Source organism: Microcoleus sp. Pol12B3 (genome assembly GCF_036701355.1).
In the GTDB taxonomy this organism is placed as follows: Bacteria; Cyanobacteriota; Cyanobacteriia; order Cyanobacteriales; family Microcoleaceae; genus Microcoleus.
The window spans coordinates 57672-138699 of record NZ_JAUBQS010000013.1 but is presented as its reverse complement, the minus strand read 5'-3'; the positions used below and the strand labels follow the sequence as shown (position 1 = coordinate 138699).

At 46.0% G+C, this 81028-nt stretch carries 59 protein-coding genes, 1 tRNA gene and 1 riboswitch (1 of these 61 running past the window's edge); of the genes, 37 read left to right on the top strand and 23 right to left on the bottom strand.

Annotated elements, in window-relative coordinates; translation table 11 throughout:
- Positions 1-89: 89 nt before the first annotated feature.
- The 4 genes from gcvT to QUA53_RS09470 all read right to left on the bottom strand — a co-directional run bounded on the left by gcvT (position 90) and on the right by QUA53_RS09470 (position 7034).
- Positions 90-1241: a glycine cleavage system aminomethyltransferase GcvT gene (gcvT, locus tag QUA53_RS09485; protein ID WP_333096621.1), complete on the bottom strand. Its 1152-nt coding sequence runs from the start codon at positions 1239-1241 to the stop codon at positions 90-92.
- Positions 1242-1433: 192 nt separating this feature from the next.
- Positions 1434-1506 (bottom strand) — tRNA-Ala (locus QUA53_RS09480).
- 153 nt (positions 1507-1659) lie between these two features.
- Positions 1660-1863, bottom strand: a complete 204-nt coding sequence (locus QUA53_RS09475; RefSeq protein WP_333079270.1) for a hypothetical protein — start codon at positions 1861-1863, stop codon at positions 1660-1662.
- A gap of 434 nt (positions 1864-2297) precedes the next feature.
- On the bottom strand, positions 2298-7034 hold the full coding sequence (locus QUA53_RS09470; RefSeq protein WP_333096619.1) for a glutamate synthase-related protein: 4737 nt from the start codon (positions 7032-7034) through the stop codon (positions 2298-2300).
- 1485 nt (positions 7035-8519) lie between these two features.
- Between QUA53_RS09470 and QUA53_RS09465 the strand changes: the two genes are divergently transcribed.
- From QUA53_RS09465 to QUA53_RS09455, 3 genes are all read left to right on the top strand, one after another.
- Entirely contained in the window at positions 8520-14006 is a 5487-nt protein-coding gene (locus QUA53_RS09465; RefSeq protein ID WP_333096617.1) for an AAA family ATPase, read from the top strand.
- 115 nt (positions 14007-14121) lie between these two features.
- On the top strand, positions 14122-16254 hold the full coding sequence (locus tag QUA53_RS09460; protein ID WP_333096615.1) for a phosphodiester glycosidase family protein: 2133 nt from the start codon (positions 14122-14124) through the stop codon (positions 16252-16254).
- Between the two features lie 182 nt (positions 16255-16436).
- Positions 16437-16649 (top strand): hypothetical protein, encoded by a 213-nt coding sequence (locus tag QUA53_RS09455; RefSeq protein WP_333248813.1) that lies wholly within the window; start codon positions 16437-16439, stop codon positions 16647-16649.
- Between the two features lie 51 nt (positions 16650-16700).
- Here the strand turns inward: QUA53_RS09455 and QUA53_RS09450 are convergent, their stop codons facing one another.
- The gene (locus tag QUA53_RS09450; RefSeq protein ID WP_333096611.1) at positions 16701-17834 is read right to left on the bottom strand and encodes a succinylglutamate desuccinylase/aspartoacylase family protein; all 1134 of its coding nucleotides are present in this window, start codon (positions 17832-17834) and stop codon (positions 16701-16703) included.
- A 222-nt stretch (positions 17835-18056) separates the two neighbouring features.
- Between QUA53_RS09450 and QUA53_RS09445 the strand changes: the two genes are divergently transcribed.
- Together QUA53_RS09445 and QUA53_RS09440 are read left to right on the top strand one after the other, a co-directional pair.
- Entirely contained in the window at positions 18057-20807 is a 2751-nt protein-coding gene (locus QUA53_RS09445; RefSeq protein WP_333096609.1) for a DEAD/DEAH box helicase, read from the top strand.
- 391 nt (positions 20808-21198) lie between these two features.
- Positions 21199-23940 (top strand): family 10 glycosylhydrolase, encoded by a 2742-nt coding sequence (locus tag QUA53_RS09440; protein WP_445304932.1) that lies wholly within the window; start codon positions 21199-21201, stop codon positions 23938-23940.
- 171 nt (positions 23941-24111) lie between these two features.
- Here the strand turns inward: QUA53_RS09440 and QUA53_RS09435 are convergent, their stop codons facing one another.
- Positions 24112-24276, bottom strand: a complete 165-nt coding sequence (locus QUA53_RS09435) for a hypothetical protein (RefSeq protein ID WP_333096605.1) — start codon at positions 24274-24276, stop codon at positions 24112-24114.
- Between the two features lie 269 nt (positions 24277-24545).
- Here QUA53_RS09435 and QUA53_RS09430 point away from each other — a divergent pair, with 269 nt between their 5' ends.
- The 10 genes from QUA53_RS09430 (at position 24546) to QUA53_RS09385 (ending at position 39407) form a co-directional block, all read left to right on the top strand.
- Entirely contained in the window at positions 24546-28490 is a 3945-nt protein-coding gene (locus tag QUA53_RS09430; RefSeq protein WP_333248810.1) for a PAS domain S-box protein, read from the top strand.
- A 7-nt stretch (positions 28491-28497) separates the two neighbouring features.
- Positions 28498-29922, top strand: a complete 1425-nt coding sequence (locus QUA53_RS09425; RefSeq protein ID WP_333096603.1) for a response regulator — start codon at positions 28498-28500, stop codon at positions 29920-29922.
- A 215-nt stretch (positions 29923-30137) separates the two neighbouring features.
- Positions 30138-30530: a response regulator gene (locus tag QUA53_RS09420; RefSeq protein WP_333096600.1), complete on the top strand. Its 393-nt coding sequence runs from the start codon at positions 30138-30140 to the stop codon at positions 30528-30530.
- Positions 30527-33097: a response regulator gene (locus QUA53_RS09415; protein ID WP_333096598.1), complete on the top strand. Its 2571-nt coding sequence runs from the start codon at positions 30527-30529 to the stop codon at positions 33095-33097. Before QUA53_RS09420 ends, QUA53_RS09415 begins: the two co-directional genes overlap by 4 nt.
- Complete coding sequence (locus tag QUA53_RS09410; RefSeq protein ID WP_333096597.1) at positions 33072-34742, top strand: adenylate/guanylate cyclase domain-containing protein; 1671 nt, start codon at positions 33072-33074, stop codon at positions 34740-34742. The genes QUA53_RS09415 and QUA53_RS09410 overlap by 26 nt, the downstream gene beginning before the upstream one ends.
- 55 nt (positions 34743-34797) lie before the next feature.
- Positions 34798-35313 carry a DUF1499 domain-containing protein gene (locus tag QUA53_RS09405; RefSeq protein WP_333096595.1) on the top strand — a complete coding sequence of 172 codons (516 nt, stop codon included), beginning with the start codon at positions 34798-34800 and terminating at the stop codon, positions 35311-35313.
- Positions 35314-35703: 390 nt separating this feature from the next.
- The gene (locus QUA53_RS09400; RefSeq protein WP_333096593.1) at positions 35704-36564 is read left to right on the top strand and encodes a DUF2382 domain-containing protein; all 861 of its coding nucleotides are present in this window, start codon (positions 35704-35706) and stop codon (positions 36562-36564) included.
- Positions 36565-36784: 220 nt separating this feature from the next.
- On the top strand, positions 36785-37678 hold the full coding sequence (locus tag QUA53_RS09395) for a DUF2382 domain-containing protein (protein ID WP_333096592.1): 894 nt from the start codon (positions 36785-36787) through the stop codon (positions 37676-37678).
- A gap of 290 nt (positions 37679-37968) precedes the next feature.
- Complete coding sequence (locus tag QUA53_RS09390; protein WP_333096591.1) at positions 37969-38454, top strand: glutathione peroxidase; 486 nt, start codon at positions 37969-37971, stop codon at positions 38452-38454.
- A gap of 491 nt (positions 38455-38945) precedes the next feature.
- A complete protein-coding gene (locus tag QUA53_RS09385) occupies positions 38946-39407 on the top strand; it encodes a VOC family protein (protein WP_333096590.1) in 462 nt (153 codons plus the stop codon).
- Positions 39408-39500: 93 nt separating this feature from the next.
- Here the strand turns inward: QUA53_RS09385 and QUA53_RS09380 are convergent, their stop codons facing one another.
- The 4 genes from QUA53_RS09380 to QUA53_RS09365 form a co-directional block, all read right to left on the bottom strand.
- Positions 39501-42086, bottom strand: coding sequence for a PAS domain S-box protein (locus tag QUA53_RS09380; RefSeq protein ID WP_333096588.1), 2586 nt, complete (start codon positions 42084-42086; stop codon positions 39501-39503).
- A 131-nt stretch (positions 42087-42217) separates the two neighbouring features.
- Positions 42218-42544, bottom strand: coding sequence for a hypothetical protein (locus tag QUA53_RS09375; protein WP_333067614.1), 327 nt, complete (start codon positions 42542-42544; stop codon positions 42218-42220).
- A gap of 481 nt (positions 42545-43025) precedes the next feature.
- The gene (locus tag QUA53_RS09370) at positions 43026-45164 is read right to left on the bottom strand and encodes an ATP-binding protein (protein WP_333096586.1); all 2139 of its coding nucleotides are present in this window, start codon (positions 45162-45164) and stop codon (positions 43026-43028) included.
- Between the two features lie 148 nt (positions 45165-45312).
- Entirely contained in the window at positions 45313-45657 is a 345-nt protein-coding gene (locus tag QUA53_RS09365; RefSeq protein WP_333096584.1) for a slr1659 superfamily regulator, read from the bottom strand.
- 447 nt (positions 45658-46104) lie between these two features.
- Here QUA53_RS09365 and cynS point away from each other — a divergent pair, with 447 nt between their 5' ends.
- The 6 genes from cynS (at position 46105) to QUA53_RS09335 (ending at position 52367) form a co-directional block, all read left to right on the top strand.
- A complete protein-coding gene (gene cynS / locus QUA53_RS09360; RefSeq protein ID WP_333067610.1) occupies positions 46105-46548 on the top strand; it encodes a cyanase in 444 nt (147 codons plus the stop codon).
- Between the two features lie 227 nt (positions 46549-46775).
- Positions 46776-48158, top strand: coding sequence for an ATP-dependent protease ATP-binding subunit ClpX (gene clpX, locus QUA53_RS09355; RefSeq protein WP_333096582.1), 1383 nt, complete (start codon positions 46776-46778; stop codon positions 48156-48158).
- A 140-nt stretch (positions 48159-48298) separates the two neighbouring features.
- A riboswitch (cobalamin riboswitch) is annotated at positions 48299-48445 on the top strand.
- 22 nt (positions 48446-48467) lie between these two features.
- A complete protein-coding gene (locus QUA53_RS09350; protein ID WP_333096581.1) occupies positions 48468-48878 on the top strand; it encodes a DUF1636 domain-containing protein in 411 nt (136 codons plus the stop codon).
- 263 nt (positions 48879-49141) lie between these two features.
- The gene (cobW, locus tag QUA53_RS09345; RefSeq protein WP_333096579.1) at positions 49142-50176 is read left to right on the top strand and encodes a cobalamin biosynthesis protein CobW; all 1035 of its coding nucleotides are present in this window, start codon (positions 49142-49144) and stop codon (positions 50174-50176) included.
- Positions 50177-50358: 182 nt separating this feature from the next.
- Positions 50359-51330 carry a GTP-binding protein gene (locus tag QUA53_RS09340; RefSeq protein WP_333096577.1) on the top strand — a complete coding sequence of 324 codons (972 nt, stop codon included), beginning with the start codon at positions 50359-50361 and terminating at the stop codon, positions 51328-51330.
- Entirely contained in the window at positions 51318-52367 is a 1050-nt protein-coding gene (locus tag QUA53_RS09335) for a WD40 repeat domain-containing protein (RefSeq protein WP_333096576.1), read from the top strand. The genes QUA53_RS09340 and QUA53_RS09335 overlap by 13 nt, the downstream gene beginning before the upstream one ends.
- A gap of 119 nt (positions 52368-52486) precedes the next feature.
- Here the strand turns inward: QUA53_RS09335 and QUA53_RS09330 are convergent, their stop codons facing one another.
- Both QUA53_RS09330 and QUA53_RS09325 read right to left on the bottom strand, forming a co-directional pair.
- The gene (locus QUA53_RS09330; RefSeq protein WP_333096574.1) at positions 52487-53323 is read right to left on the bottom strand and encodes a metal ABC transporter permease; all 837 of its coding nucleotides are present in this window, start codon (positions 53321-53323) and stop codon (positions 52487-52489) included.
- A 96-nt stretch (positions 53324-53419) separates the two neighbouring features.
- Positions 53420-54139 (bottom strand): metal ABC transporter ATP-binding protein, encoded by a 720-nt coding sequence (locus tag QUA53_RS09325; protein WP_333096572.1) that lies wholly within the window; start codon positions 54137-54139, stop codon positions 53420-53422.
- 90 nt (positions 54140-54229) lie between these two features.
- Between QUA53_RS09325 and QUA53_RS09320 the strand changes: the two genes are divergently transcribed.
- A complete protein-coding gene (locus tag QUA53_RS09320) occupies positions 54230-55303 on the top strand; it encodes a metal ABC transporter solute-binding protein, Zn/Mn family (protein ID WP_333096571.1) in 1074 nt (357 codons plus the stop codon).
- Between the two features lie 116 nt (positions 55304-55419).
- Here the strand turns inward: QUA53_RS09320 and QUA53_RS09315 are convergent, their stop codons facing one another.
- A complete protein-coding gene (locus tag QUA53_RS09315) occupies positions 55420-55680 on the bottom strand; it encodes a DUF7219 family protein (protein ID WP_333096569.1) in 261 nt (86 codons plus the stop codon).
- A gap of 289 nt (positions 55681-55969) precedes the next feature.
- Complete coding sequence (locus QUA53_RS09310) at positions 55970-56137, bottom strand: metallothionein (RefSeq protein WP_333096568.1); 168 nt, start codon at positions 56135-56137, stop codon at positions 55970-55972.
- A 148-nt stretch (positions 56138-56285) separates the two neighbouring features.
- Between QUA53_RS09310 and QUA53_RS09305 the strand changes: the two genes are divergently transcribed.
- A complete protein-coding gene (locus QUA53_RS09305) occupies positions 56286-56693 on the top strand; it encodes a metalloregulator ArsR/SmtB family transcription factor (protein ID WP_333096567.1) in 408 nt (135 codons plus the stop codon).
- 2 nt (positions 56694-56695) lie between these two features.
- Here QUA53_RS09305 and QUA53_RS09300 read toward each other — a convergent pair whose 3' ends face one another.
- Positions 56696-56896, bottom strand: a complete 201-nt coding sequence (locus QUA53_RS09300; protein WP_333067593.1) for a heavy-metal-associated domain-containing protein — start codon at positions 56894-56896, stop codon at positions 56696-56698.
- 140 nt (positions 56897-57036) lie between these two features.
- Entirely contained in the window at positions 57037-57927 is an 891-nt protein-coding gene (aroF, locus tag QUA53_RS09295; protein WP_333096566.1) for a 3-deoxy-7-phosphoheptulonate synthase, read from the bottom strand.
- A 558-nt stretch (positions 57928-58485) separates the two neighbouring features.
- Between aroF and QUA53_RS09290 the strand changes: the two genes are divergently transcribed.
- From QUA53_RS09290 to QUA53_RS09280, 3 genes are read left to right on the top strand one after another with little or no spacing between them, the layout of a single operon-like run.
- Positions 58486-58701, top strand: coding sequence for a plasmid partition protein ParG (locus QUA53_RS09290; RefSeq protein WP_333077478.1), 216 nt, complete (start codon positions 58486-58488; stop codon positions 58699-58701).
- A 55-nt stretch (positions 58702-58756) separates the two neighbouring features.
- Positions 58757-58960, top strand: a complete 204-nt coding sequence (locus QUA53_RS09285) for a hypothetical protein (RefSeq protein WP_333096564.1) — start codon at positions 58757-58759, stop codon at positions 58958-58960.
- Positions 58960-59370, top strand: a complete 411-nt coding sequence (locus QUA53_RS09280) for a hypothetical protein (protein ID WP_333096562.1) — start codon at positions 58960-58962, stop codon at positions 59368-59370. Before QUA53_RS09285 ends, QUA53_RS09280 begins: the two co-directional genes overlap by 1 nt.
- Positions 59371-59583: 213 nt before the next feature.
- On the opposite strand, the gene QUA53_RS09275 is transcribed toward QUA53_RS09280, so the two are convergent.
- Positions 59584-60348: a sulfotransferase domain-containing protein gene (locus QUA53_RS09275; protein ID WP_333096560.1), complete on the bottom strand. Its 765-nt coding sequence runs from the start codon at positions 60346-60348 to the stop codon at positions 59584-59586.
- Positions 60349-60685: 337 nt separating this feature from the next.
- On the opposite strand from QUA53_RS09275, the gene QUA53_RS09270 reads away from it, so the two are divergent.
- From QUA53_RS09270 to QUA53_RS09245, 6 genes are all read left to right on the top strand, one after another.
- The gene (locus QUA53_RS09270; protein WP_333096559.1) at positions 60686-60928 is read left to right on the top strand and encodes a hypothetical protein; all 243 of its coding nucleotides are present in this window, start codon (positions 60686-60688) and stop codon (positions 60926-60928) included.
- The gene (hpsA, locus tag QUA53_RS09265) at positions 60921-66167 is read left to right on the top strand and encodes a hormogonium polysaccharide biosynthesis protein HpsA (protein ID WP_333096557.1); all 5247 of its coding nucleotides are present in this window, start codon (positions 60921-60923) and stop codon (positions 66165-66167) included. Before QUA53_RS09270 ends, hpsA begins: the two co-directional genes overlap by 8 nt.
- Before the next feature lie 46 nt (positions 66168-66213).
- The gene (hpsB, locus tag QUA53_RS09260) at positions 66214-66861 is read left to right on the top strand and encodes a hormogonium polysaccharide secretion pseudopilin HpsB (protein WP_333096555.1); all 648 of its coding nucleotides are present in this window, start codon (positions 66214-66216) and stop codon (positions 66859-66861) included.
- A gap of 64 nt (positions 66862-66925) precedes the next feature.
- A complete protein-coding gene (hpsC, locus tag QUA53_RS09255; RefSeq protein ID WP_333096554.1) occupies positions 66926-67975 on the top strand; it encodes a hormogonium polysaccharide secretion pseudopilin HpsC in 1050 nt (349 codons plus the stop codon).
- A 58-nt stretch (positions 67976-68033) separates the two neighbouring features.
- A complete protein-coding gene (locus QUA53_RS09250; protein WP_333096553.1) occupies positions 68034-68663 on the top strand; it encodes a prepilin-type N-terminal cleavage/methylation domain-containing protein in 630 nt (209 codons plus the stop codon).
- Positions 68664-68794: 131 nt separating this feature from the next.
- Positions 68795-69433 carry a Uma2 family endonuclease gene (locus tag QUA53_RS09245; protein ID WP_333096552.1) on the top strand — a complete coding sequence of 213 codons (639 nt, stop codon included), beginning with the start codon at positions 68795-68797 and terminating at the stop codon, positions 69431-69433.
- A 159-nt stretch (positions 69434-69592) separates the two neighbouring features.
- Here the strand turns inward: QUA53_RS09245 and QUA53_RS09240 are convergent, their stop codons facing one another.
- Entirely contained in the window at positions 69593-70339 is a 747-nt protein-coding gene (locus QUA53_RS09240) for a cobalt-precorrin-6A reductase (RefSeq protein ID WP_333096550.1), read from the bottom strand.
- Between the two features lie 210 nt (positions 70340-70549).
- Here QUA53_RS09240 and QUA53_RS09235 point away from each other — a divergent pair, with 210 nt between their 5' ends.
- Positions 70550-71368: a tetratricopeptide repeat protein gene (locus QUA53_RS09235; protein ID WP_333096549.1), complete on the top strand. Its 819-nt coding sequence runs from the start codon at positions 70550-70552 to the stop codon at positions 71366-71368.
- A 202-nt stretch (positions 71369-71570) separates the two neighbouring features.
- Here the strand turns inward: QUA53_RS09235 and QUA53_RS09230 are convergent, their stop codons facing one another.
- A complete protein-coding gene (locus QUA53_RS09230; RefSeq protein WP_333096547.1) occupies positions 71571-71807 on the bottom strand; it encodes a hypothetical protein in 237 nt (78 codons plus the stop codon).
- Between the two features lie 334 nt (positions 71808-72141).
- Complete coding sequence (locus QUA53_RS09225; protein WP_333096545.1) at positions 72142-72927, bottom strand: TIGR01548 family HAD-type hydrolase; 786 nt, start codon at positions 72925-72927, stop codon at positions 72142-72144.
- Positions 72928-73104: 177 nt separating this feature from the next.
- Between QUA53_RS09225 and QUA53_RS09220 the strand changes: the two genes are divergently transcribed.
- The 4 genes from QUA53_RS09220 to obgE all read left to right on the top strand — a co-directional run bounded on the left by QUA53_RS09220 (position 73105) and on the right by obgE (position 77897).
- The gene (locus QUA53_RS09220; RefSeq protein WP_333056906.1) at positions 73105-73416 is read left to right on the top strand and encodes a 30S ribosomal protein PSRP-3; all 312 of its coding nucleotides are present in this window, start codon (positions 73105-73107) and stop codon (positions 73414-73416) included.
- Between the two features lie 476 nt (positions 73417-73892).
- Entirely contained in the window at positions 73893-74966 is a 1074-nt protein-coding gene (locus tag QUA53_RS09215) for a class I SAM-dependent methyltransferase (protein WP_333248806.1), read from the top strand.
- A gap of 416 nt (positions 74967-75382) precedes the next feature.
- Positions 75383-76279, top strand: a complete 897-nt coding sequence (locus QUA53_RS09210; protein ID WP_333096542.1) for a Mo-dependent nitrogenase C-terminal domain-containing protein — start codon at positions 75383-75385, stop codon at positions 76277-76279.
- A 577-nt stretch (positions 76280-76856) separates the two neighbouring features.
- Positions 76857-77897 carry a GTPase ObgE gene (gene obgE / locus QUA53_RS09205; protein ID WP_333096540.1) on the top strand — a complete coding sequence of 347 codons (1041 nt, stop codon included), beginning with the start codon at positions 76857-76859 and terminating at the stop codon, positions 77895-77897.
- Between the two features lie 355 nt (positions 77898-78252).
- Here the strand turns inward: obgE and QUA53_RS09200 are convergent, their stop codons facing one another.
- The 3 genes from QUA53_RS09200 to QUA53_RS09190 form a co-directional block, all read right to left on the bottom strand.
- Entirely contained in the window at positions 78253-78918 is a 666-nt protein-coding gene (locus QUA53_RS09200) for a DUF1295 domain-containing protein (protein ID WP_333096538.1), read from the bottom strand.
- A gap of 435 nt (positions 78919-79353) precedes the next feature.
- On the bottom strand, positions 79354-79755 hold the full coding sequence (locus QUA53_RS09195; RefSeq protein WP_333096537.1) for a hypothetical protein: 402 nt from the start codon (positions 79753-79755) through the stop codon (positions 79354-79356).
- Between the two features lie 65 nt (positions 79756-79820).
- Positions 79821-81028 carry the 3' portion of a serine hydrolase gene (locus QUA53_RS09190; protein ID WP_333248803.1) on the bottom strand. 418 nt of this gene lie beyond the right edge of the window, so 1208 of the gene's 1626 nt are visible here — the last part of the coding sequence; the start codon falls outside the window, past its right edge — the gene reads right to left on this strand; the stop codon is at positions 79821-79823.

The following is an 81028-nucleotide window of genomic DNA, read 5'->3' as shown; positions in this document are numbered from 1 at the left end:
ACTCCAACCCTTATGGGCTTACCCTATCGCTGCTAGCCATCCCCCCTTTTCAGGTTTCGGCTAAACGAATCGCACCTTACCTACTTAATTTAACTGGGGCGGTTTGGCGAGCGATAAAATGGTTTTTTCACCACACTAGCCGGATAGTTTTTCCCGCGAATTTCGATTTCTAATTGCTGACCGATTTTCGCTAATTTTGCTGGAACAACCGCGAGGGCTACTGCCCGATTCAAAGTAGGCGATAATGTACCGCTAGTAACTTCTCCTACTGTTTCGCCTTCAAATATTACCGGGTAGCCGTGGCGTGCAATGTGCCGCCCCTGCATTTCTAGCCCTACCAACCTCTTTGATACTCCACTCGCTTTCTGCTGTTCCAAAACCTCGCGTCCAATAAAATCACCTTTGCTATCGAGGTGAACTACCCAACCCAATCCAGCCTCTAAAGGCGTGATATTGTCGTCGATATCTTGACCGTAAAGAGCCATTGCTGCTTCTAAACGCAAAGTATCTCTCGCGCCCAATCCGCAGGGAACAACGCCAGCAGCTAACAATTTTTGCCACAGTTCTTTTCCTACTTCGGCATCCACCATGATTTCAAACCCATCTTCGCCGGTGTAACCTGTTCTGGCGATAAAACTCGGCTGTCCCAACAGATTTATTTCTAAGTGACCGAAAGCTTTAATTGGTGCGAGGCTGTCTTCCACAAAAGGCTGGATATAGTTAACAGCTTCGGGCCCTTGAATTGCAATTAAAATTTTATCTTCGGAGAGGTCTGTAAAACTGAGTTCGCTCAATTCTAAGTGAGTAGCGATCCATGCTTTGTCGGCGAGGCGAGTGGCGGCGTTGACAATGATTACTGCACGTTCTTCGCTAGTGATAGGGTCGGGTTCTTGGCAGTAGAAAATAATGTCGTCTAAGATGCAGCCTTTGGCATTTAGCAAGACTGTATATTGAGCTTGACCGGGTTGCAAGCGACTCAAGTCTGAGGGTACTAAGGGTTGAAATTTTTCTCTTACTTGTTTCCCTGTCAAACAGAATTTTCCCATGTGGGAAATGTCGAACATTCCTGCTTGCTGGCGTACTGCTTGGTGTTCGCTGCTGATGCCTGCGTACTGCACCGCCATCTCCCACCCGGAAAAGGGTACCATCCGGGCTTTGAGTTCTAATGATAGGTCGTACAGAGGCGTGCGGGCAAGTTGGCTCGGACTCTCTGGATTGCTGGATTCAGTTGACTTTGCCACAGGTAGCGCTTTGGTTGCGGGTAGACTGTTTTGATTTTACGGGAAAATTGGTTTTCGCGGTGTGTAGCCCGATCAAATTTAACGACACGCCTATGCTGTTTAGGTACAAGTCGCGATCGAATTTAAGCACGCGGTGGTAATGTTTCGGTACAAATTAGGACACAGCAGTGATGTATCCCTAATCTTGATTAATGGAGAATAGCGGGCTCGAACCGCTGACCCCTACAATGCCATTGTAGTGCTCTACCAACTGAGCTAATTCCCCTTTCTTTTCGCGCTCTCAATCATGCCTTAACTGACCAATATTTGTCAAGCTTTTTGGAGAAATTAGTTTTGAGCCTTCGGCTAGCAAGGCTTTCGGCTTTTTTTTCACAAAACTCTCCTCGCTTCTGGACAAGGGTCAATCGCCTACTATCATTTAGTAAGTGTGTTGGGATATTTCAGTTAAATGGCTCAAACAAGACCCCATGAGAAAGTAGACGACTAGCAGGGCGGCGGCTGAGACCGCAACTAGAGCACCTGCTAGCATTAGTGAAAATTCCCGTTGCGCGATCGCCTCTTGCATTAAGTGCAAAGACCAGGCAACGAGGGCAACGTCAATTATTAAAATAGAAATCAGCATAAGTTACGATTTGTAACAGCTCACCTATTGTAACAAAACTTTTCGCTCCGTGCAGATAAGCTCAGGCGTATTTAACTTTTGCTGTAAAACCCTGAGGGAGCAGGGGAAAGCTAGTGAGAAAAACTTATAGCTTTTATTGATAATTACAATATGCAAAGTAAATGAGAGCTAGCTCAGCTTTAGAGGTGGCGTTTTTGACTGTTGAGCGATCGATTAAGAGCCCGATAGCTGCGCTTTACACGCTTTTTTGAGGGGTCAGGGTGCGATCGGCCTTGGAGTATAAGTGATGTGATAGCAATTTTTGTAAATAGAAAAGAAAGTGCGATCGCAACTTTTGTTCTAGCCAAGCGCAAATCATCAGAAATTGTTGAGTATGTGAAGATTAAAAAAGGGGCAACTCGCGTCGCCCCTCATCTATTTAACCAACTGCAAAATTACACTTCCACAGCAATCTTTTGTTCCGAAGCCTCCGGCGAATTCGCTTCACTCGGCGGCACAACTTGCCAGAACTTAGGCAAATATTCCGACCAATTTGCTAAAATCTTCTCAGCTTTCTTGCTACCGGTTCGATCGCGCTGAGCCTCAATCAACTCCTTCAATTGCGCCTCCCCAGCAGCCGTACAAACGCGCTGCATCTTCACAATCTCCCCGTTGACGTGAGCCGGGAAAGTCCCATCTTCATCGAGGAAATAAGCCAAGCCACCAGTCATTCCAGCGCCGACGTTGCGGCCGACTTTTCCTAACACGACAATTACGCCGCCCGTCATGTACTCGCAGCAGTGATCGCCCGCACCTTCAATGACTGATTTCGCCATTGAGTTACGCACCGCAAACCGTTCGCCAGCTTTACCCGCAGCCAACAGAGTTCCCCCCGTCGCACCGTACAAACAAGTGTTGCCGACGATCGCATTTTCGGAAGCATCGTAAGTCGCACCAGCCGGCGGTGCGATCGCGATTTCGCCACCGTGCATCCCTTTACCAACATAGTCATTGGCTTGGCCTGACAGTACCAGCGTCATCCCCGGCAAATTGAACGCGCCGAAGCTTTGGCCCGCGCTACCAGTGAAGTTGAGGGTGATTTGACCGCTAAAGCCCGTGTTGCCGTGTTGCTGTGCGATCGCACCTGCCAAACGCGCTCCCACAGTGCGATCGGTATTCACCAATTTTACACTCTTGCTAACAGTGCCGTGATTGGCGATCGCACTTTGAATCTCCGCATCCGCGAGCAAATCGTCGTCTAACACAGGCCCGTTGGTGTGTACGTCGCCGTGAATCAAGAAAGATCGATCGCTCTTAGTATCCGGTAACTTGGTCAAACAATCCAAATTAATTGCTTGAGTTTTAGTTAGTTTCACCCCATCGCGCATTTTCAACAAATCCGCGCGGCCGATGATATCTGCGATCGACTTATAACCCAATTTCGCCAGCAAACTCCGCACTTCTTGTGCTACGAAATAGAAGAAATTAACAACGTGTTCCGGCGTTCCGGGGAACCGTTTCCGCAAGTGTTCTTGTTGAGTTGTCACCCCCACCGGACAACTATTCATGTGGCAAACGCGAGCCATAATGCAGCCTTCTGCAATCATTGCCACCGTGCCGAAACCGTACTCTTCGCCGCCCATCAAAGCGCCTACAATCACGTCCCAGCCGCTTTTAAAGCCACCGTCAACGCGCAGCAAAACTCGATCGCGCAATTTATTTTCCATCAGCACCCGGTGAACTTCGGTCAACCCGAGTTCCCACGGAGAACCTGCGTGCTTAATCGAACTCAGTGGCGAAGCACCGGTGCCGCCATCGTGGCCGGAAATTTGAATCACATCAGCATTGGCCTTGGCGACACCAGCCGCTACAGTCCCGATGCCGACTTCCGACACCAACTTCACCGAAACTCCTGCTTTCGGATTGATTTGGTGCAAGTCAAAAATCAACTGCGCCAAATCCTCGATCGAATAAATATCGTGGTGAGGAGGAGGCGAAATCAGCGTGACACCCGGTTTCGATCGGCGCAAATAAGCAATGTACTCGCTCACTTTCGCCCCTGGCAATTGACCGCCTTCACCCGGTTTCGCACCTTGTGCGATTTTAATTTCGATTTGTTCGGCGTTCATCAGGTACTCAGGAGTCACCCCGAAGCGTCCCGAAGCTACTTGTTTGATGGATGAAGAAGCTGTATCGCCGTTCTGCAAACCTTTTAAGTGAGGTAGCGTTTGTGAGAAACCGCTCTCGCTCACATCGTTTAGCACTTTGTAGCGCACCGGGTCTTCGCCGCCTTCGCCGGAGTTCGATTTACCGCCGATACGGTTCATGGCAATCGCTAGCGTTTCGTGGGCTTCCGGGGACAAAGCGCCGAGAGACATTCCGCCCGTGGCGAAGCGTTTGACAATATCTGCTACAGATTCTACGTCTTCAATGGGAATGGAAGGACGATCGCTCTGGAAATCCAGCAAATCCCGCAAAGCCGTTACCGGGCGATTTTCGAGCTGTTTCTTGTAAACCTCGTAATGGTCGTAGGCACTTTCACCATTTTTGTCACCAATTGGTGTCATTTTTGGTTCTGCCCCGTTGCCATTACTGTTAGTTTGAGCCTTAAAAGTAGTCACAGCCTTGTGCAAAGCCTTCGCCATTTCCGGGCTGTTCATGTGATATTCACCGCCCCGGCGGTACTGCACGAAGCCGTAATTTTCCAGCTTTTTGAGGTGCAATTCTGGGAAAGCCTGACTGTGGAAAGACATTACCTCGTTAGCCAGTTCCGCCACACTCAAACCGCCGATGCGGGAAACAGTGCCTTTGAAACCCAAATCGAGCAAATCACCGCCAATGCCGATCGCCTCAAAGATTTGCGCCCCCTGATAGCTAGCCAGCAGTGAAATCCCCATTTTCGACATGATCTTCAGCAAGCCGTTTTCCACCGCTGTGCGGTATCTAGCTTGAGCCTGCGTCACGGTAATATTGGGAATTTTGCCGTGCTGCATCAAGTTTTGAGTCTTGGTGTCAGACCACCAGGCGCGCACGCTTTCCAAGGCCAGGTAAGGACAAATAGCGATCGCACCGTAACCGATCAAACAAGCGAAGTGGTGAGTGCTCCAACACTGGGCGGTATCGACAACTAGGGAAGTTTGCATCCGCAGGCCGACGCTAATTAAGTGGTGGTGAACCGCGCCAACTGCCAGGAATGGCGGAATATAAGTGAATTCTGCACTCAATCCCACAGAAGAGCCATCGCCTTCTTTTTTCAAAAGTCGATCGCTCAAAATCAGAATTCTCGAACCCTCGCGCACCGCTTGAGCCGCCTCTTGACAAAGTTGCTCGACTGCTGTGTTCAAACCGCTAGGCCCGGCGGCAATTTTGTAAAGCGTTGACAATTCGGTAGCTAGGAAAGACTTTTGGTCTTTCAAGACAGACAGTTCAGCGTCGTTGAGTACGGGGGAATCAATTTTCAGCCGCTTGGCATTTTCCGGCACTGCTTGCAGCAAATTGCCCCGCAGGCCGACATTCATCGTCAGCGACATCACCATCCCCTCGCGCAGGGGGTCGATCGGCGGATTTGTCACTTGAGCGAACCGCTGTTTGAAATAGTTGTACAGCAACTGAGGCTTTTCTGACAACACAGCCAAGGGAACGTCGTCGCCCATGCAGAAAGTAGGTTCTTTCCCAGAACTGGCCATCTCGACGATCACCATGTCCAAATCTTCGGCTGTATAACCGAAAGCTGTTTGGGTTGCTAACAGCGTTTGCGAGTCGAGCGTTGGGGTTTCGGCAAAAGGCTGCGGTTCCAAGGTTTCGCGGTGTTTTTGCAGCCATTCGCCGTAGGGGTGCCGCTTAGCAATTCGCTGTTTGAGTTGCCAATTTTTGAGAATTTCTTGAGTTTGCAGGTCAACTGCAATCATTTGTCCTGGCCCCAAACGGCCTTTTTCGACAATATCTGCTTCGGGAATATCGACAACTCCGGCTTCGGAAGCAACAATTACCAAACCGTCTTTAGTAATGCAGTAGCGCGCCGGCCGCAAACCGTTGCGATCGAGCGTAGCACCTACTTGTTTCCCGTCGCTGAACACCAGCAGTGCGGGGCCGTCCCAAGGTTCTTGAAGGCCGCTGTAATATTCGTAAAAATCGACAATTTCTGGATAAGGAGCCAAATCCGGCTGATTTTTGTAAGCTTCGGGAACCAGAATTGTCAGGGATTCCAGGGGGGTGCGGCCGGAGTGTACCAACAACTCCATCACGTTGTCCAAGTTTGCCGAATCGCTGCTTTCGGGGTTGACAATTGGGTTAAACGTGTCGATATCAGCTTGACTCCAATTCGGGTGAGCTAAATTCGCTTGCCGCGCTTTCATCCAGGTAATATTGCCCAACAGCGTGTTAATTTCCCCGTTGTGTCCCAGCAAGCGCATGGGCTGGGCTAAGTGCCAGCGGGGCATGGTATTGGTGCTGAAGCGCCGGTGATAGACGGCAAAGGAGCTTTTATAAGCGGGATTTTTCAGGTCTGGGTAAAATTCTGCTAGTACGGCCGATCGCACCATGCCTTTATAGACGATCGTGCGGCAGGAGAAAGAGCAAGTATAAAAGTCTTCGCGGGTGAAGTTGGGCCGATTTGACAGCGCGTGTCCGATCGTGCGGCGCGCCAGAAATAGGTGTCTGTCGAGTTCGTCTCCGGCTAATTGCGGTGAACTGACAATTACTTGTTCGATTTTAGGTTGATTTTCTAGCGCTTGCTCGCCCAAAACCGACGGTACAATGGGAACTTTGCGCCATCCCACAACTGTCAGCCCGCGATCGGTCAGAACTTCCTCAACCACCTGTCGCGCTATATTCGCTTGACTTTCATCTTGAGACAGGAAAAGCATTCCCACGCCGCAGTTTTCCCGCGCCGGAGGCACAATTCCCTGTTCGGCAAACCAAGCATCGAGCAATTCCCAAGGAATCGCGGTCATCAAACCCGCACCGTCGCCGGAATCTTGGTCGGCGCTGCAACCGCCGCGGTGTTCCAGACAAGTTAAGGCTGGCAGAGCTTTTTGAATTAAGGAGTGAGTAGCTGCACCGTTTTGATTGGCAATAAAACCCACACCGCAGGCATCTCTTTCTTCCACTAACCAGCTTTGGCCGGCATAAGGAGTTCCTCGCTCAGTCTGATGCACGTTTCTATTTCTGTTTGGATCGATCGTGTTACCCATGTTGATTGAATGTTATTTCCGTGATTGTGTGGTGGATGCGTTTTTATAGCTCGGAGAGAGAAGGCTGCCGAGCGGTGGGAGCCTAGTAAACTTTAAGACAGCACATTGGAAGCTGATTTGATTAAAAATTTACGTCTATGCGGCCTGTACTTAGCACTTAAACCCTGTTTGCAGATTTTAAATTATCTCGCTAGCATCCTCTCGGAGATGTCTCCTAGAATACCCGGCTGTTAAAAAGCAGTGATTCTTGGAGAAATTGCCACCATGCGACTAGATACATTGCAGCCGATTCCCTACGGGATAGCTGCGCTTCACGAGTGTTTTGGGTGGGTTTTTCCTGAGTTCGCAAGGGTAGCCTTGCGGACTCAGGTAGATAGTAACTTTAGCGTTATTTTGCTTGCTGCGCTGTTGAGTTGCTTTCGTCAGCGCCCGCAGACACAAAAGCCACCTGCCCGCTCAGTCGGTAGGTGCAATGTAGGAGCGCGGTTCACAACTGGTGAAACCTGTCTTATTGTGAAGTCAACTCTCAAGCCGCGAACATCAAGTTTATCAAAAAATTGATAAAATTTCACCCATTACAGTCAGAGTTTGTGTGCAAGTCTTGTCAGCGATCATCCAGAACCCACGCTAAGATGCCTAGCCGAAAAAGGTTGACAGTTATCCATAACTCTAATTTATATTTTCCCCCGCAAAGTTTTGTCAGTCATCAATGCAGGCTATTTCCAGGATTTCTCACACATTAGGAGCATCTGGTAGAGCCGGCGCCACTTTTTTGACCACGCCCCCAAATGGATACTTGCTTGCTGACAGGATTCGGGGAGAGGCAAAAATTTTAGACTACTGTTCAAGCTGCCAGATTCATTGAAGTAAATCTCAAATCTCAAACTCAACTCGACTAACGCTCACAACCTTGTCATTGGTAATTTTGTTTAGCTCAACCGTGAGCGTTTTTACAGATTTGATTGGCATGGGGAATATTTCATGCCTATCTTTTATAAAAGAAAGCCATTTAGCGGAAATCGTAAGAGTGGTAAAATGTGCCGATGGTTATTACGCTCAATTCTGCATACAGGTAGACCTAGATTCACTTATATAAATCCTGGTAATCATATTACATTAAAAATAGAAATTCAAATAAGTTGACAATGATTAAAATGGCAGATAACTTGAGAATTCAATCTGTTCTCCTAACGAAGAGGTTAGATTAAATCAAGCCTGCCAACTTTTATTTTTGGGTGTTAATGACTCAGCAAATAGGCCAAAAGCTAAAGTTACTTTAGGTTGGCGCGATCTCAAAATAATAAGTAGACAACCTAAAGCACCCCAAATATTAAGTCTTGTTTGAAAAATCGCTTTTTTATAATTTAAGCTAGAAAGTAGCTTAAACTAAATATAGTTAATCAATAGCACAGCCGATAGAGGGAAAATAGTAGATATTAACTCTAAAAAGCTTCAGCTAGACAGAAGCAGTAGGAATACGTAGATATGGCTAGCATAACAAATATTTTTCGAGGATATGAGATTAACGAGCAAATATACGCAGGCAATCGAACTCTAGTTTATCGTGGCCGTCGGTCTTCTGATCAGCAGCCCGTAGTTATCAAACTGCTGCGAAATAACTTTCCCCGCTTCCACGAACTGGTTCACTTCCGCAATCAGTTTGTCATTACTAAAAACTTAGAGATCCCTGGCACTGTCAAGGCATACAGCCTGGAGACTTACCATAACCACTATGGTCTGGTAATGGAAGACTTTGGCGGAATTTCCTTAAGTAGCTACCTGGCTAGTCTGGTGTTCGCCAGCAGGGAACCTCTGGAAGGGTTGCCCATTAACGAGTTTCTTCCCATTGCAATTCAAATTGCCAACTCGCTTGACGGACTTTATCGCCACCACATCATCCATAAAGACCTCAAACCTGCCAACATTCTAATTAACCCTGTCAGCAAACAAGTTAAGCTGATTGACTTCAGCATCGCTTCCCTGTTGCCGCGCCAAACTCAAGAAATTCAAAACCCCAACCTCCTCGAAGGCACTTTACCTTACATATCTCCAGAACAAACTGGGCGAATGAACCGAGGCATTGACTACCGCACGGATTTCTACTCTCTGGGAGTCACATTCTACGAACTGCTGACGAGACAGTTGCCTTTCCAAAGCGAAGATCCGATAGAGTTAGTACACTGTCACCTTGCCAAGCAGCCTCTTCCAATCCATCACCTTAACAAAAGCGTTCCATTGGTGCTGTCTGAAATTGTGAGCAAACTGATGGCGAAGAATGCTGAAGATAGGTATCAAAGTGCTCTAGGACTCAAGTTTGATTTGGAAAATTGTTTGTACCAGTGGCAACAAACTGGAGAAATTGCCTCTTTTAAACTAGGCCAGCGAGATTTGTGCGATCGCTTCATCATTCCCGAAAAATTATATGGTAGAGAGAACGAAGTATTCTCCCTACTAGCAGCCTTCGATCGCGTTAGTGCAGGAAGTGCCGAAATGATGCTGGTGGCTGGCTTCTCAGGCATTGGCAAAACCGCTGTCGTCAACGAAGTTCACAAACCGATTGTCGCAGCTAGAGGCTACTTCATTAAAGGCAAATTCGACCAATTTGGACGCAGCCAACCATTCTCAGCTTTTGTACAAGCTTTTCGCGATTTAATAAACCAATTGCTGAGCGAAACAGATGCTAAAGTTGAACAGTGGAAGACTCAAATCCTGTCAGTATTGGGCCAGAATGCTCAGGTAATCGTTGAGGTAATTCCCGAATTAGAGCGGATTATCGGCGAGCAACCACCGACACCAGAACTTTCGGGCAGTGCTGCCCAAAATCGCTTCAATCGGTTATTAGAGAACTTCATTCAACTCTTCACCACCAAAGAACATCCCCTCGTCATCTTCTTAGACGACTTGCAATGGGCCGACTCAGCCTCATTGAACTTGATTAAACTTCTGACGAGCGATCGGCGCTATCTCTTATTAATTGGAGCGTATCGAGATAACGAAGTCAGTCCCGTACACCCTTTAGTGCTGACATTATCCGACATTCAACAAACCGGAGCTACGATAAACACCATTAGCCTCGCGCCCCTCGATTGCTTCAATTTGAATTGTTTGATTGCCGATACTTTAGTTTGTTCTAGAGCGTTGGCTATGCCCTTAACCGAACTGGTCGATCAAAAAACCCAAGGCAATCCATTTTTCAGCACACAATTCCTCAAATCTTTGCATGAAGATGGGTTAATTACATTTAATTTTGACGAGCGGTATTGGCAGTGCGATCTCGCCACAGTGCGAACCTTAGCCCTGACAGATGATGTTGTAGAGTTCATGGCGCTTCAATTGCAAAAGTTGCCATCCCAGACTCAAGAAGTTTTAAAGTTAGCTGCCTGCATTGGCAACGAATTCGATTTAGCAACGCTGGTGGTAGTTTGTGAAAAATCTGCTTCAGATACAGCAGCCAACTTGTGGCCTGCTTTGCAAGCAGGGTTGATTCTCCCACTAACTGAAGTTTATAAATTTTTCACTTCAGAGGAGTTGGAATTCAGAAATCAGAATTCAGAGGGAGAAAACAATACTTCTGACTCGTGGTTCCAGAATCCCGACTCCTGTAATTACAAGTTTTTGCACGACCGCGTACAGCAAGCAGGTTACGTTTTGATTCCAGAATCCCAGAAACAATCCACTCACCTCAATATTGGTCAACTTTTGTTGATTAATACTCCAACAACAGAAAGGGAAGAGAAAGTTTTTAATATAGTTAACCAGTTGAATTATGGTGTTGATTTAATTACCGAGCCAACCGAGCGTTACCAACTGGCTGAGTTGAATTTGATCGCGGGACGCAAGGCGAAGACTGCTACTGCTTATGCTGCTGCACGCAAATATTTAAGTTTTGGCAGGCAAATCCTAGCTCCCGATAGCTGGCAAACTCACTATGAAACAGCCCTCGATCTGCACGTATTAGCGGCAGAAACCGCATACCTGAGCTATGATTTTCATGACATGGAGCAATTAGCAGCTTTAGTTCTACACAATGCCAGAACGCTGCTGGATAAGGTGAAAGTTTATGAAATCGAGCTTTCTGCTTGTACGGCGCAAGTCAAACCTAAACAAGCCGTTGAAATGGGGTTAGCAGTTCTCAAACTCTTGGGAATCTGCTTCCCAGAAAATCCAACTCCGGCAGATATTCAGCAGCGACTAGAACAAACCGCGTCACTTTTTGCGGGTAAAAAAATCGCGGAGTTTATTGATTTGCCAGAAATGGAAAATCTCCAAAATCAAGCAGCATTGCGGATTCTCTCAGGTTTAGTTTCTCCAGCCTACATCACGGCTCCACTTCTCCTGCCACTGGTTATTGTGGAAATGGTGCATTTGTCGGTTAGTTATGGAAATGCTCCCTTATCTGCTTTTGCTTACGGCTTGTATGGATTGGTATTAAGCGGTGTAGTTCAAGATATTGAAAGAGGGTTTGAATTTGGGCAATTGGCGTTAAATATTGTTGATTTATTTAATGCTAATTACCTCAAAACCAAAGTATATTATACAGTCGGCGTTCACATCATACATGGTAAACATCATGTTAAAGAAACCATCCCTCTTTTAAAAGAGGGTTACGCCAGAGGACTGGAAACCGGAGAGCTAGAATTAGGATATTCAGCCAAAGAAATCTCTCAATATTCATATTTAATCGGTCGGGAAATTGCCGGACTAGAAGAGGAGGTAGCGACCTACTGCAATGCGCTGGTTGAATTCAAACAAGAAGTAGCGTTAAATTATACCCAAATCGTTCATCAGGCTTTATTAAACCTGCTGGGGCGATCGGAAAATCCCTGTCAATTTGTGGGAGATGCCTACAATGAAGAAAAAATGCTCCCATTTCACATCCAAGCAAACGATCGCAACGGACTCCACTATTTGTACTTCCATAAACTGCTTGTGTGTTACCTGTTTGGAGAAACCGAGCAAGCTTTAGAAAATGCTCGGCAAGCCGAACAGTATTTAGACGCGGTGACAGGTATGCTCAATGTGCCGATGTTCTACTTTTATGACTCTCTAGCACGGCTGGGCGTTTGTACCGATGTGGCTTCCTCCGAAGAGAAACAAGAACATCTGCAAAAAGTAAAAAGCAACCAAGAAACCCTTCATAAATGGGCACATCACGCCCCCATGAATTTCTCTCACAAATGTTACCTAGTGGAAGCCGAACTCTTCCGAGTGCTGGGTGAAAATGTGCAGGCGATGGAAAGTTACGATCGCGCCATTGTTCTTGCTAAAGAAAACGATTATCTCAACGAAGAAGCTCTGGCGAATGAATTGGCTGCTAAATTCTATCTGGCATGGGGGAAAGAAAAACTTGGCCAGGTATATCTAATAGATGCGTACTATGCTTATGCTCGTTGGGGAGCGAAAGCAAAAATCGAGGCTCTAGAGCAACACTATCCCGAACTTCTGGCTCCTATCTTCAAACAGGAGAATGCTGGTTCGTTCGAGAAAGGTACTACTTCCTATGAGAATTCATTAATTTCTAGTCATCGCCAAACAATTGCTGGAAGTACGAGTACCACAGTAATAGATTTACCAACAGTTATCAAAGCTTATCAAGCTTTGTCTAGCGAAATTAAGCTGGAACAATTGCTCACTACCCTTATGGAAGTAGCGATTCAGAATGCAGGCGCTCAAACAGGAGTATTAATTTTGAAAGAAGAGGACAACTGGACAATCGCCGTCCACTGTAGCGATCGCCAAGGTTGTCTTCTGCAAGAAACTATTGGGATTGAGGAGAGCGAATCAATTCCCCTGACTGTGATTAATTACGTCAAACGCACCCAGAAAACCCTAGTTTTCGATGATGTCAAGACTGAATTAATATTTACTTCTGACCCCTATATCAAGCAGCATCAACCTAAGAGCATCCTCTGTACTCCGATTATCCATCAAGGCAAAATGATGGCAATTCTGTATTTGGAAAATAATCTGACGACAGGGGCCTTCACTGGCGATCGCGTCGCCCTCCTCAACATTCTCTGCTCCCAAGCAGCCATCTCGCTGGAAAACGCCCGACTGTATCAACAATCTCAACAACTTTATCAACAATCTCAGGATTATGCGCAAAAACTGGAGCAGTCTATCCAGGATCTCAAACAGATGCAACTGCAATTGGTGCAGGGGGAAAAGATGTCTGCTCTCGGAAATTTAGTCGCAGGGGTAGCCCACGAAATTAACAATCCCGTAGGCTTTATCGCGGGTAACTTGCAACCTGCTCAAGAATACGTGGGGGATTTATTCAATTTGATTGATTTGTATCAAGAAAAATTTCCCAATCCGGGAGGGGAAATTGAAACAGAAATTGAGGATATAGACTTGGAGTATTTGCGAGAAGATTTGCCCAAATTGATTAGCTCGATGAAGGAGGGAGTCGAGCGTATTCGCAATATCAGTACGAGTTTGAGAACGTTTTCTAGGGCTGATAGCGATCGACCAGTTTCTTTCAATATTCACGATGGGATCGAAAGCACTCTGCTAATTCTCAAGCACCGTTTAAAAGCCAGCGAGTTCCGCCCTGCCATTGAAGTTGTGAAAGAGTATGGTAACTTGCCCCTAGTGAAATGCTTTCCCGGACAGTTGAACCAGGTATTTATGAACATACTGGCTAATGCCATTGACGCTCTGGAGGAGTCAAATAAGGGGCGGAGTTTCAGTGAAATTAAAGCCTTACCTAATGAAATCACGGTTCAAACTGCTCTGAGCGAAGACAACAATCAGGTTTTGATTCGCATTAAGGATAATGGAGTGGGGATGTCGAACGAAGTCAAGGAAAACATCTTTAACCATTTATTTACAACCAAGCCTGTGGGTAAAGGAACTGGATTAGGATTGTCGATCGCCCACCAAATTGTTGTGGAAAAACATGGAGGTACGTTACTCGTAAATTCTTCTTTGGGGCAGGGTTCGGAGTTTGTGATTTCTATTCCGGGGTGAGCCTTTTGTAGTAGGGCTTTAGCGCAATTAGCACCGTTTAGTAAGAAGAAACATACGGATATTCCGGGTTTCTAGATACCGATGCGTTTAGAAGTGAAAGTGTGAGTTTTAAGCTGTGAAACTTAATTTGTCCTGTTGGCGTTCCATATTGTCAGTCTCGATTTTACCCGTACTGGCCATCGCCCCGTCTTTAGTCTGGAATCAACCCGCAAGAACACAACAGGGGGAGAGGGCTGCGCTGATTCATGCTTCGATATCCCGCCAGGGAATGAATTCCCTGGCTGATAGCGAAAGTCGGTTAAAACCGACTCAAATATGGAGCGATAGTTCTCTTGAGAGAACTTCAGCTATGAGACAGCGGTTGAAACCCCTGTCGGACTTTAAGTTTTTGACTCAATCCCTACCGCCAGCTTCCACAATCAAACAAGGTCGCCAAGTTTCTCTAAACGGTCGCATTCTGCCCCTAGCTTGGACTCAGCAGCCGGCAAACAGCACTTCTGCGAATTTCCGAACTTGGATTGCTGACGTTGGATTGATGCAAAGTGGGGGAGTGGATTTGCTTAGCAGCGCCGACAGTGCCAAACAACCGGTGCAATGGTTTTCGATATCTTTAAGCGGCGCTCAAAGCTTAGCAGCGCGGGCAACAGGCTCGTATCGTTACTTAGATGTTACCGATTTTGCTAGACTTGCGGGCTGGGAGATATCTGCTGATGGGAATATTCTAAAAATTACTTCTCAAACTGCAAGTGTTACCGGAATTCGGCAAGCGGAAATAGAATCGGGCGATCGCATTGTAGTAGATCTCGATCGACCGGCCCCTTGGCAAGTCAACTTTGTCAATAAACCAATCCCGTCGCCGACACCCACACCCAACCCGACGGACGACCCCACAAAGCCCGCTATCCCACTGCCCAACCTCCATACAGCGCCAAACCTCGAAACACCAGACGACCCGACAAAACCCACTCTCCCAGTGCAAATAACGCCCGCAGCGCCGATCGCCGGTCAAGAATGGTCGATCGCGATCGATGCCAAAGTGGCACCCGCCTTACTTCAGCAGACTTTCTCAACCAGCCAACAATTGCTATCACTAAAAGTCGAACCTGACGGCGTTCAAACCAAGGTCAAAGTGACGATTCCTTTAGGTTGGCGGCCGCAAGTTTTCAGCCTGGGAAATCCCAATCGATTAGTTATCGACATTCGGCCAGATTGGTTAGTAGAAAAAAACATTGTTTGGGCGCCGGGTGTGCAGTGGCGGCAGCAGTATCACAATTTAGGAACTGGTCGTTTTCCGGTAGTTTGGCTAGAAGTTAATCCGCGTCAAGCTGGTGTAAAAATTAGACCAATTCTCAGCAATCGGCAGACAGATCAAGGGACTGCACCTTTATTGCAAACAGCCGAAGTTTCGGGAGCGGCTGCGGCGATTAATGCAGGTTTTTTCAATCGAATTAATAGGTTATCTTTAGGGGCAATTCGGCGGGACAATAAATGGCTTTCGGGGCCGATATTGAACCGGGGGGCGATCGCCTGGAACGATGGGGGCGAATTTGCGATCGATCGTTTAACTTTGCAAGAAACTGTGATAACTCCGGCAAATCAACCTTTGCCCGTTTCTCATCTCAATAGTGCCTACGTGCAATCGGGAATAGCTCGCTACAATCCTGATTGGGGAACAACTTATACTCCGTTATCTGGCAATGAAATAGTTGTGACAGTTGCGGGCGAGCGAGTTGTCAGCCAATCCCCCGGAGGTGCGGCGGGAACAACAACTTTTCCCATTCCAGCTAACGGTTATATTTTGGTTTTGCGTTCGGATTTTTTCCCTGCATCTGAACTATCTATCGGCACTTTATTGCGTTTAGAAACTAACACTTTTCCTGCTGATTTTAACCGTTTTCCGTACATTCTCGGCGGCGGGCCGGTGTTGGTACAAAACAGTCAAGTTGTGCTGGATGCGAAGGCGGAAGGGTTTAGCGATGCGTATGTTAGACAGACAGCAATTAGAAGTGCGATCGGGCGAAATGCTGCGGGGAATTTGCTGATTGTAGCGGTGCACAATCGCGCGGGCGGGGCGGGGCCAAATTTCGCAGAACTGGCGCAGATATTGCAGCAAATGGGTGCTGTGGAGGCTTTAAATTTGGATGGGGGAAGTTCGACGAGTTTGTATTTGGGAGGGAGTTTGCTCGATCGACCTCCGTCAACTGCTGCGAGAGTTCATAATGCGATCGGTATTTTCATTCAACCATAAACCGTCACCTTAAATTTTAGGGTGCGTCAGTGTGCGTTATCTTCTCAAAAATTGAGAATCTCCGCACTGACGCACCCTAAAAACTCTTGTCCCCCCTTGCTAAGCCGGGAGTAATAGTTAGACCCTTGCTAAGGATGGGAGTAAAAGTTTCTATAATCCCACATCGAGTGGCTTGTTTGTATGTGATAATAACGGGATATTCCCCGCGAAATTGGCAGGCTCAACACCTGTTTTTGACGGTTTTGAAAAATGATGCCGTTCCTGTGCCCGATCGCACTTCTGCGATTCCTCAACCGCTAGCCACCGTTATCGATCGCGCTTTAATTGACAATCCTGATATTTATTATAAAAGTGCGGCGGAATTTAAACAAGCCCTATTCAATAGTATATCGTAAATTATAGTTCGACTACCAATAGGTTTTCAGAAACCGGGTTTCTTGGTATTCTCAATCTGCCATCACAGACAACACATACTCTCCTTGATTTACTGAGTGATTGGTCGAAACATCAAAAATGAAAACATCCGACTCAGCACAAACATCAACCAAACTCGGAAATTCCCCATTCTTATTAAAGCTGAGAATTTGATAAAGCCGATCGCCCTTTTTGACACAACTCCCCAATTGCACTCGGTTTTGAATCATCCCGCCCGCCGGCGCGTAGTATTTGAACACTGAATTCTTGGGGGTAAAAATAACTTTATGCGCCGCAGTTTCCGGGAGAGGAAATCCATCTATTTTCAATAAACCCTTACTGGCTAAGTAATTTTTGATGCCCCGCAAGCCATTCGCCACCGACTCGGGATTCATTTCCATCCCCGAACCTAATTCTAAAGTCCAAGCTTCCACATCAAATTGGATCGCACTTCCCAACTCGGCCAAAATCTTCTCCAAAGCCAGCCAAGGCTTGAGAAACGCCTCGTCAAAAGCATCGCCGTCGTACTCGTTCATCAAGATTGCGCGATCGAGCAAAAAAGCTTTTGCACTCTCCTCGCGGGAATTAAAACAGTAAAGGTAATCTAAACTTTGATTCGTAGAACTGTGCAAGTCCAGCACATAGTCAGCATCCAAACACAAAGATTGTAGCTGATATCGGTAAAGTTCGCTGTAGGGGCAGCAACTAGGAGCGTTAATTTTTTCCAACTCTTTCGCAAAACTCAAAGCAATCGCTTTTCTGTAATGAACTTTGACAGTATCGGCATTGAGATGGATGTGAGACTTAGCAAAACCCAGAATATCTTCCCCTTGTTTTTCAAAATCCCAGAAAATCCGGTTCCAATTTACCCCATCATAAAGATTGTAGCGGCCTGGGGAAAAATGATGCGATCGCTGGCTGACACCCACAGGATTGCAAACAGGAACTAGCCAAATTTCCCCGCTTAACTGACTGCTGTCCAAAGACATTAAAAACTCAATTAATTGGTAAATCACAGCATTACCGCTAATCTCAGCGCCGTGGAGGTTAGATTGGAGATAAGCTTTTTTGCCGGGAATCGCACCTTGAAACTGATAGACTTGCAGTGAAAGCCGATCGCCAGAAGCAAGCTGCATCACAGGAATAGTCGAAATAACTGGAATCATAGAGAAGGAAGAAGGAAGAGGGAAGAAGGAAGAGGGAAGAGGGAAGAGGGAAGAAGGCAAAAATTTCTTCTGTCAACTGTCAACTGCCACCTGCCAACTGCCAACAGACTTATTCCTTCATAGCCGATTTGGTGGCGAAGGTTTAAAATCAGTACAGTCCTCTGCTGATTTGCTTGTAGCAAGATTTCAGCATACTTACCCTGCAACCTTATAATAATCCTTGTGCCAGACACTGCCCAGAACCGCCCAGAGCTGGATCTGAAGACCATATTTCCATTCGAGCTAGATAACTTTCAGAGAGAGGCGATCGCCGCCCTCGATGCAGGTAAATCGGTTGTCGTGTGTGCTCCCACAGGCTCTGGGAAAACGTTAATCGGGGAATACGCCATCCATCAAGCACTCTCCAGGGGGCGGCGCGTCTTCTATACCACTCCCCTCAAAGCTCTTTCTAACCAAAAGCTGCGCGACTTCCGCAGTCAATTTGGAGACGACAACGTAGGTTTGCTCACGGGCGACATCTCCGTCAATCGAGATGCGCCGATTTTGGTGATGACTACCGAAATATTTCGGAATATGCTCTACGGTACGCCGATCGGAGAAGTCGGTACTTCCCTCACCGGAGTCGAAACCGTGGTGCTCGACGAGTGTCACTACATGAACGATCGCCAGCGCGGTACCGTCTGGGAAGAATCCATCATCTACTGTTCGAGCGAAATTCAACTTCTCGCCCTCTCAGCAACCGTTGCCAATAGCGAGCAACTTACAGACTGGATTAACAAAGTCCACGGGCCCACAGAGCTCGTCTACTCAGACTTTCGGCCAGTACCGCTGCAATTCCACTTCGCCAACCAAAAAGGGATATTTCCCCTGCTAGACGAGACCGGCAAAAGAGCGAATGTTCGGTTAGTCCCCAAAAAGAAGCAGCAAAAAGTAGAAAGAGGCAGTATCCCCACTCCGAGTTTGACCGATGTTTTGGCGCGGTTGGACGATCGAGATATGCTACCAGCAATTTACTTCATCTTCAGCCGTCGCGGGTGCGACCAAGCAGTCGCAGAAGTCGGCAATTTCTCCCTGGTTAACGAAGCCGAAACAGCCGAACTCAAACGCATCATTGACGATTTTTTACAGCGAAACCCAGAAGCAGAACGCTTCGGTCAAAAAGAAGCTCTTTTAAAAGGCATCGCCGCCCACCACGCAGGCATTTTGCCCGCTTGGAAAGGTTTAGTAGAAGAACTCTTTGGCAGAGGTTTGATTAAAGTCGTATTTGCCACCGAAACTCTAGCAGCCGGGATTAATATGCCCGCCCGCACCACAGTCATTTCCACCCTGTCCAAGCGCACCGACAAGGGACACCGACTGCTAAACGCTTCAGAATTCCTGCAAATGGCCGGTCGGGCGGGTCGGCGGGGGATGGACAAGCTGGGGCACGTGGTCGCAGTTCAGACGCGCTTTGAAGGCGCAAAAGAAGCCTCTTATTTGGCAACAGCCAAAGCCGACCCCCTCGCCAGTCAGTTTACGCCCAGCTACGGCATGGTGCTGAATTTGCTGCAAACTCACACTCTCGACGAAGCTCAAGAGTTGGTAGAACGGAGTTTCGGTCAATACCTGTCTACCTTGTACTTGCAGCCGCAGCAAGAAGAATTAGATCGGCTGCAAACAGAATTGGCGGTGCTGGAAGAGTCCCTCGCTGCCGGAGGAAATGTCTCCACCCTGGAAAAAGAGCTCGCCCATTACGAAAAATTGCAGGCAAGACTCAAAGAAGACAAACGTTTGCTCAAAATTCTCTTGCAGCAAGCTGAAGAAGCCAGATTTAAGGAGATGTCCGTAGCTGTGGCTTTTGCAGTGCTCGGCACGGTTCTGAGTCTCAAAGGCAAGCACGTTCCGACAGCCAAACGATCGCACACAAATCCTGTACCCGCCGTATTGGTTGCCAAAATCGCAGGTTCCGGCCAAGCACCAAATTTGGTGTGCTTGGGCAAAGATAACCGCTGGTATGTCGTCGCCATTAGCGATGTCGCTACCCTGCACGCCGAATTACCTCGCTTGAGTGTTGCAGATACCTTGAACTCGCCGTCGGAAATGCCTCTGAGACTCGGCCAGTGCCGCTTGGGAAATGAAGAAACTGCTTCAATTGCTGCATCGATCCCACAATTGCCGGCACCGGAACCGAGCCCAGAGGCGATCGAGCAACAGCGGAAAATCGCAGCCCTAGAAGCTAAGCTAGAAATTCACCCGGTTCTAGAATGGGGCAATCCCGGTACTTTGCTCAAACGCCAGCGCCGCCGGGAAGAATTGAAAAAAGAAATCCGCAAAAGCGAACAAGAGTTAGAAAAGCAGCGAGCTCGCTACTGGGAGCAATTTCTCAACTTAATCGACATCTTGCTGAATTTCGGCTGCTTGGAAAGAGTAGTTTCGGCAACTGGAAACCGAGATGACTCCTCCGACAGGTTGGTGCCCACAATCTTGGGCCAAGCTTGCGCCGCCATTCGCGGCGATAACGAACTGTGGCTGGGTTTGTCCCTGATGTCTGCCGAGTTTGACGAACTCGACCCCCACCACCTCGCTGCTGCTTGCGCGGCCTTAGTTACAGAAGTTTCCAGGCCCGACAGTTGGACTCACTACTCGCTGTCGCCCGAAGTTTTGGCACCTTTGGACAATCTGCAAAAAGGCTTGCGCCGCCGGTTGTTTCAAGTTCAGTACCGTCATGAAGCTGCAATCCCGATTTGGCTGGAACGGGATTTAGTGACTTTGGTCGAACAGTGGGCTCTGGGTGTTGAATGGCTGGAACTGATTAGCCATACGAGTTTGGATGAAGGAGATGTGGTGCGGATTTTGCGCCGGACATTGGATTTCTTGTCTCAGATTCCTCACGTTCCTCACGTTTCGGATTCTTTGCGGAGGAATGCTTGTCGGGCGATGCAGTTAATCGATAGATTCCCGGTGAATGAAGCTGCAACGCCAGAAAATAGTTGAGTGTTGAGTGTTGAGTGTTGACTGTTGGCTGTAAGCTGTCCGGCATCTAAATTGTATTTTTGGTTTTTCAACCCAAATGCACGCAGATTTTAATCTAAAATCGTTTCCGGTGGCATCGATATTGTTCAAATGCCACAATGTCAAAACAGTCAACTGTCAACTGTCATGAGGAATAGATTTAGATTTAAATCCAAAATCTAAAATCCAACATCCAACATCTAAAATCTAAAATTTAAAATCGCTCGATCGCACTTTTTCCTGATTCAGGTTGCAGGCCAGGATAGAAAATTGTATGGTGCGGATCGATCGCTCTTAATTGTAATTGAATTTTTCTCAAGCGGTGTGGTGAGTAATTCTCATATTTATGCAACAAATCAATAAGCCCGATCAAATGCCTGATGCCTGCTCTCAGGCTCAAAAAATTCGCTTTTTCACTTTCTTGCAAAGAGTCTTAATTGGCACTCTAGCAAGTACATTACTCAATCTCTTTATTTTATTTCCCTCTCCGAGTTTCGCAGAAGTAGTTCTGGGCGTTGTTCGCAGTTCCGAGAATTCTCCCGATTGGGTGAAGATTACCACGCGCCTCTGGGAAAGCGGCATTGCTTACAAACCAATCAATCTCGAAGAAATCAAAAATGTGGCGGATTTAGCAGGCGTTAACGTGCTGTTTTTGCCCAACATTGAAACTTTGAGTCCGGCGCAAATTAAAGTTTTAGAAGCTTGGGCCTCCCAGGGCGGCCGCTTGATTGCTTCGGGCCCCGTCGGCCGCAGTTCCCCGGCTTTGGTGCGCCAATCTTTGCGATCGCTCCTTGGGGCCTATTGGGCTTTTCCCTTAACCCAACCGGCGACCCCGCAACCGCGCAGCCGGTGTCGAGATATTGCTTGCACTACTTCTAGCAGTTGGGTGCCATCAGAAGAAAAAAATGCCTCAGTCCAAGGCGGTGTCTTGATTCCGGCTGATGCCAACAGTCAAACAATTGCTACTTGGAAAGATAGTTCCGGTTCCTCCGCAGCCATCGCAACGGATCGCGCTACCTACCTCGGCTGGCGCTGGGGTAGCGACGGTTCGGCAAATGTAGATAAGGCTTGGCTGCAAGCCTCGATCGCCCGCTGGGGAGGCACGATCGCTTCTGGACCTGTAGCGCCGCCCACTGCTGCCGCGACCCCACTGCCAACTCCCCCCTCAAGAGTCACTAGAAACAGCCCTAGTTCGCCGCGTACTACCCCGCTGAGCCGACTTTCTCCATCGGGTGCGCTTCCAGATCCAGTTCCTGCAACTTTTACAGATCCTTCGGATCAGTCGGCGCCGCCGGGCTTGGACGTGCAGGCAAATTCCAATAAGCCGATCGTCAGCATTGAAGCGTACTTGATGCGCCAAGAACTCACCAACCTCCTCGGCAGGTTTGAAAGCGCCCTGACAGCAGCTAATTCAGCGAATACGCCTGTTAATCTCAATGCTGCTACTCCCCCTCAACTGGTAGCGGCAAGCAACAGTGCTGGTGGCCCGGCAGCCAGCCGCCCGCCTGTTCTGCAAGGAGCAACGGCGCGGGCGATCGCCCAAGCGCGGCAGGTTTTGCAAACTTTTGACCAACTCCTGCAACAGCAAAACTACGCGGAGGCTAGAAAGCAGTGGGTGGAAGCGCGACAGTTGCTGTGGCAAAATTACCCGAAGGAAGGACAGCGCGTTGGGGCGGAAATTCGGGCTGTTTGGCTCGATCGCGGTACGATCGTCGCAGCGCGATCTGAGCAGGGTTTGGCCGTAGTGTTCGATCGGCTCGCCGCCGCCGGTATCAATACCGTTTTCTTTGAAACTTTGAATGCCGGATATACGATTTATCCCAGTCAAGTTGCACCGCAACAAAATCCCCTAATTGTTGGCTGGGACCCGCTGGCATCTGCGGTTAAATTAGCTCACGAGCGAGGCATGGAACTGCACGCTTGGGTTTGGGTTTTTGCCACAGGAAATAAGCGCCACAATACTTTAATTGGCCAGCCTAGTTCTTATCCAGGGCCGGTACTTTCCGCTCATCCACAGTGGGCGAATATTGACAATAAAGGACGCACGCAAAATCCTAATGATGGTAAATTTTATCTCGATCCGGCGAACCCGGAAGCGCGTAATTATTTGCTGCAAATTATCGGCGAAATTGCCAACAACTACAAAGTAGATGGGGTGCAATTAGACTATATTCGCTATCCTTTTCAAGATGACAATGCGAATTTTACTTACGGTTACGGTATTGCGGGGAGGCAGCAATTTAGACAGTTGACTGGTGCAGACCCGGTGAATATTTCCCCTAAAAACGGGAGTTTGTGGCGCCAGTGGGTTGAGTTTAAAACTAATCAAATTAATAGTTTTGTAGCTGAAGTTTCTCAGCTTTTGCGGCAGAATTATCCGCGCACAATTCTTTCTGTGGCGGTGTTTCCGCACCCGGAAAGTCAGCGGATTTACAAAATTCAGCAAAATTGGGAAGTTTGGGCTCGTCAGGGCATTGTAGATCTGATTGTGCCGATGACTTATGCTTTGGATACCAACCGACTTCAGCGCATCACCGAACCGCTGGTAAAGGAACAAACTCTGGGTTCGGCTTTGATTTCTCCGGCGGTTAAGTTGTTGACTCTCCCGGAAGTTGTGGCGATCGACCAAATTCAAGCTTTGCGCGATTTGCCGACTGGGGGCTATGCTATTTTTGCGGTGGAAAGTATCAGCAGCGGGATGCAGGGGTTTTTTAACCGCACTCAAGGCCCGCCAGTGCGTTCCACTTCTGCAGCGCAGCCGATTCCTTACCGACAGCCGTTTGCGGCGGCGGCTTCGCGGTATACTGCTCTCAAGCAGGAATGGAGTTTTTTGTTGGCTAACAATCAGTTGCGGGTGTCGGAATCTGAACTAAAAGTTTTGCAAAGTCGAGCCGATGAATTGGCGCAAGCTTTGAGCAAATTGGCTGCAAATCCTTCTACGGAAAGTTTAGCCACTGCTAAAAGATTGTTGGGGAGTTTTCAATCTCAATTTCAATCTTCGATGCGCTTGCATTCTGCCGAAAATAGCTATCAGGTGCAAACTTGGCAAAATCGTTTGGAGAGTTTGGATATGCTGTTACGTTACGGCGAAAGGATGGAGTTGAATCGCAGGTAAATACAGATTTTTTGGGTGTGTCCTGCTGGGGATAGTGCGATCGTGCTAACATTTGGGCGATCGTACTCTAATTAATAAAACTTACGCACCTACTAAGATTTTGTGTCATGGCGAACGTAGGGAAGCACTCTTACACCCTTGATTTAAGGCTCTTGAGTGCGTAAGCCCTGATTAAGTTAGTTGGCGATGCCAGGGGTAATCCTCACCTTGGTTTTTCACAGCAATACTTCGTTCGATCCTGGAGATGCAGTAAAAAACCAGGTGGTTGAGCGAAGCCGAAACCCCCTGTCTGGGGTCGGAGTGCGATCGCGAACTGTAAGTTTGTAAGTAGGTCATCGCAAAATTACCATAGTATCTTATCAGAGAGGGTTTAGTTAAAATCCACGATCGAAGCGAGTAGATAAGTCTTCTCACCTCCCGAACCATGTAATGTTTATTTGCACCTACTTAGTGACGACGAAAGTCCTCAAAACTCTTAAAGGTCTAGATCGAACAATTTCACCATTAGTGATTGACCGGATTTGATATTACTCGCTCGTCTCTCGCTCCAAGATTTTAACATCTACTAATTTAAACGGCCAATTCTAATTACTTTTAGGATGAATATGTTTCCTAAACCCCTCAATCGTTTGGCTACAAAATTTATCGGCAAAGCTCCATTACAAACGGTGCTACTGGTTCCTTTTTTAGTGCAAATTGTCGGCACTGTAGGAGTTGTAGGTTGGCTATCTTTCCAAAACGGTCAGCGGGCAGTCAACGAGGTTGCCGCTCAGTTGCGGGGAGAAATTAGCGATCGCATCAAAGACCGCATGGAACATTATATGTCAATTCCCCACATAGTCAATCACCTGAACGTTCAAGGAATAAAATTGGGGCAGTTGAACCTAGAAGACAGCCAAAAACTAGAACATCATTTCCTCGAACAAATTCAATATTTTGATTCGATCAGCATCATTTACACAGGTAAAGAAAATGGAGAACATTCGGGAGCAATCCGCACTAAAGAGCGGACTTTGATATCTGCTGCCGACAGCTCTACTGGCAATAAATTAGCTCGGTATACTGCTGACTCTCAGGGAACCCGCGTTCAATTAGTGCAAATTTCACCCAATACTTACGACCCGCGAATTCGACCTTGGTACAGAGCTGCCGCTGCCGCAAAAAAACCAATTTGGACTCCAATCTATACAGATTTCTTGACTAGGGAACTGGCAATTACTGCTGCTATGCCTATCTACGATGACGCTGGCAAGCTGATAGGAGTAGCTGGTAGCGATGTGCTGTTTTCTCGCATCAAAGAATTTCTCGTCAGCCTCAAAATTGGTAAATCGGGACAAACTTTTGTCATGGAGCGATCGGGGATGTTAATTGCCACTTCAACGGCGAGCGCAGAATTTGTGGTGGAAGGTAAAGAAACAAGACGCATCAAAGCTTCAGAAAGCGACAATTCGGTAATTAGACAAACCGCACAGCATTTAGATAAACACTACGACAGCTTAGCTAAAATCAATAGTTCTCAACAGCTTACTTTTGATGTTGACGGCAAGCGAAATTTTATTCAGGTAGCTCCTTTTAAAGACGATCGAGGGTTGGATTGGCTGATTGTAGTAGTTGTACCCGAGTCTGACTTTATGGAGCAAATTAACCTCAACACGCGCACGACTTTTTTACTGTCGCTTGCAGCTTTGATGGGGGCGACAATCCTGGGAACTCTTACTGCTAAATGGGTTGTTCAGCCGATTTTAAGATTGAATGCAGCGGCGAAAGCTTTGGCGCGGAATAAATGGGATACAAAGCTCACTCTAAATCGCGAAGATGAGCTCGGAGAACTTGCAACTGCTTTTAACAGCATGGCAGAGCAATTGCAGCATTCATTTACTTCCCTCTCAGAAAGCGAAAGCCGACTCAAACAATTTCTCAATGCAGTACCGCTAGGGATTTTTATTGCAGAGCCAAACGGTCAACCTCACTACATTAACCCTACAGGAGAAAAAATTTTATCTCAAGGAATTGTGGCAGCAGATGCCGAAAAGTTGCGCCAATTATACAGAGTTTATTTAGCTGGAACTCAGGAAATTTACCCGGCGGAACGCGACCCAATTTTAAATGCTTTGCAGGGCAAAAGTGTAACAGTTGATGACATTGAAATCTTCTCCAATAACAAAACTGTTCCCCTGCAAGTTTGGGGGACTCCTATTTACGACTCCCAAGGAAATATTATTTACGGAATGTGCGCTTTTCAAAATATTACGAAACGGAAACTAGCGGAGAAGTTATTAAGGGCATACAACCAAAATTTAGCAGTGCAAGTTGCACAACGCACCGCCGATCTTGCTAAGGCAAAAGAAAAGTTTTCCAAAGCTTTTCGTTCGAGTCCGAATGCGATTACAATTACAAGAATTCGTGACGGTTGCCACCTAGAAGTTAATGATAGTTTTTGCCGGATGATGGGCTACACCCAGGAAGAAATTATCGGTAAAACAGCGGTAGAACTCAATTTTTGGGCGAGTTTGAAAGAGCGTGACCGCATGATTCAAATGTTAAAAGACAAGACAGCACTTCACAATTATGAGCTGAGGTTTCGCAATAAAAATGGTACAGAAAGAACGGCACTGCTGTCGATAGAAACCATCAATATTGACGGAGAAGCTTGTTTTTTGTCTATTTCTAGCGATATTACCGAGCGCCAAAAAGCAGAAACTGCCCTCCGGGAAGCAGAAGAAAAGTACCGCAACATTTATGAAAATGCTTTGAATGGAATTTTCCAAACTGCTATTGACGGGAAATACATCAGCGCTAACCCCGCTTTAGCTCAGCTTTATGGTTATGAATGCCCCGCAGAATTAATAGCAGCACAGCCGAATTTCAATAACCAGCTTTACGTGAAACCCAACCGCCGCGACGAATTTGCAGCGCTGATGACCGAGTACGGGATACTATCAAACTTTGAATCGGAAATTTACCGCAAAGATGGCAGCATAATCTGGATTTCGGAAAATTGTCGCGCTGTCTGCGATGAAGCAGGAAATTTACTTTACTACGAAGGTTTTATTAAAGACATTACTGATAACAAACAAGCTGAAATAAAAATGCAGCAGGCGAAAGAAGCGGCCGAAGCAGCAAATAAAGCTAAGAGTACCTTTCTCGCTAATATGAGCCACGAATTGCGATCGCCCCTGAACGCGGTCATCGGCTTTGCTCAAGTCCTGATTCGCAGTCAAACGTTGTCTCAGGAAAATCAAGAAAATGTCGGAATTATCCTGCGGAGTGGCGAACATTTACTGGCTTTAATTAACCAAGTTTTAGACTTGTCAAAAATCGAAGCCGGACGCACGACGCTTAATGCAAAAAGCTTCGATCTGTACCAATTAATCGACGATTTAGAAGATATGTTTGCTCTCAAAGCTGAGCAAAAATGTTTGCAACTAATGTTCGACACAGACGCAGAAGTTCCCCATTACATTTGTACTGATGAAGTTAAATTGCGGCAAGTCTTAATTAATTTGCTCAATAATGCGATTAAATTTACCTCTGAAGGGAGAGTGTCGGTGAAAGTCAAAGGAGGAAGGCGGCATATACATAAAAACAGCACTGACCAATTGCCCGGCCGCTACTGGCTGCATTTTGAAGTCCAAGATACTGGTGCAGGCATTGCGCCTGAGGAAATCGATCAGTTGTTTGAAGCATTTGTGCAGACGAAAACAGGTAAAGATTCTCAGGAAGGAACGGGTTTAGGTTTAGCTATTAGCCGCCAGTTCGTGCAATTAATGGGAGGTGAAATTACTGCGAGCAGCGATATCGGAAAGGGTGCATTATTTCAGTTTGATATCCAAGTTAATCTGGTTGAAGCTAGTGATATTGAAAGCAAAAAAACTCAACGTCGAGTTGTTGCCCTCGAACCGAATCAGCCGAGTTATCGCTTGCTAATTGTGGACGACAAACCTTTAAATCGCCAACTGTTAGTAAAACTTCTCAGTCCACTCGGATTTGAGTTGAGAGAAGCAAATAACGGTAAAGAAGCGGTTGATATTTTTATGGAGTGGGAACCGCATCTGATTTGGATGGACATGAGAATGCCTGTCATGGACGGCTATGAGGCAACGAAACAGATTAAAACTACAACTGGCGGGCAAGCAACGGCGATTGTTGCCCTAACTGCTAGCGTTTTGGAGGAAGAACGGGCGGTGATTCTTTCGGCGGGTTGCGATGATTTTATGCGGAAACCGTTCCGCGAGGAGGATATTTTTGTGGCAATGGGAAAACATTTAGGAGTACGCTATATTTATGAAGATTCAACCGCAGTAAGTGCCGCAGGTGTAGAGGAGTCAAGTCAGGAGGTGCTGACACCGGAGGCTTTTGCCTCTCTTTCTCCAGACTGGATGGCCCAATTCAAGCAAAGTATTTTGAGTGTAGACATGGAGGCGATCGCAACTTCGATCGCACAAATCGGCACTGTCAATCCCTCTCTTGCGGGCAAGCTTCAAGATTGCATTAATAATTTTGAATATGACAGAATTTTGAACATAATCGAACTCAGCGAAAAACAGTAAATACCAGATGATTTCAACTTTACCTAAAACCAATCGAGCTAATATTTTAGTAGTAGACGATACACCAGAAAACCTGCGGCTGCTGACCGGAATTTTGAGCGAAAAAGGCTATCAAGTTCGCCCCGTACCCAATGGCAAGCTAGCATTGTCTGCTGCTCAAAAAATACCCCCAGATATAGTGCTGCTGGATATTCTGATGCCAGAAATGGACGGTTATCAAGTTTGTCAGCAACTCAAAGCTTCTGAAATTACCAAAGACATTCCTGTTATTTTTATTAGTGCGATTAATGACGTGCTGGATAAAGTTAAAGCTTTTGCAGTGGGCGGAGTTGACTTTATTACTAAACCGTTTCAGGTTGAAGAAGTTTTAGCCCGGATAGAAACTCATTTAAAAATTTGTTCACTGCAACAAACTTTGCAACAGAAAAATCAAGATTTAGCAATGGCACTCCACCAACTGCAAGCCGCCCAAGATCACTTGATTCAATCGGAAAAAATGGCAGCACTGGGACAACTGATTGCTGGCATTGCCCACGAAATCAATACCCCCCTGGGCATTATAGGTTCCTCTATTAATAATATAGCTAATTTTTCCGACGAATTTTTAGAAAATTTCCCTGAAATTTATCAACAACTTTCTGAGGAAAGCAAAGCTTATTTTTTAGCTTTACTGTACAGAGCAACCCATCAAGAAGTTTTATTTACAAGCCGAGAGAAACGCAAATTTAAGCAGCAGTTGGCGGCGGATTTGATGGCAGAATATGTTGAAAACGCCGAAGAAATTGCGGATACTTTAGTTGACATGGAAATTTACGAAAAAATAGAAGAATTCTTGCCGCTTTTTAAATCCCCGGATTGGGAAGTGGTTTTAAATAGTGCTTACCAGTTTGCAAGCTTTAAAAAAAGTATTAGCCTGATCCAAAGAGCAACAGCGAAGTCTGGGAAAGTAGTATTTGCCTTAAAAACCTACGCTCATTTTGATAGCAAACCAGAAAAAGTCCAGGCGAACTTGCACGATGGCATTGAAACGGTGTTAACCCTTTATCAAAATCAACTGAAACATGGTATAGAAGTAGTTAAAAACTATGGAGATTTACCCCAAATAATGTGCTATCCCGATGACTTAAATCAAGTTTGGACGAATCTCGTTCATAATGCCCTGCAAGCAATGGATTATAAAGGTATTTTGATAATTGAAACTCGGCAGCAAGAGGCAAATATTTTCCTCAAGTTTACTGATAGCGGCAAAGGTATTCCCTTAGAAGTTATTCCCAAAATTTTTCAACCGTTTTTTACGACTAAATCTGCAGGCGAAGGTAGCGGTTTGGGATTGGATATTGTGAGAAAAATTGTGGAAAAACACGAAGGCACAATTGCTGTAGATTCTGTACCGGGGCAGACAACTTTTACAGTCTCGCTGCCTATTTATTAAACAAAACTTACCTGCAAGGGGGCAGATTCCCGATGACACCCGTCGCTGTCTCGCTGACAAATACAAGATTTATTACCAGAAACCGGGCCGATCTTCGGAAGTCCTATTAAAATAAGAAAGATAGGGGACATATATCCTGCATCGTTGCCCGAAATCAATAATGTAAAAGCAAGTCATGTCAGTAAACCTACTAAAATTTCAGCGGATAGGAAAAGATGAATAAGCCTATAATTCTTTGCGTTGATGATGAACCGGATATCTTGAATACTCTCAAGATGCAGCTAAAAAAGGAATTTAAAAATAATTACTTTTATGAATTAGCTGAAAGTGGTGATGAAGCCTTAGATTTACTGGAGAATTTTCAAGAAAAAGCTCAGGTGATTGTGGTTGTTTCTGATTGGCTGATGCCGGGAATTAAAGGTGACGAACTTTTAATTAAAGTTCACCAAAAATATCCTAAAATTATTAAGGTGATGTTGACGGGACAAGCGGATGCAGCGGCTGTTCAGCGGGCAGTAGAAGAAGCAGATTTATACTGTTGTTTGTACAAACCCTGGAAAAGCAAAGACTTAATAGAGACTATAAAATCTGGGCTGGCTAAGTTATGAAAAAACCTGTGATTGTTTGTATTGATGATGAACCTGACGTTTTGAATAGTTTAAAGATTGAACTGAAAAAGGCGATCGGCGATCGGTGTATAATTGAAACCGCTGAAGGGGGGGCTGATGCTTTAGAGTTGTTGGCTGATTTGCAGGCAGATGAATACGAGATTGCGTTGGTGCTTTCCGATTATATCATGCCCGATATTAAAGGAGATGAACTGCTGAGAAGAATTCACGAAAGCTCGCCGGAGACGCTGACTATTATGCTAACGGGGCAAGCAGATTTGGAAGCCCTGAGCAATGCTATTAAGTATGCTAAATTGTACCGTTATATTCCTAAACCTTGGCAAAATGAAGACTTAAAATTAACCGTAGTAGAAGCAGTTCACAGTTATTTGCAAGATCAAAAGTTAACTGATGAAATTCATAAGCGCCAAGAAGTAAACGAGGAGTTAAAGCTAGTAAATGAGGCGCTGTCTGCGAGTGAAAGCCGCCTGAGTCAATTTTTAGAAGCTTTGCCAGTGGGGGTATCTGTTTATCATCCCGATGGCTCGATCGCCTATTTCAACCAAGCAGCGCGGGATTTGCTGGGTGCAGACACTATCCCGGAAAGCACTGCGGAACAATTAGCTGCTACTTATCAACTTTATGTTGCCAATACTGATGAGCTGTACCCGCCGGATAATCTGCCAATTTTGCGCGCACTGAAAGGAGAATCTGTCAAGGTTGACGATGTAGAAATCTGTCAAGAGGGCAAAAGAATTGCGATCGAGATCAATACCACGCCGATTTTTGACGCTAGCGGAAATATTGTTTATGCGATCGCAGCTTTTCAAGATATTAGCGATCGCAAACAATCCGAAAAAATACTAGCAGAATACCAGCACACCTTAGAAGCCCAAATTGATGAACGCACAGAACAACTGCAACAAGCCGCATTAGCTGCTGAAGCAGCAAACAAAGCTAAAAGCACGTTTCTGGCTAATATGAGCCACGAGTTACGCACCCCTCTCAATTCTATACTCGGCTTTGCACAAATCATGGAACCCAGCCCGGATCTTACTGTCGAAAACCGAGAAAATATGAGAATTATTCGCCGTAGTGGCGAACACTTGCTCACCTTGATCAATGAAGTCTTAGACTTGTCAAAAATCGAAGCAGGGCGGATGACACTTAACCCCACAGACTTCGACCTCTACCGCTTGCTTGACGATTTGCAAGATATGTTTCAACTGCAGGTTGAGAATCAAGAATTGCAGTTGCGTTTTCAGCGCAATGCTGACGTTCCTCAGTACGTGCGAACCGATGATATTAAACTGCGACAAGTGCTGATTAATCTTCTGAGTAATGCGATTAACTTTACGCAAACAGGCGAAATTATTTTAAGAGTTATAAAGTTAGAAAAATCGGGATTTCTGGATTTATTGGATAGTCCCACAGCTTGCTTTGATACCACAAGAAGTATTCGGGATTTTTCGAGAACTAGCAGTGATCTCGCAACGGTTCGATGGAGGGATGAGGCTGATAATTCAACTGTGCCTGGTTTTTTCCTTCTGTTTGAAATTCAAGATACAGGAGTTGGCATGGCTCCGGAAGAATTGGGCAATATTTTTAAGGCTTTTGTGCAAACAGCTTCCGGTCAAAAAAATCAGAAAGGTACGGGTTTAGGATTGAAGATCAGCCGTCAGTTTGTCCGCCTGATGGGAGGAGAGATTGTTGTAGAAAGTCAACTGGAACTCGGCACCACTTTTAAATTTGAAATTCCAGTCGGTGCAGTTTATGCTGCTGAGCTTCCAGATCGGCAACTTAACCGCGAAGTTAGTGGGTTAGAGCCCAATCAACTGTGCTACCGGATTTTAGTTGTGGACGATCGCGAAGACAACCGCCAACTTTTAGTCAAAATGCTTTCTCCTTTAGGTTTCGGGGTGGAACAAGCAACCAACGGCCAGGAAGCAATAGAAATGTGGGAAACTTGGCATCCGCACTTAATTTTGATGGATGTGCGAATGCCAGTGATGGACGGCTACGAAGCTACTAAACAAATTAAGGCTAGAATCAAGCAGAGAGAGCAACAGCAGCAAGGAAATGGAGAAACCAATATTTCCCATCCCGACTCGCCGATTCCAAAGATTATTGCTTTGACAGCTAGTACAATTGAAGGGAGGCAAGCGTTTGCTTTATTGGTCGGCTGCGACGATTTTATTAGCAAACCTTTCCGCAAAACAGATATATTTGATACTATCCACAAACATTTGGGGGTGAAGTATATCTACTCTAACTCAACGGACTCGATCTCTATAGGCGATCGAAATAATTTACCTGGCTCCCTCCCTAATGCTGCGCTTGCTTATTTACCTACACTTCCCGCAGAATGGATAGACAACATGAAGCAGGTAATCCGCAGTGCTGATTTTGACTTAATTGTCAGGACAATCGACGAAATAAGGGAGCCTCATCCTGAATTGGCGGAAATCCTCCAGGGTCATCTCAATAATTTTGATTACCAGAAAATTCTCAATTTAATTGCCGAGGCGGAGGAATCAGATAATGCAGATGAAGGCGGAACAAACTGAAAACTATCAAGCAGATATTTTAGTAGTTGACGATACGCCAGATAATCTGCGTTTGTTGATTAGAATTTTGCAAAAAAATGGCTATAAAGTTCGCCCTGTTACTAATGGTTTTTCGGCGTTAGATGCTATTCAATCTAGCGCACCAGATTTGATTTTACTCGATATTATGATGCCGGATATTGACGGCTACGAACTATGTAAAAAATTAAAATCACAATCGCAATTTAGGGAAATTCCCATTATTTTTCTCAGCGCGCTAGAAGAAGGAATAAATAAAGCAAAAGCTTTTGAAGTGGGCGGAGCCGATTATATCACCAAACCTTTTCAGGTAAAAGAAGTATTGGCGCGAGTGAGCAATCAACTTACGGTGCGTTCATTGCAAATTCAATTGCAAGAAAAAAATCAAAAATTGACCGCTCAAAATATCCAGTTGCACCAGGAAATCGCTGAACGCCACCAGGTGGAAATGGAAACAAGATTGCTGCTTCAAGCCACTCAAGCTATTAGCAAATCTGATGATTTTGAGTCGGGTATAGATGTAATTTTAGGTTTAATTTGCCAAACTATTGAATGGAATCTGGGCGAAGCTTGGATTCCTTGCAGTGATGGCTTTTTAAAATGCGCTACAGGCAGGTACGTCAGCGACTTGAGTTTTGCTGAATTCCGACAAACAAGTTGGCAGTTAATTTTTGCTCCCGGTGTGGGACTCCCAGGCAGGATTTGGCAGTCGCAGCATTCTGAATGGATCGATGATGTTTCTAGTGCACCGGAACAAGTTTTTTTACGAGCAGAAATTGCGGCTAGTGTGGGATTGAAAGCGGCTTTTGGGGTGCCAATATTGGCGGACAACCAAGTGTTAGCTATTTTGATTTTTTATCGCAAAAAAGTTCTGAAATGTCAGCCGCGCTTGTTGGAATTAGTGAGCGCGGTTGCTACGCAGCTCGGTTCGTTGATTCAGCGGAAACAAGCTGAAGCAGCGCTGAAAGTGCAGCAAGGACAAACCGAGAAGTTGCTGCTGAATATTTTACCGAAACCTATTGCGGATCGTTTGCAAAAAGAGCAAAAGTTGATAGCGGAGCATTTTGATGAGGTGAGCGTCTTGTTTGCTGATTTGGTTGGTTTTACAGAGTTTTCGGCTCACAAAAGTCCGACGCAGTTGGTAGAAATTTTGAACGGGATTTTCTCGGAGTTCGATAGGTTGTCTGAATTGCACGGGTTGGAAAAGATTAAGACGATTGGGGATGCTTACATGGTGGTTGGGGGTTTGCCGACGCCGCGGAAGGATCACTCTGAGGCGATCGCACTTTTAGCTTTGGAGATGCAGGCAGCTTTGAGGAGGTTTAATGCCAAAATGGGAGAAAATTTTCAATTGAGGCTTGGAATTGACAGCGGTTCGGTGGTGGCTGGAATTATTGGAATTAGTAAATTTAGCTACGATTTGTGGGGGGATACTGTTAATGTTGCTTCACGCATGGAATCTAACGGATTGCCTGGTAAAATTCAAGTAACGGCGGCGACTTACGAGCGTTTGAAAGAGCAGTTTGTTTTGGAAGAACGGGGTCATATCCCGATTAAAGGTAAAGGAAGAATGCTGACTTACTGGTTAATTGAAGAAAAAAAAAATCTTTTTAATTTTTTGATGTAAATTTCAATTAATATGAAAAGTAGACCGCATTTATACTTTCAGGAGGGCTAATCCTTTGCAAACAGTTGAAACAAAATCGCCGACAGCGTGGAAAAAAGTCCTGGTTATTTTAATATCACTGCTAGCAGTAGCGGTACTGTCGATCGCTACTTTTATCGCTATACCCGGAGAAAAAACAATGTTTGCTGGAACAAGACCTACCAATATCGGGATTCAGTCAGGAAAACTCGCAGCGTGCCCGAATTCCCCCAACTGCGTCAGCAGCTTCAGTCAAGATGCCGAACACAAAATTGAGCCTTTGGCATACACTTCGTCCGCTGCAGAAGCTATGGTAAAGCTAAAAGGGGTAATCGAGTCCTATGGAAAAACTAAAATTATCACGGCAAGTGATAATTACTTGTATGCGGAGTTCACCAGTGCTTTGATGGGGTTTGTTGATGACGTTGAATTTTTGGTAGATGATGCAGCAAAAGTCATCCATGTGCGATCGGCTTCGCGTCTGGGACAGTCAGATATGGGAGTTAACCGCAGTCGGATAGAAGCTATCAAAACTCAATTCAATCAACTTTAAACTTAAAATTTCTAGCTTTCCTGAAGCCCCTCTCGTGCAAGATGAGGGGCTTCGATCTTTTGGTAGTACTATGTAATGCTGATTTTTCACCACATAGTTAACAATTATTAACAGTAGGCACAATGCAAAGGAGTATCCTGCAAGGGGAATAGGACGCAGCAAGGCAGTATCCCTACGGTTGGCATTGAGTTTTAATACTTGTTATAAGATTGACGATTGTAGAGTTTTACAATCTTTAAAATAGCTGAGTGCGCTAGCGTAGAAGCACAGATGCCGTACTATTCCTATAGTATTAAACAACCTAAATTATACACTTCTGACTTTAGGGAGAGGGAAGTTAGCGAATTAATTTCTACTATTAACTTAAGTAGAGCAAAGAGGAAAAAACACATGGCACTTCAAAGATTAGCAGAATTTTATCCTAACTATCAGGAAGAAATCTTTGCTGGAGACGACATCAAGGGATTTGATGTTTATGCTGGCGACTCTGATGAAAAAGTAGGCACGGTTTATGATGCTTTGGTTGATGACACTGGTCGTTTCCGCTATCTGGTAATTGATACCGGTATTTGGATTTTTGGCAAAAAAGTATTGTTGCCAATCGGCTCGGCCCGCTTCGACTACGGAGCTCGTCGCGTCCACGCCACAGGTCTTCGCAACAAAGCTCAAGCAGAACAATTGCCGGCTTACAATGAATTAGAAGCAGTAGATTACGATCGCGAAGAACAGGTAAGAGGCGTTTACCGAAATCAAGAAACTGCCGCTGCCAGCACTGCAACTCCTGCTAGCTACGATCGCAGCAGCTACAGCTACGATATCGACCGCCCCCTCTACGAAACCAACGAACAGCAGCACCAAAATCTCAAGCTTTATGAAGAACGCTTGATTGCCAACAAACACCGCGCAAAAACAGGCGAAGTAGCAGTTGGCAAGCGCGTGGAAACTGAAACAGCGCGAGCTTCAGTACCTATTGAAAAAGAACGAGTCGTAATCGATCGAGTAACCCCGGTAGAAGCGGGTCGAGTAGTTTCAGTCGGTGAGGCTGACTTCCAATCAGGGGAAGTTGCACGCATGGAAGTCTACGAAGAAACGGCCGACATTCATAAGGAAGCTTTCGTCCGGGAAGAAGTCAACGTCAGAAAAGAAGTTGTTCGCAGCACGGTTGAGGGCGAAGAAACCTTGCGTCGTGAAGAATTAGACGTTAAGACTGATGGAACTGCGGTTGTAGATAATAAAAATCCAAAGATCTAAACCAACCGCAACAGCTATTGCATAGGAATTGCGCCTTAATGACATAATTCTGTCACCGCGCAGGTTTGATTGGATTGGTAGCGATCGTGCAATTCCTATGTGAGGGGCGGGGGGGTACAAAACTTGTCTGGTTTTGGCAACGTTTATGCACTTTCCCCGCCTTTACCAATTTCCCCTTGCCAATTCATAATAAAAATCCCTAAGCAGGAAAGTTTAAAAAATGAACCGTCAAGCATCAGCAGAAAAGATAGCAACTGCCAAATCAATAACCCGTCTCAACCGGGTGCCTGAAAAAGTCAGAACTAAGCTAAAAAGTTTTACCGTCAAAGACAACCAAGGTCACTTAGTAGGCAAAGTTAAAGATGTCTATTTTGATACTAACGGTCAGTTAAACTTTGTGGTAGCAGGGCTAGGCAGCGAAAATACCCGCACTTTTTTATTAAGTATTAAGCTGCTCAAAAAAGTAGATTATCACCAAAAAGCCCTGTTTGTAAGTATTAATTCGGATGGAGTCGATATGCTGCCGGTAGTGTCGGCTAAGGGCGCACATCCGTATTTAGAAAATGCCTCTGAAACGCATAGTGAATTTAGCAACAGTGAGTTAACAAATCCCTCAACAGTTATGTCAAATCTAACAGATGCCGATCTCACCGATCCAAATTTGGAGACAAATGAGGATGAGGAAAACTTGGATATTGTCGATCGAGAAGTAATTCGCCTGCTAGAAGAACGATTGGTGATCAATCGCAGTAAGCGCAAAGTCGGCGAAGTCATAGTGCGAAAAGAAATTGAAACTCGGATGGTACAAGTGCCTATCCAGTGGGAAAAGCTGATTGTCGAACAAGTCGGCGACGATCCGAAGGTGTTGGCCGAAATAGATTTAGGCGAGGGAAACATCACCGGTATAGATTTGAGGGAGATTCAGAGCGATCGCCAACAACCGACAGTTAAGGCGGAATTTACCTCTGTGCAGAAAGCTAGCAAGATCTTAAATTCGATCGCCTCTCAACCCCGTCACGGTTGCGTCAAAGTTCGCCTAGAACTCGTTCTCGAAGACAAGCAACTTGAGGATACTTACCAAAAATGGATGACGGAACACCACTCAGAGAGTTAAAATATTCGTCCTTTTCGGTGTAGATTTTAGCTATTAGCGAGAAACTTAAATCTAATAGCTGACTGTGGCGATAGATGCTGTGGGGAAAGTTCACCGCCATCTATTAAGATCGGGTTCCGTAAGTTAACCGTGATTTTGCTAGAGGCGGGTTCACCAATATCTCTAATATAAGCCCGATATCCGTAAACCCGCCCTGACCGGGATATTTGAATTTTTAGCGATCGACCTCTAGACAAAATTGTACCGACTTGCGGTAAAATTGTGGTGGTAAAATTTAAAAGTATTTGAAAATGCCCAGCACAATCTCCGACATTCAAGTCAAAACGATCGCAGGCGAAGACAAGCAGCTAGGAGAGTACGCGGGCAAGGTACTCTTGATAGTTAATGTAGCTTCCAAATGTGGCTATACACCTCAATACAAAGGACTCGAAGAATTGAGCCAGAAGTACAGCGCGGCTGGACTCCGTGTTTTAGGATTTCCCTGCAACGACTTCGGAGGTCAAGAACCCGGAAGTAATCCAGAAATCGTCAATTTCTGTACTACTAAATACGGGGTCAGCTTTGAATTATTTGACAAAGTACGCGCTAAAGGCACTCAACAGCACCCGCTGTACGCTAAGCTTACGAATGCAGTGGATCCCAAGGGTGAGGTTTCCTGGAATTTTGAGAAATTCTTAGTTAGCAAACAGGGTGAAGTGGTTGCTAGATTCCGCAGCAGTGTTGGTCCCGATTCGCCAGAACTAATCGCTGCTATTGAGCGAGAATTGGCAAAATAAGAAGTTCGGCAACGAAGCTGTGTACAGGATTTAACTGATTTAAGGGATAGATGTTTAGGGAAGACGGAAGAAATTAATAGGCTTTTTTCTAATAAGTTGAGAGCTAATTGTTCTCTTCTGATTTTCCCCATAGTGTGCAAGCACTCAACCATGAACAAATACCGATGATTGTATTTAATTGGAGAACAGTTTAATTTAATGGAAAATACATCGGGATTAGATTTAGTTGTAGGTGTACTTGCTTTCGCAATTCTGGCAGGTGGTCTGGCTATGCTATTTGTAGGCATGGCATCGTTTCCTAAAGAAAAATAATATTAATGGATAGGATGTGCGATCGCACAACTCGAATAAAAGTTTTGGTAGTGAGGACTTCAGTTATCGTAGAAATTGGAGGGCTGAACTCCTCACTACCAACTTAAAATGCTTATTTTACAGGGCACCCTCTGAATAAATCAAACTGCATTCAATTTGAACATTCGCAACTGACAATCATGCAAACTACCGAAAACAACGTCAAAATTGCCCTCGCGCCGGGGAATTTGCGCCGGGTTCACCATATCGCTTTAAACGTGCGCGACATGAAAGCTTCCCGCCACTTCTACGGTACAATTCTCGGCCTCCACGAACTAACAGGTGCAGAAATTCCGGCAACTTTAACAGAAATGGTAGCCGCTGGTAAAGTTGCTAATTTCGTTACCCCTGACGGCACAGTTATTGACTTATTTTGGCAGCCAGACTTAGAACCGCCAAACCCCGACCCGGAGAAAGCTTTTACCCGCGCCAACCACTTAGCCTTCGACATCGATCCGGCTTTGTTCGATCGCGCTCTGGAAGTGCTAAAGTCAAATCAAATAGCGATCGATAGCGGCCCCGTCACTCGCGCTACAGGACGCGGCATTTACTTTTACGATCCTGATGGATTTATCATCGAAATCCGTTGTGATGCAGTTTAAACAGTCGCTAGCTGGTTCTCGGTAGTCCGGGTGTACCCTACATTTACTCTTTGGATCGCGGTGATCTGTAAACATCCTACCTTTAAAGTTGTTTTATTTTCCCTCTTGGCTAATAGGTTGCTTCGGCCAAGTAAACCGAAAAGTTGCTCCCTCACCTTCAGCAGATTCGAGGGAAATACTGCCCCCTTGACCTTCGACAATTTTTTTCACTAGCGACAAACCAATCCCAGTATTTTCTACTTTATCGCGAGCTTCCAAGGTCTGAAAAATCACAAAAACTTTATCGTGATATTGAGGAGCAATCCCCGGCCCGTCATCCTCTACAGAAAACTCGTAAAAATTATCTAACTCTTTAACCGATATTTTTACATGACCCGATTCAGCTCGGTTGTGCTTAATTGCGTTGCTAATTAAATTAGAAAAAACCTGCTGTAGCGGCAATTTTTCGGTCACAAAAGTTGGCATTCCCGGTTCAACTTTCACCTCAAATTCAGACGGCGGCGCCAACGAATCAATAATTTCTGCTAATAAATTCTCAACTTTTACCATTTCTGAAGGCACTTGAATCCGTCCGACGCGGGAATATTGCAGTAATCCCTCAATCAAACCTTCCATCCTGTGAACTCTGCCGCGCAGCAAGTTCATTTGGTGCAAAGTATCCTCTGTCATCGACTCGCTGAGGTCTTCTTCTATCCAACTGCTGAGATTTGCGATCGCCCTGAGCGGCGCTTTCAAATCGTGAGAAACTACATAAGCAAACTGGTCTAATTCTTGATTCCGCTTTCTTAAAACATTCGTCGTTTGAGCCAGATTTTGGGCTGTCAACCTCAATTCTTGAGCACGTAACCGCAGCGATTCCTCCGCTTGTTTGCGATCCCTAATATCTTCAACCACACTCATCAGAAATTGACTGCCATCTTGTTCTCGCAGCAGCGAAACCGTTAAGTTTGCCCACACCAACTCGCCGTCTTTGCGGATGTAGCGTTTTTCCAGAGAGAAATTTTCAATTTCTCCTGCTAACAATTGGCGCAAAAGTTCCAGTTCGCTTGCCAAATCTCCAGGCCAAGTAATATCCTGAAATCTTTTCTCCACCAATTCTGGGCGGCTGTAGCCCAAAATTTCGCATAGTTTTTGATTGACTAACAGAAATTTGCCTTCCACACTCGCTTGAACCATCCCGACTGCGGCCTGCTCAAAAGTAGCGCGAAACCGCTGCGCGCTTTGGGCTAAAGCAATTTCTGAGCGTTTGCGATCGCTAATATCGTTGCTTATTTCCAAAATAGCCACCGGTTGATCTTGCTCGTCGTACTGCAAAGTCCATCGGCTGGCCACCGTTATTTTTGTGCCGTCTTTCTTGGTTCGCACCAGTTCTCCTTGCCAAGAACCCTTCTCGAAAAATACTTTTTGAATTACCTCAAAAGGTTGGGCCCATTCTGTTTGTAAAAGCTGGTGAATATTTTTTCCTACTGCTTGCGACTTCCGCCACCCGTAGAGCCACTTCGCCCCCAAATTCCAATAAGAAATCGCCCCATTCAAGTCTAGTACCGCGATGGTATCGTTTGCCAAATCTAGCATTTGCGCTTGCTTTCGCAGAGTTTCCTCAGCTTGTTTTCTTCCTCTGGCATCGCGGCAAATCGCAATAAACAAGTGTTGATTTGCCAGACGCATTTCGCTGACAGCTAACTCCATCGGAAACTTCGTTCCGTCGTGTCGAATTCCAACCGTTTCTTGCTGGTAAGTCTTCAGCGTAGTATCTGGATGTAACACAAAATATTCGACCGAATAATCCCCCACGCTGCTGTGCGCTAGCGGTTGAGCTATCAGCCCCCGCAAGTTAGAGCCAATTATTCGATCGGCTTTCTCGCCAAAAATCTTTTCTGCTGCCCTATTAAAAGACTCAATATTTCCCTGTGCGTCCAAAGTAATAATACCGTCAGCCGCATTGTCTACCACAGCTTGAATGCGACTTTTACTTTCTTCCAAGCCTGCTTCCCGCTTCCTCAATTCCTTCTCTAAACTATCAAATAAATACCAGGAAGCCACTGCACCCAAACAGCCGGAAAGTAAACCCGCAACTTGCACAAAATTAATGAAATCTACCAACTCCCCTAATTGCCGATCTAGACTTTTCTGGTAGGCTTCGCCAGCATCAGCAAACACATTAATTTTTGCGCGCAGGTTCTCCCTCCTCAATTTGCCTTGAGTGAACACCTCAATTATTTCCGGCGACTGCATCCTTATTGCCGAACTGTCCAGCTTATTCAAAGTGTTTTGCAAGAAATTTATATGCTGTTCGGTACTTTTTTTAATTTCTTCAAATCGCTGAGCTTGCAGTTTGTTTTCTTGAACCAAAATGTTGAGTTTAGCCAGCAGCGGAGGCAAACTCTTCTTTGCTTCTAAGTAGGGTGATAGAAATTCGCGGCGCTTTGTCAACCCATAACCCCTAACGCTCGTTTCCGCATCCACCACCAGGGTTATCATGCGGTTAGTTTCCTGAAGTATTTCCCTATTAGTATCTGCTCGCTTTCTTATCTGTAGGGCACTATCCCGGAGACCGGCAATTGCTAGCAGCGAAGCCAACAGAAAAATCATGGGAATAGCAATGATGACTGTTCCCCGCTGGCGAATTGGTCGGTCTGTCCATACAAAGTGGAGGCAGCGATCGAGCAAATACTTCACGAATATTGAAGGAGAAAGTTTGCTGCCAGTATATCGCTTTTTGACAGTTTAAGCTATGGATAAGTTTGTTTTGTTTAGTTTGACGAGCGCCGGGGACTAACCGTGGAAACTAGATTAGACCCCTGCAATAGCTACCTGCTGACACTAACAGCAGATTTTTTGGCACGTTGTTTAAACTGAGGCACGGAAAAAGAAAGGACTTTTTTCGAGACCGAGACAGCAGGTGAAGTAGAAAGGATAGTTTCTGCTTTACCTTCGTTTTCGCCTTCGGCTTCTGCTTTTAAACTAGAGTCTGTTTCACAAGTGTTTGGAACACTTGTAACTACAGTAGTCCACCTGCCTGTAGCCGGATCGCGATAACAAGTAAAAGGATTTATTTTTAGCGGTTGACTGCAAGGTTTAATCATGTAGATGCACTCCTTTGATTCTGAGAAATTGTGCATTGCTTTCAGCAGCATTGCTATCTCGCCAGTAGAAGCAGTATGAAGGCAAAAAGCAGAATTGTGTTTCTGCGTCCAGAGACTTTTGAAACTTCCTGATTTCCTGTTAACTTTTGCCTTCTACCGCTTCGCGACCATAGCATTACTTTTACCAAATTGCCTGTCTGGAAGCAACCCCCCATCGCCTTAATTAGGTTGAGGTGGGACTTGTGAATGCAGCGAGGCGCTCGATCGTGCCTGCAGGACAATCTTGGAATAATATAGGTATTCTAGGCTGAAAAAAAATGCTACTGTGTGATCGACAACAGAGGTCGATCGCGATCGGTGTCACAATTAAAAAGGGAATTGGTAATTGGTAATGGCTAATTTGTAAGGGGGGAATGAGTAATTGGGGAATTTTTCCCTCTTTTGCCATTCGTTAAATCGGTTAAATCCGGTACAAAATTCCTGGCATAACCCACCCGTTAAATCCCTACATTTGTCGTTGCCCAACTTGCTTCTAACTAATATCAACTTCTGCCTTTAAGTGAACAGTAAAAGTAGAGCCAACATCCAACTGACTCTCAACAGTGATATCGCCGCCCATCATCTGGCAAAACAAGCGGCTAATAGCCAATCCTAAACCTGTGCCGCCGTACTTGCGAGTAGTCGAAGCGTCTCCTTGAATAAAAGGTTCAAACACACCCTGCTGCTGTTCTGCCGACATTCCAATCCCCGTATCAGATACCTGCAAATAAACCCAATCCCTGCCGCCTGCTGGTTCGCGAGCCGCGCTCAAAAGCACCGTTCCATCTTCGGTAAACTTCAGGGCATTGGATAGCAAATTAAACAGAATTTGCCGGACTTTAGTCAAATCTGCATACATCACCCCCAAATTTTCAGAGCAAGAAACTTGCAATTGATTGTGATTTTTTTCGACCAAAGGGTGCAAAGTGGCAACGACTTCTTCTATTAAATTACTGAGGTCAAATTTTTCCAAATAAAGCTCCATCCGACCTGCTTCTATCTTAGAAAGGTCTAGAATATCGTTAATTAAAGTGAGCAAATGTTTGCCGGCGTTATAAATTTTTTGGGTATCGGGAATGATGTCTTCGAGTCCCGTTTCCCGTGCTTCTTCTTGTAGCATTTCGCTGTAACCGATAATCGCGTTTAGCGGTGTCCGCAGCTCGTGGCTCATATTGGCTAAAAAAGTGCTTTTAGCTCTAGAAGCTGCTTCAGCTTTGTGTAAGGCTTCTTGCAAGGCTATTTCCGCTCTTTTGCGCTCGGCAATTTCGATGCGGAGCAGTTTATTGGCGGCGGTGAGTTGAGCGGTGCGCTGATCGACGGTCATTTCTAGCTGCGCTTTGGCTTTGGAGAGGGCTTCTTGAGCCCGCTGGCGCTCAAATCCTTCGATCGCCAGCGCTACCAAATTTGCCAAAGAATCAGCGAAGGTGCGCTCCTCCAGAGCCCACTGGCGGGGCGCGCCGATATGTTCGAGAGAGAGGATGCCCACGATCTGGCCGCCGAGCCTAATTGCTACATTTAATATCGATGAATTGGGCTTGCTGGCATTTGGCCGCACAGCGGAATTTTCGGCTAGCGAAGATGAGTGGGACAAATTTCTGTGTAGAGAGTTTTGAGTCTTTGTCGTAGGTTCTAAAGCATTGTCCGATCGCAAATTTTCGCCCGGTGCGTCTCCTTCCACATCTAAAATTGATAAATTTAAATCGCTTGCCGATATGGACTCCCGGCTCAAATGATTCTCCTGGGTGCGATCGTACAAGTCGAGACAAACTAATTTGGGGTTGGGGATTTTAAACTTAGAATGATTAACCCCCTCGTCTTCGTCTGGAGCAGCGGCCTCTTTATCGAGTGGCCCTGTTTGGTTGTGGGCGAGCACTCTCTCCGTAAAATTTAGCTGGGGCTCGCTGGGGTAGCGATTTCCAAATCTTCCATGGTTGTAAAGCCAGACGCTGACTTTTTCCACATCCAAAGTCCGGGCTGCAGCCTCGGTAATTTCGCGAATTCCCACATTCAGCGCACCGCTGTTGAGAGTCCTCTGCCTACCTAGCTGCAACAAAGCCAAACTCTGGCGTCTGAGACGCTTTTCGCTCTCTTGGAGGGTTTGTTCTGCTTCCTTGCGCTGGGTGAGGTCGTACAAGGCGCACAATGCCGTCTGCTGGCCGTTAAACACCAGCGACTGAACCGAGATCATGGCCCAGAAAGGGGTGCCGTCTGATTTTTTGCAGTGGAGTTCGTAGTTTTGGAGGTATCCGTCTTTAGCAAGTGCCTCCAGTACCTTTGGGCGATCGGCGGGGTTTAAGTAAAAGTCTGGAGTGGTGCAGCCGATCAATTTTTCTAGGGGTATGTTCAGGAGAGAAGCCAATTGAGCGTTCGCATACATAATTAAGCCGTCACAGAGGCGAGAAACTAATACCGGCACGGGAGTTGCCGAGGCGATCGCCCGAAACTGCTCTTCGCTTGAACGCAGCGCCAACTGAGCTTTGCTCAGCAAGTGAGCTTCCATCGTATCTGAATGTTCGGTGGTAGTCTCCAGCAAAAGTTCTAGGTCAACCTTTTCGCGCTTCAAGTTTTCAAGTTCCGCACTCAGCCGCTGAACGTCGAAAAGTAGCTGTTCTGTCGAGGGTTCTTCCTGCATAGCAATTGAAAAGTGGTAATTTTTAGTCGGTTCTGAAGTTTTTTAGGGTTTTGTGCTAGTTTAACTATGACTTATTCCGATTAACTTCAGCCACTCTCATCCTGGTTCCCCGACTTAGCCGACGATTCATCTTTACCTTTTATCGTTGCTATTCGAATTCTAAGTGCAAGGAAGGCATCAGCCGCTGCAAGTTCTTCAGGGATTTGATCTGCCAGGGGATCTGTTTAGAACCTTTGATGGCGATTTGAATATTTTTTTGCTGCCGCACTTTGATCACAAATTTTGAGACAATATTAATTCCAGAGCTATTTAAAAATTCTAGCTTTCGCAAGTCTAGAGTAACGGTGTTTGGGCAGGAGTCAGCCACTTCGTTGAGCAGATCGACGATCGGTGCGTATTCTTCCACCTGGCTGATTCGGAACGAGCCGCTACAGGTGACTGTTTGCGTAGCGCGATCGTACTGGATCGTGTAATCTTTGGTCTGAATCTCCATACTTTTGTCAGTTGCCGGTTTTGAGTGGTAAAGGGGCTTTGGCTGCGTGAGCGAGGATTGAGCTTCAGGCTAGCACGATCAAACTTCAGCCGTTTGCCGAATGCCGAAGGCCTTTGCGGGTGTAACTTTTATTACATATACTGCCAACTGTACCATTGTCGTAGGGCAGTTATGAGTTATTTTAGGATTTATCGGTTGTGATACCAGTTGGAATAAAGAATGCAACTGTTGACTAGCTCTCAACCCTGGTAGCCATCAGTCATTGCCAATCTAACATCTCAAATCTCAAATCTCAAATTGTATGAGTTGTGGGGGTTAACGAGAGCAACTTTTTCTGCTGTTGCGAGCTATCAATTCGATTTTTTTTCTCAACTTAAGTATTGACAAAATTACCAAAATATGAGACAAATTTCACATCTTACACCGAAGTCAAGGGGAAAATATTTAATGGCAATTTCAGGAATTACAGAAAAGCTTTTGGCGGCTAAAAAAGCTAAGGGAATTAGTTTTGCAGATTTGGAAAAAGTTTTAGGGCGCGACGAAGTTTGGATTGCCGCGCTTATTTACCGTCAAGCTACCGCATCACAAGATGAAGCCGAGAAAATTGTCTCGGCTTTAGGACTAGATAGCGAGACGGCTGCGGTTCTCTGTGAACCTCTGTTAAAAGGTTCTTTGGAACCCTCGGTTCCGGTTGACCCCCTGATTTATCGTTTCTATGAAATTTTGCAAGTTTACGGGATGCCACTCAAAGCAGTGATTCACGAAAAATTTGGTGACGGGATTATGAGCGCGATCGACTTTACTTTGGATGTCGAGAAAGAAGCAGACCCAAAAGGCGATCGAGTGAAAATAATTATGTCAGGAAAATTTTTGGAATACAAAAAATGGTAAGCCAGTGCCACTTTATTTTCAAGTGAAAATGAAAAATTCAAATTGGCTCGAATGACTCATGACTAATGACTAAAGCCTCAAAAGTGTTAACTTAGAAATAGAGATCGCGAAGCTTGACTGGCTTGGGTGTCCGATCGGGAAACCCTTCTAGGGCAAAGCTAAGGTCGCTCCCGCGGCAACTTCCCCAGTCGAAACAAGCAACCGGAACCGTAAATTAAGAGGCAAATATGTCAAAATATGACTCCCATCTCAGATGCTCCTTTTGCGGCAAGTCGCAAGAGTACGTCCGCAAGTTAATAGCTGGGCCCGGCGTATACATTTGCGATGAATGCGTGGAACTGTGCAATGAAATTTTAGAGGAGGAGTTCTTTGACTCCAGTAAAACAATTGGTCAACAGATTCCCCAATCAGAGGTGCGAGAGTCTCAGGGACAAGGAACGCGGCGCCAGGGTCGATCGAATAAATCGAAAATTGTTTTAGCTCAAATTCCGAAACCGACAGAAATTAAGCAGCATTTAGACAACCACGTCATCGGCCAGCATTCAGCAAAAAAAGTCCTTTCTGTAGCAGTTTACAACCACTACAAGCGCTTGAGCGTTGACCAAGCTAAAGATAGCGAGAAGTCTTCCCCTGAGAGCGATGTAGAACTGCAAAAATCCAACATCCTGCTAGTGGGTCCCACAGGTTGTGGCAAAACTTTGTTAGCGCAAAGTTTGGCGCAAATGCTAGAAGTGCCCTTTGCGGTAGCGGATGCGACGACACTGACAGAAGCTGGATATGTCGGCGACGATGTAGAAAATATCTTGCTGCGCCTGTTGCAAATGTCCGATTTTGATGTGGAAGCGGCGCAGCGCGGCATTATTTATATTGATGAAATTGACAAGATTGCTCGCAAAAGCGAAAACACTTCGATCACTAGGGATGTATCGGGAGAAGGAGTGCAGCAAGCGCTGCTAAAAATGTTGGAAGGAACAGTGGTTAATGTTCCCCCGCAAGGCGGCCGCAAACATCCTTACCAAGATTTTATTCAAGTTGACACTAGCAAAATTCTATTTATTTGTGGCGGTGCTTTTGTCGGTTTGGAAAAAATAGTTGAACAGCGTTTGGGTAAAAAATCCTTGGGCTTTATTCAGCCAACGGAAAGCGATAGCAACTCGACTTTGCCGGCGAAAGACAAGCGGGCCGCTGATATTTTGCAGCAGGTACAGCCGGACGATTTAGTCAAGTTTGGTTTGATTCCTGAGTTTGTCGGGCGGATACCGGTGGTGACGGTGATTTCGCCGCTGGATGAAGCAGCTTTGATGCAGATATTGACTGAGCCCCGAAATGCGCTGGTGAAGCAGTATCAAAAGCTGTTGAAGATGGACAGCGTGGAATTGGAATTCCAGCCGGAAGCGCTACGCGCGATCGCCCAGGAGGCCTATCGTCGCAAAACTGGCGCCAGAGCTCTTCGCAGCATTTTAGAGGAGTTAATGCTCGATGTGATGTACGAGTTGCCTTCTCGCAAGGATGTGGCTAACTGTACGATTACTCCTGAAATGGTCGAGAAGCGATCGACTGCGGAATTGCTGTGGCATCCCGCTTGGCACAAACAGCACGAAACTGCATAATTGGTAATCTGTAAACTGCCGGTGGGGCCCCCTACAAACTACTAAACCAGCCCCAGATTTATCCCTGGGGTGGCTTTCTCCAATCTGAAATCTAAAATCTAAAATCTAAAATCTAAAATCGATTGGCGGCAAGTGCGGTATGATGTGATTTCGCGATCGGTTCTAGCGGGGAGCAGTCGCTAGAGGAAACGGGGAAAGTTCGGTGCAAGTCCGGCGCTGTCCCGCAACTGTAATGAAACCCTTGTGGTTTCTCAAGTCAGAATGCCCGCCGATATCTAACTCACTTTTGAACGCATCTGCGAGGTACGGATGATGGATGGAATTAACACGGCTGTACGCACAAAGCACAGTCTATTTGTTTGCACTGCTTGCGCTAGTGTTTGGAAAAACGGCAAGCGCGAAGGTAAAAGCGGCGGTCAACAATTTATGGAAAATTTGTCGCAACTCGCTAAAGATTGGGAGTTTTCTGATAAGTTTGAGATTCAAGAAGTTGAGTGCATGAGTGCTTGCAGTCACTCTTGTGCGGTGTCTTTTGCTGCTGTAGGAAAATACACTTATCTGTTTGGCGATTTACCAGCAAATGAGGCGGAAAGCGTCGAGGCTGTACTCGAATGCGCGGGTCAATACTATGCTAAACCGGACGGTTTGTTGCCTTGGTCTGAGCGTCCTCAAGCTCTGAAAAAAGGCGTTTTAGCAAAGATTCCACCGCTAGGAAATTAAGCTCTTTCCTTCCAGGATTTGCCCATCGCCGATAACTAAGGCGACAAATCCGCCAGGGACTTAAGTCCCTGGCTAATAGCGAAAGTCCTCTTTAGAGGACTGAGAATAAAAATTTTAAACTCATTAGTCCTCTTGAGAGGACTGTCGCTTTGAGGCAGGGGTTTAAACCCCTGCCGGACTGTCGGTTTAACGAGTTTCCTGTCAGCAATTGACTGACCCAAAATTGAAAAATATTCAATCACACTACAACAACAAAATTATCAATGCACAAAATTCCTGTTACTGTCATCACTGGTTTTCTCGGTAGCGGCAAAACTACCTTAATTCGCCACTTATTGCAAAATAATCAAGGTCGCCGCATTGCTGTTCTGGTTAACGAATTTGGCGAAATCGGAATAGACGGAGAACTGCTGCGCGATTGCCAAGTTTGCGATGAAGAAGAAGATGTCAGCAGCAATATTGTTGAACTAACAAATGGTTGTCTTTGCTGCACTGTTCAAGAGGAATTCTTGCCGACTATGCAGGAATTGTTGAAACGCCGAGAACAAATTGATTGTATTTTAATTGAGACTTCTGGTCTCGCACTTCCTAAACCTTTGATTCAAGCTTTTCGCTGGCCGGAAATTCGCACGGGTGCTACTGTAGACGGTGTTGTTGCTGTTGTCGATTGCGAAGCTGTTGCTAGCGGTACTTTTGTCGGTGATATCAATGCTTTGATGGCACAGCGACAGGCTGATTCTAGTTTAGATCACGAAACTCCGATCGAGGAATTGTTTGAAGACCAGTTAGCCTGTGCCGATATGGTACTTTTAACGAAGGTCGATCGCGTAGATGCGGAAACTCACCAGAAAGTCCAAAGCTGGTTGCAGCAAGAGTTACGTCCGAGTGTGAAAATAGTGCCTTGCAAAGGTGGCGAAATTAACCCCGATGTGTTAATGGGATTTAATGCGGCGGTTGAGGATGATTTGGAGTCTCGTCCGAGTCACCACGACACTGAGGAGGAACACGAACATGATGATGATATCAACTCGACTTTCTTTATTGCCGATCGCGAATTTGAACCTGAAGCTTTGGTGAAAAAACTGCAATCCTTGATGCAGCAGGAGGAAATCTATCGGATTAAAGGGTTTGTAGCGGTTCCCAAGAAACCGATGAGGATGGTGTTGCAAGGTGTGGGTTCGCGCATAGAATATTTTTACGATCGCCCTTGGCAACCTTCCGAACTCCGCCAAACGAAATTAGTCCTGATCGGTCGAGATTTAGAACGCGATCAAATTGCAGCTATGATTAACAACTAATTGTCATCGGATAGGGGCGGGTTTATCGATATTTTGAATTGCAGCAAATATTATTGGTAAAACTCGCCCCGACAAGTTCTGACAAACCATTTATTAACATTATTTAATATTGTGGGCGCTGCCAGCAGGTCTGGTGTACAATAGCGATAATGGTTATCATTGTACAATAATCGAGGTCAACTATGGTGACTGCTGGGGCGATCGAATCAGTTCCTGTTACCGTTCTCACGGGTTATCTCGGCGCAGGCAAAACTACGCTACTGAACCGAATTTTAACACAGGAACACGGCAAAAAAGTTGCAGTCATCGTCAACGAATTCGGCGAAGTAGGCATCGACAACCAACTGATAATTGATGCCGATGAAGAAATTTTCGAGATGAACAACGGCTGCATTTGCTGTACAGTCCGAGGCGATTTAATTCGGATTATCGGTAACTTGATGAAGCGGCGAGACAAATTCGATCACATAGTCATCGAAACTACAGGTTTAGCCGACCCCGCACCTGTAATTCAAACATTTTTTGTAGACGAAGATATGCGGCACAAATTGCTGCTAGACGCAGTTGTCACCGTAGTCGATGCCAAGCACATCTGGCAGCACTGGGACGCAGACGAAGCTCAAGAACAAATTGCCTTCGCTGATGTAGTTTTGCTCAACAAAACTGATTTAGTGACTGACGAAGAACTGGTCGAATTAGAAAAGCGAATTCGCGCCATGAATGCAATGGCAAAAATCCACCGCACCTGCAACGCTGAATTAGAGATGGATGCTTTGTTGGGCGTTAAAGCATTTGATTTGAACCGGGCATTAGAAATCGAACCAGACTTTTTGGGCGAACACACTCACGAACACGACGAAACTGTTACTTCAGTAGCAATAGTAGAATCAGGGGCTATTGACCGCAACAAATTCAGCAATTGGATGGAGGAATTGTTGCGAACTCAAGGGCCGAATATCTTTCGGACAAAAGGCATTTTGAATGTCGCCGGAGACAACAAGCGATTTGTTTTCCAAGGAGTACACATGGTGTTTGATGGCCGGCAGGATAGACCTTGGAAAGCCACCGAAACTCCGAAAAACGAGCTTGTATTCATCGGTCGCGACTTAAACGAAAATCAATTGAAAGAGGATTTCCGTCGGTGTCTAGTTTAAAAAGTAGCGAACGAACCCTGGAATTTCACGCCGAAGTAATGCTGTCTGACTACGTAACTGCTGTTACTTGGTCGCTGGATGGCACAATTTTAGCAGTCTGTTCGGCTGCGGGCGAAGTGATGCTGGCGGCAGTAGGGGCAGTTAATGAATTGTCCTTGCAAACCCTACAAAGTGCTACGGGTAAATCAGTCGATTGCTTGTCTTTTTCCCGCGACAGTCAATTCCTAGCTGCTGGCGGACAAGATGGAAAAGTGCGAATTTGGCGCGTTAATTCTGGGGAATTAATTGCTGATTTGGACAACCAGCGCGTCTGGGTTGATAAGTTAGCTTGGAGTCCCAACTGCAACCAGTTAGCTTTCAGTATGGGCCGCTACGTTCAAGTCTGGAATGCTGAGGATAATGTTGTTGAAGTAACGCTGAATTTCGACTCATCATCTATCTTAGATTTAGCATGGCATCCTATGGTTCAATATCTGGCAGTTAGCGGCTATAAAGGCGTCAAAGTTTGGCATGGCGAAGACTGGGACGAAGACCCGGAAATTTTATCAGTACCCTCCGCAACCGGTGCAATTGCTTGGTCGCCACAAGGGGAATATTTAGCTTGCGGCAATATGGACAATACTCTAATTGTTAATGAATGGGGCAATTTTGAACCGTGGGTAATGCAGGGTTTTCCGGGGAAGGTTCGGGAGTTAGCTTGGTCGGATAAAACTAATTCTTTGGGTGCGCCTTTGTTAGCAGCTTCGAGCTCTCAAGGTATTTCTGTCTGGGAAAGAGACGCTGATGAAAGAGTCGGTTGGGATTCTTGGGCGTTAGAAGTGCATGAAAATGTGGTAAATGCGATCGCCTTTCAACCTAGCACATTTTTATTAGCTTCCGCCGCTGCAGACGGTCAAGTTTGTTTGTGGGGAGAAGCAGAACAATTGCTGCAAATTCTAGAAGGTGCAGAGGGCGGTTTTTCCTGTCTCGCATGGCATCCCGAAGGCCACTTTCTCGCCGCTGGCGGATGCGGTGGCGAATTGCTGGTTTGGTCATAAACTTATGCGCGGCAAAGAGTTCGGGCTGAGCAAGCTGTTATAAGTAGGGCGTTAAATTACTTTTTGCGTAAGTAAGCGTAAAAAACGTACAACAGATAGAGCCTGTACATCCTGGACTTTTATCCTCTCTTTCTTGTCAAAATTCCTTGACTGGGACTGAACAGCAAAGCCCCTAAAAATAACCCAAAAATAACTAATACAATTGCCGCCCCAGACGGCATATTAAAATAATAGCTGAGATACATACCAGTCACGCTAGCTGTAATCCCAATCATTGCTCCCAATCCCATCATTAAATGTAGCTCTTTTACCAACAAATACGCGGTTATTCCCGGCCCGATTAACAGCGAAATTACTAACAGCGCCCCCACAGTTTGCAAACTCGCAACAATCGTCAGCGTAATCGCCGAAATCATCCCCAAATAAATCCAGTTTACAGGCAAACCGGACGCTTGCGCTCCCAACGGGTCAAAAGTATAGAATAGCAGTTCTTTGTAAAGGAGTTTGACCGCCACCAAAATTATTAAAGTTATGACAAAAGTCTGCTGCACGTCAGCAGGTGCAACTGACAAGATATTTCCGAACAAAAAACCATCTAAGTCTAATTTTGTTGTCTGCAACAGGCTAATTAGCGTGATGCTAATTGCTAAAAATGTAGACAAGATTAATGCCATAATTGCATCAATTTTTAGGCGCGATTGCGATTGAATCCAGGCCATTATTACCGCGCTGATAATTCCAGATATAAACGCGCCGACCGAAATATTGAAACCTAAAGAAAAAGCTACGGGCAATCCTGCTAATACTGAATGGGCAATCATGTCAACCATCATTCCCATTTGCTGTACAATTAAGTAGGAGCCGACAACGGCGCAGAGAATGCCTAGCAAAACGCCGACGGATATCGCATTTCGCATGAACTCGAATTGTAGTGGCTCACTTAGTAGGTTTAACATTGAATTATGTTAATAATAGGATTTTTTCAACTACAATCAACTGCACAGGTGGGACTCCCGTGCCACTATCAACTTTAAAGATAAATCTTTTTTTGCTTAGGAAGCAACTAAACTTAAATCGTATCCATAGGCTTTTTGAATATTGGCTGCGGTGAGCACTTCCCGGCAGGAACCCGTTGCAATTAAATGCTTATTTAGCAACAATAAATTGTCGTACTGTTTTAAAGTTTCGCCTAGATCGTGGCTGATTACTAGCAATGTTTTATTTTCTGCTTTTAGTTCGGCAAAAATATCGAAAATAATTTCTTCGGTTGCTTTGTCGATCGCGTTAAAAGGTTCGTCGAAGAAGAATAAATCGGCTTGTTGGGCGATCGACCTTGCTAAGAAAATCCGCTGCTGCTGTCCGCCAGACAGTTCGCCAATTTGCCGATCGCGCAAATCCCACATTCCCACCCGCAGCAAAGCAGCTTTCACCAATTCTTGCGACTGCTTCGAGGGGCTGCGAAACCAACCAGTCTGGACAGTTCGCGCCATCATTACCGCATTCCACACCGTAATCGGATAATCCCAGTCAATTTGCGATCGCTGGGGCACGTAAGCCACCCGCGACAACTGTTCCTTCAGCAGTCGCCCCTGATATTTCACCAAACCCCGACAGGCCGGGATCAATCCCAACATGGCTTTCACCATCGTGCTTTTGCCCGCGCCGTTGGGGCCGAACACACCGGTTAATTGTCCGGGATCTAACTGGAAATTCACGCTGTTGAGGGCCGAGATTCCTCGATAATTAACAGCTAAGTCTTGCACTTCTAACATAATTAGAGATTTTGAGAACGATTCTTGTTCGTAGCTACTAGAATAGGATAACTCGAAAAAGCAATAACGATTATCGTTCCAAAGGTGAAAATGTTAACGAACTGGGCTGGAAAAAGCGGCAGATTATGCGGTGCGGCTGTTTTGGCAATTGGCTGCGGGCTGGTTGGGTGCAGTGGAGGACAGAACGCAAGCCGGGCGCCAGAGATTCCCGCCGCGACTCAAACTCCAGCCAGTCGGGCGGCCAACTTGCCAAAAGTCGTCGCCACGACAGGCGTTATCTGCGACATAACTAAAGAAATTGCTCAAAGTTCGATCGACACCACCTGTCTGATCAAGCCGGGAGACGACCCGCACGCCTACCAAACCAAGCCGGAAGACCGCAAAGCGATTGAAACAGCAAATCTGATTTTATACGGCGGCTACAACCACGAACCCAGCATCATTAAGTTAATTGAATCTAGCAGTAATTCCGCGCCCAAAATCGCCGTCCACGAACTCGCCGTTCCCAAACCGCTGATGGGCAAACACGAACACGAACACGGTGAAGAGAAAGCGGAAAACAAACCCCATGCAGAAGGTGAAAAAGTCCCTGACCCTCACGTTTGGCATAATCCTCAAAATGGCCGGCGCATGGTAGAAATAATTCGCAATCAATTGATCGAAGTTTCCCCCAACAATGCTCAACTTTATACAAAAAATGCAGCAATCTTAACAGATGAGTTGCAAAAAATAGATACTTGGATCAAAACTCAAATTGCGACTATTCCAGCTCAAAAACGGAAGTTAGTAACAACTCACGATGCTCTGAGTTACTATGCCGATGCTTACGGTTTGGAGATGGCTGGAGCTTTGCAGGGTGTGACGACAGAGGAACAGCCCACCGCAGCAAGAATTGCTGAATTGTCCTCAGAAATTAAGAGTGCAGGAGTGCCGACAATTTTTGCCGAAACTACAACTAATCCGAAGTTGATGGAGACTGTGGCGAGGGAGGCAAATGTCCAAATTTCGGACAAGGAACTTTACAGCGACGAGTTAGGCGGCCCCGGCACTGGTGCTGATACATATCAGGGAATGCTGAAAACTAATACTTGCGCGATTATTTCTGGCCTCGGTGGCAATTGTACTTCTTTTGCGGGAGAAACTTCACCAAATCCCCAACCATAGACTTTCTAAAGTTCGTCTACTAGCAGGCACCTTACCTTTGCTGGGTACGCAGCAAAAAGCAGCGCTCGCAATCGCAGGGGTTTTCGATGGCAAACGCTGCGTTTGCAGCGATGACTTTAAGGCGAATTTTTTTCCTCGGTACTGGGGGGTTTTTGGCCAATTCCCAATTGCTTCTTAGAGGATTTTAAGTCTTTCCAAAGCATCTTAATATCTTTATAAGCTTTCTCAGCGCTAATTTTCCCCCCTGTTTCCAGCGAGCAAATATAAGTTATTTTTTGAGCAAACTCCTGCAAGTTGGCATTAAACGCCAAGTTTTCTGGCGTGAAATCACCGTAGTAGCGATTGCGAGGATGTAAAAAATCTTCCCGCTCTTTCATTGCCCCCTCCTAATTAAACTTTTGGTATTCAACTTTTGGTTCGGTCTCTGCTGTTAATAGCACTATTTGTACTCTGTATCGCGGCGCTAACTTGCTTCTATTGTATTGCGTAAGTAGCAATTGTGCTTTTTCGCTCTGTATTTAGTCTATTAATGCAGTCTTAACCTTAAGTTAGCTTTATTTTAACTTTTCTTTAACCTAAAAGCACAAAAAATGGGAAATGCGCGGTTCGCATCTCCCTTGAGATATATTTGGCAGTTGGTGATTAACCTTTTTTGAAGCCGAATATTTACTTGTGGCACTCGCAGCCGGCGTGGCCGCAGCCTTGGCCGTTGGGGTGCCCGTCAGCGCAAGCACTGGAACAGTATGTTTTGCCGTTTTTTTCAATGGCTTCGCTGGGGCTGACAACGCACGAACATGAAGGACAGGCACATTTTGTTTGGGTGGCAGTAGTCATAATTTAGATTCTCCTGGTGGGGTTCGTTCTCTATACTAATATCTGAACATATATTCAGGTATTAGTCAAGGGAATGTAAAAGTTTTGTTACAAAAGGTTTGCCGATCGCACTAAAATGAAAATGAGAATTAAAACCAGGCGGGAAAAGATGTCACCTAAGTCTGCTGTTAATGGAGCGATAAGTCAGTCTCGCGAACAAAACGATACACCAACGTGCGATCCATCGCACCTAGTTGACTGTTGGCGGGCCGAGGACATCCAAACACAAGTTCTCAACACCGCTAAAGCCCAGCGGATGGCAGAGTTTTTCAGTCTTTTGGGAGATGCGAACCGCCTGCGACTGCTGTCGGTTTTGGCCAAGCAAGAACTGTGCGTGTGCGACTTGGCTGCGGCGTTGAGTATGAGCGAGTCAGCGGTATCGCATCAGTTGCGGGCGTTGCGGGCGATGCGGTTGGTAAGTTACCGCAAGGTTGGGAGACAAGTTTTTTATAGTTTACTCGATCGCCACGTTTTTGAACTTTACCAAGCAGTCGCCGAACACTTAGACGAAGCCTAATATTATTCTCCTTGGATGGTGTGGCCTGTCACCACAACCGCCTGTTTAATTGATTCTTCAGAAGCTTGAGCCTCAACTGTAACAGTCTTAGCAGCTACATCCACATTGACAGAAGCATCGGAGTCAACTGTTTTGATGGATTTTGTAATTGTATCACCGCAGCCAGAACAGACGATCGACGGAACTTTAAGTACCAGTGCCATAATAAAACCCAAATATTGTAGATGACAGTATTGATTGTGCTTTTATTTTAATCTAATTTCGCTTTCCAAACAAAAGTGCGCCAGAATAAATTCTGACGCTACAAGAAGTAACTCTTCGGGCGCCGATTAATGAGTGATGACTAATGAGTGATGACTAATGACTTAGTATCTGGTATGCACCGCCCAACGGCTGCTGCTACAGGCCGCAAACTAACAACTAAATCAGCCATATCTGCCAAAGAAAGAGCTTGCCGCGCGTCAGAAACTGATTTTTCGGGTTGCGGGTGACACTCAATAATTAATCCGTCAGCACCGCAAGCAACCGCTGCTTTGGCTAGCGGTGCGACTAATTCTCGCTTGCCAACCGCGTGAGAAGGGTCTACAATTACTGGCAAATGAGTTAACTGTTTCAGTGCTGCGACTGCACCTAAATCTAATACGTTTCGGGTGTAATTGTCGAAGCTGCGGATGCCTCTTTCGCAGAGAACTACATGAGGATTTCCGTGACTGAGAATGTATTCGGCGGCCATCACAAATTCTTCGATGGTGGCTGATAAGCCGCGTTTTAGGAGGACTGGTTTTCCGGCTTGACCGATCGCCTTTAGTAACTCGAAGTTTTGCATATTCCGACTGCCTACTTGCAGCATATCAGCATAGGTGACAACTGGCTCGATTTGGGCGATCGACATTACCTCTGTCACGACGGGCAAACCGTAACGCCGGCTGACATCGGCTAAAATTTCTAGTCCCTCAATTCCCATTCCTTGGAAAGCATAGGGAGAAGTGCGGGGTTTGTAGACTCCGCCTCGCAAAGCTTGCACCGATGCGGCGGATAGTTGGCGGGCGACTGTTTCCATTTGTTGGGAACTTTCGACGGTACAGGGGCCGCCGATGATTAATAATTCTGTGCCGCCGACTGAGACTGTTTCTGAGAGTTTGACAATTGTTTGGTGTTCGGGATGAGATTTGGTTGCGAGTTTGGCTTCTAACATGAGGGTATTTTCCTGGAAGTTTAAGTGGGTGGTTGACAACAAAAAACCCGGAACTTTTAAGAGTTCCGGGTTGGTGCGAAAAGACAGCGCGACAATTTACCCAGAACTTTGGTTGGGCCAAAAATAAAAGCTGTCGTACCAGTTACTGAATAATGTCATTGCTGTTTTCGCTTGTACTCGATTGGTTGTTGGGTAAAGAAGTAGAAAAAACAAAACCGCAGGTGTTAATCTGCGGTTCGCCCGGATGTTCACAGTGAATTACCAATTCACTCCGGGCGAACTTGGCTGCACCAAAAATAAAAATTGCTGTTGGCTGTGAACTTGGCTGTGAACATAGTTGAAGTGCTGCGATTTGTGGGTTAAACACAATACTATTCGATAACCTAGCACAGACTGGTAGGAATGTCAAGCATTTTTTTTTCAAAATGTATGGAAACGGCAATGGCGTTTAACTCGGCGCGGTTGTCGTTTTTTGGGTATGTCTGTTATTATGTCGATATAGGGATAAGTCTATAAGTCCTTATATCGACAAGTAACCCTATCCGAATCGCGCGCCTGTGTGTCAGGCTAGACACATAGACAAATCGATATAGCGATATGGAAACTTTGACTACAAGTAAAACTGTGTCCGTAAAAATCTATCTACCTGAAGAGACAAGAGCCAAGTTCAAAGCATCTTGCGCCATGCGTAGCCTCAGCATGAATGAGGTTCTGTTGGAGTACATCGAAACTTGGTTACAGGAAAACGAACCCGTTTTAGAGCCAAAGCCCCAGCGGGTCAAGACGATCGCCAAAACTGAGGAAACAGACTGATGACCGATCGACTATATCGAATAAACGGCATCCTCGAACAAACCGCGAGGGACAAATGCTGAGAGATGCAGACAACCCAGAGAAATCTTGGGAGGATTTAGAAGCCGAACTGCTTCCTCACCGTCCTTTTTATGCCCCCGGCGAGACTGAAATTGAAAAAGACCTTTATGCTAAGCGACGATGTGCTCAGCATAAAATGAAGGCTGAAAAACGCCCCGATATTGCAGGCCGCTCTTATTACTACTGCACGGAGACATAATGATGATGACTAATTCGAATTACCGACTGCTACCTGCCAGAGATGAGTATGTTCAAGTGTCTATCTATCTCAATCGGGTGCATTTGGACGGATATACGCCCGATCGCGCGATCGCACAATTGATCGAAATGGGTTATGCTCCTACTTTGCAATATCAGTGGAATCCAAAACGAAATGAGTTTGATTTATTTGCTCTGATTCACGATCGCCCGATCGCCGATTCACTGATGGATAAACAGGCTTGTGATGCTCTATGGGCTGCTTTTAACCAATCTTCGCTTTACGTGATTGGTTGCGAGATGGCGCAAAATCCTAACTGGCTAGCGGCACGCAGCTTTAACGATCCGCGCCGTCACGCTACGCCGGAGGAAATCGAGCCTCTGGAAGCAAATGCGGAGGCCGCTGCTTAATATTTTAGTCCTGAGCCCAACTGGCACAAAAAAGGTTTTTATACCAATTTAATGTGAAGTTGCACATATTTCGATCCCCCTAAATCCCCCTTAAGAAGGGGGACTTTGATCGGAATCTTGTCCCCCCCTTATTAAGGGGGGCTAGGGGGGATCGGATTCTACGGGGCCTCATAAAAAATTGGTATTAGGCGATTGTTGACACGAATGACATTATTAATCCCAGCCGAAATCTCGATCGCACAATTCGGCTAGTCTTTGGTTGTGCGATCGAAAATATGCTCTCAATTGGTCGTATATTGTCTCGTTGATGGGCGGATATTCGTTGGAGTTGAGCTTTCCGTAGGTTTTTAGTTGGTGGGGGGGTAAGTCTAAAAATTCGAGGACGGTGTTGAGGATTTTTGCTGGGTTGCTATACAAGTCTTCGCTTTTGATGATTGAGATTTGTGATTTGGGAAAAAGTTTCATCCAAGCTGGGAGTTGATCTGCGTAAATGCCGCGGGCTAGATAGCTGTGGTGTTGGTGTTCGTAACTATAGTATTTGGGGTTGGCTAGGAGTTTTTCCATTTCGCCGTTGAGTCTTTCGGGTTCGGCGGCGATCGCGTCTTCTAATGAGAGTGTTTCGTATTTTATTCTAATATAATGATAGTAGTGGGAAATGGCGCGATCGACTGGGTTTCTCAGCAGGGCGATGATTTTAACTTTTGGACATAAATCATAAATTCGCTGGGGAACGTGGGGGTGAAATATGTAGTAAGGACTGGCTTCTCCGGTGATTTTTTTGGGGCTGTTTTTGGGTAGGGGAAATTGGGCATAGTACCAGTCTGGGCCTTTGTCGAACTTTAAGTCAAAATAATGTACTTCTTTTTCGGTGGCATGGGCGATTTGGGGATGTTCGGTGAGATAGGCATAAAGCGATGTTGTTCCGCCTTTTTGGGCACCGATGATGATGAAGTCGGGGGGTTTGGGAGTTTGTTTCATGGGTTGTATGTTTTATATTTTGCACTTGTACTGACAGTGTTTCGGATTTGGCATTTGTACCGATAGTCCGCCGGGGGGCATTACGGCAATTAGATCGCACTTGGGGGCATTACAGAAATTCGATCGCCCCATTTAGATTTGATCCCACTGACAGGCTTAACCACAATTCGATCGCCCTCTCTACATTCTAGATTCCGGTGGTTGAAACTGAGCCTAGACAAACAAAGCCTGCGGGGGCGGGCTGGGAAATACATCGAATACGATCGCAATCACTGTTTTTGGGTGATCGCATTCACTCTGGCTCTGACCACTGACATTTCAATTTAACTAGATTAGAGTGGGGTTAGGAAGATCTAATCCTTGCGGGGCAAATCTTTCTCTGAAAAATATATTATCGGCGGCGATTTTAGTTGCGGGTTTGTGGGTTTTATTTTTCAGCCAAGGTACAGATTTAAATTTGTGCAAGAGGCTGATATGCAAGTTGCGGAAAATGGGAACAATAAAGATGGGATTGTACTGTCGAGCAGTAACTACCAGCAATACCATCTCTGAAATTATTCAGGAAGGCGTCAATGTTTAAGAGCAAATTATCCAAAGTTATCGTATCCCTGCTGCGGCGGATTGCTGGTGTTACCAGATCCGGGGCCAAGCGGCTGATGAGAGCAATGCTGCAAACCCTGATGGCTATGGGCCGGAGGGCGAGACTGCCGGTGGCGGGGTTTGTGCTGCCGACGGTGACGATGGTGTTGCTGGTAGTGATTTTGTTGACTGTGGCGATTACGCTGCGATCGTTCGATCGGGCGAATACAGCGCGTAACGTGCGCGTGAACCAGCAGGTGCTGGCGGCCGCGACTCCCGCGCTCGATCGAGCGAAAGCAAAAATTCAGTATGCCTTATCCCCTCAAGGAAGCGGAACACTTGAGACACCATCCGAGTTGAGCGTTTACCAAGCGCTAGATTCAGCTCGCTTTAAATTTGGAGATGAGGATGTTTTACAGGTTAAGGTTGATATTGATAATTCAAATGTAATTGAGCCTGCCCCTGTCGATCTAACTAAAATTAATGAAAGCGAGAGGATAAATACCGCTTGGAGGTTCCCTGTAGATACTGACAACAATGGTAAATTTGATACCTACACTCTCTACGGGATATATTTTCGCAGTCCACCTCGCGATGCGAACACAGGAGAGTTTAATAGAGCTAGAAAGGGTTTAGAAGCCAGAACCCCTCCTATGTCGGTATCGCAAGCTTCTACCAACGCGATCTGCAAGGCAGCCGCAGGTACTAGCGCTAGTTTGGTAGGCAGTTCGGACTGGTACAAAGCAGAGGGCGTACTCAAAAAAAGCTTCTTTGTCTACACGGTGAACGTGCCGATTAATGATATTACGGGAGTGGCTACACCAGCCGACTACGAAATATTTAAAGGATCTCCAAGTTTCTCAGCTTTGGAGTATCAACAAGACCAAAAACGCATTCCACTACAAAATAATGCGGTGGTTTATGAAGATGACTTAGAAGTATCTCCCGGCCCGGCGCTACGTCTGAACGGACGAATATTTACTAATAGTAACTTTGTTGTCACTCACACGAACACGGGGCCGGTGACGTTTTATCTCGTTAGCAGCAGAGAATCTTGTTTCTACAACCTAGAAAATAGCAAAATAGTCATTAGCGGTAATGTGGTGAATGGCTTTTCAGGAGGTGCTGACAACATTTCCAAAGACATAGGAGTTCATCTATTTGGGACAACTGCTACCGATCCAGAACTAGGAAAATCAATCAAAGGTCCAGATGATCAGTCTGTAGCCTACAAAGATGGTGCTTTGGGGGTCATATACAATAACAAGGCTTATTCCGATCGCATCGGTCTGTTAGTTTCCGAACAGGAAAAGAATGCCGCTAATTCCGACCCCCTGGAAGTTAAAAATGCCATTGCCAAACAAGTGGAAGAAGAAACTGACCCCACTCCTCCCAGCCCCGCTCGTCAAGAGGAGATTCGCAGAGAAAAGCTGGAATCTTACTTTAGATTGCGGACGCGGAAAGTGCCTTTTGCAGAAGTGCCGGCCGCTGGAGACGCATTGGCTGGCTATGTTGACCCTGTAACAAAAGTGGTGACTACATCTCCATTCGGCGGTACAGGCGAGGAACTGCGACCGGTGGATCCCTGGGTGATACCTTCGGACACCAACACTAAACTCGATACAACTAAGAGGCTCAAAGCCAACAGCCCGGAAAAGGTAGAGGAAAATAATAAAGAATCCGAGTTAGGCGATCGCATAATCGTAGGGAACAATCTACCAGCACTGAGGTGGAGAAGCGATTTGAACCCTCCCAAATTTGTGGGTGAAGGTGAGGAAGGGAGAGACTTATTAGGAGTTGATTGGCTAGATGGGGGCGAACGCTACCGGGAACCCCAAGTGAAGCAGTTCGCTGATGTAGGGGGAGCACAGAGGGACGGCTTCTGGGAACTAAGTGCGGCCCAAGCACCTGAAACAGCAGTTGATGCCATTGGCGGATTGCGGGTAATCACGGGTGCGGGTGTTTACGAGCGCACAAACTCTTTTCTGCCACCTCCCAAAGTCTTCAACCCTGCTGCTAATGCAGTATCGGAGTTCTACGACGACCCGGCGACTACTGCTGTAGAAAAGTTCCCTGTGGTTTGGCCCGACTCCATGCCGATGTCACCCGGCCCGAATTCAAAGGTTTATAACAATAATTCTCCTGCTGGTACTGACCCCTGGGTTTTACTAAGCTCTGGCGACTGGGAAACTCTTAGTCAACCTGCAGCAGGTGCTACACCCTTATTAACTCCCACAGCTCCCACTATAGATCCTAATACTCGCAAGTATGCTAAGGGCGACTTGCGGATGCGCGCCACTGCGATCTATCACTACGCAGACAACGAGGGCGCTCAAGCTGCTAAATTAGCTGATACCCCGCTGGCTTGTGTTAGCAGCTATTACGATCCCAGCTACCGATACAGCAAAGGTGGAACTCTATTCGATTCCAGTCTCAACGGTCCAGATTTGCCGGAAGAAAACGCAAATGGTAAATCCAACAACGGCATCGTCTATGGTCGTCCCGAAGCAAGACCGACCGGTGCAACTCTGACGGCAGCTCTCATGACTGACCCATCGGGTCTCACTTCAGTAGGAACAACAGAGAATCGCTTGAATTATCAAGCCAGTCTCGTGTTTCCTGACGGTCGGTTTGTCAACGAGAACTTAAGGAAGGCTTTGCAGAAGGCTGACGGGGCACGCAGCTTGTCGGAAAAAGCTGCGATCGACTCTACTCTTTGCTCTTTTAAAATTTTGGCCGCTCCGACTACAGGCTTTTCTACCACCTACCTGGAGCACGGGACAATTCGGGAAGTTGCTTTTCTCAATCCTAGGGAAGTTAAGGCGATCGACAAGGACGACCCAGCTACGGCAGTGGACGAGACTTATAGCCTTAGCAGTCCTTTAAGTTCTTCCACTGGTAGCGGCTTGATGGCTCCCGCTCAGAGGGCGCAGCTAACCGGACAATACGACCTTCCCCTAGCAGAAAGACAACCCCTAGAAATCCGGGTCACGCAATTAGATATCGATAAGCTCAGGATTAAAACGCTCGACTACAAGCGAACGCCCACCATCAACACCCTTAAACCAGAGTATATGCTGCCTTACAGCGGCCTAATTTACGCCAGCCGTGATGACGGGGCACCCGATCGCAGCGATCGTACTCCAAATAGTCTGGGCAATGCCATTGATGAAACCCGGAGCAAACTAAGCAGTTCTACTGATTCTCGGTTAGACCCCAGCCGCAGACCCCACGGAATTATGCTGATTAACGGATCTAGCTTGGGTCGGCCGACAACTGTCGCCACGGTGACAGACGTACTCAAAGAGAAGGGTTTGCTGTTGACTTCTAACCTGCCGGTGTACATCCAAGGCGCATTTAACACACACACCCAGAGAGAATTTGGTACAGGTGTTGCAACTGCTTTTGATTGGACTCCTAGCGCTTTCTACGGTCGCCTAGGTACAACCCTGAATCCCAATTTTGCTTGTCGCCTCGGCGATCCCCGATACCCTGGCAAATGCGCTGGCAGCGATAATTGGCGAGGGGCAACAGTGCTCTCGGATGCGATCACGCTGCTCTCTGAGCCAGAGTCAGGTAATTTACAGGAAGGCTTCCGCTACGGTGTCCGCAATCACGGAGATTTTGACCTGAGAAATAATGCAGGTAGCACGATCGTGGGCTATGACTTTAATGGCGATGGCAGTCTAGGTACTAATACAGTTAGTGAAGTTAGCTTCGACTTTGACCTCAATGGCAATGGGAATAAGACCGATACGACTGTTAAAGAGACTGATGTAACGGCTAAAGCCGCTCGCAGGATTAACGGTTTCGGTGCTAACAACTACGTCACTAACGGTTTGAGTAGCGGTGCTGCTTTTGACATTATCAATCAAGAAAAGTTCGGGCAAAGCACGGGAACTAGCGTTTCACCACAAGACGAAAACTACCGCACTAACACAGGTGCTGCTCCCAACAGTTCCTACTTCAACAATTTCATTACGCCAGTTCAGCGACGGGCTAATAATTCAATTAAATTTCCAGAGTATGTGATGGAAATCTGCCGGAAGTTGCCTGTTTCAGCTTGCGGACCTAATGACTGGGTAGTTGGTATTGATGCCGGTACTACTGGAGTATTTGATGCACCTGCTGGACCTGATGAAATAAAAAAAGCAAGCACTGTCCCAGTAAGCACAGCGGTCACTAAACTGTTATCAGGTACAACAGCTAAGCCAGCTATCGATCCAGCAGATAGACGATATCCCCGTCGCGTAGCTTTTGTGCGAGACAACTCAGGTAAGCTGGTTTTGGATAGCAACAGTCGCCCTATCGCGCTGGGAATTGCTAGCCCCACTGCAGTAGCTTTCTATGCTACTTCCACAACTCCTGTCACTGTGGACGGTACCCCCATAACTCCTGTCACTGGTCAGCCTCAGCTAGCAGATAACGCTCTTTGGTATGCGACCACCAATACTCCCGCTAATCCCAACGCTCCGACCCAAATTAACTATGGCAAGGATAAACCTCTGTTTTACGCCAAACTACCCACAGCTACAGTTGAGCAGCCACAGCTAAGACCTACTTTGCAGATTCAGGCCACAAATTCTAATCCTGTGGCTGGTTTGGTTCCTATACAAGGCCCCAACGCTAACGACGGAACGCGATGGATGCAAAGAGCACGGACTACGGAGTTTAACCTCATAGTCGCCTCAAATGACGTTCCTTCACGGGCGCTCTCTGCCAGCCTTGGGGAAACCAATGGAGGTATGCAAAACTTACCGCGCTTTATGGAAAATTGGAGAGGACTAACTACCTCGATCGCGGGTTCGTTTATCCAATTCAAGCGCAGTGCTTACGCAACGGCTCCTTATCAATCAGTTCTGGATATCGCTACTACTACTCCTTTTAATGCCAAAATATTCGACAGTCGCCTCGAAATTCCAGCGGATACCCGCAGCATTTACAGAGTTCAAAACGCATTAGGTGCGATCGGCTATTTCGTTGCACCCGATCGGGAATGGGGATTTGATGTAGGTTTGCTTTCACAGCCCCCAGACTTGTTCGCGCAAAAATTTACTCTCCCTGCTACTCAGAAAAAACCTGACGAATATTTCAGAGAAATCAGCCGGGATGATGATTGGGTAAGAGCTTTGTTGTGCGCTGAAAAATTGAACAACGACCCCGCTCGCACTTTCTCTGGTAAGTATGCTGCAAATGACAGCGCTACAAAACCAAGAACAGACTGTCCTAAACTTTCCTGACCTTTAAACGCTCACATTCCTGAGTTCAAAATGCGGAGTGCTTACTATGATCAAACGCCAACAGCCACACAGTAGTTTACATAAGTCTCAAGAAGCCGGCTACACGATTATCGAGTCATTGGTAGCGATGATTGTAGTTTCGGTGCTGATGATTGCGATCGCCCCTGTGATGGCTTTCTCAGTAGCAACTCGCGTACAAGCCAAACGGATAGAAATGGCCACTCAAGCCGCCAAAACCTATATTGAGGCGCTCAGGTCTGAGGCGCTCAAACCCGGTACTAACAACGGGTTTCCTGCTCAGTACACAACCCCCAAATTAGAGGACAGCCCCGCTCCAGGCAACATCAACGCTCTTTATTGCATAGACAAAGATGGGAATGGCTGTACATCTGACAGCAATCAAGACTTTGTAGTTCAGGGCTACTACTATAACAACTTACCCGCTGCTACAAATCCGACAAAAACAGGCTACAGCTTAATTGTTCGGGTTTACAGGGCTAATTCTTTTGCTGGTAGCGTCGGAGCCCTAAAAACTCAGAAGGATCTAAACGCACAGCAAGGAATTACTAGCTCAGGGCTGGGAAATCTCCGAGCGCCTTTGGTAGAAATGAGAACAGAAATAGGTGCTAGCGATCGACAAGGTGCTTACAACAGTTTGTGTACTCGCATTAATGGCGCCGCCGGCTGTCAGTAATCATCAAAGTCCCCGTTATTAAATTTAAAATCGCTCCCCCCATTTGGCAAAGGAAACAGTCAAAATGAAAACTTTACTCAGGTTGCTTCTCAAAAGTCAGCACCAGCGAAACCGCTCCGGGCCAGCTCCAACAGAAAAGGGCATGACTCTAGTCGAGCTCTTAGTCGGAGCAATTATGGCATTTTTAGTCATCACGCCGATGCTCGCTTTTGTAGTTGATATGCTGAATACCGACAGGAGAGAACAAGTCAAGTCAAATACCGAGCAAGACCTTCAGGCTGCCGTTGATTTCATCTCCCAAGATTTGAGTCAAGCTATTTATATTTACGATAAAACGGGTATTGATTTAATTAGAAATCAACTTCCCGATGCTGCAGATGTAAACACGAAAATTCCGATACTTGTATTTTGGAAACGACAGCTAATCAAAAAAGCACTTCCTATCGACGCGAGTATAAAGCCCCTAGATTGTGTAAGTAATAGTGACAAATGTAATGATACCTACGTACTATCATTAGTTGCTTACTACCAATTTAAAGAAACTAATCAGCAGTCTATTTGGTGTCAGCCTTCAGGTGGCAATTGTCCTACCCGTATTGCTCGTTATGAAATTAGGGATGGAGTAAAAAACCCTTACTCGATAGATCCAGCCGCTCCTTACTATAGCAATAGTGAGACAATAGAATCTCAACGACGAGATCCAGCTTTTGAGAAAGATTTTGCCTTTTCTGAACCCACAAAAAAGGTGACAGTTGCGACGGGACTGACAGATCTCCAATCGGGGGCAAAAAATCCGCAAGTTCTGGTTAACTACATTGATTCCACTACACCAGGCCCGACATTATCACCCACTGAATGTAAGACGGCTCTTGGTAATCCTACTGACCCAAAAGATGCAACAAAGTTTCTAGACGAAGCAACGCTAAAAGTAATTGACGCAGGTACAAATAGCTTCTACGCTTGTGTAGATACAGCGAGAAACATAGCCAGAGTTACTATTAGAGGAAATAGCCTGCGCCGCATTCAAACCGATGCTGATTATGATGCCAAAAAATCGGCATATTTCCCAACAGCAACCGTTCAAATACAAGGCCTAGGTGGGTTAGGACAGTAACTTATGCCTGAAACACATTTCCGAATCGCCGCCGGCGGATAAACAATAGGAGAATACCATGAAAACCCCACCAATATTATTAAAACTTTTGCATAACTCGGCTGCCAAGCCCAGCCCTAATTTCAACAAAACTGCATCCAGAAAAGATGATGGAGGATTCACGCTTCTAGAAATGGTCGTGATAGCGTTAATCATAGGTATATTAAGCTCGATCGCCGCTCCAAGCTGGGTGGCCTTCATCAACAGACAAAGAGTTCGCACTGTGAACGATCGCGTTTTGCAATCATTACGACTTGCACAAAGCGAAGCAAAGCGAACTAAGCGTGATGTCAGAATTGAATTTGATACAACTGTCAATCCGCCAAAAGTTAAGTTTGACCCGCCACTAGCGACAGGTGGTAGTGAGCAAAAGCTAGATGCTGGAGGCGACATTAAACCGGGCACCATTGCACTTTCAACGAATGCAAATGCTGGTTTTTATACAGAGGTTCCTCCTATTGCTGCAAACTCGATCGTTTTTGACTATCAGGGCAATGTAAAAAAATTGCCTCCAAGTACAAATCCTGCAATTACCAACGCACGATTTGTTGTCACAGTTGCTCCATCTCGCGGTGGTGCTAAGCAGTGCGCGATCGTGGAAACTATCATAGGAGGAATGAGAACTGCTGAAGGAACAGAATGCAACTAACTGAGTGTCGATCATAGCTTTCAATAAATTTAATCTTAATCCATAGCATCAATTCCGCATAAATGCAGAATTGCTAAAATCTATTAACTTAAATTATTTTATATTTCAAATCCTATTAAAACAGTCAAAATATGCAGCTAGAACTAAAACAAATAATCATCCAGCCAGGAAATCAACTATTACTCAAAGATATAACCTGGTCAATGTTTGAAACCCTACTAACAGAATTGGGAGAAAGTCGCGCATCCCGACTTTCATACAGCAAGGGAACATTAGAAATCATGGTTCCCCTACCCGAACACGAAGTTGGCAAAGTCCTGATTGGTAACTTAGTCGAAGCACTACTCGAAGAACTTGGTATGGAATTTTGGTCTCTAGGTTCCACTACATTCAAAAATCAAAAAATGGCTCAAGGAGTAGAACCAGATACCTGTTTTTACATCCAAAACGAAGCCGCAGTCAGAGGCAAAAGCCGCATCGACTTAGAAACAGACCCACCTCCCGATTTAGCCATAGAAATCGACCTCACCTCCCGCACTCAGTTCAACAACTACGAAGCATTAGGAGTTCCCGAATTGTGGCGCTACAACGGCCACAACCTGCAAATCAGCGTACTGCAAGATGGAAAATACATACAGTGCGATCGCAGTCTCCAGTTTCCCAACTTCCCCATCACCGAGCTCATCCCCCAATATTTAGAACAAAGCAAAACAGCCGGCAGAAACGTCGCCATGAAAGCCTTTCGATCTTGGGTAAAAGCGCAAATTTAACGGGGCGATGACAAAATTGCTGTAGGGAAACCGCACTACCGTTCCCTGATATCATTTCCGGTAACACCGGAATGATGTTGACTGTTGACGGTTGACTGTTCGCTGTCAACAGTCAACCGTCAACTCGAATTTACTATTCCAATGCTAACGAATTTGATATCATAACTGCTTAACTAACCAAGCGATCGCCCCTTCAACATCAGCAACCTGCTCAACATCCGCAATCGGCGGCCGCTGCACCATCACCACGGGAATTCCCAGTTCCCTAGCCGCAACAATTTTCGCATAAGTAGCACCGCCCCCGCTGTTTTTACTAACAATTGTATCAATATGATATTCTAATAATAATTGGCGCTCATCTTCCAAAGAAAAAGGCCCCCTTGCTAATAACAATTTACCATTAGGAATAGGAGTATTTAGTGCCGGAGGATCGATCGCCCGCATCAAAAACCAAATAGCATCCAAACCAGCAAAAGCAGCCAATTCCTGCCTACCAATCGTCAGAAACACCCGCTGAGACAGCCCTAATAAAGCCTGTGCAGCCTCCGAGTGGCTGGCAACTTCAATCCAGCGATCGCCCTCCACCCTCTCCCAAGCAGGACGCACCAGCATCAAAAAGGGCACATTACATTCAGCAGCAGCAACAGCAGCATTAGCAGAAATCTGAGCCGCAAACGGATGAGTAGCATCGATTAAGAAGTCGATCGGGCTATTGAGCAAAAACGCCGCCAGCCCAGCCGCCCCACCAAACCCTCCAATTCGCACCGTACCCGTTTTTGGGGTAAAAGGCTGTTGAGTGCGTCCTGCCAGCGAAGATACCACCTCAATTTCAGCAATTTGAGACGCTCTTGCCGCCAGTTCAGCAGCATCCCCCGTCCCGCCCAAAATTAACAACCGTTTTTTCATAAAATTAGTCCTAACATATCGAACTAATACCTAAAATTTTGGTTAATAATGTCTTTAAGGATCGTCAATTAAATAATTTCCCTTTTTTCTTGTGGGATGGGCGTCCCGCCCGTCCCCGATAGACGGGCGGGACGCCCATCCCACAACAAACAGGAAAAGTGGATTTTATTTAATTCTCATTCCTCAGTAAAGTTTCAACTGCCAACAAAGATGATTCGCTCACTGTTCACATTTTTTACAGTATTAATTGTAACCGGGTTAGTTTGGCTGGGAAATATCGCCCCCGTTGCCGCACAAGTACAACCAACAGATATCACAGATCCCCAACAGGAATTGGGAGAACTCGTTCAAAAAGCTTTTGAAGCTACAAATGAAGGCAAATTTCCCGCCGCTGAAACTTTTTGGACTCAAATTATTGACAAATTTCCCTCACAAGCCGCCGCTTGGAGCAACCGAGGCAATTCTAGAGTCAGCCAAAACAAACTACAAGCAGCTATTTCCGACTACGAAAGAGCGATCGAACTAGCACCCGACGCCCCCGATCCCTACCTCAACCGCGGCACCGCCTTAGAAGGTTTAGGACGCTGGGAAGAGGCGATCGCAGACTACAATCATGTACTAGAATTAGACTCCCAAGATCCAGCCGCCTACAACAACCGAGGCAACGCCGAAGCAGGTTTAGGAAAATGGGAACAAGCAATTGCCGACTACAGCAAAGCCTTTGAACTAGCCCCCGAATACGCATTTGCCCGCGCCAACCACGCCCTCGCACTTTATCAAAACGGGCAAACCAAAGAAGCAATTCGCAACATGAAAAACATCGTCCGCAGATACCCCCAATTTGCCGACATGAGAGCCGCCCTCAGCGCCTGTCTTTGGGAAGCCGGAAAGCGCGGCGAAGCTGAGAGCAATTGGGTAGCAGCAGTCGGCCTCGATGCCCGCTACAAAGACCTCGATTGGGTTGCCAATAACCGCCGCTGGCCACCACTTGCAGTCAGTGCATTAGAGAAATTCTTGCACTTGCAATAATCTCACAACACCAATGAAAAATTGCGAGCATCCCCTGGATTGTGGGGTTTAATTCCTAAAAGGGATGCTCCCAAGAATTGCCAAATGTCATCCTAAGCTAGCAGTAAACAAACTATTGAAGAACACTTTAAACCCTTCTTCCTTGTTTCTTTTTTACTCAATCTTCATCCCTTAAATTCGTTCCCTCCCTTCAATTATCTTCTCAAAACTCGTATTCCACATCTCCAGAAACAATCTTATCTGTCACCAACATTCTGTACAGTCCCAGTTCTTCAACAGTAACTTTTCCGTCAGCCCAAATCGCTCTATTGATGTCTTCCATCTCTTGCTTAGATATCTTGCCGTCAGCAACAGCTCGCTCGATTTGGACTTGGAGCTTTTCTAGTTGCCGACTTTCTTCCGGCGTAGCTTGTTTATCAGTCGATCGCGAAACTAACATAGTTGCTTTCTCCTAGAGCTTGACCTCTACTCTGTACTAAGCCGCAGCAGCAGATATTGTCAACTCAAAGATGCAAAAATTGACAAATAAATGTAACAAAACTACATTTACTTGTCAATAGGATAAGGTGCAAAATTATTTAACAAAATTACATTTGTTGGTCAATAGTATCAATATCAAATCCGCGCTTCATCGTCGGGCCTAAAGTCGAATCAAGCTGCCAACAAATAATTCGCGAAATTTTCAGTTTTTTGACCCCTCCTTCTACAGTCAACAGTCAACAGTCAACAATCAACAATCACCTGACGGTGCAACGGGAATCGATATGACTGGCCTACTGAACTAAGTCTCGAATCCGCGCAGCCGTCAACTCCTCGACATTCCTGAAAACCGCTGCAGCACCCGCATTTTCCAGCACCTTAGCATAAGCCTCACAGCGCACAGCATCATCCAAAACATGAGGTGGCAAAATACCAGTCCCCAGCCAAACTCGATGTGGTTGCAATTCCCGCGCCTTCACAACCGTGTAAATATCGGCAACCGTATCTCCCGCGTAAATCACGGGCAAATTTTTTTCTAAACCGTGCAGAGTTTCCAACTGTTCAATTGCAGAGAAAAGTCCAGCCGGATCTGGTTTTCCCGGTGCATCTTCCATCGCCACCAACACCGGGGAATTTAAACTCAGTTTCCCTGACAAAACATAAGCAGCTTCATCCCGCATCGCCCCGCTAAAAAAGCCCCAAACAATCCCCCCAACCGTTAAACTTTCCAGGTAAGCCGGACTTAACAACAGCGGTTCGTCACAAATGTAACCAGTCCAATTATTCTCATCGGGCCCGCGATAGCGACTTTGGAAAAAAGCCACTAATTCCTCATAGTTGAGAGCGAGTTTGTTTCTCGATCGCCCAATCCCCTCAAAATAACGGCAAACTAACTCGAAAGACGCCTGCCAGTCATTATTCCACACTCCCTCCGACTTCAGAGAGTCGATATCGAGAGAATTCGGACGAAAAGCACCCGCCGTGAAATGTTCCACCGCATCCGCAATTGCCCGCCGGTAGGAACCGGACACATCCCGCACCACACCGTCAATGTCGAAGACTAAAATAACTCTGTTCACAGCTTAACTATCCTTGTACCTAGGGCGGGTGAGAACCCAAATTTTATCTGTTCCCAGCCCCTGAGTGGCGCTAAAACCAGCCGTGCCACAAAACTTTTCATGGCCGATGACCAATTATCGAACAGAGTGTGCTACGCTTAGCGATTGTAGAAATTTTTAACAAGTTCGATCGGAACCCTGGAGGTTTGCTTGTCCAAGTTCATCTTAAAAGTTCTCTGGCTAGAAGAGAATGTTGCCCTCGCCGTTGACCAAGTTGTCGGCAAAGGAACTAGCCCGCTGACATCCTACTTTTTCTGGCCTCGCAAAGATGCCTGGGAAGACCTCAAAAACGAACTCGAAGCCAAACACTGGATTGCTGATAACGATCGCGTCGAAATCCTCAACCAAGCCACAGAAGTCATCAACTACTGGCAAGAGGAAGGCAGACGGCGCCCGATGACTGAAGCTCAGTCAAAGTTCCCTCTAGTGACTTTTACCGGCAGCAACTAAGCCCAGCTTTAATTTGCTACCCATATACATTGCCTGTTATGGCTGACGAGGGGAAGGAGAGAGGGGAGAAGGCGAGAGGATTTGACGCTTTTTCCACCTCGCCGTGAAAAATACAATTTAAATCCGCTACAGCTTTTCTTGATACTAACTCCGATTTTGGAACCTACTGGGGTTTTGGGCTAGGTCGATTTGAGATTTTAGACTTGAGATTTATCCAAAATAAAGCTCTCAAATCTGATTTAATACAATCTAAAAAGACTAAGCAACCAAACCAAATAAATCTAAAATCGGCTTTTTTATACTCTTGAATTGTACAGTCAGCTCTCAACGTAATTCCCCCGAACCTCCAACCTCAAGCCTCAAAATCCATCCGTTAAATCCGTTAAATCTTGTACACGGATTCCTTCTTCCTGACATCCGTTACATCAGTTAAACAATCCGTTGCCGAACTTCCTTCTTCCTTCTTCGCGGAATCTATGGGCGCCGAAAGTACGATCGACCAGACCGAACAGCTACCGCTGGTAGTAAATCCCGACATTCTCCAGCAAGCAATCCTCTACAAAATTAATACTCGCATAAACGCTCGCGGAGAATTAATTTTCCCCTGCATCCCAGGAATGCTAAACCACTATCTCAAGTCGATAGAAAAGCTATTTAGCACTCTCGACAGACCCCTGCCAGAAGACCGCCGAGACGAACTCAGCAAGCTATTAGCCACCAAGTTAGAACAAGGCTACCGCACCTCCACAGCATCGATGCTGATCCTGCAATACGAATCAGTGCAGCCACCGCAAACCGGTTTAGCTTGCAAAGTCATTGTTACTAGCTCAACAGTTGGAGAACAGTACAAAAGCTGGGTAGAAACCAGAGAACCTCCGCTTTTCGGCTCTCATCCCGATGCAAAATTAATGACCACGGCTGCTAAATTGGGTACACCCGATCGAGTGCGGATTTTGGACGTGGGCGCTGGGACCGGCCGCAATACCTTGCCCCTGGCGAGATTGGGCTATTCTGTAGATGCGATCGAACTAGCCCCAGCTTTTGCAGAACAATTGAAAGCCGCAGTAACAGCCGAAAACCTTCCCGTGACAGTGACTGAAGGCGATGTGCTCGATCCCTTAATGCGGATGAAACCAGCCCGCTACCAGTTGGCAGTTGCCGCCGAAGTCATCTCACATTTTCGAGACAGCGATCAAGTACGGCTTTTCCTCGCTAAAATGTGCGATTCCCTGTCTCCCGGAGGCCTGTTGCTGTTCAGCACGTTTTTAACCGTCGGTGACTATCAGCCCGATGCCCTAGTGCGACAAGTTGCCCAACTCTCCTGGTCTACTTTATTTACGCCCCAAGAACTCGCCACCGCAATGGAAGGGTTGCCCTTAGTCCAAATATCCGACGAATTGGTGTTTGAGTACGAACGCCACCACCTGCCGGAAGGAGCCTGGCCACCGACGCCTTGGTTTCCCAGTTGGGCCACCGGTCGAGATGTCTTCCCGATGGCAAACGCACGGCCGCCAATGGAATTGCGCTGGATTTTGTGCCGCCGAAGTTAAAATTTTTCTCATTTTTAGGCGGACACAGCAATCAAAACGGTTAACTGGCAGTAACAGTTTCCTCAGATATTTTTATTTCAATAGCTTAAATCCGGCTAGCTGTTAATATGACGCTGCCGGCACAGAAAAATTTACAAAAATATATATTAAAATGTAAAGAGAGCGAAGTTCGATCGCCCCTGGGTGACAAACCCAGTGTCTGATTAGATCCAACGCTTGCCAACCTTTTATTTCTTGCGAAAAATTGGGTGGCTAATGGCAATCGGGCTTGCATAAAATTCGATCGTCATCTTGATGGGTGCAACTAAAGTTAAAATGAATTCAACAAACCTATTCCTCTCGATAGATGACTTTTTAGGGAATAGGATTAGCCAATAGATTAGCTCGCTAGTCAGCGATGCTGCTGAGAAACAAATATGCTTTTAACACGTCCACTACAAGCGTTTGGAGCAATCTTCGGGCACAAACCTTCCACAAATAGATCATCGATCGACCAAAAAACCAGTAAAAATTATTGGGAGGGGAATATTGAGTCCGCTGTAAACGAACAAATTGACTGGTACATCCAAGTGGAAATGCTAATGAGTAACGCTAAATCTTCCTGCACCAATGAAGAGATTACTGCTTGGCTGCGGGGATTGCTGACAATTGCTTGGGCAGACGGCAACTTTGACGAAGACGAGCAAAAAATGATTGCAAATCTAACTCAGGATGAACTACACCCGGTATCTTTTGAGGAGGGCTTTGAACCTATTGCCCCAGAGGAATTAGCCGCTGTGTTAGGGAAAGACACCGCCAAAGGCGAGGATTTTTTAAGGACAGCAGTCATGGTAGCTTTGGCAGACGGTACCTACTCGCTCAGCGAAGACGAGGTAATCTCTAAATTTTGCACAGCTTTGGGGCACAATGTAGAGGCGATCGAAGCTCTGCGACACACCATCGAAGACAGCAAATGCGATGATCCGCAGGGGCCCAGCAGCCAAATAGTTTTTGATGCGAATGTCGCCCCCGCCGCCGGAACACCCCTTTCATCTCGGCTACCTAAACCTCACCACAAAAATGTCCTGCAACCGGTAAAAGACTGGCTCGACGGCTGGGAAATTCACGACCCAAAATTGGCACACTTTGTCTGTAAAATTATTCCACCCCAGTGTCCGTTTGAGCGAGATGTCGTGTTATTTGGTCACAAAATCGTCCACATTCCGGCGATGTGCCAGATTAACCCGCTTTACGAACAGTTAGTCGGGATGCGCTTTCGAGCTCTCTGCTATTTGGCAGATGAATGTAAGGAAGATGTATCGTCCTATTGTTAAAAGGAATGGGTAATTGCTAATTGGTAATTCATTCCGGGGCGCAGAACCTCTATCTGTAGGATGCGCCCATAAGCACCTTACCGCTATAATTAGCACGTTAAATGCGTATTTGGCGAAGTTCTGTAATTAGCAATTGCTAATTTTCCGTAGTAAATTATTTGCGATGATTTAGAAACCGCTTTTTGGCAGAAAAAAAGATTTTTACAGCTCTTCGCACCTGATAAAAACCCAGTTTATTCTGTTGGCGTGCGTGATTTATGCAAATATAAAGTCTGCTTTTATAATACTAATTTAATAAAAATTTTGGTAGAATTCTGAAATTATTATATAGCTTATTAAAAGCTTTAAAAGCCGGACACGGCAGTGCCGTTTCCCTACAGATGCTCGCGTACAATCTCTCGCTCTGCACTACTTTTGAGAATTGGTATAATTATATTTTTCCGGCAACTGTAAATCGCGACTAAAGTTGGCTGTCATCCGCCGACGCGGACTAAAGGAAAAGGGGAATATGGTACTTGCATCTGGTATAATAATAACTAATGACTATTGACACTGACTATTGACTACTGACTAAATTATGCAATTTATCGATCGAGCAGATATTCAAGTCGCAGCCGGCAAAGGCGGCGACGGTATGGTAGCTTTTCGCAGAGAAAAGTATGTACCAGCGGGTGGCCCCTCTGGTGGGACGGGTGGCAAAGGCGGTTCCGTGTATATGGTGGCGGTGGAAAGCCTGCAAACGCTGCTAGATTTTCAGTACAACCGGATTTTTAAAGCCGATGACGGGAAGCGAGGCGCGCCGAAAAATATGACCGGTGCCGGTGGGGACGATCGCACGATCGAAGTTCCCTGCGGTACAGTAGTTTACGACGCGGAAACTCAGGCCATATTGGCAGATTTGGTGACGCCCGGACAGACTTTTTGCGTAGCCAAAGGCGGCAAAGGCGGTTTGGGCAACAAGTGTTTTCTGACCAATTCCAACCGGGCTCCCGATTATGCGATGCCGGGAAAAGAAGGAGAACACAAATTTTTGCGTTTGGAATTGAAGCTATTAGCTGAAGTTGGAATTCTGGGGATGCCGAATGCTGGCAAATCCACCTTAATTTCAGCTTTATCTGCGGCTCGCCCCAAGATAGCAGATTATCCGTTTACAACTTTAGTCCCGAATTTGGGCGTAGTCAGAAAACCGACCGGCGACGGTACTGTTTTTGCTGATATTCCGGGATTGATTGAGGGAGCTCACGAAGGTGCTGGCTTGGGTTACGAGTTTTTGCGGCACATCGAACGAACTCGGTTGCTGCTGCATCTGATCGATATTACTGATGAAGATCCGATCGCCAATTACGTCACAATTCAGGAAGAATTGAAGGCTTACAGGCGTGGTTTAGCCGATAAACCGCAGATTTTGGCTTTTAATAAAGTAGATGCGATCGACCTCGAAAGCGAAGAAATCGGTAATTTAATTAGCCGACTTAAAGAAATGAGCGGCGCTCCTGTTTTGTTGATTTCTGCCGTTAGTAGACTTGGATTGGATGAATTGATGCAGCAAGTTTGGCAAAAACTCGACGAGATGAACGAAAAACAGGCAGCGGAACTAGAAGCCGTCGTGAGTGTGTAATCGCTTTCTGGTTCCTGAAATTTCCGCGAATGGGTAAGTGTTTTTTTGAGGGGGTCAAATCTTTCGGCTGTAGGGCTGGTGCGGCAAGGGTTTGAGCCTCTGTGTCTTGAAAAACGATCGTTGAAAAGTATCTAACGACTGCTTTAAATCGCCTACAAGCCTGACAGTGAAAGTTACCAAAGGGGTATGGGGCAATGGCTAAGGCTGTGTGGCAAAGGCGGGAAATTTATTATTAGAAGCTTTATCTTATTTTGCGGATATAAGTTGAGCTACATTCACGGCATTTCCTAAAAATTCGCCTTATTATCCCTCATCAACTCCTACTGTAATTCCGCAACGCCCTGAATTACTATTTTTAACCAACTTTCTCCTCTAAACTGTCTTTTTTTTGTTCGAGAGCTGTCGATACAAATAGTCGAGGTAGTAAAAATCCCGACCGAGCTTTGTAGTCGGCAAATTCAGGATATCGTCCGAGTGAACGATCTTTTTTTATCATGTTAGGAATAAAAACACCAGCAACAAAAGCTGCCAGAATTAAAAAAGGTAGCCAGTGCTGAACTAGCATCGCAAACGATCCGTAGATGAGGATTTCTCCTAAGTAATTCGTATTGCGCGATCTGGCAAAAAATCCTTCAGTTATTAGTCCCGAACGGTACTTAAGGGTGTAATACTTCTGTGCATCAGCAGTATAGTGTAGAAAGACACCGATAATATTTAGGGAAATTGCTGCTGCCACTAACGGCAGAGGTGGTTGTGAGCCACTGCTAATCAAAATAAAAGGTGCTACCCAATAGAGACTAACTAACACAAAGCCGAATATTCCCGTTCCGACAGAGATTTCTTGTTCCCACTGTTTATCTGGATATATCTGGTCTTTGAGCAGCCACAACAAACCATAAGTACCGTGCAGGGCGAGATAAACCCAAGCACCCAAATTAAAATTTTGGTAAATGAACATCAATGTCAAAATAAATGGAAAGCTGAGTCCTTTGTGCAGATTGATAAAGTGCTTGCTTTTCATAGCTTTTGTTAATCTCTATCTAGTAAACTCAATCTCTGTTTATATTACACTTTTTTAGATCTAACTACTTATCACGAGCAAACTTATCAATCTGCTTCTATTTTGCCTGACGCGGTAACAAGCAACTTAAAAGCGTGACCGGAGTGCCCTCGTTCGTTTATTTGACAGCTCCGGCTCTCGGCTTAACAAAGAAAATCGATCGCGATTTCAGTAGCGATAGAATGTGGCGCGGCTCATCCGCTCCGAAAGCTTAATCAATGATTTCTCTAATCGGGCGATCGCTATTTAACAAGTTCATATCGTTTCCGGTTGCATGGGGATGATAAAGTCAAGGTCAATAATTTAACATTCCCCCACTCCCCACTCCCCACTCCCCACTCTCCATCATTGAAAAACGTGGTTTCTGAGCACCGATGAGTAAAGTCTTAAGTCTCGTTAAATTCCGTTTGAGTTGCGAATTTGCCCGTTGTAATCGACTCTCACCCTTCCATCTTGAGAAACCGTAACAACTGTCTCTACAGTATAGACAGACGAACCAGGCTTGGAACCCTTAAAAGTAAAAGTCCAAGTTCCATCGCCATTGTCAACAAAAGGCGATTCCTTAGAAGTACCGTGCATAGAAGCTTCAGCTCGATAGTTGCCTAAACCCCCATTAGCCCTTTCTGCTGCTTGACGGGCTAAGTTTTTTGCCCGATTGAGTTCGATATTGTTGTTAATCACTGTCACGCCATCGGTCTGATATTCAGGAGCAGGATTAGCGTTACTCAAGGTGGGGGAGACTCCAACGGCTAAAGTTGAAAGCGCTACCAGACCAGCAAGTCGAATGTTTAGTTTCATAATACAAACTGATTTATAGTTTGATAAAGTCTACAACGCTTGCCCGAAAAAACCCGGTTGAATTTTCAATTTTTAATTTTGACTTGTGAATCGTCTGGCATTTCTCCACCGTTCAAATAGCGGTAACTCATTCGAGAAATATCCCGAATCAATGTTTGAGCTGGCTTCTCCGTTTCCGGCGAATGCTTCACCATCACCGCCACCAAATAACGCTTACCGTTGGGCAAATCCACCATCCCCGCATCCGCAAGCATTGTATCAATGTTGCCGGTTTTGTGAGCAATAACTGAACCTTCGCCTAAACCTTTCGGTAGCAAAGAATCGTTTTTAGTTTGGCGCATGATTTGCAAAATGCGATCGCGCGATTTCACCGATACCAAATTACCCCGATCGACCTGGGCTATGATATTAATCAAATCCTTCGGACTGGTAGTATTAGTTCCCTCCAAATCTGGCAATTTATTATGCAGAACCGTGGTACTCAAACCCCAATTTGCAAAATTCTGATTTAAAACCTCAGCACCTCCCAACAATTCAATCATCATATTTGTCGCCGTATTGTCGCTGACAACAATCATCTTTTGGGCAACTTCCAAAGCCGAATACTTCTTACCAGGGGAGTCGTCTTGCATCTCCCCAGAACCGCCGACAATGTGTTCTGGCTTCAGCGTCAGCATCTGATCTAACTGCACTTTCCCCTCATCTACTGCTTGAAAAAAAGCTACTAAAATTGGCAGTTTAATTGTGCTAGCTGAAGCAAAAGCAGTATCCCCATTAAAGTTTAGGTAGCTTCCAGTATCTAAATCGACTAGAAATATTCCGGCTGTCAAACTAGGATTTTCTGTAGCTAAAACCTGAACTTGCGTTTTCAAAGCTCCTAATTCTTGATTCAGTTGCAGCACTTCTGGGGTTGCGGGTGCCGCAGATGCGCTATCGCCTGGGTTGTTCTGCCCTGTGCTGGTTTGTTCTTCTGTCGCTACAGTGGATGCTCGACTCACAGCATTTACCACCGACAGCAGCGTACCGCAAATCACCGCTATGCCAACTCCCAAAATCAGCAAGCGAGTAGCATACACCAACGGCGGTACGCTCCGAGGTGCAGAGCGTTTACCCGGTCTCTGACTCGCTTGTGGGCGGGGTTTAGGCACGGGGGTTTTTTTGGCATCTGCGGGGATTACCGTGTCTTGAATGCGAACAGGGGGCGAACTGGGACGACTTCCACGGGTTGTAGGGGGAGTGGCTGTGGGGAGCTGGCTGTTGGGATTGCTGGCGA

Excerpts from the sequence above, each read along its gene's own strand:
- QUA53_RS09310 (WP_333096568.1), bottom strand. The coding sequence starts at position 56,137 with ATGACTACTGCCACCCAAACAAAATGTGCCTGTCCTTCATGTTCGTGC.
- QUA53_RS09430 (WP_333248810.1), top strand. The coding sequence starts at position 24,546 with ATGTTTCCTAAACCCCTCAATCGTTTGGCTACAAAATTTATCGGCAAA.
- QUA53_RS09330 (WP_333096574.1), bottom strand. The coding sequence starts at position 53,323 with ATGTTAAACCTACTAAGTGAGCCACTACAATTCGAGTTCATGCGAAAT.
- hpsC (WP_333096554.1), top strand. The coding sequence starts at position 66,926 with ATGAAAACTTTACTCAGGTTGCTTCTCAAAAGTCAGCACCAGCGAAAC.
- QUA53_RS09320 (WP_333096571.1), top strand. The coding sequence starts at position 54,230 with ATGTTAACGAACTGGGCTGGAAAAAGCGGCAGATTATGCGGTGCGGCT.
- QUA53_RS09240 (WP_333096550.1), bottom strand. The coding sequence starts at position 70,339 with ATGAAAAAACGGTTGTTAATTTTGGGCGGGACGGGGGATGCTGCTGAA.
- QUA53_RS09450 (WP_333096611.1), bottom strand. The coding sequence starts at position 17,834 with ATGATTCCAGTTATTTCGACTATTCCTGTGATGCAGCTTGCTTCTGGC.
- cynS (WP_333067610.1), top strand. The coding sequence starts at position 46,105 with ATGGCAATTTCAGGAATTACAGAAAAGCTTTTGGCGGCTAAAAAAGCT.
- QUA53_RS09365 (WP_333096584.1), bottom strand. The coding sequence starts at position 45,657 with ATGGAGATTCAGACCAAAGATTACACGATCCAGTACGATCGCGCTACG.
- QUA53_RS09275 (WP_333096560.1), bottom strand. The coding sequence starts at position 60,348 with ATGAAACAAACTCCCAAACCCCCCGACTTCATCATCATCGGTGCCCAA.
- QUA53_RS09195 (WP_333096537.1), bottom strand. The coding sequence starts at position 79,755 with ATGAAACTAAACATTCGACTTGCTGGTCTGGTAGCGCTTTCAACTTTA.
- QUA53_RS09290 (WP_333077478.1), top strand. The coding sequence starts at position 58,486 with ATGGAAACTTTGACTACAAGTAAAACTGTGTCCGTAAAAATCTATCTA.
- QUA53_RS09235 (WP_333096549.1), top strand. The coding sequence starts at position 70,550 with ATGATTCGCTCACTGTTCACATTTTTTACAGTATTAATTGTAACCGGG.
- QUA53_RS09340 (WP_333096577.1), top strand. The coding sequence starts at position 50,359 with ATGGTGACTGCTGGGGCGATCGAATCAGTTCCTGTTACCGTTCTCACG.
- QUA53_RS09200 (WP_333096538.1), bottom strand. The coding sequence starts at position 78,918 with ATGAAAAGCAAGCACTTTATCAATCTGCACAAAGGACTCAGCTTTCCA.
- QUA53_RS09245 (WP_333096552.1), top strand. The coding sequence starts at position 68,795 with ATGCAGCTAGAACTAAAACAAATAATCATCCAGCCAGGAAATCAACTA.
- QUA53_RS09325 (WP_333096572.1), bottom strand. The coding sequence starts at position 54,139 with ATGTTAGAAGTGCAAGACTTAGCTGTTAATTATCGAGGAATCTCGGCC.
- QUA53_RS09250 (WP_333096553.1), top strand. The coding sequence starts at position 68,034 with ATGAAAACCCCACCAATATTATTAAAACTTTTGCATAACTCGGCTGCC.
- QUA53_RS09315 (WP_333096569.1), bottom strand. The coding sequence starts at position 55,680 with ATGAAAGAGCGGGAAGATTTTTTACATCCTCGCAATCGCTACTACGGT.
- QUA53_RS09350 (WP_333096581.1), top strand. The coding sequence starts at position 48,468 with ATGATGGATGGAATTAACACGGCTGTACGCACAAAGCACAGTCTATTT.
- QUA53_RS09210 (WP_333096542.1), top strand. The coding sequence starts at position 75,383 with ATGCTTTTAACACGTCCACTACAAGCGTTTGGAGCAATCTTCGGGCAC.
- cobW (WP_333096579.1), top strand. The coding sequence starts at position 49,142 with ATGCACAAAATTCCTGTTACTGTCATCACTGGTTTTCTCGGTAGCGGC.
- QUA53_RS09370 (WP_333096586.1), bottom strand. The coding sequence starts at position 45,164 with ATGCAGGAAGAACCCTCGACAGAACAGCTACTTTTCGACGTTCAGCGG.
- QUA53_RS09465 (WP_333096617.1), top strand. The coding sequence starts at position 8,520 with ATGGCTAGCATAACAAATATTTTTCGAGGATATGAGATTAACGAGCAA.
- QUA53_RS09420 (WP_333096600.1), top strand. The coding sequence starts at position 30,138 with ATGAATAAGCCTATAATTCTTTGCGTTGATGATGAACCGGATATCTTG.
- QUA53_RS09375 (WP_333067614.1), bottom strand. The coding sequence starts at position 42,544 with ATGCTGCTGAAAGCAATGCACAATTTCTCAGAATCAAAGGAGTGCATC.
- QUA53_RS09390 (WP_333096591.1), top strand. The coding sequence starts at position 37,969 with ATGCCCAGCACAATCTCCGACATTCAAGTCAAAACGATCGCAGGCGAA.
- QUA53_RS09230 (WP_333096547.1), bottom strand. The coding sequence starts at position 71,807 with ATGTTAGTTTCGCGATCGACTGATAAACAAGCTACGCCGGAAGAAAGT.
- hpsB (WP_333096555.1), top strand. The coding sequence starts at position 66,214 with ATGATCAAACGCCAACAGCCACACAGTAGTTTACATAAGTCTCAAGAA.
- QUA53_RS09385 (WP_333096590.1), top strand. The coding sequence starts at position 38,946 with ATGCAAACTACCGAAAACAACGTCAAAATTGCCCTCGCGCCGGGGAAT.
- QUA53_RS09215 (WP_333248806.1), top strand. The coding sequence starts at position 73,893 with ATGGGCGCCGAAAGTACGATCGACCAGACCGAACAGCTACCGCTGGTA.
- QUA53_RS09470 (WP_333096619.1), bottom strand. The coding sequence starts at position 7,034 with ATGGGTAACACGATCGATCCAAACAGAAATAGAAACGTGCATCAGACT.
- QUA53_RS09300 (WP_333067593.1), bottom strand. The coding sequence starts at position 56,896 with ATGGCACTGGTACTTAAAGTTCCGTCGATCGTCTGTTCTGGCTGCGGT.
- QUA53_RS09395 (WP_333096592.1), top strand. The coding sequence starts at position 36,785 with ATGAACCGTCAAGCATCAGCAGAAAAGATAGCAACTGCCAAATCAATA.
- QUA53_RS09285 (WP_333096564.1), top strand. The coding sequence starts at position 58,757 with ATGCTGAGAGATGCAGACAACCCAGAGAAATCTTGGGAGGATTTAGAA.
- QUA53_RS09415 (WP_333096598.1), top strand. The coding sequence starts at position 30,527 with ATGAAAAAACCTGTGATTGTTTGTATTGATGATGAACCTGACGTTTTG.
- QUA53_RS09435 (WP_333096605.1), bottom strand. The coding sequence starts at position 24,276 with ATGACCTACTTACAAACTTACAGTTCGCGATCGCACTCCGACCCCAGA.
- QUA53_RS09410 (WP_333096597.1), top strand. The coding sequence starts at position 33,072 with ATGCAGATGAAGGCGGAACAAACTGAAAACTATCAAGCAGATATTTTA.
- hpsA (WP_333096557.1), top strand. The coding sequence starts at position 60,921 with ATGTTTAAGAGCAAATTATCCAAAGTTATCGTATCCCTGCTGCGGCGG.
- QUA53_RS09440 (WP_445304932.1), top strand. The coding sequence starts at position 21,199 with ATGCCTGATGCCTGCTCTCAGGCTCAAAAAATTCGCTTTTTCACTTTC.
- QUA53_RS09305 (WP_333096567.1), top strand. The coding sequence starts at position 56,286 with ATGTCACCTAAGTCTGCTGTTAATGGAGCGATAAGTCAGTCTCGCGAA.
- QUA53_RS09475 (WP_333079270.1), bottom strand. The coding sequence starts at position 1,863 with ATGCTGATTTCTATTTTAATAATTGACGTTGCCCTCGTTGCCTGGTCT.
- QUA53_RS09400 (WP_333096593.1), top strand. The coding sequence starts at position 35,704 with ATGGCACTTCAAAGATTAGCAGAATTTTATCCTAACTATCAGGAAGAA.
- QUA53_RS09280 (WP_333096562.1), top strand. The coding sequence starts at position 58,960 with ATGATGATGACTAATTCGAATTACCGACTGCTACCTGCCAGAGATGAG.
- clpX (WP_333096582.1), top strand. The coding sequence starts at position 46,776 with ATGTCAAAATATGACTCCCATCTCAGATGCTCCTTTTGCGGCAAGTCG.
- obgE (WP_333096540.1), top strand. The coding sequence starts at position 76,857 with ATGCAATTTATCGATCGAGCAGATATTCAAGTCGCAGCCGGCAAAGGC.
- QUA53_RS09425 (WP_333096603.1), top strand. The coding sequence starts at position 28,498 with ATGATTTCAACTTTACCTAAAACCAATCGAGCTAATATTTTAGTAGTA.